We start from the raw sequence: 110642 nt of genomic DNA on the forward strand, positions 1-110642 counted from the left end.
GGTTGTTCTCGATGATGTAGATCACCGGCAGCTTCCACAGCGAGGCCATGTTGAAGCTTTCATAGACCTGGCCCTGGTTGGCTGCGCCATCGCCGAAATAGGTCAGCGAGACATTGTTGTTGTCGCGGTAGCGGTTGGCGAAGGCCAGCCCGGTGCCGAGCGAAACCTGCGCGCCGACAATGCCGTGGCCGCCGTAAAAATGCTTCTCCTTGGAGAACATGTGCATGGAGCCGCCCTTGCCCCTCGACAGGCCACCACGGCGTCCGGTCAGCTCTGCCATGACGCCGCGCGGGGACAGTTCCATCGCCAGCATGTGGCCATGGTCGCGATAGGCGGTGATCATCTGGTCGCCGTTGATCAGCGACATCTTCATGCCGGTGACGACCGCTTCCTGGCCGATATAGAGGTGGCAGAAGCCGCCGATAAAGCCCATGCCGTAGAGCTGGCCGGCCTTTTCCTCGAAGCGGCGGATAAGCAGCATGTGCCGGTAGGCGGCAAGCTCCTCGTCCTTGGTGAAGTCGGCCGGCTTGGGGGCGGAAAGCCCGGTTGATTTGGCGGATGTCGATTTAACGGATTTGGCAGGCGCTTTTTTGGCGGCGGTGGCCATGCATCACTCCCTGTTGGCGTCTCTTTGCGGACACTAAAGCAGACCATGTCTGCTCCGGGGAGGATCAGCTCCTCCCCACCGATTGGAAGGAAGCTAACATGCGAGACCGCGTTTCGCCATGCAGAAAAACGCATGGCTGGCATGCATCTAAATGCCTAGAATCATTGGAAATAAAAGCGATTAACAGAAATTAGGTTATTTCGAATTGGCCGGCAGCATGATGGTGATTTCATCGGGCTGGGACAGATTGAGCGCCCGGCGTGCCTGCTCGTCGAGCATATCCTTTTCAAGCGTGCCCTCATGCATCAGCTGGACGCGCCGCTCCAGATCGACCCGGCGCGCCTTGATGGCATCGTACTTGGCCTGCAATTCGATGGTCTGCGCTTCGAGCTGATATTTGGAATTGATGCCGAACTCGCCATGATAGGCATGGAAGCCGAAATAGGCCAGGAACGCCACGCAAAGCGACGGGATGATCAGCCGGCCGGTGTTTCTCTGCTTGTGCTGGCGTGTCCACATGGTCGCAATCCTCTGACCTGTCTATCTCGCCCGATTGTGCTTAATGGAGGGTTACGGACAGGTGCATTAGCCAGCGGCCGCAACGAAAAAGGGCGGGAAAATCCCGCCCTTCATCGTTTTCGCCAGTTCGGCAGAACTTAGGCTTTGACCACCGACTTGCCGGCGTAGCGCGCCTGCTTGCCGAGCTCTTCCTCGATGCGGATCAGCTGGTTGTACTTGGCCATGCGATCCGAGCGCGACAGCGAACCGGTCTTGATCTGCCCGCAATTGGTGGCGACGGCGAGGTCGGCGATGGTCGAATCCTCGGTTTCGCCCGAACGGTGCGACATGACGGCTGTGTAGCCTGCCTTGTGCGCGGTCTCGACAGCGTCGAGCGTTTCGGTGAGCGAGCCGATCTGGTTGACCTTGACCAGGATCGAATTGGCGACACCCATGCGGATGCCGTCGCGCAGCCGCGCCGTGTTGGTGACGAAGAGGTCGTCGCCAACCAGCTGCGTCTTGTTGCCGATCAAATCGGTCAGGTACTTCCAGCCCTCCCAGTCGTCCTCGGCCAGGCCGTCCTCGATCGAGATGATCGGATAGTCGGCGGCGAGCTTGGCCAGGTACTTGGCCTGCGCCTTCGGATCGCGGGTCTTCTTCTCGCCCTCATAGACGTAATTGCCGTCCTTGAAGAATTCGGTCGCCGCACAGTCGAGACCGAGCGCGATCTCTTCGCCCGGCTTGAAGCCGGCCTTCTCGATTGATTCCATGATGAAATCGAGCGCCACCGGCGCACTCTTCAGATTGGGCGCGAAGCCGCCTTCGTCCCCGACATTGGTGTTGTGGCCGGCATCCTTGAGCTTCTTGCGCAGCGTGTGGAAGATTTCCGAGCCCCAGCGCACCCCTTCGCGCAGCGTCGGCGCGCCGACCGGCAGGATCATGAATTCCTGGAAATCGATCGGATTGTCGGCATGCGCGCCGCCGTTGATGATGTTCATCATGGGCACCGGCAGCAAATGCGCCTTGGTGCCGCCGACATAGCGGTAGAGTGGCAGGCCGGCGGCTTCCGCTGCTGCCTTGGCGACCGCCAGCGAAACGCCGAGAATGGCGTTGGCGCCGAGCCGGCTCTTGTTGGGCGTGCCGTCGAGCTCGATCATGGTCTGGTCGATGTGGATCTGGTTCTCGGCTTCCATGCCGCCGATCGCCTCGAACAGCTCGCCATTGACGGCCTCGACCGCCTTGAGCACGCCCTTGCCGAGATAGCGGGCGCCACCGTCGCGCAGTTCGACGACCTCATGCGCGCCGGTCGACGCGCCCGACGGCACGGCGGCGCGGCCCATTGAGCCGTCTTCGAGAACGACGTCGACCTCGACGGTCGGATTTCCACGGCTGTCCAGGATTTCACGCCCGACAATGTCGATGATGGCGGTCATTGCGATGTCCCCGATTGATCGATTGAAAGCGTCGCGCCCCTCTTAGCCAAAGTGCCGCAAAAGGCAATCAGGAATGGCATGAAATAATGGTGACGATCGCCCCATGCGCTCAGGCCGTGGGGCATGGGCGACACCATCTGCACGCAAACAACCCCGACCTGACCTCATATGTCTAGGCCCATGGGGCGGATGCCCCTCCCCTTTTATCGCGGCAATGCCTTATCACGAAATACCAGGCGGCACGCAAACTCCAGCCGATGATTCAAAAGAGGCTACCGCCAACGTGACAAACTTCACAATGCAGAGAATTCGAAGATGTTAGGGTCACATCTACAACGCGAACTATTTGGCGACCACAGCGAAGTCAACAAACTTGAACTCTTTGGGGAGGTGGCAATGGCAGCGATTTCAGGTACTGGCTGGGAACTTCTTATTAGCCGCAAAGTCGAGCATATGAGGGGCACCAGACGCAGGACAGTTGGTACCTATAAAGTCTTCCACAACGGCACGGCAGCAACGGGTCTATCGGGGTTCGTGTGTGAATCTCGCGGCCCAGGCGACAATTCCAAAGAAGACAATGGCAGGCGCATCGAGCCCGGCACCTATCCGCTGGCGACACAGGCCGGAGGCAAATATGTGACGATCGGCTACACTGGCGCCAAGACGCCACCCAAACCTGGACTCGAACTGCTGAAGACCAACAAGCGCACCGAAATCCTGATCCATCCGGGCGTCAATTTCCTGTCCAGCGTCGGATGCATCAACCCGACGAAGAAGGTGAGCGGTCCGCTTTCCGACATGGATTTCACGGAGAGCCGGACACGCGTAATCGCCCTCATCGACGATCTGAAAACCTTTGCCGGCGGTGGCTTCCCGAAAAGCAACGGCAAGCGAATTCCCAATGCTTCGGTGGTCGTCGAAGGCGAACCGGTGCTGTCGACCGAGAGTGTCGAGAGCGTGCTCGAAGCCGTTGCGGGCGATCCGAACAAGGGTTTGCCGGCAGCGGTCTTCCAGAAATTCGCGCCGAGACCGGCAAGCGGTTCCAAGCGAACAATCTATGACGGTTACATCGGCGCCTTTACCTCCGACAAAGGCCTCAAGACACTTGGCGATCATGGCGTGTGCAAGAACTATGATCGGCTGATGCATTTCTTCGCTCAAGCGGCGATGGAAACCGGTGGCTTCACCCTCATTCGCGAATCCCTGACCTACACGACCGTGGCGGCAATCCGGAACGCATGGAGGTCGCGAGCCGCGGGCAAGACCGATCAGTGGATCGAGGACAACCTGCTGCGCAAGCCGCAAGCCCTGGGCGACTGGGCCTATGGCGGCCGCATGGGCAATGTGAAAGGAACGTTGGACGGCTTCAATTTCCGCGGCGGCGGCACGTTCCAGACCACCGGGCGCGACGCGTACACGGCCAAGGGCAAGCTCGCCAAGGTCGACCTCGCCAATCATCCTGAACTGATCGAGGATCCGCAGATTTCGCTGCTCGCAGCTTGCGCCGAATGGAAAGGGTCAGGCTGCAATGCCTTTGCCGATGCCGGCCTGATTAAAAAGATCTCGCGCGCGATCAACGTCGGCAACGCCAATTCCACCACGCCGGCCAATGGCGAAGCGGATCGGATCGCCTGGCATGAAAAGGTTTTCAAGGCGGTGAAGAATGCCGGACTCCTCAGCTGAGCATGCCTCGGATCACGTTCGACAACACCACGTCATCATAATTCAGAGATAACAATCTCTGTGTCGACTAGGATGGTGATGCGCGGGGCGAAACAGGAGGAGTTTCGCCACGTCCGAGTTGAGCGGTATCGTGAGTTTGTTCCTGATCGCGGCGGCGTTCCTGACGTCCTGCGATACGCGGCAGCCGCCAAGGGCGGCGACGCAGCTGTCCACGCTTTACGCAGCAGAATAGAAACTGTCGGGTTACACTGAAAAGGCCCCCGTTTCGGAATTCGGGGGCCTTTTCACGTCAGGCGTCAGCGCAGCTGATCAATGCCAATACGGCGTGACCTTGTAGTAATCATAGGAAGCGTCACGTGCGGCCTCGCCATCGGCGCCGGCCAGTTCATTGATCGAATAGGCCGGTGCTGCCTTCAGCTGCTCCTTCGAGAACGGCACGACATAGCCGCCCTTGTCCTCGTCATAGTCGAGGCTCGCCCACGGAATGGCGTGGTACTTCTCGCCAATGCCGAGAAAGCCACCGAACCCGATCACCGCGAACATGATGCCGTTCGACGTCTTGTCGAGCATGATGTCCTCGATGCTGCCGATGCTCGTGCCTTCGGTGTTGTAGACCGACGTGCCGATGACGCGCGAAGCGGCGATGGCTTCGGTGTGGCCTGTCTGGGTGGTCATGGCTGATGCTCCTCATGTCGTTGATCGATACTTTGACAATGAGGTGCGCGGGCGAAAGTTCCCGTTTTTCGAGCGGCGGGCGGTTACTCCGCGAGGATGAACGTCACCTTCATGTTGACGCGATAGGCCGCGATCCTGCCGTCCTCGACGACGATCTTCTGGTCCTGGATCCAGGCGCCTTCGACGTTCTTCAGGGTCTTTGAGGCGCGCTCAATCCCCTTCTCTATGGCGTCCTGAAAGCTCTTTTTCGACGACGACGTGATTTCGGTGACGCGGGCGACGGACATGGCTTCCTCCTGCCAAGACGCTCATTTGCAGGAGCGAGCCTACAGCCGGCTTATGCCTTCCACAAGCAGGGCAGCGCGCGCCATAGCCGAAACCATCAGCCTCGGTTCAGGTCAGCAGCATTCTTGGCGATGCGGTCGAATGCCATCAGTCTTTCGAGCAGCGCCGGCATGTCCTTCAGCGGCAGCATGTTGGGCCCGTCGGAGGAGGTCGAATTGTCGGGATCCTGGTGGGTCTCTATGAACACGCCGGCGACGCCGACGGCAACGGCAGCCCGCGCCAGCGTCTCGACAAAGCGGCGCTCACCACCGGAGGAACCGCCCTGCCCGCCCGGCTGCTGCACCGAATGGGTGGCGTCGAAAATCACCGGCGCGCCGATCTCGGCCATCACAGGCAAAGCCCGCATGTCCGACACCAGCGTGTTGTAGCCGAAAGACGCGCCGCGCTCGGTGGTCAGCACATTGAGGTTGCCCGAACCGGTGATCTTGGCCACCACGTTCTTCATGTCCCAGGGCGCCAGGAACTGCCCCTTCTTGACGTTGATCACCTTGCCGGTCTTGGCGGCGGCGACCAGCATGTCGGTCTGGCGCGACAGGAAGGCCGGAATCTGCAGCACATCGACATGGTGTGCGACGATCGCGCACTGCTCCTCGGTGTGGACATCGGTCAGAATGGGAAGTGAAAACGCCTTGCGCAACTCGTCGAAGACCGGAAGCGCCGCGTCCATGCCGGCGCCGCGCGTTGCCGACAGTGAGGTGCGGTTGGCCTTGTCGTAGCTGGTCTTGTAGACGAGGCCGATGCCGAGCTTGCCGGTCAGTTCCTTCAGCGCGCCGGCCATGTCGAAAGCGTGCTGGCGCGATTCGAACTGGCACGGGCCGGCGATCAACGCCAAGGGCCCGCTGTTGTCGAAGACGACGTTGCCGACGGTTACCGACGAATTCGGCGCCATCGAATTAGGCCCTTGCGGCTTGCTCATGGGGTCTCCCGGAAGATGAAAGCCGCGCCCTGTCCGGATGCCGGCTGCACGACGATTTCGTTGCCCGCTATATCGTGCCCGACGGCGTTGTCTGCAAGCAGCCTCGCGACAGCGCCGACACTGCGGGCCGAAAAGACGATCGCGGCGAAGCGAAGGTCCGTCGGCGCGCCAGCCGACATGCCGAAGCGCTCAGCGAAAGCCGCGGGCTTGAGAACGCTCAAACGCGCGTTCGCCAGGTCGAACGCCGTGCTGCTCCTCTGCCTCGAACCCGTCGCTGTCTCGATCAGGTGGCGCTTTTCGGATGGCACGCCGCTGACCGCAACGATTTCGGCAATGCCGGTCACGCCATTGGCATGAGCCTGCAGCGCCGTACGGTCGATTTGAGGGGCGTTGATCCGCTCGCAAGCGAACAGAAAGGCGTCCATCGTCTCGGCGCCGGCGGCGAAAGCCAGTTTGAACGAGGCCATGTCGCTCTTTCCGGCCGTGTCGGTGAAGGCGCGGGAAAAGCTCAGTACGTCTCCCGCCGACAGGCCGGCTTTGATAAAGCGCGCATGGTCCGCATCGGCATCGTCGGTGGCCAGCACCACGGCGGAAAAGCCCTCATCGCCCAGCCTGGCGCGATAGAGCCGGTCGCGCGCGACAAAGACATTGCCGCCGGCGATCGCACTCGCTGCCAGCTGTTCGTTCCCAACCGCCAGCGGTTCGAGATAGGTGCCGTCGGCAAGGAAGACGCAGCAATTTTCGGTGCCGAAGGGATGAATGCCGGTTGGCGCGACGATGAAGCCAAGCGATGTCAGCCGCGCCCGCGCCACGGCGAGGCTCGCCGTCGGCAGCACCAGATGGTCAAGCGGATGGGTCGTGCTGGTCATGCCGGCGCGGTGTGCATCATTCCCGAAATTGGTTCAAGGCCTCTTGCCGGCCCGATCAGGCCGTCGCCACGATATCGGCCGAATAGCGCAATTCGCGCAAGGGTTTGACCCGGCTGGTCGTCTCGGCATAGAGCGGGTGCGCCTTGTATGCGGCAAGCGCGGCATCATCCTCGAACTCGGCATAGACGACCACGTCGATCGCATCCGACAGCGGATCGACCTTGCTGTTGAGCGTCACCTCGAAGAGGCTTGAATGCGGGATCTTGCCCAGTGTGAGCAAGCCTGTGCGCACGGCCTCGACATCGTCCTTGCGCCGCGCGCTGAAGAAAACGATATGCCGGATCACGCCTGCCTCCACGTTCGATTTCCAGCATGTTTTGTGTGAGCGGGACCGTCGCGTCAACCGCCACGATGTCGCGCCCGGCAATGCCGGCAGGCGACTTTGCAGAGGCGCAAAAAGCTAGGCTTTGCCGGTGACGTAGCGCACGACGCGCGACATCTCCCTGACCGTCGTGTCGAGATAGCGGCCCTGATTGTAGAGGCCGTCCCAGATCAGGAAAAAGGCGATGGCGACGATGACGATGACATAACGCATGGCTGAAACTAACGTATGTGGCTGTTCCTAACCATAGCGATTTCGCCGGCGGTCGCTCGCCCTCACCGATTCTGGCCCCAGGCACGCCACCTGGGCCAGTGCCGGGCACGGCTTGCCTCTTGAAGTTCCGGTCGATGCGGTGGAAGATTGTGGCGAAAATTTAAGCAGGCTACGGCGTTCGCGCCTGGCGAATGAAAGTGGAGGATGTGGAGGCCGGCAGATCTTGCGCCGCCCCCGCGGAAGTCCAGGGGGGTGTGAGATGGCTGTCAGGGAATACAAAGGCATCGGCGACGCCATCAGGCTGGACGAACTCAATTTCGCCGAGATCGTCAAGGGCCTGCCGGCCAAGGCGCGCATGGTGCTGTCGGCGGCGATGAAATTGCCGCGCGGTTCGCTGAAGGTGAGGATGCCGGATGGCCGGGCGGTGCTTGTCGGCGGCAACGGACCCGGGCCGGATGCCGAGCTGGTGTTGAAGAACTGGCGCCTGCCCGGCCGTGCCTTTTCCGGCGGCACCATCGGCGTTGCCGAATCCTACATGGACGGCGACTGGGAAAGCCCTGATGTAACCAGCTTCCTCGAACTGTTCGTCGTCAACTCGGCCGTTGGGGAACGCATTGCCGGCGGCGCCAACTGGCTCATCAACACGGTCCAGCGCATCCGCCACTGGTTCAACGAAAACACCCGCACCGGCTCGAAGCGCAACATCTCGGCGCATTACGATCTCGGCAACGCCTTCTACAAGCAATGGCTCGATCCCAGCATGACCTATTCGTCGGCGCTCTATGCGACCGGCGCCAACGACCTGGAAAGCGCTCAGGCCGCCAAATACCGCGCGCTGGCCAAGGATACCGGCATCGGCAAGAAGGACCATGTGCTCGAGATCGGCTGCGGCTGGGGCGGTTTTGCCGAATTTGCCGCGCGCGAGATCGGCTGCCGCGTCACCGGCCTGACCATCAGCCGCGAACAGCACGATTTCGCCAAGGCGCGCATCCAGAAGGCGGGACTGTCTGACAAGGTCGACATCAAGCTGCAGGATTACCGAGACGAAACGGGCACTTACGACCGCATCGCCTCGATCGAGATGTTCGAGGCGGTCGGCGAAAAATATTGGCCGGTATTTTTCGGCAAGATGAAGGCGTGCTTGAGGCCCGGCGGCACCGCCGGCCTGCAGATCATCACCATCAACGAGGCCGCCTACGACACCTATCGGGCGAGGCCGGATTTCATCCAGCGCTATGTCTTCCCAGGCGGCATGCTGCCGACGCCGTCGATCCTGAAGACGCTGGGCAGCGACCATGGCCTTGCCCATCTGCGCGAGCGCGTCTTTCCGGACGACTATGCCCGCACGCTTGCCGAATGGCGCAACCGCTTCTGGGCGTCGTGGGAAAAGATCGTCCCGCTCGGCTTCGACGACCGCTTCAAGAAGCTTTGGGAATTTTATCTCCACTATTGCGAAGCCGGCTTTAGAGCCAGCTACATCGACGTGCGCCAAGTGGTCTACAAAGCCTGATCCGAAGCGTGATTGAGCGGGCGTATGCCCGCTCGTTTTCCCTGTTAGCTGCACGTTGCCTCAAAGCAGGATGCGATACTTCGCAAACCCGGATTCGCCCTCGCCGGCCGGCTCGATCTTGAGCGATTTCACTCCCGATATAAAATCCTTCGCTTTGGGGCCGGTCTCGAACACGACGCTGGTGCCGGGCAGCGGCGTGAACGACCAATTGTCGTCGGCCGAGGGATTGATCGTGCGTTCGCTGACGACGTAGCGCACGATCACGTCGCGGTTGGTGTCCGGCGCCTCGTAGATGATCTTCGAGGCATTGATGTCGGGGAAATTGCCGCCACCGCCGGCGCGGTAATTGTTGGTGGCGACGACGAATTTCGCTGCCGGATCAATAGGCTTGCCGTCGAAGCTGAGGCCGACGATGCGGTTCGAGCCGGCATTGGCGACGCCACCCTTGGCATCGTATTTCGGCAGCTGCGACAGGTCTATTCCGTAGCTGACGCCATCGATCACATCGAAATTGTAGGACGGGAATTCGGTGTCGATGAGCGCCTGGTCGGCCTTGCCCGGCTCGATCTTCCTGAAAATGCCGGCCGACATTTCCAGCCATTCCTTCACTTGCGCGCCGGTGATTTCGACGGCGCGCACCGTGTTCGGATAGAGATAGAGGTCGGCGACGTTCTTGATGGCGATGTCGCCCACCGGCACGTCGGTATAGTAGTCGGCGCCGTTGCGCCCGCCGGCCTTGAAGGGTGCTGCCGCCGACAGCAGCGGCACATCCTTCCACTGCGTGCTCTTCAATATGTCCTTGAGGTACCAGCTCTGCGCCTGGTTGACGATCTGCACCGACGGATCGTCGGCGACCAGCGCGAAATAGGAATAGAGCGGCGCCGAGGTCTTGCCGACCGGTCGGCGGACATAGGCAAGTGTCGCCTCATGGTCCGCCTTCAGCGCATCGACGACGCGCTGGTCGTCCGCCACCGTCGGCTTGTTTGCCTTGTCGACGCGCTGGTAGATCGGCCTTGCCTCCGATGTGGCCGAGGCTACGCGCCATTTCGATCCGTCCCGTTCCAGAAGCAGATCGATCAGTCCCATATGCGAGCCCCAGAAACCGCCCATCACGGCGGGCTTGCCCTGCAGCGTGCCTTTCTCGGTGTCGACGCCTTCGAGCGCCTGAAAATCCTTCTTGCCGGGGAAGACGAGATGCTGATGGCCGGTGAACACCGCATCGATGCCTTCGACGCCGGCGACGAAGAAGGAGGCGTTCTCCATGCCGTCGCCCTGCTTGATATCGATGCCGGAATGCGAGAGCGCGATGACGATGTCGGCGCCCTCCTCCTTGATCTGCGGCACCCATGCCCTGGCCGCCTCGACGATGTCGCGCGTCCTGACATTGCCTTCCAGGTTCTTCAGGTCCCAGACCATGATCTGCGGCGGCACAAAGCCGATGATGCCGATCTTGATCGGCTGCTCGGCGCCCGACCCGTCCTTGATCTTCTTGTCGAGGATGACATAGGGCTTGAGGTAGAGCTTGTCGTCGCGCGGTTTGGCGGCAAGCTCGGTGCCGCGGATCAGATTGGCGCAGACGAAGGGGAAATTGGCTCCGGCCAGCACCTTGTCGAGGAACGACAGGCCGTAATTGAACTCGTGATTGCCGAGCGTCGAGCATTCATAGCCCAGCAGGTTCATGCCCTTCATGATCGGATGCAGATCGCCTTCCTTGAGGCCCTTCTCATAGGCGATGTAATCGCCCATCGGATTGCCCTGCAAAAGATCGCCATTGTCGATCAGCATCGCATTGGTGGCTTCCTTGCGCACCGCCGCGATCAGTGAGGCCGTCCGTGACAGGCCCATCGTGTCGTTGGCTTTGTCGGCGTAGTAGTCGTAAGGCAGCACATTCACATGGATGTCGGTGGTCTCCATGATCCTCAGATGCGCCTGATTGGCCTGCGCGCGGGCGGAAAACGGATGGAGCATGATCAGCGCCCCGCTGGCGGCCGTACCGGCAAGAAAACTACGGCGGGAGACGGGGTAATTGAGATGCGGCATTGGTTTTCCTTCCCAGCGACGTGACAAGATCCCAGCCCCGGGCGGAAGCTTCGCGCCGAAAACCGGCCATGTCCATCGGGAAGTCAGTCGATCAGCAAAAGGTGACGGCTGGATGAATATCCTTGGCCGCGGTTGAGAACCTCAGCCCTTGTCATCGTCGCCCTGGGTGATCAGCCGCGCGCTGCGCTGGCCGGTGAAATAGATCCATAGCCAGCTAAGCGACACCGAGAGCCGGTTGCGGAAACCGATCAGGAAGTAGATATGCGCCACGCCCCACAGCCACCAGGCAAGCCATCCCGTGAGCTTGATCGAGCCGAAATCGATCGCGGCTGCCCACTTGCCGATCGTCGCCAGGTCGCCGGCATGTTTGTAGCGGAAAGGCCGCGGCGCGCCATCGCCGGCCAGCCGCGCCCTGATCGTCGCGGCGACATGCTTGCCCTCCTGCTTGGCCGAGGGCGCCACGCCGGGCACCGGTTTGCCGTCCGGCCGCAAGACATGCGCGGTGTCGCCGATGACGAAGATTTCAGGACTGTTCGGCACGGTCAGATCGGGCTCGACCATTACCCTGCCCGCCCGGTCCACCGGCGCGCCCAGCCACTCTCCCGCGGGTGAAGCCGCCACGCCGGCGGCCCACAGGATGGTTCGCGCCGGCAGATGCGTATCGCCAAAGACGACGCCTTCGGCATCGAGGCGCGTGACGGCGCGGCCAAGCTCGACCGTGACGCCCCGCCGCTCCAGCGCCTTGCGCGCATAGTCGGACAGCTTTGGCGCGAAATTGGCTAGGATCCTGTCTCCGGCCTCGACCAGCACCACACGCGCCTCACGCGTGTCGATGTTGCGGAATTCGCCGCGCAGCGTTTCATGCGCGAGTTCGACAATGGTGCCGGCAAGCTCCACGCCGGTCGGGCCGCCGCCGACGATGACCAGTGTCAGCAGTGCCTGGCGCTTGGCCGGATCGGTCTCGCGCTCGGCCTGCTCGAAGGCGAGCAGGATGCGCCGCCGAATGGTGGTTGCGTCTTCAAGCGTCTTCAGCCCGGGCGCGAAAGGCTCCCATTCGTCGTGGCCGAAATAAGCATGACGCGCGCCGGTGGCGAGCACCAGCGTGTCGTAGGGAACAGAACTGCCGTCCTCAAGCACCACGCGTTTGCCTGGACGGTCGACGCCGGTGACGTTGCCGAGCAGGGTCGTCACGTCCTCGCGCTTGCGCAGCAGATGACGGATCGGCCAGGCAACTTCCGAGGTCGCCAGCGAGGTGGTCGCCACCTGGTAGAGCAGCGGCTGGAAAAGGTGATGGTTGCGCTTGTCGATCATGGTGATGCGCACGGGTGCGCCGGCCAGCGCCCGCGTGAGTTCGAGACCGCCAAACCCTGCGCCGACGACAACGACATGATGGCTGGTTTCACTCATCGCATTCACCCCTATTTGTCTCCCTCTATCTAGCGATTTTTGTGCACCGCAACAATGTCGCGGCGAGCTAGATTGCCGCTTAAGGCTGCCCAGGACTCGTCGCCGGATGTCGCGAATGCCTATGTCGGCAAGCATGGACGGGTATAGCCTTGCAGGCTGGAACCACGGGAGTGAAGCATGGCCAACGACGACGACAAAGATGGCAAAGGGCGGGGGCAATATTCTTCGCCGCCTTGCTTCATGCACGAACTCGATCCGGAATTTCGCGCGCCATTGACCGACTGGACCGATGTGCGCCGTTGGCGCAAGGCCGAGCGCGAGCGTCTGATCGCGGCACGGTTGGCGGTTTCCGCCGATGCGCGGGTGGCGATGTCGCGGGCTATCGCCGAAGGGCTCGACGCGGCAATCGGCGACATTGCCGGCCGCATGGTCAGCCTCTATTGGCCGTTTCGCGGCGAGCCGGACCTGCGGCCGTGGATGGCGTCGATCAACGAACGCGGCGGCCGCACGGCGCTGCCCATCGTGATCGAGAAAGGCCAGCCGCTGATCTTCCGCGCTTATGTGCCCGGCGACCGGCTGGAAAAAGGCATCTGGAACATCCCGATCCCGGCCGAAGGCGAGCCGGTGCTGCCCGACATCGTCATCTCGCCGATCGTCGGCATCGACCCGCGAAACTACCGCCTGGGCTATGGCGGCGGCTTCTTCGACCGCACGCTGGCTGCCATGCCGTTCAAGCCATTGGTCATCGGCGTCGGCTACGAACTGCAGCGCATAGCCACCATCTACCCGCAGCCGCACGACATCCCGATGGACCGGCTGGTGACCGAGGCTGCTCAGGGCTAGGCCAGTTCCGGCTTCATGCCCATGGCGGTCCGGTCGACGATCTCGCGCAAGGCGAACGATGAGTTGATCTTGGTCACATGCGGCATCGCCGACAGCCACTCCTTGTGGATGCGCTCATAGTCGACCAGGTCCTTGGCGGCGATGCGCAGGATGTAGTCGTATTCGCCCGACATCAGGTGGCACGACAGCACATTCGGGCAGCGCTTGATCGCCGCCTCGAAATCCGACAGCGTCTTTTCGAACTGCCCCGACAGCGATATGTGCACGATCGCCGTCATCTGGTGGCCGAGCGCGGCATTCGAAAGCCGGGCATGATAGCCGCGGATGGTGCCGGATTTCTCCAGATTGTCGAGCCGGCGCGAACAGGCCGACTGCGACAGGCCGACCCTTTCAGCGAGCGCCGCATTGGGTATGCGGCCATCCTTCTGCAGTGCCTCGAGAATGGCGATATCGATCCTGTCGAGCGGCATTTACAGTGATTCCTGCGAAAATTATGCAATTTCGCGCAACGATTATCGAAACACGTCACCTCGCGCAAGCGCATTCGCAAACACCTGCGCAACGATTCGTGGTTCACTCGGTTGATACAGGGAACGAGCCCGAAGGGCCGGATCAGGAGAAGACTATGCGCGTCGGCTGCCCCAAGGAAATCAAGAACCACGAATACCGAGTCGGCCTGACGCCGGGCTCCGTCCGCGAATATGTCGCGCATGGCCATGAAGTGCTGGTCGAAAGCGGCGCCGGCGCCGGCATCGGCGCCGATGACAATGCCTACCGCGCCGCCGGCGCCACCATCGCCAGGACCGCCGCCGACGTGTTCGCCAAGTCCGACATGATCGTCAAGGTCAAGGAGCCGCAGCCCAACGAATGGGCGCAGCTGCGCGAGGGCCAGATCCTCTACACCTATCTGCACCTGGCCCCGGATCCGGAGCAGACCAAGGGCCTGCTCGCGTCCGGCGTCACCGCAATCGCCTATGAGACCGTAACCGACGACCGCGGCGGCCTGCCGCTCTTGGCGCCGATGTCGGAAGTTGCCGGCCGCCTGTCGATCCAGGCCGGCGCGACCGCGCTGCAGAAGGCCAATGGTGGCCGCGGCGTGCTGCTCGGCGGCGTGCCCGGCGTACTGCCCGGCAAGGTCACGGTGCTCGGCGGCGGCGTCGTCGGCCTGCATGCCGCCCGCATGGCGGTCGGCCTCGGCGCCGACGTCACCATCATCGACCGCTCGATCCCGCGCCTGCGCCAGCTGGACGACCTCTTTACCGGCCGCGTCCACACCCGCTACTCCACAGTCGAGGCGCTTGAGGAAGAATGCTTCTCGGCCGACATCGTCGTCGGCGCCGTGCTCATCCCGGGTGCTGCTGCACCCAAGCTGGTCACTCGCGAAATGCTGTCGGGCATGAAGAAGGGCTCGGTGCTGGTCGACGTCGCTATCGACCAGGGCGGCTGCTTCGAGACTTCGCACGCCACCACCCATGCCGAGCCGACCTATGAGGTCGACGGCGTGATCCATTACTGCGTCGCCAACATGCCGGGCGCCGTGCCGGTGACCTCGGCGCACGCGCTCAACAACGCGACGCTGCATTATGGCCTGCAGCTGGCCGACAAGGGCCTGAAAGCGCTGGTCGACGACCACCATTTGCGCAACGGCCTCAATGTCCACAGGGGCAAGATCACCAATCGCGCCGTCGCCGAAGCACTCGGCTATGAGCTGGTCGAACCGAAAGTGGTTCTGGCTGCCTGACAGACGCCTTAATCGACTCAAGCAGTTCTGCCTCCCTCACCCGCCGGTTGCGCCGGCGGGTTTTTTATTGGCCGCGTGCTCACAAATTGCGGGCTCTAAGGCAACATCACGGCGAAACGGCCCGGCTTGGCGGTGCTTTTGCCTGCCGATGTGGCATTTTTGTCATTCCAATATTGGCGAGCGTCCTGTTAGAACACGGACGGGTTTGTTCTTATGCTAAGGGGCTAAAATGTTCATCTCTGCTAAATCCGTTCTTCTCGGGGCCGTTTCGGCAATGGCTTTGATATCGGTAGCGCATGCCGCCGATGTTGTGCAGCCGGTGGAAGAACCTGCCGGTTTCAACTGGAGCGGCGCCTATGTCGGCATCGGCGGCGGCTTCGGCGCCACCGTGCATCGCATCAGCGTCGACCCGGTGATCGACTTCAACGGGATCGGCGGCAACGGCGTGTTTGGCGAAATCACCGCCGGCTACGACTATATGGTCTCCGAGCGCTTCCTGCTCGGTGGCTTCATCGACGCAAACATCGGGAATATCGGTCCGTCGATCAGCCTTCCGGGCGCTGATATCGACCTGACGAACGCTTATGGCTTCGACGTCGGCTTGCGCGCCGGCTATCTCTTGAACCCCGATACGCTCGGCTATGTGCTCGGCGGCTACACCTGGAACCATTTCAAGCTCGAGGGTTCGGGCTTTGCCGACGGTCTTGATTTCACGGAGAACCGTGGCGGCTATGTCGTCGGCGTTGGCATGGAAACCGTGCTGCGCGGCAACTGGACGATCAAGACCGAGTACCGCTACGCCAACTATGGCGACGACTCGGTGGCTGACCTCGGCATTATCGGCGGCCCGGGGACCTCTCTGGATGTCGAGCCATCCAGCCATACCTTCCACATCGCGGCCAACTACCGCTTCGGCGCCCAGAATGGCGGCGGTGCCTCGTTTGCTGCTCCGACCTACAACTGGACCGGCTTCTATGTCGGCGGCGCGCTTGGCGCCGGCACTGTAGTGCATGACCTGACGCTCGCCAGCGCCCTCGAATTGGATGGCATCGGCGGCGAAGGCGTGTTCGGCGAGGCGAGCATCGGTTACGACCATGATTTCGGCGGCTGGGTCGCCGGCGTTCTGGTCGACGCCCGCTATTCCGGCATACGCTCGAAGCTGGACATTCCGGGTGGGTCGATCAAGGGCGATACCGACTATGGCTTCGATGCCCTGGCCCGCATCGGCGCCAAGGTCAACGAATCGACGCTGGCCTATGTCCTCGGCGGTTACAGCTGGCAGCATTTCGACCTGCATGCCTCCTCGCCCGTTGGCGACATCGTCGACTGGGGCTCGAGCGGCTTCTCGGTCGGTGGCGGCCTGGAAACGGCCGTTTCCAGCAACATGACGCTTGGTCTCGAATACCGCTATTCGCAGTATGAGAAAGAGGATTTCGGGTCGGACGGCTTCCTCACCGACGAGCCTTCCTTCCAGACCGTTCGCGTCGGCGCGAAGTATAAATTCAACTAAACGCCGCACACACACACGGCAAAGGCCCGTCGGTCAATTCCGGCGGGCTTTTTCTTTGCGCAAAATTCCTGGCGCCGGCATTGAACAGGCTGGCGGACAACAAAAAAGCGGAGCCAAAGCCCCGCTTCCTTGGTCATCGAGATCCCCGCCGGTTCATCCGCGGTCGGCAATCCATCGACGCTGGTCTTTTAGCGCGAGAATGCGACGGGAGTACGACAAGTCCCAACCGGCATCGGCGTGAGTCGCCATGCCGGCGACGATCGCGGTGCTGTGTGAAGTGCTTCACATCCGCCATTCGAAAAGCATGCGCAGACAGAGCTGCCAACTTGACGGCTCGTGCCGTCACACGGTTCCAACTGCCCGCCAGACCACCGGCGGGCATCTTTTTGTCAGAAACGCTCGATGCGGCACTGATAACAATTGTTGCGCGCCGAGCGGACGTGGACATAGGCGATGTCAGCGCGCTCAAACAGCGTCTCTGCCCGCGCCGCAAGGCGGCCAGTCGGAATGACGCCGCCGCTGCCATAGACGATGCGGTCATCCGCACCATAGCCGCGCACGATATAGTCGCTGCTCTCAAGCATCTCTGGAAGCGCTTCCGTCTCGGCTGCGCGTTCGCATTCCTGCGCATGCAGGAAGATCGGTCCTGTCTCGGCGTAAGGCTGCAACGCCGGAAACGGCCGATAGGCCATGATCAGATAGCCATCGCCTTCGGCGACGTTTCTCAGGCAATGCCGGCACGGCACCCCGTCGCCATCTGAAACCTTCCGCTCCGGCGTTTGCCCGTAGGCGTCCGGCCCGCCGCGCTGCAGCGCTCTCACATCTTCTGTCGGCAAGGCTTTGAACTGGACGGTCATGGCTAAAATCTCCGGTGTGGTGGTTGACCGGAAATTATGCCCCCGCCGAGGTGCTTCCCACCCGATTCCTGTCAACTGTCAGCAGCCCGGCCAGTCTCAGGCCGGACTGCTTCGGCATTGGGCAGGTCCCGCGCCGGCTCAGCGGATGAAATCGTCGAAGCGGCGCAGCGTCACCCGGCGCCTGCGCCAGTTCTCGTCCTGGGTCCGCACGAGCAGGAATTCCTCGCCATGAACGGTCGGTTCGGCCTTCAGTCGGAGAAAGTCACGGCCGCATGACGCTGGCCGAACGCTCGGCGAACGACAGCGGATGCACGGTCTCCTTCTTTTGCGCCACCGGCGCAAAACCGAGCTTCTGGTAGAGCGGCAAGGCAGCCGGATGGTCGAGCGTGCAGGTCTGCACCGTTACCCGTTTCGGCCCATACGACCATGCTGCGGCAATCGCCGCACCGAGGAACCAACGGCCGATGCCTTGCCCGGTCGCATGTTCCATCATGCCGAAATAGGCGAGCTCGACTTCCTCTGGCAAATGCGGCTTGAGGTCGAAGAAACCGGCCGGCGCGCCGTCGAGATAAAGCACCCTGATGTCGCGGTCCTCGCGGTGGATCCCGGCGGCAAGCTCGTCATCGTCCAGCCTCAGCACATTGACCCAATGCCATTTGCGCCCGACCCGATCCATCAGATAGCGATAGAAATGCAGCGGAATGTCCTTGGTCCTGAGCAGCGCGATCTGCCTGTTGTAGGGCAAGGGCGGCGAATAGGCCGGCGGCACATGCATTTCCAGAAACGTGACCGTGACCTCGATGTCGTCCAGCGCGCCATTTTCCATCGCCATCATTCCTTGCCCGTCACCACGGGCGTGTCTGCCAGCCCGCCCCATTCCGTCCATGAGCCGTCGTAGAGCCGGTTGTCGGTGTGGCCGAGCGTCTCCAGCGCCAGAGTGACGACAGCCGCCGTGATGCCGGAACCGCAAGAGGTGACGACCGGTTTCGACAGATCGATACCGGCATCCTCAACGGCCTTGCGCAACTGGTCCTTCGACAACAGCGCGCCATCCTGTGACAGCGCCGAATAAGGCAAATTGTGCGCGCCGGGCATGTGGCCGGAGCGAACACCCGCGCGGGGCTCTGGCTCGGCGCCGGTGAAGCGGCCCGCGCCTCGGGCGTCCGCAATCTGGCTCTCGCCAGTCTCGACGATGCGGCGCATGTCGGCAAGGCTGGCGACGCGAGCGGCATCGAAATCGGCATGAAACACATTCGGCGCGATCTTGGTCGGCTCCGCCGTCACCGGCCGGCCCGCCGCCTTCCAGCGGTCGAAGCCGCCGTCGAGCACATAGACCTGGAACACGCCCATGACGCGGAACATCCACCAGGCGCGCGGCGCCGAGAAGAAACCCGGACCGTCATAGACGACAATGGTGTCGTCGGCCGAAATTCCCATGGCGCCTACATATTGCGCGAAATGCTGTGGCGAGGGCAGCGTGTGCGGCAGCTTGGCATCAGGATCGGAGGCCGCATCATGATCGAAGAATCGCGCACCCGGAATATGCGCAGCCTCATACTCGGCGCGCGCATCGCGCTTCTGCGCCGGCAGATACCAGGATGCATCGACGATCGTCAGGCCGGGCTCGCCAAGACGGCTCTGCAACCAGTCCGCATCGACGGTGAAAGGGCTGTCATCGGCCATTGTTCTTCTCCTGCTCCGCCTTGGCGAAGCATTGCTTCCTGTTGACCATGATCTTCCCCGAAAACCCGCTTCCACTTTTCGGGATCATGGTTCGTTCAAGCTACCGGCATTGGTCCGAAGCGAATGCGAAAACGCCGGTTTTCGCGGCCCTTCTTCTCGATCTTGCCGATATGGATTTCACCGACTTCGCCGGTGCTTTTGACATGGGTGCCGCCGCAGGGCTGGCTGTCGATCGAAGCGTTGTCGCCGATGCAGACCAGGCGGATCTTGCCGGTGCCGGCGGGCGGCCGGACAGTCTTGGATTTCACCAGGCCAGGATTGGCTGCCAGTTCCTCGTCGGTGATCAGCCTGACGAAGATCGGATGATCGGCCCGCACCAGCTCCATCAGCCCGGCGGTGACGTCTTCCCTGGTGAAGCCGGCATCGGGAGCGTCGAAGTCGACGCGGCTGTCATCTTCGGAAACCGCAGCACCGGTAATCGGAAACGGACAGACGACGGTGAGCAAATGGCAAGCTGCGTGCATGCGCATCAGGAGATGCCGCCGCTCCCAGTCGATGGCGAGTTTCACCCGCTCGCCCACCTCGGGTGCCGGCTGCTCCGGCGCCGGCACATGGATGATCTCGTCCTTGGTCTCGCCGGTGATGGTGGCGGCAATGGCGATGCGGCTGCCGTCCGCGCGCTCTAATGTGCCGGTATCGCCAGGCTGGCCGCCCGATGTGGCATAGAAGATGGTCCGGTCGAGAATGATGCCGCCGCGCTCGTTGATGGCGACAACGGTGGCGTCAGCCTCTCTGAGATAGGCGTCGTCGCGAAACAGCGCTTCTGTTCTGTGCGCCATCAGGCGACCTTCTCATACGGCACCGAAATTGTGCTGCGCTCATCCATCCAGCCCGGCACCGGCAGGTTCTTCTCACGCAGGAATTCCGGGTTGAACAGCTTCGACTGGTAGCGCGTGCCATAGTCGGCAAGGATGGTCACGATGGTGTGGCCGGGGCCAAGCTCGCGCGCCAGCCGGATCGCGCCGGCAATGTTGATGCCGGTCGAACCGCCGACGCACAGGCCTTCTTCCTGGATCAGGTCGAAGACGATCGGCAGCGCCTCTTCGTCCGGCACCTGGAACGAGAAGTCCGGCGTGAACCCATCGAGATTTGCCGTGATGCGCCCCTGCCCTATCCCTTCGGTGATCGAGCTGCCGTCGGACTTCAATTCGCCACTGGTGTAGAAGGAATAGAGCGCCGCACCCAGCGGATCGGCGAGCGCGATCTTGACGTTGCTGCTATTGGCCTTCAGCCCGAAGGCGACGCCGGCCAGCGTTCCGCCCGAACCCACCGCCGAGACGAAACCGTCGACCTTGCCGCCGGTCTGCATCCAGATTTCTTCCGCCGTGGTGCGGATATGGCCGTCGCGATTGGCAACGTTGTCGAACTGGTTGGCCCAGATCGCGCCGTTCGGCTCCGACCTCGCCATCTGCTCGGCCAACCGCCCCGACAGTTTCACGTAATTGTTGGGGTTCTTGTAAGGCACCGCCGGCACTTCGATCAGCTCGGCACCAAGCAGCTTGATCGTGTCCTTCTTTTCCTGGCTCTGGGTGTCGGGAATAACGATCACTGTGCGATAGCCCAGCGCCTTGGCAACCAGCGTCAGGCCAATGCCGGTATTGCCTGCCGTGCCTTCGACGATGACCCCGCCCGGCTTCAACAGCCCGCGCTGTTCGGCGTCGCGGATGATGAACAGGCCGGCGCGATCCTTGACCGACTGGCCGGGGTTCATGAACTCGGCCTTGCCCAGGATCTCGCAGCCGGTCTGCTCCGAGGCCTTGTTGAGGCGGATCAGGGGCGTGTTGCCGATCGCTTCGATCACAGAACGGGGCATCCGGGATTCCTTATGGAGCTGCGGCGAGACCCTAGAAACCCGAAGCTTGCGTTTCAAGGCAAGAATTCGCCTGGTCCAGTCGCATTTCGGGCACTGCAATCTCCCGCGGCCGGACAACGCGCGATGACGATCATTTCAACCAGTACGGAAAAGCGCTCTTTTCATTCGATTTTTTCACCGCTAGAGCACTAATGACAGATCGGCAGGGCGCAGAATGACACTTTACCGGGCCAACCCGAAGCACGGCGTCGCCTGGATAACCGGCGGCAGCAGCGGCATCGGCCGTGCGCTGGCAAAGGACCTCGCGGCAAAGGGCTTTGTCGTCGCGGTCACCGCACTCGACGGCGACCCACTCGACGCGCTCATCGTCGAGACGGCGCAGATGCCGGGACGTGTCGTCGCCTACCCTTGCGACGTCACCGATGAGCCGCGCATGGCAAGCACGGTGGCGGCGATTGAAAAGGAGCTCGGGCCGATCGTGCTCGCCGTCTTCAACGCCGGCAACTACATCGCCACGCCCGGCGAAGACCTCAGGGTCCGCGACTTTCGCCAGACCTTCGAGGTCAACTATTTCGGTATCATCAATGGCCTCGTCCCGCTCATGGAGCGCATGCGCATCCGTGCGCGCGGCCATATCGTGCTTGTCGGATCGGTTACCGCCTATTTCGGCTGGCCGACCACGGCGGCCTATGGCGGCTCGAAGGCGGCGATCAACATCCTGGCCGAGTCGCTGAAATACGATTTCGACAAGATGAATGTCCGGATCCAGGTGATGAATCCGGGCTTCATCGACACCCCGCTGACGGAAAAGAACATGCTGCCGATGCCGGGGCTGATGCCGGTCAACCGCGCCTCGCGCCGCCTGCTGCGCGGCATCGAGCATGGCGGCTTCGAGGTTACCTTCCCTCACCGGCTGAGCTGGGGGCTGAAGGTGCTGGCACTGCTGCCAAGGCCAGTCTGCCGGTGGTTCATCAGCACGGCGACTCGCTGGACAGGGCGGCCGCTGAATTTCGACCGCAAGCCGCCGAACGAATAGCTGTCCACAGCCCGGCTGTTGCCTGACTGCACCGGCCGCCATAGGCTTTAGAATTGTTGTGGTGTCTGAGATGGGGCGACGGATCGTGCTTGCGGTGCTGGGCGTCGTCATCATCCTTGTCCTGGCCCTCCTGCTTGGTCCGCGCGTTCCCGTCGACACAACAATCAGCTTCGACCCCAAGGTGATCGGCGACGATCCGCAAGCATATATCGCGCGTGAAGAGGCTGCCGTGCCCAACGTCCGCGACGCGCTCGAGAAAGAAATCATCTGGGCCGATCCGATGGTTCACGCCAGGACGCCATTGGCGATCGTCTATATCCATGGCTTTTCGGCATCGAAGGGCGAGGTTCGCCCGCTGGCCGACGAGGTCGCCGACCAACTCGACGCCAACCTTTTCTACACCCGCCTCACCGGTCATGGTCAGGACGGCGCTGCTATGGCGCAAGGCAGCGTCAATGCCTGGATCAACGACTATGAGGAGGCGCTCGCCATCGGCCGGGCCATCGGCGACAAGGTGATCGTCATCGGCACCTCGACCGGTGGATCGCTGGCGGCATGGGCGGCGACTGAGCCTGGCGCATCGGACGGCGTCGCTGCAATCGCATTCATCTCGCCGAATTTCGGCGTCAGGGCTGCAGGCGCCGAGCTGCTGACCATGCCCTGGGGCAGGCAGATCGCCGAGTTCGTCGGCGGCAAGGAGCGCAGCTTTCCGACCCGCAACGCGCTGCACGAGAAACTCTGGACGCACACATATCCAATGGCAGCCGTGCTACCGATGGCGGCGCTGACCAACCTTGCCTACGCAGCGCCTGTGGAGAAGGCAACCATACCGGCGCTGTTCATCTTCTCGGATTCCGACAAGGTGGTGCGCCAGGATCGCACCCGCGAAATCGCCGGCCGCTGGGGCGCACCGCATGAACTGGTGCCCGTCGACGACAATGGCGATCCCGACGACCACGTCATTGCCGGCGACGCGCTGTCGCCCTCGACCACGGCTTTCCTGGCGCAGCGGATCGTCGTGTGGGTGAAGGCAATTACCGGGCAGCCCTAAACGAAAAGGACGGCCGAAGCATTGCCCCGGCCGTCCTCATATTCAATCGTCAGCAATCAAGCCAGGCTCGACGAGCCTGACCGGTTCGTCTGATCAGGCAGCCCGCGCAGCGGGCCGCTTGCCGCCGAAGCGGCGCTTGTTGTTGCCCTTGAAGGCCTTGGCGCCTTCCGGCTTGCGCTCGCTTGCACCCGCAAAGGCCGGCTTGTCACCAAAACGCTTCTTGGCGAAGCCGTTGTTCTGGCCACCGGGCCGCCTGCCGTCGCGACGGCCATTGCGGTCGTTGCGATCATTGGCGGGCTCGAAGCGCTCGTTCTTTTCGGCCGGATTGCGCACCGGATCCGGGCTGCCGAGATGGTCGGCAACGATCGGCAGCTTGCTGCGGATGATGCGCTCGACCTGACGCAGCTTGCTGTTTTCGGAAGGATCGCAAAGCGTGATGGCGATGCCGTCCATGCCGTTACGGCCGGTACGTCCGATGCGGTGGACATAGCTTTCGGCCTCATCCGGCAGGTCGAAATTCACCACATGGCTGATGCCGGGAACGTCGATGCCGCGCGCCGCGATGTCGGTCGCGACGAGAATGCGCACCGAACCCTCGCGGAAATCGTTGAGCGCCTTCTGGCGGGCGTTCTGCGACTTGTTGCCGTGGATGACGGCGGCCTTGAAGCCGTCGCGCTCGAGGTCCTTGGTCACCCGGTCGGCGCCATGCTTGGTGCGCGAGAAGATGATGACGGACTTCATTGCCTCGTCGGCGAGCATCGTCGACAGCACCTGGCGCTTCTGCTTGGTGCGGGCAAAGACGACGCCCTGCACGATCTCGGCGGCCGCGGTGCTCTGCGGCGCGACTTCGACGCGGATCGGGTTCTTCAACAGGCCCTTCGCCAGCTCGGCGATTTCGTTGGGCATGGTGGCCGAGAACAGCACCGTCTGACGGTCGGGCGCGGTCGCCTTGGCGATCCGCTTGACGTCGTTGATGAAGCCCATGTCGAGCATGCGGTCACCCTCGTCCAGCACCAGCCATTTGGTGTCGGAGAGAATGAGGTCGCCCTCGCGCACCAGGTCGGTCAGGCGGCCGGGCGTGGCGATCAGGATGTCGACGCCGGGCGCAACCTTCTTCACCTGGCTGAAGCGCGAGACGCCGCCAAGCACGAGAGCGGTCGAGACATGCGCGCCCTTGGCGAGGATCTTGATGGTGTCCTCGATCTGGACGGCGAGTTCGCGCGTCGGCGCCAGGATCAGCGCACGAGTGGTCTTGGCTCGGCGCTTGGTGCCGAGCGCGATGATCTTCGACAGGATCGGCAGCGCGAAGGCAGCGGTCTTGCCCGAGCCGGTCTGGGCGATGCCGAAGATATCACGGCCTTCCATCTGCGGCGGGATCGCCTGCGTCTGGATCGGCTTCGGCTCGGTGAAGCCGGCGCCATGCGTCGCCTTGAGCAGCGCGCCGGTAATTCCAAGAGCTGCGAAACCGGTGAGTTCCGTAGTGTTGCCGGCCGAGATTGCGTTACCGGCTGAGGTGTTTTCGTTGGTCAAAATAGTCTTCTTTCACGCGGTCTTGGCCGCAAACATCGATGGCGGCAGGGCGCAACCTGCCGTCGAAAAATTTGATATGAAACGACAAGGCGGGCGGACGGTAACGTCCACTCGGCTGCGCTGTCGTGCCCGCAGGCGTCATGCCACGGGGCTCTTTCGCCACTTCGTGATGTATCGGAAAGAGAGGCCGATATACCGGAAAGAGGGAAAACAGACGCAACCAGTCTCATTTGTCGAGAAGGCCGGAATCTCCGGCCCAAGCGCCTATGGGCTGCATATGGCTGAGTTCGCTCCGGAATGCAAGGGGCCACATGTTGCAGCGCAATAATCGAGGCCGAAAGCGGCGCTTGCACACGCCTGCAGGCATCATTACCACAAATGCAGCTGCCATTTCTGGAGACCGAGCGATGAAGGACGTGCTGAAGGAACTCGAGCGCCGCCGCGAGATCGCCCGCATGGGTGGCGGCCAGGCCCGCATCGACGCCCAGCACAAGAAGGGCAAGCTGACGGCGCGCGAACGTATCGAGGTCTTTCTCGACGAAGGCTCGTTCGAGGAGTTCGACATGTATGTCGAGCATCGCTCGACCGACTTCGGCATGGAGAAAACCAAGATCGCCGGCGATGGTGTCGTCACCGGCTGGGGCACCGTCAATGGCCGTCCGGTCTATCTCTTCGCCAAGGACTTTACCGTCTTCGGCGGCTCGCTGTCGGAGGCGCACGCCGAAAAGGTCATCAAGGTGCAGGAGATGGCGCTGCGTAATCGCGCGCCGATCATCGGCCTCTACGACGCCGGCGGCGCCCGCATCCAGGAAGGCGTGGCGGCGCTTGGCGGCTATGCCGAGATCTTTCAGCGCAATGTGCTGGCCTCCGGCGTCATTCCGCAGATTTCCGTGATCATGGGCCCTTGCGCCGGCGGCGACGTCTATTCGCCGGCGATGACCGACTTCATCTTCATGGTCCGCGACACCTCTTACATGTTCGTCACCGGGCCGGATGTGGTGAAGACCGTCACCAACGAGACGGTGACCGCCGAGAGCCTTGGCGGCGCGTCCGTCCACACGACGAAATCCTCGATCGCCGATGGCGCCTACGACAATGACGTCGAGGCGCTGTTGCAGATGCGCCGGCTGGTAGACCTTTTGCCCGCGTCAAATACGTCGGAGCTTCCTGAGATCGAGTGCTACCAGTCGGTCACCGACCATGATCTGTCGCTCGACCGGCTGATCCCAGACAACGCCAACAAGCCTTACGACATCAAGGAGCTGATCCTCAAAGTTGCCGATGAAGGCGATTTCTTCGAGATCCAGCAGAACTTTGCCAAGAACATCGTCACCGGTTTCGGCCGTGTCGAAGGCCGCACCGTCGGCTTCGTCGCCAACCAGCCGATGGTGCTGGCCGGCGTGCTCGATTCCGACGCAAGCCGCAAGGCGGCGCGCTTCGTGCGCTTCTGCGACTGTTTTTCCATTCCCATCGTCACCTTCGTCGACGTCCCCGGCTTCCTGCCCGGCACCGCGCAGGAATATGGCGGCCTGATCAAGCATGGCGCGAAACTCCTGTTTGCCTACGCCGAGGCGACCGTGCCGAAAATCACCGTCATCGCCCGAAAAGCCTATGGCGGCGCCTATGACGTGATGGCCTCAAAACATCTGCGCGGCGATATGAACTATGCCTGGCCGACGGCGCAGATCGCGGTGATGGGGGCGAGAGGCGCGGTCGAGATCATCTACCGTAAGGATATCGGCGACGCCGAAAAGCTCGCAGCCCACACAAAGGCTTACGAAGACCGCTTCCTGTCGCCCTTCGTCGCCGCCGAACGCGGCTATGTCGACGAGGTGATCATGCCGCATTCGACCCGCCGCCGCATTGCCCGGGCACTGCGCATGCTGCGCAACAAGGACATGCAGAACCCTTGGAAGAAGCACGACAACATCCCGTTGTAACATCCAATGTCGCGACTGATCATCAGCGCCGGTCGGCGGTTTGGCAGGTTCACGGTCCTGTTTTTCGTTGTTCCCGCTCTCATCATCTTCTGCGTCTGGATGTCCCTGCTCGACAACCATCCAATCTGGTTTATCGCCAGCGGCTTCGTCGTCATGCCGATCGCCACCACGGCCTTGGCATTTCTGTTCGGCACATTGTTTGCGGGCTTCCGACGCAGCAAGATCAAAGGCGTCAGTGAAGCAGAAGCGCCCGGCCTGTGGGCGCTGTGGCGGAGCGTCGCCGGACCGCGCCGTGCTGCGCGCACGGTTGTCATACTAGAGGGCAACCTGAACGCCAGCGTGCGCGAAGAGCGCACGCTTCTCGGCCTTCTCGGCAATCGGCTGTTTCTAACCATTGGCATCCCTCTCCTCGCAGTGACCGATGAAAGAGCGCTTGCCGCGATCCTTGCCCATGAGGACGCGCATGTGCGCAACAAGGATACCAATGGCAGCCTCAATCTCGCTGAGTTCGAAAACGGTTTCGGATTTGTCTTCGAGTATGCCCCGCCCGGAACCACGATCACAGGCAGCCTGCTCCACGCCGCTATCGGCTGGCTGTCGCAATCGTTCGAGCGGGAAGAAATCCGGCTTTCGCGCGAAGCGGAGATCAAGGCAGATCGACACGCGGCATCCTCCGGCGACGCCGAGCACGCCGCACGCGCGCTGTTGCTTCTTGCCACGGCAGACGTGCATTTCACGGAGACGGTCTATGACCCTTTGCAGCATGAATTGCGAGGTGCTTTGCGTCCGCCGCGACCGCCGCTCGAGCGCATGCTGGAAGCTGCCGGCCAGCTGCGAGAACCCATTTGCCTCGATGTTTGCGCCCGCAAGGCGTGGGCAAGCCCGGATGACGCAAAGTCCACCCATCCATCATGGGCTCAACGGCTGGCGGCGCTTGGCTACACGGAGCCGCCCGACCTGGACCCGATCGCCGTGACCGCGCTCTCGACGCTGCTGAACTCGAGCGTAGCACAGCGCCACATTTCGGAATTCGACACCAAATGGACTGCGCGGATGGAAGACTATCTCCAGCGCTGAACTGGTGGTCGCCCAACTCGCAGGCTCACTCCTCTTCCGCCGCCCCGAACCCCGCATCCCTGGGGGCGCTGGTCGCGCTCGCCCAGGGCGTCGCGTGATTATCGATGCGCATCTGGAAGATGAAATAGGTCGGCGAGCAGTAGCCGATGCCTTTCACCTTGGCAGCACCCGGCGTGTCCGGCGGCAGCGACTGGCACATATAGTCCTCGCGGCAGAAATGATCAGCCGAGCAGGCTGGACGGTTGCCGCGGTTGACCGCGCCGCCGAGGCACTGGTCGAAATTGTTGGTGGCGACGCAGGTGTCGAATTTCTTGCCGCCGACCATGCCGCAAATTTCCGATGGCATCGGCTTGCCCGTCTTGAATGCGGCGAAGCTGCGGTCCTTGTCGTCGCAGGCGCGATAAGCGATGCCTGCCGGTACGCCGATTTTCGGTGGCCGGCAGGTGTAGGCGGTCCGCGAAAAGGTCGGCGCAAAAGCCGCGAACTGGCCGGTGATCTTGTAGCGGTCGTTGAACGGCTGAGACGGGTTGCTGGCGATCGACCCGGTCAGGCAGGGATGGCCCGAAAACATCTTTGGACTGTCCGTGGGCAACAGACATTGCGCCAACGCGGTATGCACGCCTGAAGCCGTCGCGAGCGGCGTGCAGACGGTGCCGCCACCGCATTGCCAGGTCGCGCCGAAGCGTTTGCATCATCCGGCATCAGGCACGGCATCGCCATCTCGGCCGGGGCGTAATCGACATCGCCGGCATCGGTCCATGTCGCCGGCGGCGCGAAGGACAGCGGCCGGTAGCGGTTCGGCTCCTTGCCTTCTTCCGTCGCGCGCAGCCAGGCCTCACGTCGCGGAATCTCGGCATGGAGATGCGGCGAGATGCCGACCTCGATCCGGTTGAGAGGCGACGTCGTTTTGTCGTCGAGGCCGATGAAGTGAAAGCCGGCCGTCGAGCCCGCCTGGTGGCAGCCCTGGCAGGCGCCATTGTCCAGCCGCTCGACCAGCGCCTCCGGTGTCCGCACCAGCTTTAGCGCCGCATAGTCCAAGCCGGCGAAATCCGCTGGCTGGAACAGCGGCGTGAACGGATGGTTGGCCCGTCTCGCGCTGCCGAAGGTCGACCACGAGATGATTTTCTTGGCCAGGAATTCGTCGGGGATTTCGTAGACGCCGAGATCGATGGCCGCGACATTGGCGCTGACGTAGTCGGCGAGCCCTTTCTTCAGTGCGGCATCATCCGAGAGCCGCGCAACGTCAGGCGTATTCTCCAGCGGCTTCTCGCTGATGGCAGCGCCATCGATGCCGAAGATCCGCATCAGATAGGCCGCCTGCCCGCCGAATTCGGTCTCCTGTCCCGAGGGAAAACGCACCACCTGCGCATTGAGTTCAAGCTGCTTGAACGTCAGTTCCTCCGGTGCCAGCGAACCGCCGGCCAGCCAGCCGGCATCGACGTTTTCGTCGATCTGCGGTGTCCAGCGCCCGGCAACGCCGACGCAGCCGCCATCGGCATCCGGCGCCACGCTGTAGACGGCGTTGAAATTGAATGGCAGCCGCGATGCCAAAACCTTGCCGTTCTTGCGGAAACTGTAGGCCAGGCGATAGATGAAGCGCACCTCGCCACAGCTCTTGTCGCCTTGCAGCGCGGTGAAGTCACGCCGGTCCAGCCGGTTGACGACGCCGACCAGGCGGAAGCGCGCGGCCTCGGTCTTCAGCCAGCGCATATCCATGATGCGGCCGACATTGCCGTCGGTCACCTCGTAGAGCGTGCGCCCGCCGGCCTTTATCTCGGCCCGCAGCGTGGCAATATCGGCCGCCACCATGTCGACAACAGCACGATAGGCCGGCACCTCACTGTAGAGCGTCTTCAGATCGTCCGCGCCGTCGACGGCGAAAATGCCGGCGAAGCCAAACCCCTTGGCATCGAGGGCGGCGAGCACCGCCGGATCGTCGACGATGGTCACCGGCTGCTCAGCGCGCACGCCATGCGAGGCGAACAGCGCGATGATGGCTGCAATGGCGAGCGCGAAACGCTTCATCCGATCGGCACCTTCTGCCGTGCCTCGACAAGTTCACGCAGCACCGGCACCAGCGCCAGCGGCAGATCCTCGGCGATCAGACCCGGTCCGAAGCGGCTGCCGGCCTCGGCATGGATCCAGACCGCTGCGCAGGCGGCCTCGAATGCCTGCATGCCCTGCGCCAGCAGCGCGGCGACAATGCCCGCCAGCACGTCGCCGGAACCGGCGGTGGCGAGCCATGGTGCACCATTGGCGTTGATCACCGCGCGGCCGTCCGGCGCCGCGATGACGGTGTCGGCGCCCTTGTAGACCATGATGGCGTTGGCTCGTTCAGCGGCTGCGCGCGCCTTGGCGAGTTTCGACTGCTTCTTGTCCTTCGCGATGTCGGGAAAAAGTCTGGCGAATTCGCCTTCATGCGGCGTCAGCACCAATACCGGCGCCCACGGGAGCAGCGCGGCGTCGAACAGGGCCTGAGGCTGATGCGCCAATGACGTGATGGCGTCAGCATCCAAGACAATGGCAGGGCGCTGAATTCCGAATGAACTCGTCGACGTGCGGTTTAGGTCAGCGACCGTCGCGATCAATTGCAACGCGAAATCCCCCACTTTGGGTTTCGGCCCGAGCCCTGGTCCGAACACAAGTACTTCGGGGTGCCTCGCCGACAAAAATTCCTGCACTTCCTCCATCGAACCGGCCTCGCGCAGCATGATCGATGTCAGATGCGCGGCGTTTACCTGCATGGCATTTTCAGGCGAGAGCACGGTCACCGCCCCTGCCCCGGCTCTGGCTGCAGCCATCGCCGACAGCCGCGCCGCACCTGTCGCGCTCGGCCCGCCGGAAAAGACGCTGACGTGGCCGCGCTTATACTTATGTGTATCGACCGCCGTTTTCGGAAAACTGTATAGCCAGAAATCAGGCGTGTTCTCGAACGTCTTGATCTTGAACTCATCGACGATCGCATCCGGAATGCCGATATCGGCGATGATGATCTCGCCGCAGAGGCTGCGCCCCGGCATCAGCAGATGGCCGGGCTTTTTCCGCACGAACGTCACCGTCACGTCGGCCTTGAAATAAGCGTTGCTCAAGCCGGTCTCGCCCGACACACCAGAAGGCAGATCGATTGACACCACAGGCACGCGCTCCGCCGCGGCCAATCCTGAGACGGCAGAGGCATGCAGGGATATCTTCTTCGACAATCCCGCACCATAGAGCGCGTCCACGACGACTTCACCCGGTTCCGGGTAGCAGTGTCCGATGTGCTCGACCGGCAGATTGCAGGCCTCGGAAGCTCGCGCCGCATCACTCCCGGGCTTCTGCTTGCCTTCGGCCCAGAGCGCCACATTCACACCAGCCTCGGCCAGCAACCGCGCTACAACATAGCCGTCGCCACCATTATTGCCGGGGCCGCACAGCACGTGCACGCGGCTTGCTGCGGGATAGCGTGCCAGGACCACAGCAGCGACCGCTTCGCCGGCGCGCTGCATCAGGCCATAGCCGTCGAGCGGACCGGCCGCGATCGCCAGCCGGTCGGCCTCGCCCATCTCGGCCGGCGACAGGACTTCATTGCTCATGGATTGCCGATCCGCATTTCGTTCAAGGCCGACCCCTTTGTCCCTATCGAGCATTGTCCAGTTTCGGATTCGAAGCAAACGGCCAGGTGCTGCGTTGGCGTGCGGCCAATCCTTTCGCAGACTGGTGCCACGGATCCGCGCGGGCCTGCAAAATGCGCAATCTGCCTAATTATCGTGCAGACGCCCGAAGCGGCAATGTGTAGGCTTCGGGCAGCTTTGCCGCAGCCGAAGCAGAGGATGACGCGAATGTGCATCCCGGCGCGGCGCGGCATTGGAATTGCGCGAAACCGCTTCGCGTGGGCTGAAATTGGCACAGTTCGTGCTTGATGGAGGCGCAAGCGGGGCGCACAACCCGTTTTTTTGGCAGTGGAGGCCACTTTTTACATGAAAAAGATCGAAGCGATCATCAAGCCGTTCAAGCTAGACGAAGTGAAGGAAGCGCTTCAGGAGGCCGGTCTGCAAGGCATCACCGTGACCGAGGCCAAGGGCTTTGGCCGCCAGAAAGGCCATACCGAACTCTATCGCGGCGCCGAATATGTCGTCGACTTCCTGCCCAAGGTGAAGATCGAAGTCGTGCTGGGCGACGACGCCGTTGAAGGCGCCATCGAAGCCATCCGCAAGGCGGCGCAGACCGGCCGCATCGGCGACGGCAAGATCTTCGTCTCCAACATCGAGGAGGTCGTTCGCATCCGTACCGGCGAAACGGGGATGGACGCCGTCTGAGCTTTCTGATTTCAGATTAACGTCTCCTCGAAACGTCATCACACAGGGAAGAAACGACATGACGACAGCCAAAGACATCATGAAGCAGATCAAGGACAACGACGTGAAATTCGTCGACCTGCGCTTCACCGATCCGAAGGGCAAGCTGCAGCACGTGACGATGGATGTCATCGAGGTCGAGGAAGACATGTTCGCCGACGGCGTCATGTTCGACGGCTCCTCGATCGCCGGCTGGAAGGCGATCAACGAGTCCGACATGGTGCTGATGCCCGATGCGGACACCGTCCACATGGATCCGTTCTTCGCCCAGTCGACCATGGTCATCCTGTGCGACATTCTCGATCCGGTCTCCGGCGAATCCTATAACCGCGATCCGCGCGGCACTGCAAAGAAGGCCGAGGCCTACATGAAGGCCGAAGGCATCGGCGACACCATCTATGTCGGCCCCGAAGCCGAGTTCTTCGTCTTCGACGACGTCAAGTACAAGGCCGATCCCTACAACACCGGCTTCAAGCTGGACTCGACCGAACTGCCGTCCAACGACGACACCGACTACGAGACCGGCAATCTCGGCCACCGCCCGCGCGTCAAGGGCGGCTACTTCCCTGTGCCGCCGATCGACAGCGCGCAGGACATGCGCTCCGAAATGCTGACCGTGCTCGCCGAAATGGGCGTGCGCGTCGAAAAGCACCATCACGAGGTTGCCGCTGCCCAGCACGAGCTCGGCATCAAGTTCGACACGCTGGTCCGCAACGCCGACAAGATGCTGATCTACAAATATGTCGTGCACCAGGTCGCCAACGCCTATGGCAAGACGGCCACCTTCATGCCGAAGCCGATCTTCGGCGACAACGGCTCGGGCATGCATGTCCACCAGTCGATCTGGAAGAACGGCAAGCCGACCTTCGCCGGCAATGAATATGCCGGCCTGTCGGAGTCGTGCCTGTTCTACATCGGCGGCATCATCAAGCACGCCAAGGCGATCAACGCCTTCACCAACCCGCTGACCAACTCCTACAAGCGCCTTGTACCTGGCTATGAAGCCCCGGTGCTGCTCGCCTACTCCGCGCGCAACCGTTCGGCCTCGTGCCGCATTCCGTTCGGCTCGTCCCCGAAAGCCAAGCGCGTCGAGGTCCGCTTCCCCGATCCAGGCGCGAACCCCTACCTCGCTTTCGCCGCCATGCTCATGGCCGGCCTCGACGGCATCAAGAACAAGATCCACCCGGGACAGCCGATGGACAAGGATCTCTACGACCTGCCGCCGAAGGAACTGAAGAAGATCCCGACCGTCTGCGGTTCGCTGCGCGAAGCGCTGCAAAGCTTGGACAAGGACCGCGGCTTCCTGAAAGCCGGCGGCGTCTTCGACGACGACCAGATCGACTCTTACATCGAGCTCAAGATGGCCGAAGTGATGCGCTTCGAAATGACCCCGCATCCGGTCGAATACGACATGTACTATTCGGTCTGAAGGATAAGCCTCAGCGACAAGGAAAAACCCCGGCGTCAGTTCAGACGCCGGGGTTTTTGTTTGACCAATAGCAGACCGTAGACGTGGTAGCAGCAGGCTACGGCGCAGGCTTACGAAGCCTGCGACGCTATAGATGCTTAGGCGGCCGCCGAAACCTGGGCGCTGGTCGAAACCTCCGCGATGGTCTTCAGGATCTGCGAAGCGATCTGGTAGGGGTCGCCCTGCGAGTTCGGGCGGCGGTCTTCCAGGTAGCCCTTGTAGTCATTGTTGACGAAGGAATGCGGCACGCGGATCGAGGCGCCGCGGTCGGCGATGCCGTAGCTGAAGCGGTTCCACGGCGCGGTCTCATGCTTGCCGGTCAGGCGCTTGTCATTGTCCGGGCCGTAGACGGCGATGTGGTCCATCAGGTTCTTGTCGAATTGAGCCATCAGCGCTTCGAAATAGGCCTTGCCGCCGACTTCGCGCATATAGGCGGTCGAGAAGTTGGCGTGCATGCCCGAGCCGTTCCAGTCGGTGTCGCCGAGCGGCTTGCAGTGATACTCGATGTCGATCTCGTATTTTTCGGTCAGGCGCTGCAAGAGATAGCGGGCCATCCACATCTGGTCGGCGGCCTTCTTGGAGCCCTTGCCGAAAATCTGGAATTCCCACTGGCCCTTGGCCACTTCGGCGTTGATGCCTTCATGGTTGATGCCTGCTGCGAGGCAGAGGTCGAGATGCTCCTCGACGATCTGGCGCGCGATCGGGCCGACATTCGAATAGCCGACGCCGGTGTAGTACGGGCCCTGCGGCGCCGGATAGCCGCTCTCGGGGAAGCCGAGCGGACGGCCGTCCTTGTAGAAGAAATACTCCTGCTCGAAGCCGAACCAGGCGCCCTCGTCGTCGAGGATGGTGGCGCGCTTGTTGGACACATGCGGCGTCACGCCATCGGGCATCATCACTTCGCACATCACCAGCACGCCATTGCTGCGGGCCGGGTCCGGGAATACGGCGACCGGCTTCAGCACGCAGTCGGAGCTGTGGCCTTCGGCCTGCTGCGTCGAAGAACCGTCGAAGCCCCACAACGGCAGCTGCTCGAGCGTCGGGAACTCGGCGAACTCCTTGATCTGGGTCTTGCCGCGAAGATTGGGGACCGGCGTGTAACCATCGAGCCAGATATACTCGAGCTTGTATTTCGTCATTCTAGAGCCTCTCGTTGCTTGATCACCGAACCTGGATGACATCGGCGCGCCGAGCCATCCAGCAGCCCAGCTGCCGGTCGATAAAATGCAAATCGTGTGCCACTTCAGTTGGTCAGGGTGCGGCAAAAATACCCTTTCATCCCGCCGGTGATGGCAAGCCGCCTAAGCAATGCGCCCGGATCAATCAAAGGCAGAATTTGCTTAATTAACAGGCAAATGCAGATCTTTCTTTAGGCATCTTGCCTAAAAGGATTGCAGGACCTACCTTGATGGAAAGATGAATCGAAGAGCCTCTCCAGAAGAAAGGAGACCGACCATGGAAATCACCTCAGCCCGTCCGTCGGCCAAAATCCTGATGTTCCCGGCGGCATCGCGTGTAACTGCCTCAAATTTAGGCGTAAAGGCCAAGTTTGCGGCAGAGCTTGCTTCGCTGCGCGATCACCCGCTTGCCCATGGCGAGGCCTGGTATCATGAGGCCGCCATTGCGGAGGCCGAACAGCCTCGCAAGAGCTAGGCGTCTTCCGCGCTGATAGATCGAACAGGCCCACAAATCAAAAACCCGGCGCGATCGCTCGCGCCGGGTTTTTTGTTTGATACAGAGCCGTCGGCTACTGCTTGGTATGCAGGTCGGTGCCGAGCGTATCCCTGACGAAGATCATGCCGATGATCAGCGTCACCGCCGCGATCACCACCGGATACCAAAGGCCGTAATAGATATCGCCCTTGTAGGCGCTGAACGCGAAAACGATCGCGGGCAGCAGGCCGCCGAACCAGCCATTGCCGATGTGATAGGGCAGCGACATGCCGCTGTAGCGGATGCGGGTCGGGAACATCTCGACCAGGATCGCGGCGATCGGCCCGTAGACCATGGTCACATAGAGGACCAGGATGAACAGGATGCCGATGACCTTGGCCCAGTTGACCTGTGCGGGGTCGGCAAACATCGCGAACGCGCCCGCTGCCGGAACGCTGTAGACGGTCACCTCGGTGGCGCCCGCGGCCTCATCCTTGGTCAGCACCTTGTCCTTGATCGCCTGTTCGGTCGGGACCGCGGTCTTTTCGCCGGCGCGGATGGCTGCCGCATCGAGCTTCAGTTCAGGATTGGCCGCAACAAAGGCGTCGAGCTTCTGGTCGGCAACCTTGGCGGCAGCGCGCTTCAACGGGTAACCGCCACCCTGAAGCGCGAGGTTGATACCCTTCTTGAAGGCAGCGTCGCTTGCAGCCTTCTTGTCGCCCGCGGCCTTGGCATCATAAGACGCCACGGTTTCGCTGCCGATCATGACACTCGCCGGGGTCCCCGCCGCCGCGGTAGAGACGATGTCGTAAGGCACCGAGTTCTTGGCAAGGAAGTCGGTCGCGATATCGCACGAACTGACCGGTACGCGCGTGCCGGTCGGGTTGAACTGGAAGTTGCAGTCTCCCGGAGCCGCCGTCACCGTGGCGCGCGTGTTCTGCTGTGCGGTGGCGAGCGCCGGATTGGCGGCCCAGGTCAACGCCTTGAACAGCGGGAAGGTGGTGACGACCGCCAGCGCAAGACCGGCCATGATGATCGGCTTGCGGCCGATCTTGTCGGACAGCCAGCCGAAGAAGACGAAGAAGCCCGTACCGAGTGCCAGCGCAATGGCAATCATGATGTTCACCGACTGCGCGTCGACCTTGAGCACATTGGCCAGGAAGAACAGTGCGTAGAACTGACCATTGTACCAGACCACGGCCTGACCGGCGGTGAGGCCGAACAGCGCCAGGATGGCGATCTTGGCGTTTTTCCATTGGCCGAAGGCTTCCGACAGCGGCGCCTTGGAACTCTTGCCCTCCTCCTTCATGCGCAGGAAGGTCGGCGATTCCGAAAGCGACAGCCGGATCCAGACCGAAATGCCGAGCAGGATAGCCGAGACCAGGAACGGAATGCGCCATCCCCAGGCGTTGAAGGCGTCCTTGCTTACCGAATTCTGCACCAGCAGGATGACAATCAGCGACAGGAAAAGGCCGAGCGTCGCCGTCGTCTGGATCCATGACGTGTAGAAGCCGCGACGGTCATCCGGCGCATGTTCCGCGACATAGGTCGCGGCGCCGCCGTACTCACCGCCAAGCGCCAGGCCCTGCAGCATGCGTAGCGCGATCAACAGGATCGGCGCCAGAATGCCCAGTGTCTCTGAACCCGGAAGCAGGCCGACAAGGAAAGTCGACAGACCCATGATCATGATGGTGACAAGGAATGTGTATTTGCGGCCGACGAGATCGCCGATGCGGCCGAACACCAGCGCGCCGAACGGGCGCACGATGAAGCCGGCGGCGAAGACCAGCAGCGTGAAGATGTAGCGGGTGCTTTCGGGAAACGAGTTGAAGAAGGTCAAGCCGATCGCGCCGGCCAACGCTCCGTAGAGATAGAAATCATACCATTCGAAAACCGCGCCCAGCGAGGAGGCGAAGATGACCTTCTTCTCCTCTCGTGTCATGCCGCGGCTGGCTCCGCCGGCGGTCGATGCCAATGCCATTGAACTGTCCTCCCGTGAATCGTCTGCCTTCGACGCTGGGCGTCATCGTCGGCGTTCCCTCCGAACGCGACTCGAACCAGCCATCAGCGTAAAAAATGACAGAAAGCGACCGCCGGAGGCAGACAGACCTTGGATTTATGACTTTGGTATTAGGTGCAGTGCGGCAAAGGCCGAGGATCAGGTCTTCAGCGCATCGAGCAGGCCGACGGCCGCCATCATGTCGCGTTTGCGGGCCGAGCGGCGTGCGACAGCCTCGGCATCCTGGCCCCAATGCTCGATCTGCCAGTCCTCGTCGACATGGCCGGCGGCCCAAGCCGCATCGCCATCGAGCGCACCGTAATCGACCGCCAGCGCCAGCAGCGCCGACCCGGTCAGCGAAGTCATGACATGGATTGCGGCCAGCCGCAGCGGCTCGGCACGCTGGGCAAGATGAGCGCCGAGCACTGCGATGCTCTCGCGCGGCTGTTCGACATGGATGATGCCCTCGGCGAGGTTGAACCGAGCCCCTAATGTCACCCTCGCCCAGTCGATCACCGGATCCCAATGCTGGTTCTGCCGCTCGACCAGCCCCTGCGGCGCGTCGGCGCGGTAGCAGGTCAGATCGGACGAGGCAAAGCGCAAGACGTCCTCCAGCACCGCCTGCGGGTCGCTGGCGACGCCGTCGATGGCGGTGTTGACCAGACGCAACACCGGCATCGTGACCGGGTCGATGGTCTCGCCCTGTGCAGCGAACTCATTGGCGACCAGGGCGGCGGCCTTCTCGGTCGGCAGCGCCAGCAGCGCCTTGCCCGGCGTGCGCACCGGCTTGCCGTCGAGATGGACGGCAAAACCGTCTTCCACAGCTGCGACCGACACGTCCTTGTAGAAGCGCTTCGGCAGGTGCGTCTTCATCTGGATCTGCGCGCGGCGCACCGGATCCGGATCGGACAGATGCTTTCCCGCTTCGAGGTCGTTGAGGATGTCACGCATGGTCGAACTTTCTATCCAGGTACCTGCTTGCGCGCCGGCCGGTTGACGATGATCAGGCCGACAGCGATCAGCCCAAGCGCCACAAAGATCCTGGTCGTCGGCGCCTCGCCCAGAATGATAGCGCCGCAGAGGACGCCGAACACCGGCGACAGGAAGGCGAAGCTCGACAGGCCCGATGCCGGATAGCGCCTGAGCAGCCAGAACCACAGCACATAGGTGAAGGCAACTATATAGAACGACTGGAACAGCAGCGCCAATGTCGGCAAGGCACTGACCGCGCGGATCGGCGGGCCGGCGAAAGGCAGAACCAGGACACCGACAATGGCCGCACCGGCCAGCTGATAAAGCAGCAATTTCTCGGCACTGGTCTCGACCAGTTTCGAACGCTTGATGACGACACTGGTCGCCGCCCACAGGATACCGGAGCCGAGGCTGAGCAGATCGCCCATCAAGGTCACGTCGGTGCCGCCGGCAATCCCGTCGGAAAACACCGCCACCAGGCCGCAGAAGGCGAGAACGAGCCCGCCAAGCTTGCGCGCGTTGATACGCTCACCGAGCAGGAAATGGCCGCCGATCAGGACCCAGAACGGCATGGTGTTGACCAGCAGCGTGTTGCGGGCAACGGTCGTGTATTCCAGCCCGATATAGAGGCACAGGAACTCGACGCCGAACAGCACGCCGACGATGAAGCCGGCGACAAGCGACCCGTCGGCCTTAAACAGCTTGATGCCGCGCAGCCAGCACCAGCCGAGCACACAGAGCCCGCCGATGATCGAACGTGCGATCGAGACGAAAACCGGATCGAAGCCGGCATAGGAGATCTTGGCGGCGACGTAGTTCAGCCCCCAGGAAAAGGTCAGCCCGACCATGATGGAAGCAGCCGCCAGATCGACCACATCGCGGCGATCCAATACCGAGGCAACGGCCAATGTCAGTCCTCCGCGCTGGCGTCGTCGAAGCCGATCAGGTTCCAGCTCTGACGCATATGCGGCGGCATCGGCGCGGTGACGTCGATGACGCCCTTGTCCGGGTGCGGAATGACGATGCGGCGCGCATGCAGATGCAGGCGGTTTTGAATGCCGCCCGGAAAGTCCCAGTTGGTGTCGGCCTCGAAATATTTGGGGTCGCCAAGGATCGGGCAGCCGATATAGGCGGCATGAACGCGCAGCTGGTGGGTGCGGCCGGTGTACGGCTCCATTTCCAGCCAGGTCATCGTCTGAGCCGCCTGCTCGATGATGCGGTAGTAGGACACGGCGTGGTCGGCGCCCTTTTCGCCATGGGCTGCCACGCGCACGCGGTCGCCGTCCTCGGTCGGTTCCTTGATCAGCCAGGTCGAGATCTTGTCCTCGCGCTTGGGCGGGACACCCTTGACCAGCGCCCAATAGGTCTTCTTGGTCTCACGCGCCCGGAATGACTCGGAAAGCTTCATCGCCGCAAGCCTGGTGCGGGCAACCACCAGCACGCCCGACGTGTCGCGGTCGAGCCGGTGCACCAGGCGCGGCTTCTCGCCCTTCTGGCTGCGCCAGGCCTCCAGCATGTCGTCGACATTGCGGGTGACGCCCGAGCCGCCTTGCACCGCCAGGCCCGCCGGCTTGTTGAAGACGAAGACTTTTGGATCTTCGTGGATCAGCATCTTGGCCAGCACATCGGCGTCGCCCTGGTTGCGGATCGAGTAACCCGTAAGCGCACTCTCGCCCTTCTTGTCGACCTCGAGCGGCGGCACACGCACCACCTGGCCGGGCTCGACACGGCTGTCGGCCTTGACCCGGCTGCCATCGACGCGGATCTGGCCCGAGCGCAGCAACTTCTGCAGATGGCCAAAGCCGAGGCCGGGGAAATGGGTCTTGAACCAGCGATCGAGCCGCATGCCCGCCTCGCCGGCCTCCACCGTGATCTGTTCTACGCCTGCCATGATTTTCGCTTTATCCGTTTCTAACGCGTGACCCCGAAATCTACTCCGGCTTTCGGAAAGGATCATGCGCAAGATCAAAGTTTCTGCAGCGCGTCCAGAGGATGCGGCGTGCTCCAGGTCGGGGCAATAACACTATGAAACGGTTCTTGCGAGCCAAAGTCCCAGAAACAGGGCGATAATGGCGCCAACGACGCTGGCCAGCGCATATCCCAACGCCGGCAGCGTCGCTCCGCGCTCCCATAGGGTCGCGAAATCGAGCGAAAAGGCGGAGAAGGTGGTGAAGCCGCCAAGGATGCCGGTGGCGACGAACAGCCGGAGCTCATTGGAACCGCCGCGCCGCATCAGCGCGGCGATGAACAGCCCCATGGCAAAGGAGCCGACGATGTTGATCGCCATCGTCCCCCAGGGGTAGTTGGGACCGACGAGGCGCAAGGCGCCGATGTTGGTCAGGTGGCGGATGCCGGCGCCGATGCCGCCGCCGACCACAACAAGAAGCAGATTGAACATGCCCGTTTACTGCCCGGCCAAGGCAGTGCGGTCAATCCCTTCAGACCAACGCCTCAGGTCGTCTCGACCTTCTTTGCCTTGCTCGAGCCGATCATCTTCCAGTTCTTGTAGAACATGGAATTGATGCGCTCGACGGTTACCGAAACGATGGCCAGAAGTCCGGCGATGAAGCCGGGGAACGGCGACGGGCGGATGATGTCCATGAACACGCAGTAGCGGCGTCCGTCATACTCGTTGACCGAGCGGTGCAGCAGCGTGTCGTCGAAAATATAGAGCGGGTTGTCGTGCCAGTAATTCCTCGCGCCGTTGCATTCGACGAAAACCTCTGCCTTCACCGGCAAGAGATTGTAGAGGATGCGCAGGCTGAGCCGCAGCGGTCCGAAATGCCAGGAAGTCGATTCCTTGCCTCTGAAGACAGATACGGCAATGGTCTTGATGTATTTGAAATCCTTGTTGAACTCCGCGACATTGTCGATCCGGTGCTTGCCGTACCACTGATAGACATACATGCCGCGACGACCGGTGCCGAAATTGGCGTCGATATCGGCGATGATCTCGTCCTTGCGCGCCTTGAAGACGTCAAGAACCTCGTTGACCTCGCGCTGATAATCGGCAGGAAACTGCTCCAGCTTCCACACACCCGGGTTGCGGTAGCAAACGAGGTCCACCAGCAGATTGAAGGGCGACAGCAGCCAGGTGAAGATGCCATTGCCGAGGAAATAGCCGCGCAACAGCGACAGATCCTTGCTGGCGTTGCGCAGCACATCGATCAGGCCGCAGACGATCCAGATCGTGGTCAGGATCGGAATGAAATAAAAGCCGAGCGCGAGCAGCGGGACAGCAATCACAGCCTGGCGAAGCGTTTTGCGAAGGGATTTTGTCATTTCTGTTCGCGCCGCGCGCTGTCCCCGTTCCGAATTATCGCCCGTCCTGGCAGCCTCCCGGCCGAGTCATGCGACGTGATAGGGCTTTTTGTCATGCGGTACAATCACACTGCTGTGACTGGCGGGGGCAGAATTTCAGTTCATCGCGGGCAGGCCGAGTTCGTCCCGTTTGTCCCGCGCGCCTATTTTTCCCGCTCGCTGCGCAGCTTTGCCCAATAGTCCAGCCGTTTCTTGATATCGCGCTCGAAGCCGCGTTCGGGCGGATCATAAAAGGTCTGCCGGCCCATCTTTTCGGGGAAATAGTCCTGGCCGGAAAAAGCATCGGGCTGGTCGTGATCGTAGCGGTAGCCGGCGCCGTAATCCTCCTCTTTCATCAGCTTGGTCGGCGCGTTGAGGATGTGCTTGGGCGGCAGCAGCGAACCGAACTCCTTCGCCGCCCGCGTGGCTGCCTTGAAGGCGGTATAGACGGCGTTGGATTTGGGCGCGGTGGCGAGATAGACGGTGGCCTCGGCGAAGGCCAGTTCGCCTTCGGGCGAGCCGAGGTAGTCGTATGCGTCCTTGGCGGCGTTGGCGATAACCAGCGCCTGCGGGTCGGCCAGCCCGATATCCTCCATCGCCATGCGCACCAGCCGGCGGCCGAGATAGAGCGGATCCTCGCCGGCGTCGAACATGCGGGCAAGATAATAAAGCGCCGCGTCCGGGTCGGACCCACGCACCGATTTGTGCAGCGCCGAGATCAGATTGTAGTGGCCGTCCTGGCCCTTGTCGTAAATCGGCGCGCGGCGCTGGACGATGCGCTGCAGCCCTTCGGGATCAAAAACCTCGCCGGGTTTGGCGGCGTGCCAGACTTCCTCGGCCAGCGTCAGCGAGGCCCGGCCGTCACCATCGCTCATGCGGATGAGCATCGCCCGCGCCTCTTCGTCGAGCGGCAGCGCCCTGCCCTCCGTCTCCTCCGCCCGCGTCATCAGTTTGGCGATGCTGTCCTCGCCCAGCGAGTGAAACACCAGCACCCGCGCTCGCGACAGAAGCGCGGCGTTCAGCTCGAAGGACGGATTTTCGGTCGTGGCGCCGACCAGCACCACCGTGCCGTCCTCCATGACCGGGAGAAACGAATCCTGCTGGGCGCGGTTGAAGCGATGGATCTCGTCGACGAACAACAGCGTCTGGCGGCCATTGGTGCGGCGCAGCTTCGCTGCCTCGAACACTTTCTTCAGGTCGGCGACGCCGGAAAACACCGCCGATATCTGCTCGAAAGCAAGGCTTGTCTCACCGGCCAGCAGTCGCGCCACGGTTGTTTTGCCGGTACCGGGCGGTCCCCAGAAAATCATCGAGCCGAGCGAACCGGAATTGAGGAGCCGCGTCAACGCTCCGTCCGGCCCGGTCAGATGCTCCTGCCCGACGACCTCGCCGAGGTTTTTCGGACGCAGCCGGTCGGCAAGCGGCCGGCCGGGGGGCGCTCTTTCCGGTTCATCGACGCTGAACAGATCGGCCATCTAGGTCTTCTGGTTGGAGCACGATCCTCAGAAATGGGAAGATCGCCTCAGTAACGCAACACCTGGCGCAGTATCTGCCCACCGCGCTCGACGGTAAAGCGCCACCAGCGTGTATCCTGCTGGGCAAGCTGCGCCAGTACGGCTGCCGTATCGACGGTCGTGCCGTTCACCTCGCGCACGATGTCGCCTGGCTGGAAGCCGAAATCGGCGGCCGGCGAATCACGGTTGATGTCGACCACGGTGACGCCCTTGAGGTCGGTGCGCAGGCCGAGGCGCTGGGCGAGCCTGGGCGACAGTTCCGCGACCTTGGCGCCGGAAAACGGGCTGCGGCCATGCAGCGTCACTTCCGAAGCCTTGGCTCCTTCCGGCGCGCGCTCCAGTGCGATCTCCATCGTCGCCTGCTGGCCCTTGCTCAGGATGGCGAAGGTCGCCTTGGTGCCGATCGACAGGGTCGCCATGCGGTAATCCAGCGCCTCGATGCCTTCGACCGTCGTGCCATTGAGCTGCAGCACGACATCGCCGGGCTTCAGCCCTGCCTTGGCCGCCGGTCCGGCTTCCTCAACCGACGACACCAGCGCGCCGGTCGGCTTCTCCATGCCAAGCGATTCGGCGATCTGCGGTGTGACCGCTTCGAACTCGGCGCCTATAAAAGGCCGCTCGAAGAAATCGAGCCCGGCCTTGGCCGCGTCGGCGAAGGCGCGCACCATGTTGGCCGGGATGGCAAAGCCGATGCCGATCGAGCCGCCGCTGCGGCTGTAGATGGCGGTGTTGATGCCGACCAGCTGGCCGCCCATGTTGATCAGCGCGCCGCCGGAATTGCCGGGATTGATGGCGGCGTCGGTCTGGATGAAGTAGCCCGAATCCGAAACGCCGATATGGCTGCGGGCAAGCGCCGACACGATGCCGCTGGTGGTGGTCTGGCCGACGCCGAACGGATTGCCGATGGCCAGCACCAGGTCGCCGACCTCGAGCGCGTCGGAATCGCCGATGGCGATCACCGGAAAGGGCTTGTCGGAGTTGATCTTGAGCACGGCGAGGTCAAGCGTCTCGTCCTTGAGCATGACCTTCGAGGTGAATTCGCGCCCGTCGGCGGTCGCGACCTTGACCTCGTCGGCATCCTTGATCACGTGGAAATTGGTGACGACGACGCCGCTTGGATCGACCAGCACGCCCGAGCCGAGCGAGGATTGCGCGCGCGGCTGCGCGCGGCCGAAGAATTCCTCGAAGAAAGGATCGCCGTCGAAGGGCGACGTGACCTTGGCCGTCTGCGAAGCATAGACATTGACCACCGCCGGCGCCGTCTGCTTGACCAGGGGCGCAAACGACAGCTGTACCTCTTCGCGGCCGAACGGCACGCGCTTGTCGGGACCGGAGGTGCCGTTCTCGCCTTCGACGCCATGCAGGAGGTCGGTCAGCACATCGGAGAGCCCCGGATCGGCTGGCTTGGCGGCGTCCTCGGCCAGAGCCTGCCTGACTGTCGGCGCGGCTGCGAACGCCATCATGGCGAAGAGCAGAACAAGAGACAGTCGGTTGGCGCGCATTCGCGAATCCTCCAAGGCAAGTTCGGGGGCATTGTCCCGACGATTGTGCAAAATGAAAGGCTAAGCCGCTGAAATCCGATTATTTTGGGCATCAAAGCAGCTATAGGTCGACTTGAAACTGAAAACCTTCGTCGGCCCTCATGAAAAAACAACTCCTGTCATTCCGTGACTTTTTGAAGACCGGCACTTTTGGGCCTGTTTTCCCTTCTCTGAAAATGATCGACATCGCCAGTATGCTAGGTACGCCTGACGGCTGGATCACGGAACATGCAGAGACGATTCCGGTCTATTGGACTTTCGGAAAGCTCGAAATTTCCTTTGATGAAGAAGCACCTCATTGGATGAACTGGTTTCAGATCGAAGAAGCGGGCTATCTCGAAGGTGATTTTGAGGTTCTCACCGATCGCCTTGTGCTCTCATTGGATGGGTTCAGTGGAGAGACGACACCTTCGGAATTCTTGACTGCCGGCCTTTGGGCTCCAGAAGAGGCAGCGGTGTTCTACGCCGCCTTGAGCGACGAAATATTGCTGAACATCTGCGCGGGTCCCGTTCAGATTCATTTCCGAGTCGATACAGACTTCATCGAAGATGGGGACGCCCAAAAATACCTGACCAATTCCAACGTGTCGCGAGTGGTCAGCGATATAGATTCCCGCGCCACCCTCGACAGTATCTATTCCTATCCCCAACCGGCGTTCGAAGAGATCCCCGGCGCCTTCAATTGGAATCTGCTTAGCGGTCGCGACTACCTGATGCTTACTCGCTAAACGTAAGACACGCTAAACGTAGGACGCCGGTAACAAAAAGGGGCCCGAAGGCCCCTTGAAGTCATTCCTGAAAAACCGAGCCTTATGCGGCAGTGGCTTCCTCGTTGGCGCCTTCGGCTTCGAGGCGGGCGCGGTCGCCGGCGCCCTTGGCGTCGGTGTCGCGGTCGACGAACTCGATGACCGCCATGGCGGCATTGTCGCCGTGGCGGAAGCCCGCCTTCATGATGCGCAGATAGCCGCCGTTGCGGTCGGCGTAGCGCGGCGCAATCGTGTCGAACAAACGCTTGACGACGCCTTCATTGCCGATCTGGGCAATGACCTGGCGGCGCGCATGCAAGTCGCCGCGCTTGCCGAGCGTCACCAGCTTCTCGACGATCGGACGCAAATCCTTCGCCTTCGGCAGGGTGGTGACGATCTGCTCATGCTCGAGCAGCGACACGGCGAGGTTGGCGAACATCGACTTGCGATGGCTAATGCTTCGGGCGAAGCGGCGGCCTTTAAAACCGTGGCGCATGGCTCTTTTCCTTCAGTTGCTCAAGAGGCCACGGCCTCTGATGGTTTTCCGCATGACCGTCGGATCGAGCGGCCCACGCCGCCGATCCTTGGACTTCATGCTCAATATTGGTCTTCGTAACGCTTGGCGAGGTCTTCGATGTTTTCCGGCGGCCAGTCCGGCACTTCCATGCCGAGGTGCAGGCCCATCGCCGCGAGCACTTCTTTGATCTCGTTCAGCGACTTGCGGCCGAAGTTCGGGGTGCGCAGCATCTCGGCTTCGGTCTTCTGGATGAGATCGCCGATGTAGACGATGTTGTCGTTCTTCAGGCAGTTGGCCGAACGCACCGAAAGCTCGAGCTCGTCCACCTTCTTGAGCAGCGCCGGGTTGAAGGCGAGCTCGGTGACGGCCTCGGTGGCGACTTCCTTCTGCGGCTCGTCGAAATTGACGAACAGGCCAAGCTGGTCCTGCAGGATGCGGGCAGCGAATGCCACCGCGTCCTCGCCCGAGATCGAACCGTCGGTCTCGATGGTCATGGTCAGCTTGTCATAGTCGAGAACCTGGCCCTCGCGGGTGTTCTCGACCTTGTAGGAGACCTTCTTGACCGGCGAATACAGGCTGTCGACCGGGATCAGGCCGATCGGCGCGTCTTCGGCGCGGTTGCGGTCTGCCGGCACGTAACCCTTGCCGGTGTCGACTGTGAATTCCATACGGATTTCAGCGCCCTCGTCCAGCGTGCAGATGACGTGGTCGGGGTTGAGGATCTCGACGTCGCCAACCGTCTGGATGTCGCCAGCCAGAACCGCACCCGGGCCCTGCTTGCGAACGACCATGCGCTTGGGACCATCGCCTTCCATGCGGATGGCGATTTCCTTGATGTTGAGGACGATGTCGGTCACGTCCTCACGCACGCCGGCAATCGACGAGAATTCATGCAGAACGCCGTCGATCTGCACGGCGGTGACAGCCGCACCGCGCAGCGAAGACAAAAGCACGCGGCGCAGCGCGTTGCCGAGCGTCAGGCCGAAGCCACGCTCGAGCGGCTCGGCGACCAGCGTGGTCAGCGTCTTCTTCTTCGACGAGAACTCGATCTTGTTCGGCTTGATCAGTTCCTGCCAATTTTTCTGGATCATGATGCTTTCCTTCCGTTGACCCGCCACCATCCAATCGTGGCGGGCGACCTGGAGTGCCGTGGAGGAGCGCCTTGAGGCGCTCACGCGGCGTTCGGTAATGTCTTAGACGCGGCGCTTCTTACGCGGGCGGCAGCCATTGTGCGGGATCGGCGTCACATCACGGATCGAAGTGATGGTGAAGCCGGCCGCCTGCAGGGCGCGAAGCGCCGATTCACGACCGGAGCCGGGTCCGCAGACCTCGACTTCGAGCATGCGCATGCCGTGTTCCTGGGCCTTCTTGGCGACGTCTTCGGCAGCCATCTGGGCGGCGAACGGGGTCGACTTGCGCGAACCCTTGAAGCCCTGGGCACCGGCCGACGACCAGGCAATGGAATTGCCCTGCGCGTCGGTGATGGTGATCATCGTGTTGTTGAAGGTCGAATTGACGTGGGCAACGCCCGACGAGATGTTCTTGCGTTCACGACGGCGAACACGAGCGGCTTCCTTGGCCATGATAGTCCTTTCAGTTGATCTCTACACCGCCGTAATGCCAGCGGCTCCACCTTTGAAAGCGAGTAGTGAGCAGGGACTAGCGAATAGGGACCCCTACTCGCTAATGGCTACTCGCTATCGCTCACTTACTTCTTCTTGCCGGCGATCGACTTGGCCGGGCCCTTGCGGGTGCGTGCATTGGTGTGCGTGCGCTGGCCGCGAACCGGCAGCGAACGGCGGTGACGCAGGCCGCGGTAGCAGCCGAGGTCCATGAGACGCTTGATGTTCATCGACACTTCGCGGCGCAGGTCGCCTTCGACCTGGTAGTCGCGGTCGATGGTCTCGCGGATCTGCAGCACTTCCGCGTCGGTCAGTTGGTTGACGCGGCGCTCGGCCGGGATGCCGACCTTGTCGACGATCTCCTGGGCGAACTTCTTGCCAATGCCGTGAATGTACTGAAGCGCAATGACGACGCGCTTGTTGGTCGGAATGTTGACGCCGGCTATACGAGCCATATTCTTCTCTTCTCCATGTGGGACCGGCCGGCCTTCAAAATAAGGCACGCGCGGCGCTGTTCAAATTACCCCGCGTCCGGTGGAGGCCGGCCCTTGCGGGAGTTCCCTAGTTTCAATGCGGCTGCCTTGCCCTTGCGGACAAGCAAGCCTCATGCCTGATAGGAAGACGGGCCGCCATAACCCAGCGAACCGTTCCAGTCAAGCGCAATCTTTACTTTACCGTACCGGTCTCCCGCGTCACCGCCGCGAGCAGCGCTTCAATCTCCGCCGTCACGGTGTCGACAGGAGCCATGCCGTCGACACTCCTAAGCGAGCGTTTGGCGTAATAATAGCCGATCAGCGGCGCCGTCTTCTTGTAATATTCCCGCAGGCGCTCTTCGAACACCACCGGATTGTCGTCCTTGCGCACCGGCTGTCCGGCGGCCTTGGCGTCGTCGGCGCGCTTGACGATGCGGCCGACCAACGCTTTGTCGTCGACGACGAACTCGATCACGGCATCGAGGCCAATGCCGCGCTCGGCGAGCATCGATTCAACCGCATCAGCCTGCACCAGCGTGCGCGGATATCCGTCGAGGATGAAACCGCTGGTGCAATCGGGTTGGTCGATGCGCTCGGCCACGATCGCGTTGACAATGGCGTCGGAAACCAGCTCGCCGGCATCCATCACCGCCTTGGCGCGCTTGCCGACTTCAGTGCCGGCCTGTACGGCGGCCCGCAGCATGTCGCCCGTCGACAGCTGCGGTATGCCGTATTTTTCTACCAGTCTTTGTGCTTGCGTCCCCTTGCCCGCTCCTGGCGGCCCAAGCAATATCAATCTCATCTGGCCTTCTTCCCCCCGCGCAGCTTCGACTTCTTGATCAGGCCCTCATACTGGTGCGCGATCAGGTGACCCTGGATCTGCGCCACCGTATCGAGGGTTACACTGACCACGATCAGAAGCGATGTGCCACCGAGGTAGAATGGTACGCCAGTTGCCGAAATCAGGAACTCGGGCAGCAGGCACACCAGCACCAGATAGATGGCGCCGACGACGGTGATGCGCGTCAGGACATAGTCGATGTAATCGGCGGTGCGCTCACCCGGACGGTAGCCCGGAATGAAGCCGGAATGCTTCTTGAGCTGGTCGGCGGTGTCCTTCGGATTGAACACGATGGCCGTGTAGAAGAAGGCGAAGAACACGATCATTGCCGCATAGAACAGCATGTAGAGCGGCTGGCCGTGGCCGAGCGAAGCGAGCACGGTGCTTGCCCAGGCCGGCAGGTTTGTCGTCTGCGAGAAGCCAGCGACCGTTGCCGGCAGCAAAAGCAGCGACGACGCGAAGATCGGCGGAATGACGCCCGACGTGTTGAGCTTCAGCGGCAGATGCGAGGTATCGCCCTGGAACATGCGGTTGCCGACCTGGCGCTTCGGATACTGGATCAGCAGGCGGCGCTGCGCGCGCTCGAAGAACACGATCAGCGCGATGACGATTATGGCCAGCACGATGATCGCGAGTATCAGCCCGGTCGATAGAGCGCCGGTGCGGCCGAGCTCCAGCGTGCCGGAGATGGCGCGCGGCAGGCCGGCGACGATGCCGGAGAAGATGATCAGCGAAATGCCGTTGCCGATGCCGCGGGCGGTGATCTGCTCGCCCAGCCACATCAGGAACATGGTGCCGCCAACCAGCGTGACGACGGTCGAGATGCGGAAGAACATGCCGGGATCGTTGACGATGCCGTTGCCGCCTTCCAGGCCCACCGAAATGCCGTAGGCCTGCACCAGCGCCAGGAGTACCGTGCCGTAGCGCGTGTACTGGTTGATGACCTTGCGGCCCTGCTCGCCTTCCTTTTTCAGCGCCTCCAGCGACGGAATGACCGAGGTCATCAGCTGCATGATGATGGAGGCTGAGATGTAAGGCATGATGCCGAGCGCGAAGATCGCCATGCGCTGCACGGCGCCGCCGGCGAACATGTTGAACATGCCGAGCACGCCCTTGGCCTGCGAAGAGAAGGCCTGCGCGAATGCATCCGGATTGATGCCGGGCAGCGGGATATAGGTGCCGAGGCGATAGACGAGCAGCGCGCCGACGGTGAACCAGATTCGCTTCTTCAGGTCCTCCGCCTTGGCGAAAGCCGCAAAATTCAGATTCGAGGCTAGTTGTTCAGCAGCCGAAGCCATGCCTGATTCTCCGCTAGAGCATGATGCCGAAAAGTGTGAAGCGGTTTTCGGACAACGTCATGCGCTACTTCTTTGATTTGTATGTCACGCTCGATGCCCGCAGCTCAGGCGGCGCGTGGCACCGAAGCTCACGAGATAAGCTCCGGGCTCTAAACATGCAAGCGGCCGCGTTGACGCGGCCGCCTAATTGATCGGATCAAAGCGCAATCGTGAACAAAAACGGATACCGTTCCTGCCGGCCGCACTTCAAATTGCCGTTACTCCGCTGCCGCTTCCGGCAGCTTGACCGAACCGCCGGCCTTTTCGATCTTCTCGATCGCGGCCTTGGAGGCGCCGGCGACGTCGAAGACAAGCTTTGCCTTGAGCTCGCCGTCCGAGAGGATGCGCACGCCGTCCTTGACGCGGCGAATAACGCCGGCGGCAACGAGTGCCTCGGCCGTCACGGTCGCCTTGGCGTCAAGCTTCTTGGCATCGAGCGCGGTCTGGATACGAGCCAGCGAAACGACGACAAAGCTCTTGGCGAAGATGTTATTGAAGCCACGCTTCGGCAGGCGCCGATAGAGCGGCATCTGGCCGCCCTCGAAGCCGTTGATGGCAACGCCGGAGCGCGCCTTCTGGCCCTTGACGCCGCGACCGCCGGTCTTGCCCGAGCCGGAGCCGATGCCACGGCCGAGACGCTTCTTGGAGTGCGTCGCGCCGTCCTTGTCACGCAGATCGTTGAGTTTCATCTGGGTTCTCCTGCGCTTTTGCTCAGCCCTCGTCCACGACGCGGACGAGATGCTGGACGGCAGCGATCATGCCGCGCACCGAGGGAGTGTCCTCCAGCGTGCGCTGCTTGTGCATCTTGTTGAGGCCGAGGCCGACCAGCGTTGCGCGCTGTTCCTTCGGGCGGCGGATCGGCGAACCGATCTGCTCAACGGTGATGGTCTTGGTTGCTTTCTTGGCCATGGTCAAAATCCCTGGTCAGATCGACTATTCTTCAGCCGCAACGGCGGTGCCGCGGCGGGCCTGAAGGGTCGAATATTTGATGCCGCGCGCAGCAGCCACATCCTTGGGATGCATCTGGCTCTTCAGCGCGTCGAACGTGGCGCGAACCATGTTGTAGGGGTTCGACGAACCCATCGACTTGGCGACCACGTCATGCATGCCGAGCGTCTCGAAGACAGCGCGCATCGGGCCGCCGGCGATGATGCCGGTACCCTGCTTGGCAGCGCGCAGCAGCACGCGTCCGGCACCCCAGCGTCCTTCGACGTCGTGGTGCAGCGTGCGGCCCGAGCGCAGCGGCACGAAAATCATGTCGCGCTTGGCCGACTCGGTTGCCTTGCGGATCGCTTCCGGCACTTCGCGCGCCTTGCCGTGACCGAAGCCGACGCGGCCCTTCTGGTCGCCGACGACGACGAGTGCTGCAAAACCGAAGCGACGGCCGCCCTTGACGACCTTGGCGACACGGTTGATGTGGACGAGCTTGTCCACCATGCCGTCATCGCGTTCTTCACGATCGCGGCCGCGGCCGCCATCCCTACGTTCCTGTGCCATATCCTGTTCCTTGTTTTTTTCCGGAAGCACGGTTGCTGATAAGATCCGGTGCGCCTCTTTGGGTCACCGGGGGCGAATTATTTTTCCTTGCATGATCTTGTCCGAAAAGTCTGCAACTTTTTGCTGCGCTGACCTTCGGTTCGGGATCAGGCAATTAGAAGCTCAGACCGCCTTCACGGGCAGCCTCGGCCAGCGCCTTGACGCGGCCGTGATAGATATAGGCGCCGCGGTCGAAGACGACTTCCTTGACGCCGGCCTTCGAAGCACGCTCGGCGATCAGCTTGCCAACAGCGGCTGCTGCCTCGGTGTCGGCGCCGGTCTTGAGCGAACCCTTGAGGTCCTTCTCAAGTGTCGATGCAGCCGCGATGGTATGGCCCTTGGCGTCGTCGATGACCTGCACGTAGATGTTCTTCGACGTGCGGTGAACCGAGAGACGCGGGCGCTCGCCGGCGACCTTCTTGATCTGACGGCGAACGCGCTGCGCGCGGCGCTGGATGGATTCCTTGGTAGCCATGATAGTCTTCCTTGCCTTCAAAAAACGGGGGGCCGCCATGTGCGGTAGGCGAAAGCGCCTCCCGCGACCGCTCCCCGCGGCGTTGCAGTTCTTTGGCTTGGCCTTTTCCGAAAAGTCTGCAACTTTTCGGGGCCAGGCCTACTACTTCTTCTTGCCTTCCTTGCGGACGATCTTCTCGCCGGCATAGCGGACACCCTTGCCCTTGTAGGGCTCGGGACCGCGATACTCGCGAATCTCGGCGGCAACCTGGCCGACCTGCTGCTTGTCGATGCCGGTCACGGTGATTTCCGTCGGCTTCGGCACAGTGATCGTGATGCCAGCCGGCGTCTGGTAGACGACATCATGGCTGAAGCCAAGTGCCAGCTGCAGGTTCTTGCCCTGGAGTGCCGCGCGATAGCCGACGCCGGTGATCTCGAGCTTCTTCTCGAAACCGTCCTTGACGCCCTGCAGGATGTTGACGATCTGCGTGCGCGACATGCCCCACTTGGAGCGGGCGGTCTTGGTCTGGTCGCGCGGCTGGACAGCGATTTCGCTGCCTTCCATCTTGACCAGCACTTCGTCGTTCACCACGAACTTCAGCTCGCCCTTGGGGCCCTTCGCCGTCACGGTCTGGCCGTTGACGGTCGCGGTCACGCCCTGCGGCAGCGAAACGGGTTTCTTTCCAATACGAGACATTTGGTTGTCCTCGTCACTTCTCTTGTTTCAGGTCTGCCGAATTAGAAAATCTGGCAGAGGATTTCGCCGCCGACATTCTGTTCGCGTGCTTCGTGATCGGCCATCACGCCCTTCGGCGTCGAAAGGATGGCGATGCCGAGGCCGTTGGCGACGTGCGGGATCGACTTGGCCGAAACGTAAACGCGGCGGCCAGGCTTCGAGACGCGGGCGATTTCGCGCACGACCGGAGCACCGTCGAAATACTTCAGCTCGATTTCGATTTCGGACTTGCCGTTGTCGAAGTCGGTCTGGCTGTAGTCGCGGATATAGCCTTCAGCCTTCAGCACGTCGAGGACGCGGGTACGCAGGCGCGACGCCGGCGTCGAAACGCTCGACTTCTTACGGCCATACGCGTTGCGGATGCGGGTCAGCATATCGCCGAGAGGATCGCTCAATGACATGTTATGTCCTCCTTACCAGCTCGACTTGACCAGGCCCGGGATCTGGCCGTTATTGCCGAGATCACGAAGCGCGATGCGCGATACTTTGAGCTTGCGATAATAGGCGCGCGGACGGCCGGTAACTTCGCAGCGGTTGCGGATGCGGATCTTGGCCGAGTTGCGCGGCAGGGCAGCAAGCTTCAGCTGAGCGCGGAAACGCTCTTCCATCGGCTTGGACTGGTCCATGATGATCGCCTTGAGCGCTGCGCGCTTGGGACCGTACTGGTCGGCAAGCTTGCGGCGCCTGTTGTTCTTCTCGACTGAGCTGGTCTTTGCCATTTCAGATTTTTCCTTTTCTCGCTGCCGTTACTGGCGGAAGGGGAAGTTGAAGGCCTTGAGCAATGCCCTGGCTTCGTCGTCCGTCTTCGCAGTCGTACAAACGATGACGTCCATGCCCCAGATCTGATCAACCTTGTCGTAGTTGATCTCCGGGAACACGATGTGTTCCTTGATGCCCATGGCGTAGTTGCCACGGCCATCGAAGCTCTTCGGATTCAGTCCGCGAAAGTCGCGGACGCGCGGCAGTGCGATGTTCACGAGACGGTCGAGGAACTCGTACATGCGTTCCTTGCGCAGCGTGACCTTGGCGCCGATCGGCATCTTCTCGCGGACCTTGAAGCCGGCGATCGAATTACGGGCGCGGGTGACGACGGCCTTCTGGCCGGCGATCATCGCCAGGTCTTCGGCCGCGATCGAAGGCTTCTTCGAATCCGCGGTCGCTTCGCCGACGCCCATGTTCAGCACGATCTTGTCGATGCGCGGAACCTGCATCTCGTTCTCGTAGCCGAACTGCTCCTGCAGCGCCTTGCGGATGGTCTCGTTGTAGACCTGCTTGAGGCGCGGCGTGTTCTGGGCCTTGGACTGTTTGCTTTCAGCCTTGGGCTTCGTGGTTTGAGCCTTAGCCATTGATGACTTCTCCCGAGCGCTTGGCGACGCGCACCTTCTTGCCGTCCTTCTGGAAGATGAAGCCGACGCGGGTCGGCCTGCCATCCTTGGGGTCGGCGAGCGCGATGTTCGACAGCTGGATCGGCGCTTCCTTGGTGATGATCCCGCCCTCTTGGGACTGGGACTGCTTCTGGTGACGACGGATCATGTTGACGCCGCGCACCAGCGCGGTGTCTTCCTTCGGCTGAACCGAGAGGACTTCGCCCGAACGGCCCTTGTCCTTGCCGGCCAGCACGACGACCTTGTCGCCTTTTCTAATCTTTTGCATTGGTCCGGCTCCTTACAGCACTTCAGGCGCGAGCGAGATGATCTTCATGTGGTTCTTGGCGCGGAGTTCGCGCGGAACCGGTCCGAAGATACGCGTGCCGATCGGCTCTTTCTTGTTGTCGACGAGAACGGCCGCGTTCTTGTCGAAACGGATCACGCTGCCGTCCGGGCGGCGGATGTCCTTGGCCGTGCGAACCACGACCGCCTTCATCACATCGCCCTTCTTAACGCGGCCGCGCGGAATGGCTTCCTTGATCGACACCACGATGATGTCGCCTACGGAAGCGTATTTCCGCTTCGAGCCGCCCAGCACCTTGATGCACATGACACGACGGGCGCCGGAATTATCCGCGACGTCGAGGTTTGTTTGCATCTGAATCATGACTGGCCGCCTTCTTCTCTTCTAACGGGACGGGCTCAAAGCCCCTCCCCGGTCTGTCCAAAATTCGGTTTGTTACGCCTGGTCCGAAGACACGACGATCCAGCGCTTGTCCTTGGAAATCGGCTTCGATTCCTGGATGAACACCTGATCGCCGACCTTGTGGGCGTTGTTCTCGTCGTGCGCCTTGTACTTCTTGGTCATGCGCACGGTCTTCTTCATCACGGGATGCGTGAAGCGCCGTTCGACCTTGACGACTACCGTCTTCTCGTTCTTGTCGCTGACGACAGTGCCCTGCAGAATGCGCTTTGGCATGATTTTCGTCCTTAAGCCTTCTTGGCCGCGGACTTTTCCGCAGCGATGGTCTTGATACGCGCAATGTCCTTGCGAACCTGCCGCACGCGCGCGGTCTTCTCGAGCTGGCCGGTGGCCTTCTGGAAGCGCAGGTTGAACTGCTCCTTCTTCAGGCTGGCCAGATCGTCGGTCAGCTGGTCCTGGGTCTTCGTCCGGATGTCTTCGGCTTTCATGATCAGCCCGTCCTTATTCTGCGATGCGCTGTACGAAGCGCGTCCTGACCGAGAGCTTGGCCGCGCCGAGACGCAGCGCCTCACGGGCGGTTTCTTCGTTGACGCCGTCGATCTCGAACATGATGCGGCCCGGCTTGACGCGCGCCGCCCAGTAATCGACAGCGCCCTTGCCCTTGCCCATGCGCACTTCGGTCGGCTTCGACGTCACCGGCACATCAGGGAAAATACGGATCCACACGCGGCCGGCACGCTTCATCTCACGAGTGATCGCGCGGCGGGCCGCCTCGATCTCACGCGCGGTGACGCGGTTCGGCTCAAGCGCCTTCAGCCCGAAACCACCAAAATCCAGGTTGGTGCCGCCCTTTGCGGTACCATGGATACGGCCCTTGAACTGCTTGCGGAACTTTGTGCGCTTTGGCTGCAGCATCGTTCTAACTCCAAATTCCTAAATAATCAGGCGTTTTCGCGACGACGACCGCGTTCGCGATCGCCACCACCGCCATGCGCAGCATCACCCTCGGTCGCGCGACGCTCCGAAGCCATCGGATCGTGCTCGAGGATTTCGCCCTTGAACACCCAGACCTTGACGCCGCAGATGCCGTAAGCCGTATGCGCTTCGGCCGTGCCGTAGTCGACATCGGCGCGCAGCGTATGCAGCGGCACGCGGCCTTCTCGGTACCATTCCATGCGCGCAATCTCGGCGCCGCCGAGACGGCCGGCGCAGTTGATGCGGATGCCTTCGGCGCCCAGGCGCATCGCCGACTGAACGGCGCGCTTCATGGCGCGGCGGAACGCGATACGACGCTCGAGCTGCTGGGCGATCGACTGGGCGACCAGGGTCGCGTCGATTTCCGGCTTGCGCACTTCAACGATGTTCAAGTGCGTCTCGGACTTCGTCATCTCCATCAGCTTCTTGCGAAGCTTTTCGATGTCGGCGCCCTTCTTGCCGATGATCAGGCCCGGGCGCGCCGCATGGATGGTGACGCGGCACTTCTTGTGCGGGCGCTCGATCACGACCTTCGAAATCGCAGCCTGCTTCAGTTCCTTTTCAAGATATTTGCGGATCTTGATGTCCTCATGCAGCAGTTTGCCGTACTCGCCGGTGTTCGCGAACCAGCGCGAATCCCAGGTGCGGTTGATGCCGAGGCGCAGACCGATCGGATTGACTTTCTGGCCCATTATGCGGCCTCCCCTTTTTCTTCGACTTCACGAACGACGATCGTGAGGTGCGAGAACGGCTTTTCGATACGGCTGGCGCGACCGCGGCCACGAGCATGGAACCGCTTCATGACGATCGACTTGCCGACATAGGCTTCCGCCACGATCAGTGCATCGACGTCGAGGTCGTGGTTGTTTTCCGCGTTGGCGATCGCCGATTCCAGCGTCTTCTTGACCGTGCCGGAAATCCGCTTGGCCGAGAATTCGAGATCGGAAAGCGCTGTCGCGACCTTCTTGCCGCGGATCAGCGCGGCAACCAGGTTCAGCTTCTGCGGGCTGATACGGATCGTGCGCAGAACGGCGCGCGCTTCGTTGTCAGCAAGCCTGCGCGGAGCTTTGGCCTTGCCCATGATTATTTCCTCTTCGCCTTCTTATCCGCGCCGTGACCGTAATAGGTCCGGGTCGGAGCGAATTCACCGAACTTGTGACCGACCATGTCCTCGTTCACCGAGACGGGAACATGCTTCTGGCCGTTGTAGACACCGAAGGTGAAGCCGACGAACTGCGGCAGGATGGTGGAGCGACGGCTCCACATCTTGATCACCTCATTGCGACCACCTTCACGAACCTTGTCCACCTTCTTGAGAAGGTAGCCGTCGATGAAGGGGCCTTTCCAAATAGAACGAGTCACTTGGCGTTACCTCTTCTTAGCTCTTGCGCTGATGGCGCGAGCGCAGGATGAACTTGTCGGTCGCCTTGTTGGACCGCGTCTTCTTGCCCTTGGTCGGCTTTCCCCACGGGCTGACCGGATGACGGCCACCGGAGGTGCGGCCTTCACCACCGCCATGCGGATGGTCGACCGGGTTCATGGTCACGCCGCGATTGTGCGGGCGCTTGCCGCGCCAGACCGTGCGGCCGGCCTTGCCGTCGTTGATGTTTCCGTGGTCGGGGTTCGACACGGCGCCGACGGTGGCCATGCAGGAGCCGTGAACGACACGCTGCTCGCCCGAGTTGAGGCGCAGGATCGCCATGCCCTGATCGCGACCGACCAGCTGGCCGTAGCCACCTGCCGAGCGAGCAACCTGGGCGCCCTTGCCCGGCTTCAGCTCGATGTTATGGACGATCGTGCCGACCGGCATCGAGGCCAGCGGCATCGCATTGCCCGGCTTCACGTCGACCGATTCACCGGCCACGATCTTGTCGCCGGCGGCAAGGCGCTGCGGAGCGATGATGTAGGACAGCTCGCCATCGTCATACTTGATCAGCGCGATGAAGGCGGTGCGGTTCGGATCGTATTCAATGCGCTCGACCGTGCCGACGACGTCGAACTTGCGGCGCTTGAAGTCGATGATGCGGTACGAACGCTTGTGACCGCCGCCGATGAAGCGGGCCGTGATGCGGCCGTGATTGTTGCGGCCGCCCGACTTCGTCAGGCCTTCGGTCAGGCCCTTGACGGGCTTGCCCTTGTAGAGGCCCGAGCGGTCGACGATGACCAGCTGGCGGGTGCTCGGCGTTACCGGGTTGAATTTTTTAAGTGCCATTGTCCTGTCCTCGCGGCCTAGCTCAGAGACCCGTCGCGACGTCGATCGACTGGCCGTCGGCCAGCGTCACGATCGCCTTCTTGACGTCGCTCTGGCGGCCGATCGTGCCGCGGAAGCGCTTGATCTTGCCCTTGCGGACAAGCGTGTTCACGGCCGTAACCTTGACGCCAAACAGCGCTTCGACAGCGGCCTTGATTTCCGGCTTCGACGCCTTCTTGGCGACGTTGAAAACAACCTGGTTGTTCTCGGAAGCCATGGTCGACTTTTCGGTGATCGCCGGCGAGACGATCACGTCGTAATGACGGAGGTCGGTCATTTAAAGCGCTCCTCGAGAGCCTCGACGGCGGCCTTCGAAAGGACCAGCGTGCCGCGGCGCAGAATGTCGTAAACGTTGATGCCCTGGATGGGCAGCACGTCGATGTTCGGGATGTTGGTCGCCGCCAGCTTGAAGTTCTGGTCAAGCTCGGCACCGCCGATCACCAAGGCGTTGGTCAGGCCCAGCGTCGCGAAATTCGCGATCAGCGCCTTCGTCTTGGCCTCGGTCAGCTTCAACTCGTCGATGATGATGATCGACGCGCTCTTGGCCTTGGCCGAGAGAGCATGCCGCAAACCCAGAGCGCGCACCTTCTTCGGCAGATCGTGCTCGTGGCTGCGAACGACCGGGCCGTGGGCCTTGCCGCCGCCGCGGAACTGCGGAGCGCGTGCCGAATGGTGACGGGCGCGGCCCGTACCCTTCTGCTTGTACATCTTGGCGCCGGTGCGCGCGATTTCGGCGCGGCCCTTGGCCTTGTGCGTGCCCTGCTGGCGCTTGGCCAGCTGCCAGCGCACGACGCGCTGCAGGATGTCCTCGCGCGGATCAAGGCCGAAAATCTCCTCGGAGAGTTTCACCTTGCCGGCGTCCTTGCCGCCGAGCGTTGTGATCTTGAGATCCATTATTCTGCTCCCTCTGCGGCCGGAGCCTCGTTCGTGGCAGCGCTCGCTGCAGCAACCGGGCGGATCGCGGCAGGCTTCGGCGCATTGGCCGGCAGTGCCACCTTGGCCGCATCGCGGACCAGGATCCAGGCGCCCTTCGATCCGGGAACCGCACCGCGGATCAGGATCAGGCCGCGATCGGCGTCGGTCGAAACGATCTCGACATTCTGTGTGGTGACGCGGGTGTCGCCCATGTGGCCAGCCATATGCTTGCCCTTGAACACTTTGCCCGGATCCTGACGCTGGCCGGTCGAACCGTGCGTACGGTGCGAAACCGAGTTACCGTGCGTCGCGCGGCCACCACCCATGTGGTGGCGCTTGATGACGCCCTGGAAACCCTTGCCGATCGTCGTGCCCGTCACATCGACCTTCTGGCCGGCGACGAAGTGCTCGACGGTGATCTCGGCGCCGACATCGATCATGTTGTCGGCGGAGACGCGGAACTCGGCGACCTTCGCCTTCGGCTCGACGGAAGCGGTCGCGAAATGGCCGCGCATCGCCTTCGACGTGTTCTTTACCTTGGCAAGGCCAACGCCGAGCTGGACGGCCGTATAGCCGTTCTTCTCCTGCGTGCGCTGAGCCACGACCTGGCAGTTCTCCATCTGGAGAACGGTGACGGGAACATGTTCCCCGGCATCATTATAGATGCGGGTCATTCCCACCTTCTTTGCAATCACACCTGAACGCATCGGTTCAATTCCTTTAGAGTTCCGGGCCAGGGGCACCGCCCCTTACCGCGCTCTCATTCCCTTAGAGCTTGATCTCGACGTCGACACCGGCGGCCAGATCGAGCTTCATCAAAGCATCGACCGTCTGCGGGGTCGGATCGACGATGTCGAGCAGACGCTTGTGCGTGCGCATCTCGAACTGCTCGCGGCTCTTCTTGTCGACGTGAGGCGACCGGTTGACCGTGAACTTTTCGATCCGCGTCGGCAGCGGAATGGGGCCGCGGACGTTTGCTCCGGTGCGCTTGGCCGTCGACACGATTTCTTTCGTCGAGGCGTCGAGCACGCGGTGATCAAACGCCTTCAGGCGGATGCGGATATTCTGTCCGTTCATGCGTCACTTCCTTGTTCTGGCGCGGCGCGGGCAAATCCTGCGCCCGCGACAGATCGGTTTAAGTCCAAATTACTCTTTGATGGTGACGACGATGCCGGCACCGACGGTGCGGCCGCCTTCACGGATGGCGAAGCGCAGCTTCTCTTCCATGGCGATCGGCACGATCAGCTCGACATCGACCGTGATGTTGTCGCCGGGCATAACCATTTCCGTGCCTTCCGGCAGCGACACGATGCCGGTCACGTCGGTCGTGCGGAAGTAGAACTGCGGACGGTAGTTGGTGAAGAACGGCGTGTGACGGCCACCTTCGTCCTTGGTCAGGATGTAGGCTTCGGCCACGAACTTCTTGTGCGGCTTCACCGTACCGGGTTTAGCCAGAACCTGGCCGCGCTCGACACCTTCACGATCAACGCCGCGCAGCAGCGCGCCGATGTTGTCGCCGGCCTGGCCCTGATCGAGCAGCTTGCGGAACATCTCGACGCCCGTGCAGGTCGTCTTGGTCGTCGGACGGATGCCGATGATTTCCAGTTCCTCGCCGACCTTGACGATGCCGCGCTCGACGCGGCCGGTCACGACCGTGCCACGGCCCGAGATCGAGAACACGTCTTCAATCGGCATCAGGAACGGCTTGTCCAGCGGACGAACCGGCGTCGGGATGTAGGCATCGACCGCAGCCATCAACTCGCGGATCGCGTCTTCGCCGATGGTCTTGTTGGAATCTTCCAGAGCAGCCAGAGCCGAACCCTTGACGATCGGAATGTCGTCGCCGGGGAACTCGTTCTTCGACAGAAGCTCGCGAACCTCGAGCTCGACCAGTTCGAGCAGCTCGGCGTCGTCGACCTGGTCGACCTTGTTCAGGAACACCACGATCGACGGCACGCCGACCTGACGGGCAAGCAGGATGTGCTCGCGGGTCTGCGGCATCGGGCCGTCGGCGGCCGACACGACCAGGATCGCGCCGTCCATCTGCGCGGCGCCGGTGATCATGTTCTTCACATAGTCGGCGTGGCCGGGGCAGTCGACATGGGCGTAGTGGCGCGCAGCCGTCTCGTATTCGACGTGCGCCGTCGAAATCGTGATGCCGCGGGCCTTCTCTTCGGGCGCCGCATCGATCTGGTCGTAGCGCTTGTACTCGCCAAAATACTTCGTGATCGCCGCCGTCAGCGACGTCTTGCCATGATCGACGTGGCCAATCGTGCCAATGTTCACATGAGGCTTGTTACGCTCGAATTTACCTTTTGCCATGTGATGTCTCCAATCTGCTCGCCCGTACGGGCCTTGAATTAAGTTACCGATGCAACCCGTTCAGGTTACGCGTATTTCTTCTGGACTTCCTGGGCGACCGCGGTCGGCACAGGCTCATAGTGATCGAACTGCATCGTGTAGGCCGCGCGGCCCTGGCTCATCGAGCGCAGGTTGTCGACGTACTTGAACATGTTGGCCAGCGGCACCATCGCGTTGATGACGACAGCCACGCCACGCGCTTCCTGGCCCTGGATCTGGCCGCGACGGCCGTTCAGGTCGCCGATGACGCTGCCTACATAGTCTTCCGGCGTCACGACTTCGACCTTCATGATCGGCTCGAGCAGCTGCACGCCAAGCTTGGGTGCGGCTTCACGGAAGCAGGCGCGGCCGGCGATTTCGAAGGCCAGAACGCTGGAGTCCACATCGTGGTAAGCGCCGTCGATAAGCGTCGCCTTGACGCCGATCATCGGGAAGCCCGCGAACGGACCCGACGACATGACGCTGTTGATGCCCTTTTCGACACCCGGGATGTATTCCTTGGGAACCGCACCGCCGACAATCTTGGTCTCGAACTCGAACTCCGAGCTTTCCGGGTTCGGTTCGAACACGATCTTGACGCGGGCGAACTGACCGGTACCGCCGGTCTGCTTCTTGTGGGTGTAGTCCTGCTCGTGCCTGCGGGTGATCGTCTCGCGGTAAGCCACCTGCGGCGCGCCGACATTGGCCTCGACCTTGAACTCGCGGCGCATGCGGTCGACGATGATGTCGAGGTGAAGCTCGCCCATGCCCGAAATGATGGTCTGGCCGCTTTCCTCGTCGGTCTTGACGCGGAAGGACGGATCCTCGGCGGCCAGGCGGTGAAGGGCCAGGCCCATCTTTTCCTGGTCGTTCTTGGTCTTCGGCTCGATGGCGATCTGGATGACCGGATCGGGGAATTCCATGCGCTCGAGGATGACCGGGTGCAGCGGATCGCTGAGCGTGTCGCCGGTGGTCGTGTCCTTGAGGCCAGCCAGAGCGACGATGTCGCCGGCAAAGGCTTCTTCGACGTCGGCGCGCGAATTCGCATGCATCTGCAGCATGCGGCCGATGCGCTCTTTCTTGCCCTTGACGGTGTTATCGACCGAGATGCCCTTGGTCAGCTTGCCCGAATAGATGCGGGCAAAGGTCAGCGAACCGACGAACGGGTCGTTCATGATCTTGAAGGCCAGCATCGACAGCGGCTCGTTGTCGTCGGCATGACGCTCGATCTCGGCGTCGGTCTTGGCGTCGACGCCCTTGATGGCGGGAACATCGGCCGGCGACGGCAGATATTCGACGACGGCGTCGAGCAGCGGCTGCACGCCCTTGTTCTTGAAGGCCGAGCCACAGAACATCGGGTAGAACTTGACCGCGATGGTGCCCTTGCGGATCAGGGCGCGGATCTCGTCATTCGACGGCATCTTGCCTTCGAGGTAATTCTCGAGGGCCGTCTCGTCCATTTCGACGGCGGCTTCGATCATCTTCTCGCGGTATTCTTCGGCCCGGGCCTGAAGGTCGGCCGGGATCTCGACGACGTCCCAGGCAGCGCCCAGCGTCTCGTCGCGCCAGACCAGCGCGTTCATCTCGACGAGATCGACGACACCCTTGAACTCGGTCTCAGCGCCGATCGGCAGTTGCATGACGACGGCATGCGCACCAAGACGCGAGCCGATCATCTCGACCGAGCGGTAGAAGTCGGCGCCGATCTTGTCCATCTTGTTGCAGAAGATCATCCGCGGAACTTTATACTTGTCGGCCTGGCGCCAGACGGTTTCCGTCTGCGGCTCGACACCGGCATTGGCATCGAGCAGCGCAATGGCGCCGTCGAGCACGCGCAGCGAACGCTCGACCTCGATGGTGAAGTCGACGTGCCCGGGAGTGTCGATGATGTTGAAGCGGTACATCTTGCCGCTGCGACCCTTCCAGAAGGTCGTGGTGGCGGCGGACGTGATGGTGATGCCGCGCTCCTGCTCCTGCTCCATCCAATCCATGGTGGCAGCGCCGTCGTGGACTTCGCCGATCTTGTGCGACTTGCCCGTGTAATAGAGGACGCGCTCGGTGGTCGTCGTCTTGCCGGCGTCAATATGCGCCATGATACCGAAATTGCGGTAGTCTTCGATTTTGTATTCGCGGGCCATCGTGGATGCCTTCTCAGTCTCGTTCGCGCTTTACCAGCGGTAGTGCGCGAAAGCGCGGTTGGCTTCTGCCATCTTGTGGGTGTCTTCACGCTTCTTCACGGCGGTGCCGCGGTTGTTGGCCGCGTCCATCAACTCGCCGGAGAGGCGGTCGACCATGGTGGTCTCGTTGCGGTTGCGCGCAGCTGCAATCAGCCAGCGGATCGCCAGGGCCTGGCGGCGCTCGGGGCGCACATCGACCGGAACCTGGTAGGTAGCGCCGCCGACGCGGCGCGACCGGACTTCCACATGCGGCGCGACATTGTCGAGCGCCTGATGGAAGACGGTGACCGGCTCCTGCTTGGTCTTCGACTGAACCTGGTCGAGCGCACCGTAGACGATGGTCTCGGCAACCGACTTCTTGCCGTCATACATGACGGCGTTCATGAACTTGGTGACGATCAGATCGCCGAACTTCGGGTCCGGATTGATCTCACGCTTTTCTGCACTGTGACGACGCGACATGGCTTTTGTCTCTCAATCTCGTAGCCCGACGCATTCAAGCAGCGCCAGGGCCGGAAAATCTTACTTCGGACGCCCCTTACTTCGGACGCTTGGCGCCGTACTTCGAACGGCGCTGCTTGCGGTTCTTCACGCCCTGCGTGTCGAGCACGCCGCGGATGATGTGGTAGCGCACGCCCGGAAGATCCTTGACGCGGCCGCCGCGGATCATGACCACGGAGTGTTCCTGAAGGTTGTGGCCTTCGCCGGGGATGTAGCCGATCACTTCAAAGCCGTTGGTCAGGCGGATCTTGGCCACCTTGCGCAGTGCCGAGTTCGGCTTCTTCGGCGTCGTTGTATAGACGCGCGTGCAGACGCCCCGCTTCTGCGGGTTCTGCTGCATGGCCGGGACCTTGTTGCGCTTCACCGGCGCAATGCGCGGCTTGCGGATCAGCTGGTTGACGGTAGGCATTAAACCCTCTTGTCTCTCAATTCCGTGTCTCGCCCGGTCAGGGCCGCTCAAAGCGCCAATTCCATACGCAAATTCGGGCCATAAACCGCGCCTCGCGGTCCTGCCCGAACAAAATGCAGAGGAAGCGGGAACCGCTTCATGCGCGCCGGAAATGTCTTTTCGCTCGTAAAACGAACCCTGTTTGAGGCAAACTCCAAAGCGTGTCGCTTCGGAAGGGAGAGCCTCACATCGGTTCTGACTGGGCGGCTTCTACTCGCAAGACCGTGAACCGTCAACCCCGGCACGCCAAATATTGCGCGCTGACGACGGCTTGGCAGCCATGCGAAAAACGCATGTAATTTTCTTTCTTCGTTTTGCAAGGCAGAGGAAGAAAGTGACCGGGGCAGACAAGAAAGTGACCGGCTTTTGGCTGTCATGCGCGGGTTCTTCATGGCAAAAGGCGCCATGGACAGCCCAAAACCCCTCGCCCGCCCCCGTCTCAAGAGGAATCAGCCCGTGAACGACAATGAGGAACGCCCGGTCACCATCGTCACCGGCCGGGTCTGGAAAAAGAAGGGCGGCAAGCCGGAAGGCGTCCATGTGATGCTGGTTGCGCCCGACGACGATTCGGCCGTGCGCCGGGTGCTCGAATCGCTTGCGGCCGAAGGCTATGCCGAAGTCGAGCTCGACCAGATCGGCGATATGGACGGCGAACCCGACGAGGAGCCGCATCTGTCAGCCTTTCAGGGTGCCCTCGAAGGTGAGGTGTCGATCGTCACGTTTGACGTGCCGCTCTGAGCGTCACAGGCTGCTTGCGCCTGTACCGCGCCGGCTTGCCCGGCACCGGTTCTCTGCTAAGAACCAAGCGACTTAACAAGCCAAATTCGAATCCGCGGAGTTCCCATGCCCTCGAACAATGGTCCCATCAAGCTCGGCATCGTCGGCGTCGGCAAGATCGTGCGCGACCAGCATCTGCCGGCAGTGGCCAAGGATGCGGACTACCGCCTCATCGCCGCCGCCAGCCGGCACGGCAAGGTGGACGGCATCCCGAATTTTCCGACCATCGAGGCGATGCTCGACGCGGTGCCGGAACTCGAGGCCGTGTCGCTGTGCATGCCGCCGCAGTTCCGCTACGACGCGGCACGCACCGCGCTGATGGCGAAGAAGCATGTTTTCCTGGAGAAGCCGCCGGGCGCCACGGTCAGTGAGGTCGAGGACCTGAAGCAGCTGGCGGCAGCCAATGGCGTTTCATTGTTCGCCAGCTGGCATTCGCGCTACGCGCCGGCAGTGGAGGCCGCGCGCGCCTTCCTAGCGGCGGCCAAGGTCAACTCGGCTGCTATCGTCTGGAAGGAAGATGTCCGCCGCTGGCATCCGAACCAGGATTGGATCTGGGCGCCGGGCGGTTTCGGCGTCTTCGATCCCGGCATAAACGCACTGTCGATCGCAACCCACATCCTGCCGGCGATGTTCATCACCTCGGCCGTCCTCGACTTCCCGGAAAACCGCGCCTCGCCTGTGGCGGCCCACGTGACCTTCCGTACCTCGGATGGGTTGCCGGTGACCATGGAGCTCGACTGGCTGCAGACGGGACCACAGAGCTGGGACATCCTGGCCGACACGGACAAGGGCAAGATGGTGCTGTCCGGCGGCGGCACCAAGCTCGCCATCGACGGCAAGGTGGTTCACGACGAGCCGGAGGCCGAATATCCCCAGCTTTACCGGCGCTTCGCTGAAATCGTACGCGCCGGCGTCTCCGATGTCGATTTGGCACCCCTGCAGCACGTGGCCGACGCCTTCATGCTCGGCAAGCGCAATGTGGTGGGAGCGTTCTTCGATTGAACGATGAGTTCTGCCGGACCGCAGTCCGGACACTCACCATGCAGCCTTACTCGACGATCGCAATCGCAAACCCGTCATAGCCTTTGGCGCCGACGGTCTGGATGGCGGTGCCGTCCAGGCGCTTGTCGCCGCCGATGAAGGAAAACGCACCGCGTGCGCCTTCGACATAGGCATCACGGCCATCGTCGTTGAGCACGGTGCCGTCGCGGATGACGTTGTCGCAGATGATGACCGTCCCCGGCCGCGACAGGCGCATGGCCCATGACAGATAATTCGGGTTGTTCGGCTTGTCGGCGTCGATGAAGATCAGATCGAACGGACCGGCATTTTCGGCAGCCAGCGTCTCAAGCGACTGAAGCGCGGGGCCGATCCTGAGCTCGACCTTGTCCGACACCCCTCCCCGCTCGAGATTCGAGTGCGCGACTTTTGCATGATGCGGCTCGAGTTCGAGCGTCACGATCTTGCCGCCGACGGGCAATCCCCTTGCCATCCAGATGGTCGAGTAGCCGCCAAGCGTGCCGATCTCCAGCACCTTCCTGGCGCCGCTGATGCGGACCAGCAGCGACAGCAGCTTGCCCTGCGCCGGCGATACGTCGATGGCCGGCAGGCCCTGGTCGCGGTTGGCCGCAAGCACCGCGTCAAGGACGGGATCCACCTCGAAGAGAGAGGAAACGATGTAGTCGTCGACGTCAGTCCAAACCTTCTTGCTCATGTTTTCCTCGATTCGATTAGGGGTCAAAACGCGAAAAGGGGCCACTGGGGCCCCCTTCCTTCTTCTCGTCCTGCCGCGCTTACTGCGCGGCGTTGACCATGTCGGTCAGCATCGGCTCGGCGACCTCGACACCGGAGGCCTTGCGGCGCTCGTCGATGATCAGTTCGTCGCGCGAGGTGGCGATGCGCCGGATCTGGCTCATCGTGCCGCCGGTACCGGCCGGGATCAGCCGGCCGACGATGACGTTTTCCTTCAGGCCCTGCAGCATGTCGGTCTTGCCGGCAACCGCAGCTTCGGTCAGCACCCTGGTCGTCTCCTGGAAGGAGGCGGCCGAGATGAAGGACGGCGTCTGCAGCGAGGCCTTGGTGATGCCCAGCAGCACCGGCTGGCCTTCGGCCGGCTTCTTGCCGTCCTCGACCAGGCGCTCGTTGACCTCTTCCAGTTCGATCACGTCGACGTGGTCGCCCGGAATGTAGGTCGAGTCGCCCTGCACCGTGATCTCGACCTTCTGCAGCATCTGGCGAACGATCACCTCGATGTGCTTGTCATTGATCGACACGCCCTGCAGACGGTAGACTTCCTGGATTTCGTTCACGAGGTAGGAAGCAAGTGCTTCCACGCCCTTGATCGCCAGGATGTCGTGCGGCGCCGGATTGCCGTCGAGGATGTAGTCGCCCTTCTCGATGACGTCGCCGTCCTGGAGATGGAACGGCTTGCCCTTCGGGATCAGGTATTCGACCGGCTCAAGCGTCGAGTCATGCGGCTCGATGATGATGCGGCGCTTGTTCTTGTAGTCGCGGCCGAAGCGGATCGTGCCATCGATCTCGGCGATGATGGCGTGATCCTTCGGACGACGTGCCTCGAACAGTTCGGCAACACGCGGCAGACCGCCGGTGATGTCCTTGGTCTTGGCGCTTTCCATTGGGATACGCGCCAAAACGTCGCCGGGACGAACCTGCGAACCCGGCTCGACCGAAAGAATGGCCTCTACCGAGAGCAGGAAGCGGGCGTCGCCGCCCTTCGACAGCTTGCCGACCTTGCCCTTGGGGTCAAGGATGGCGATCGCCGGCTTGAGGTCGTTGCCGCGTGGCGTCGAGCGCCAGTCGATGACCTCGCGCTTGGTGATGCCGGTCGATTCGTCGGCCGTTTCCTGAACGGAAATGCCGTCGACCAGATCCTCGTACGACACCTTGCCCTCGATTTCGGTAAGGACAGGGCGGGTATAGGGATCCCATTCGGCGATACGCTGGCCCCGCTTCACCTTGTCGCCATCGTCCACGAAGATGCGCGAACCATAGGTAAGGCGATGCGAGGCACGCTCCTTGCCGGCTTCGTCGAGGATCAGCACCGCCATGTTGCGGCCCATGACCATCTGCTGGCCGTCCGAGTTGCGCACCACGTTGCGGTTGCGGATCTCGACCTTGCCCTCATACGAGGCTTCAAGGAACGAGCTGTCCACCACCTGCGCCGTACCGCCCATGTGGAAGGTACGCATGGTGAGCTGGGTGCCCGGCTCGCCGATCGACTGCGCCGCGATGACGCCGACGGCTTCGCCCTGGTTGACCGGAGTGCCGCGGGCAAGATCGCGTCCGTAGCAGACCGCGCACACGCCAATCCTGACCTCGCAGGTCAGTGCCGAGCGAATGCGGACCGACTGCACGCCGGCCTTTTCGATCTTTTCCACGTCACGCTCGTCCATCAGGGTTCCGGCCTTGACAAGAACCTCACCCGAAACCGGGTGCGTGATGTCGTCGAGCGAGGTGCGGCCCAGCACGCGCTGGCCGACCGAAGCGACGACCTGACCGGCATCGACGATCGGCTGCATGGTGAGGCCCTTGTCGGTGCCGCAATCCACGGAGTTGACGATGCAGTCCTGCGCCACGTCGACCAGACGACGGGTGAGGTAACCCGAGTTCGCCGTCTTCAAGGCGGTGTCGGCCAGACCCTTGCGGGCGCCGTGGGTCGAGTTGAAGTACTCGAGCACGGTCAGGCCTTCCTTGAAGTTCGAGATGATCGGCGTCTCGATGATTTCACCCGAGGGCTTTGCCATCAGGCCGCGCATGCCGGCGAGCTGACGCATCTGGGTGGGCGAACCACGCGCACCCGAATGCGACATCATGTAGATCGAGTTCATCGGCTTTTGACGGCCACTGTCCTCGAACTCGACGGCCTTGATGCGGGCCATCATCTCGTCGGCGACCTTTTCCGAGCACTTCGCCCAGGCGTCGACGACCTTGTTGTACTTCTCGCCCTGCGTGATCAGGCCGTCATTGTACTGCTGCTCGTATTCCTTGGCCAAAGCCTCGGTGTCGGAAACCAGCTTGATCTTGGCGTCCGGGATCAGCATGTCGTCCTTGCCGAACGAAATGCCGGCGCGGCAGGCGTGGCTGAAGCCGAGGGCCATGATGCGGTCGCAGAAAATGACCGTCTCCTTCTGACCGCAGTGGCGGTAGACGGTGTCGATCATCTTGGAGATGTTCTTCTTGGTCATCTCCTGGTTGGCCGTCTCGTAAGGCACATTGACGTTCTTCGGCAGCAGCTCGCCGATGATCATGCGGCCAGGCGTGGTGTCGTAGATTTTCGACACGACCTTGCCTTCGGCGTCGACCGTGCGGAAACGACCCTTGATCTTGGAGTGCAGCGTCACCGCCTTGGTCTCGAGCGCGTGCTGGAGTTCGCCCATGTCGGCAAACACCATGCCTTCGCCCGGCTCGTTCTGATTGACGATCGAGAGATAGTAGAGACCCAGGACCATGTCCTGCGAAGGCACGATGATCGGCGCGCCGGAAGCCGGGTGCAGGATGTTGTTGGTCGACATCATCAGCACGCGGGCTTCAAGCTGCGCTTCCAACGAGAGCGGCACGTGAACGGCCATCTGGTCGCCGTCGAAGTCGGCGTTGAAGGCCGTGCAGACCAGCGGATGCAGCTGGATCGCCTTGCCTTCGATCAGGATCGGCTCGAACGCCTGGATGCCGAGGCGGTGCAGCGTCGGTGCACGGTTCAAGAGCACCGGATGCTCGCGGATGACCTCGTCGAGGATATCCCAGACTTCCGGACGCTCCTTCTCGACCAGCTTCTTGGCCTGCTTGACGGTCGAGGAGAACCCCTTGGCGTCGAGGCGGGCGTAGATGAACGGCTTGAACAGTTCGAGCGCCATCTTCTTCGGCAGGCCGCACTGGTGCAGCTTGAGCTCCGGACCGGTGACGATGACCGAACGGCCCGAATAGTCGACGCGCTTGCCGAGCAGGTTCTGGCGGAACCGGCCCTGCTTGCCCTTCAACATGTCGGACAGCGACTTCAGCGGACGCTTGTTGGCGCCGGTGATGACGCGGCCGCGACGGCCGTTGTCGAACAGCGCATCGACGGCTTCCTGCAGCATGCGCTTTTCATTGCGCACGATGATGCCGGGCGCGCGCAGCTCGATCAGCCGCTTCAGGCGGTTGTTGCGGTTGATGACGCGGCGATAGAGATCGTTCAGGTCGGACGTCGCGAAACGGCCGCCATCCAGAGGAACCAGCGGGCGCAGGTCCGGCGGGATCACCGGAACCACCTTCATGATCATCCATTCCGGACGGTTGCCGGACTCCATGAAGTTCTCGACGACCTTGAGCCGCTTCAGATACTTCTTCTGCTTCAGCTCGGACGTGGTCGAAGCCAGTTCCGAACGCAGGTCGCCGGCGATCTTCTCCAGGTCCATGCCGGCCAGAAGGTCATGAATGGCCTCGGCGCCGATCATGGCGGTGAACGAATCCTCGCCATACTCGTCGACGGCGATCATGTACTCTTCCTCGCTGAGCAGCTGGTGCTCCTTCAGCGCGGTGAGGCCAGGCTCGGTGACGATGTAGTTCTCGAAGTAGAGGACGCGCTCGATGTCCTTCAGCGTCATGTCGAGCAGTGTGCCGATGCGCGACGGCAGCGACTTCAGGAACCAGATGTGAGCGACAGGTGCCGCCAGCTCGATGTGGCCCATGCGTTCGCGGCGAACGCGCGACAGCGTGACTTCGACGCCGCACTTTTCGCAGATGACGCCCTTGTACTTCATGCGCTTGTACTTGCCGCACAGGCATTCATAGTCCTTGATCGGGCCAAAAATGCGCGCGCAGAACAGACCGTCACGCTCCGGCTTGAAGGTGCGGTAGTTGATGGTCTCCGGCTTCTTGATCTCGCCGAACGACCAGGACAGAATCTTCTCAGGGCTGGCGAGCGATATCCGGATGGAATCGAACACCTGCGCCGGCGCCTGCGGATTGAAGAGATTCATGACCTCTTGGTTCATGCCGTTCTCCTTTTCGGGGTCCTCGAAAACCCCTTGCATCTAACGCGGGCCAAATGCCCGCTGAGTGGTCGGCCCACTGGCCGTAGAATTTGTTGCATCCGGTCGCGGCGTTCCGCGACCGGATGTCTTGCTTACTCGGCCGCGCCCCTATTCGGCAGCATCTGGCAGCCGGACAGGGTTGTCGTCGAGCTTGGTATTCTCCAGCTCGACATTGAGGCCGAGAGACCGCATTTCCTTGACGAGCACGTTGAAGCTCTCGGGAATGCCGGCCTCGAACGTGTCGTCGCCGCGCACGATCGCCTCGTAGACCTTGGTGCGGCCGGCGACATCGTCCGACTTCACCGTCAGCATTTCCTGCAGCGTGTAGGCGGCGCCATAGGCTTCCAGCGCCCAGACCTCCATTTCGCCGAAGCGCTGGCCACCGAACTGCGCCTTGCCGCCCAGCGGCTGCTGGGTAACGAGCGAGTAGGGACCGATCGAACGCGCGTGGATCTTGTCGTCCACCAAGTGGTGAAGCTTGAGCATATAGATATAGCCCATCGTCACCTTGCGATCGAACGGCTCGCCGGTGCGTCCGTCATAGAGCTGCGACTGACCGCTGGTGTGCAGGCCCGCCTGCTCCAGCATGATGTTGATGTCGACTTCATGCGCGCCGTCGAACACCGGTGTCGCGATGGAGACGCCGCGGCGCATCTGCTCGCTGAGGCGAACGATGCTCTCGTCGTCATATTCGCGGACCGGCTCGTTGCGGTCGTTGGCCGGGATGAAGCTCTCGAGCGTCTTGCGCAACGGCTTGATGTCTCCAGCCGTCTTGTAGGCGTCGATAAGCTCGCCGATCTTCTTGCCCATGCCCGCGCATGCCCAGCCCAGATGCGTTTCCAGGATCTGGCCGACATTCATGCGGCTCGGCACACCCAGCGGGTTGAGCACGATATCGGCATGCGTGCCGTCCTCGAGGAAAGGCATGTCCTCGACCGGAACGATCCGCGAGACGACACCCTTGTTGCCGTGACGTCCCGCCATCTTGTCGCCCGGCTGCATCTTGCGCTTCACGGCCACGAAGACCTTGACCATCTTCATGACGCCCGGAGGCATTTCGTCGCCGCGCTGGACCTTCTCGACCTTGTCCATGAAGCGCTGCTCGAGCGCCTTCTTGGAATCGTCGTACTGGCCACGCAGGGCTTCCAGTTCGCTCTGGAGCTTTTCGTTCTCCACTGCAAACTGCCACCACTGCGAACGCGGATACTCGTCCAGCGTGTCCTTCGACAGCTTCGAGCCCTTCTTGAAGCCCTTCGGCCCGGCAATCGCTTCCTTGCCGACGAGAACGTCGGAAAGGCGCGAATAGACGTTGCGGTCGAGGATCGCCTGCTCGTCGTCGCGGTCCTTGGCGAGGCGTTCGATCTCCTCGCGTTCGATCGCCATGGCGCGCTCGTCCTTCTCGACGCCGTGGCGGTTGAACACGCGCACTTCGACGACTGTGCCGAAGGTGCCCGGAGGCATGCGCATCGAGGTGTCGCGAACGTCGGACGCCTTTTCACCGAAGATGGCGCGCAGGAGCTTTTCTTCCGGCGTCATCGGGCTTTCGCCCTTCGGCGTGATCTTGCCGACCAGGATGTCGCCCGGCTGCACTTCCGCGCCGATATAGACGATGCCGGCTTCGTCGAGGTTCTTCAGCGCTTCTTCCGAAACGTTCGGAATGTCGCGTGTGATTTCCTCCGGTCCAAGCTTGGTGTCGCGGGCCATGACCTCGAATTCCTCGATGTGGATCGAGGTGAAGACGTCGTCGGCCACGATGCGCTCGGAGAGCAGGATCGAGTCCTCGTAGTTGTAGCCGTTCCACGGCATGAACGCGACCAGCACGTTGCGGCCGAGCGCCAGATCGCCGAGCTCGGTCGACGGACCGTCGGCGATGATGTCGCCCTTGTTGACGCGGTCGCCCATGCGCACCAGCGGACGCTGGTTGATGCAGGTGTTCTGGTTCGAACGCTGGAACTTCATCAGCCGGTAGATGTCGACGCCCGACTTGCCGGGATCGAGATCTTCCGTGGCGCGGATGACGATACGCGTCGCGTCCACCTGGTCGACGATGCCGCCGCGGCGGGCGCCGATGGCGGCGCCCGAGTCACGGGCAACGATCGGCTCCATGCCGGTGCCTACGAACGGCGCTTCGGCGCGCACCAGCGGCACGGCCTGACGCTGCATGTTGGAGCCCATCAGCGCGCGGTTGGCGTCGTCGTTCTCGAGGAACGGGATCAGCGCCGCGGCCACGGACACCATCTGCTTGGGCGACACGTCCATCAGATCGACGTTTTCGCGCGGCGCCATCATCACTTCGCCGGCGCTGCGGCAAATGACGAATTCGTCGACGAAACCACCATTCTTGTCGAGCTCGGCATTGGCCTGCGCGACGTGGTGCTTGGACTCTTCCATAGCGGAGAGATAGACGACCTCATTGGTCAGCTTGCCGTTGACGATCTTGCGGTACGGGCTTTCGATGAAGCCGTACTTGTTGACGCGCGCGAAGGTCGCCAGCGAGTTGATCAGACCGATGTTCGGGCCTTCCGGCGTCTCGATCGGGCAGATGCGGCCGTAATGCGTCGGGTGCACGTCCCGCACTTCGAAGCCGGCGCGCTCGCGGGTCAGACCGCCCGGTCCAAGTGCCGACAGGCGGCGCTTGTGGGTGATCTCCGACAGCGGGTTGGTCTGATCCATGAACTGCGACAGCTGCGAGGAACCGAAGAACTCGCGTACGGCGGCAGCCGCCGGCTTGGCGTTGATCAGGTCCTGCGGCATCACCGTGTCGATCTCGATCGAGGACATACGTTCCTTGATCGCGCGCTCCATGCGCAGCAGGCCGACGCGGTATTGGTTCTCCATCAGCTCGCCGACAGAACGCACGCGGCGGTTGCCGAGATTGTCGATGTCGTCGATCTCGCCCTTGCCGTCGCGCAGCTCGACCAGCGTCTTGACCACGGCCAGGATGTCGTCCTTGCGCAGCACGCGCACGGTATCCTCAGCCTTGAGCTCGAGGCGCATGTTCATCTTGACGCGGCCGACGGCCGACAGGTCGTAGCGCTCCGAGTCGAAGAACAGCGAGTTGAACATGGCTTCGGCGGTTTCAAGCGTCGGCGGCTCGCCCGGGCGCATGACACGGTAGATGTCGAACAGTGCGTCCTGGCGGCTCTCGTTCTTGTCGACGTTGAGCGTATTGCGGATGTAGGCGCCGACATTGACGTGGTCGATGTCGAGAACCTTGATCTCGCTTTCGCCCGTGCCGAGCAGCACCTTCAGCGTCTTTTCGTCGATCTCGTCGCCGGCTTCGAGGAAAATCTCGCCGGTGCCGTAGTTGACGATGTCCTCGGCCAGGTAATTGCCGAGCAGATCCTCGTCGGTCGCCTTGATCGCCTTCAGACCCTTTTCGCCAAGCGCCCTTGCCTGGCGGGCGGTGATCTTCTTGCCGGCCTCGACGACAACTTCGCCTGTGTCGGCATCGACGAGGTCGCCAACGGCCTTGAGGCCGCGGAAACGCTCGACGTTGAACGGGATGCGCCAGTGGTCGCCGGCGCGCTTGTAGGTGATCTTGTTGTAGAAGGTCGACAGGATCTCTTCGCCGTCCATGCCGAGCGCCATCAAGAGCGACGTCACCGGAATCTTGCGGCGGCGGTCGATGCGGGCATGCACGACGTCCTTGGAATCGAACTCGATGTCGAGCCACGAACCGCGATAGGGAATGACGCGCGCCGCAAACAAAAGCTTGCCCGAGGAGTGCGACTTGCCCTTGTCATGGTCGAAGAAGACGCCCGGCGAACGGTGCATCTGCGAGACGATGACGCGCTCCGTGCCATTGACGATGAAGGTGCCGTTGAGCGTCATGAGCGGCATGTCGCCCATATAGACGTCCTGCTCCTTGATGTCCTTGATCGACTTTGCGCCGGTATCCTCGTCGATATCGAACACGATGAGGCGCAGCGTCACCTTGAGTGGCGCGGCATAGGTCAGGTCGCGCTGACGGCATTCGTCAACGTCGAATTTCGGTCCTTCGAACTCATACTTCACGAACTCCAGCATCGAGGAGCCGGAGAAATCGGAGATCGGGAAAACCGACTTGAAAACGGCCTGCAGTCCCTCGTCCGGACGCCCACCCTTGGGCTCCGCCACCATCAGGAACTGGTCATAGGATGCTTTTTGAACCTCGATCAGGTTCGGCATCTCCGCAACTTCCGGAATCTTTCCGAAGAACTTGCGTACGCGTCTGCGGCCATTGAAAGTCTGGGTCTGGGCCATCGTCGCTCCTTAGCTATAAACTCGGGGCGAGCCTCGCCGCGGCTCACCTTGCATGCGCGGCCACCTCGGCGGCGGCCCCTGATCTGTTTCCCGCCGCCTGGCGGCGACGGCTAAAACGGGTGAAAACCCGTTTCCTGAAGGCCGGTTTCGGCCCTCAGGAAAGAGGTTCTCGTACATCTCGCGCTACGCATCCTCCCCTCTGATGAAGGGAGTGGCGGGCGGCGCGAGGCCGCCCGCCGCTTTTACGCTTACTTCAGGTCGACCTTGGCGCCGGCTGCTTCCAGCTGGGCCTTGAACTTCTCAGCGTCAGCCTTGGAAACGGCTTCCTTGACCGGCTTCGGAGCTGCTTCGACCAGATCCTTGGCTTCCTTGAGGCCCAGGCCGGTGATGGCGCGGACTTCCTTGATGACGTTGATCTTCTGAGCGCCTGCCTCGGTGAGGACGACGTCGAATTCCGTCTTTTCCTCAGCCGGAGCAGCAGCAGCGGCAGCGCCGCCGGCAGCGGCAACCGCCACCGGAGCAGCAGCCGAAACGCCCCACTTTTCTTCCAGAAGCTTCGACAACTCGGCCGCCTCGAGGACGGTCAGCTTCGAAAGGTCGTCTACGATCTTTGCCAGATCAGCCATTGTTGTATTCCTTCATCAGGTTCGAACGTGTGTTTGTGATAGCGAGGAACGGCCTCATGCCGCCTCGTCCTTCCGGGCGTAAGCGCCGATGACGCGCGCGACCGAAGCCGCTGGCGCATTGACGATCTGGGCGATCCGGGTTGCCGGCGTGGCGATCATGCCAACCAGCCTGGCGCGCAGCTCATCGAGCGACGGAAGTGTGGCGAGTGCCTTCACACCGTCGGCGTTGAGCGAGGTGGTGCCCATTGCGCCGCCGAGAATGACCAACTTGTCATTTCCCTTGGCGAAATCGGACGCGACCTTCGGCGCCGCAATCGGATCCTCCGAATAAGCGATCAGCGTCTGTCCCTTGAACAGGTCGATGATCGATGCGGAGTCCGTGCCCTGAAGAGCGATTTTGGCGAGACGGTTCTTCGCGACTTTGACGGTGCCACCGGCAGCGCGCATTTTCGACCGAAGGTCGTTCATTTGCGCGACGGTGATACCGGCGTAGTGGGCCACGACGACTGAACCAGCGCCTGCAAAAGCACCATTCAGGCCCGTGACGAGTTCGCGTTTTTCCGCTCTGTCCACTGCCTATCTCCAGTTGACCCCTGCCCCGCTAGTGGGACAGGCGTCGGGTTGCCTTTTTGCCGGCCGGGCCATCCATTACAGATCTCCCGAACGACGCTCGAGGATCCTGCCCCCTTTCGCCACATCGACGGCAAGCCGGAGATGCGCAGACAAAAGGCAAACACGGTTCGAACCTTTCATTGGAGCTTGTCGCTCCGTTGTCCGGTTTTCACCCGTCTCATGCAGGCCCAATTCAATTAAGGCTTCTGGGCCGCCTGCAATCTCGGACAGGATGTCCGGAAGCCTCTCGACTTCCGGTACCGGGCCGCCGACAAGTCGGAGGCCCGGAATTCACTTGCGGATCAGCGCCTTGGCAGCCGATCCAGATGTTCGTATCAAGACGCTGCGAGCGTCGAGACGTCGAGCTTGAGGCCCGGGCCCATCGTCGAGGTGACCGACACCTTCTTGACGTAGTTGCCCTTGGCGCCAGCCGGCTTTGCCTTGGTCACGGCATCGGCGAAGGCGCGGACGTTTTCTTCCAGCGCCTTGACGTCGAACGAGACCTTGCCGACGCCGGCATGAACGATGCCGGCCTTCTCGACGCGGAACTCGACAGCGCCGCCCTTCGATGCCTTGACGGCGGCGGCGACGTCGGTGGTGACGGTGCCGACCTTCGGGTTCGGCATCATGCCGCGCGGGCCCAGCACCTTGCCCAGACGGCCGACCAGCGGCATCATGTCCGGCGTGGCGATGCAGCGATCGAAGTCGATCGTGCCCTTCTGGACGATGTCGACCAGATCCTCGGCACCGACGATGTCGGCGCCGGCGGCGCGAGCCTCATCGGCCTTGCCGCCACGTGCGAACACGGCGACGCGGACCGAGCGGCCGGTGCCGTTCGGCAGGTTGACCACGCCGCGGACCATCTGGTCGGCATGGCGCGGGTCGACGCCGAGGTTCATCGCCACTTCGATGGTCTCGTCGAACTTCACCGTCGAACGGTCCTTGAGCAGCTTCAGCGCCTCACCAAGGGCATAGGCCTTGTTGGGGTCGATGCCGTCACGGGACTTCGATACACGCTTTGCAATCTTTGCCATGATCTCAGCCCACCACTTCCAGACCCATCGAGCGGGCGGAGCCCTCGACCATGCGCATGGCCGCCTCGACGTCGTTTGCGTTCAGATCCTTCATCTTCTGTTCGGCGATGGCGCGCACCTTGTCGCGGCCGATCGTGCCGGCCTTGATCTTGCCCGGCTCTTTCGAACCTGACGTCAAGTTCGCCGCCTTTTTCAGGAAGTAGCTCACCGGCGGCGTCTTCATGACGAAGGTGAAGGACTTGTCCTGGTAATAGGTGATGACGACCGGGATCGGCGATCCCTTTTCCATTTCCTGGGTCTGCGCGTTGAACGCCTTGCAGAATTCCATGATGTTGATGCCGCGCTGGCCAAGTGCCGGGCCGATCGGCGGAGACGGCGTAGCCGATCCCGCTTTGACCTGGAGCTTGAGCTGGCCTGCAATTTTCTTAGCCATCTCTTTCCTGCCTTTATCTCATGCCGGCCCCAGTATCGGGAACACCGGCGGTTGCAGTCTGGTGGTGCGGTCCGCGCGGCCGGCTAAAGCCGCATTCGCCTCCCACCCGTTCATGGCCGCGCGCTTTCCGCGCCGCCTCCCCTTGCCGGCGAACCGGCGCAGGGTTTTCGGATCAGCCCTTTTCGACCTGTCCGAATTCCAGATCGACCGGCACGGCGCGCCCGAAGATCGAAACTTCCACCTTGAGCCGCGCCCGCTCCTCGTCCACTTCCTGGACGAAACCGTTGAACGAGGCGAACGGACCATCCGAAACGCGGATCGCCTCGCCGATCTCGAAAGTGACCGAGGGCTTCGGCCGCTCGACGCCTTCCTGAACCTGGTTCAGGATGCGCTGCGCCTCGGCTTCGGTGATCGGCACCGGCTTGGAGTCACCGAGGAAGCCGGTGACCTTCGGCGTGTTCTTGACCAGCGAGAACACCGCATCGGTCAGATTGGCCTTGAGCAGCACATAGCCCGGAAAGAACTTGCGCTCGGCATCGACCTTGCGGCCGCGGCGGATTTCGACGACCTTCTCGGTCGGCACCACGATCTGCTCGATATCGGCGGACAGGCCCTTCTGCTTGGCCTTGTTCTCAATGTCCTCGGCGACCTTCTTTTCGAAGTTCGAATAGGCGTGGACGATGTACCAGCGCGCGGTCATTTCAAGACTTCTCCGTAATCGCCGGACTTAATGGCCGAGGCTCAGTAACCGCTCGATCGCGTAGCCCATGGCCACGTCGGCGGTGAAGAAAAAGATCATCGCGATGACCGCGAATACGAGCACCATCACCGTCGAGATCATCGTCTCCCGGCGCGACGGCCAAGTCACCTTGGCGGTCTCCGCGCGGACCTGCTGGAGAAAGACGAAAGGATTTGTGGTTTTCGAAGCCATATGCCGCTCTGTCTTCAAGACCCGTTGGCCGGGTCTCCTGGATGATCCCGCTGGCCGGGACGTGCCGCCTGGGTTCAAGTCGGCGCCGAATCAGCGCCATTTCGCCCATGCAAATCGGACGCGTAAAGCCGGCTTCCCAGCTCCACGCGTCGCGTGTCTGTTGTGTCTACATAAAACCGATTCTTGATCCACGCAAGTGGCAAGTGTCCGCTTTATGACCAAACGCCGCCTCGGAACCATCCAGTCGTCCCGTCCCGGCTATCGAGGCCTTATGCCTCAGTTCGCCCAATATGGCAAGCCACCTGCCCTTTTTCAATGCCGGACCCCAATTCCAGGAGGTGGATCCGGAAATCAGGCACGCGATTACAAGTTCGAGGAAATGGCGTTGCGGACGAACCTGCGACCTGCTGTTTTGGAAACCAAATGAAGCGCACGCAAGATTGGAATCCAGCTGCCCATGCCGAGGCAGCTGGATCAACCCAGGGTTAGTTAGGCACAGGCGAGTTCGACCCCGGCCACTGCGCCGATTCCGCATGGTGGGCGTGGGCGCGGCGCGATCACTGCCGGGCACGGGGGCGGGTCGTCGTCATCGTCGGGGCGGAAAGAACGGCCACGACGCCGCCAAGCTTTGAGACCGCTGCGGCGCGAGGAGGGTCGCCAAGGCAGCACCCGGCCTGAAGTCTCTTTCCCCAGCGTGGGTTTCTCATCCAGAGCCTTCAACGCCCTCAGAATCTGGTCGACAGGGATTACCGTGCCGTTGTCCAGGCGGCGCAAGGCAGGCTGGTTTTCCACCGCGCAGGCATCGGACGCCCACGAGGAAAGCAGTGCCCGCTTTTCTCCACGGCTGAGGCGTGGATGGTTGATGACGTCGTCTGGATTGTCGAGCAGGCACAAAGAAGTTTCAATTTTGCCCGAGCGTGCCGCAGAAAGTGTCGGTGTCTCGTAGAAGTTGTCCATCTCCATTCTCCGCAATCTGGGCCTCCCGGCCGAAGCCGGGAGGCGGACCGCAGGGATAACTGAATCGATACGATCAGGCCGCATTGCGGGTGCGTTCCGTATCCTGGGCGATCTGCTTGCCGCCCACCTGGGCGTCGCCGGCCCCGATGCTGATGCGGCGCGGCTTCAGCTCTTCGGGAATCTCACGGACGATGTCGATGGTCAGGAGACCGTTCTCAAGGTTTGCTGCCTTGATCTTCATGTGGTCGGCAAGTTTAAACGTCTGCCTGAAAGTGCGGTAGGCGATGCCCTGGTGCAGCAGCTGGCGTCCGCTCTGGTCATCAGCCTTCTGGCCTACCACGACCAGTTCGGGTCCATGCTGGGTCAGCTCAACCTCATCCTGGCTGAAGCCTGCGATGGCCATCGAGATACGGTGATCGTTCTCGTCGACCTTCTCGATGTTATAGGGCGGCCAGTCCGGACGCGTGCCGCTGTCGAGCATGTCGAAAAGCCGGTCGAAACCGACGGTGGTCCGATAGAGGGTATCAAAGGTTCTCATAGCCACATCCTCCTTGAAGCAACATGGGTACAAGGGCGCCGCCCCAGCGGCGGCGCCTTTTGCCAAGCCAATCGGCCTCGGGGGGAAACGAATTAGGAAGGGCTGAAAACCGGTTCAAGAGCCCTATTCAAAAAAATTCCAGTAGCCAGGCCAGCATCCCGCTTCCAATAATTCGCAGCCGCTGAAAAGCAGCTGGCGGCAGCAAAATAGGCCTATTCTGAATTGTGAACGCAAATGGCAATTGGCTCGCCAATGGCAGTTGAATCAAGGAAATCGGTTCGTGGAAATACGCCGACTTCGGCATTGCGCATCAGCGCTCTCGCTCTGCGCATGCCTTCGGAACGTCGCTCGTCGAGTACGCGGCTTCAGCCCAACCAAACGGGGAGCCAAAACAAGGCGTTTCTAAAATGCCGGATTCCAACGAGGAAAATGGCACGGGCAGCAGGGCTCGAACCTACGACCTGCGGTTTTGGAGACCGCCGCTCTACCAACTGAGCTATGCCCGTACGCGCGTTTCAGCGCAGGCGCTTCCTAAAAGCTTCCGGGCGCGCTGTAAAGAGTTGTCTGACGCGCTTTCAGATCCTTTGCCAAAATCCGAATAGGTGATGACCAGCCTGTCCCTGCCTATCTCGATTTTTCGCCTGCCTGAAGCCGCATGCCGGCGCTCAGCCCCCGGCCGGCGGCTTGTACGGCCCGCCCGGCACGCCCCAGCCCCAGGCCGGCATCGGTTCGGTCTGCGGGTCGCAGGTCTCGCCGAGGGTGGAATTCATCTTGGCAAGCCGTGACCCCCATTCGACATAGCCCATGAAGGCGGAACGGAATTCGGGATCGTCCGGCAGCCCGACCGCATCGGCGGCATCGGCAAGCAGGCTGATCCAGCGGCGGCGCTGTTCTTCCGTCAGATGCTTGCCCAAGTGATGCATGACCATCTCGCGATGGCCGCCATGCTGTTCGCTGTAGGTCTTGGGTCCGCCAAAAACCTCGCCGATGAAGGCCGCGACATGCGCGGGATGATCCGGCGACATGTGTTTGAACACTGGGCCGACCACCGGGTCGCGCGACACCTTGTCGTAAAAGGTTTCCGTCAGCCGGTTGAGGGCTTCGATGCCGCCGGCCCATTCGTAGAGTGTCGGGATATCCTGGCTCATTCTCGATCCTCCCCCGGGCGACGCCTGCCACGACTTTAGCGGAGAAATCGGGCATGGCTCAACCTGCCTCGATGGCCAGTTTCTGCGATGCCTACAGTTTGGCGGGCGACTCGGCCTTGGCTGTCGGCGGAAGCAAACAGTTGTCGGGCTTGGGTGAGGTTTTGCAAATAGCGGGGCCAGTTAGCGCCTCCACCGACTCCGGCCCGGTTGTCAGCCCGACTTTGAGCATCATGTCGGGCTCGAGCTGACGCTCGACCGAGCCTATCGCGGCGAACAGAGCTGGGTCCATCTCCATCTCCTCCAGGTAGGCTTTAACCAACTGCGTCTGTCCCCTCGAGGACATGCTGAGCCTCGCCTTGGGATCGACCAGCCTTTTGGCGCCGGCGGCAAGCATGAGCGCGCAGGCCGAATCGCACTCCACTCCAAAATCGCTAATCAGCCCGACATAGGCACCGTTATCGGCCAAGCAGCCTGCCTCGGGCGGGTCGCAGCCGACGATAGTGGTGCGAGCGACGGCGACGTCGAGCTTCCGTTCATGGATAAGCCTTCCCGCGGCCAGAGCGCTGAACAGGCTTCCCCCCTGTGAGCTGATCACCACCGGCAGCCGCCGGTTGCCAAGGGTGTCGAGCAACTGGCGCAACTTTTGCGGGGTCTGAGGCGTCATCGCGCCTTCCGCCGAGATCCATTCCGGGCAATCGGGATTGCAGAGCGAGTCTCTGCCGCGAACGACAACGAAGCGCATATCTGGCGTCGAATTCCCTGGCGCTGCCTGCAACGGCTTGGGAGCTGGAGCCTTGGCCGCCTGAGAAAGTGGGGGGCCGGTCTTTGCCTTGATCGCAGCCACCACGGCCGGCTTGGCCACGGGCGTTTGTCCGCCGGCTGGCTTGTTTCCCGGTATTTCCCGGCAGTTCGGAGCCGGCGGGTCGAACATGCACAGACTTGCTCTGGTAAACAGGTCCAGAGTGTCCGTGCTGGTGGCCAGTTTCATCGTCAGCATATCGTGGAGGCTGATCTGCCTGATGTCGCTGGCCGGCGTCCCCTTCATCAAGTCCAGCACGCCCTGCCCGATACCCATCTCTCGGAGATAGGCCGAGATCTTTCTCGCGTACCCCTTACTCATCTCATAGGTCTTGTAGCTTTCACCGGGAGTGACGGTTTGCGTGGTGACCCGATATTTTTTGCCCCGTTTGACGCGATAGGTGGTCCGGTAGTGCGTTGTGGAGGGGAACCAGGTGGTGGTGATCTGATGAACACCCAGATAGTTCCAGCCGCCGGCGACGCGCCGGACGCCTCCGGCAAACATTAGCGGACAGGCGGAATTGCAGCTGGCACCGTCAGACGCTCTGCCGAAAAAAGCCGTGCCCTTGCCGTAGTCGGCGCCACAACCCTCTGTCCCGGGCCAACAATCGGGAAACTCGGTCTTGCCGATGGCGATATCGAGCTTGTTTTTGCGGATTATCCGGCCAAGCTGGAGCGCGGCTTCGACATTGCCACCGAAGGAATTGACGATGATGGGCAGTTTGCGGCTGCCAAGCTTCTTCAAGGTACGCTTGAGCAAGGCTGGCGTGCCGGCTGCGATGTCGCCTTCGGCGGAGATCCACTCCGGACAATTGGGCTCGCAGCCAGGCGCGTTGCTGCGCGCGATGATAAACTGCATCTCCGAGCGATCGTCGGTCCATATCGTCGGATCGGTCGGATAGAGCACTCCCTGCAGAGGGGGTACTGTCTGCCATGTCCCGGGGGAGGCATCCTCGGCCTTCGCGGCGAAGGCAGCCATCGCCATCGCGGCCACCGTCGCCAGCCGGACCAGCCCGCGCCGCCACCTTGCAGTAGTGTCTGAACGTTGTCCCCAAACCACGCCCGGCAAACCCCTCAATGCAATCCATAATAGTTGCGGCGACGGTGCTTGCAATAGCTTTGAAACAACCGTGCAATACTTGTACCGCGCAACGCCGGAAACAAAAAGGCAGCCCCAAAGACCGCCCTTTCCTGGTCCATCCGGCTGATACCAGTTCGACTATTTCTCGATGGTGACGACGATGCCGGCAGCGACGGTGCGGGGCCCTTCACGGAACGCGAAGCAAGGCGTCTCTTTCATGCGATAGGCACGATCAGCCATTGGACGACGGCACGACGCGGCAATTCTCAGGTTTCGGCGCCGATCTGCAGATGCTGGAACCCGTCAACGTATCCACAGATTGACGCCCGGTCGTCAGCCCGAGGTCCAGCATCATGTCCGGATCGAGCTGACGCTCAGCCGACCTGCCTGCAAGCACCGAGAACAGACGGGGGTTGATCGCCATCTCGTCCAGATAGGCCCTCACCAACTGCTTTTGCCCCATGAGATAGAGGCTGAGCCGCGCCTGGGAACCGACAAGCCGCCTGGCGCCACCGGCCAGCATGAGCGCGCAGGCCGAATCGCAGTCGCCGTCGCCATCGACGCTCAGCCCGGCATAGGCGCCGTCCTTGGCCAGGCAATTCCACTCTGCCGGGTCGCAGCCGACGAAATCGGTGCGGGCAACGGCAACGTCGAGCTTCTTTTCATGGATGATCCGGCCCGCCGCCAGGGCGCCGGAGAGGTCGCCGCCTCGCGAGCTGATCACCACCGGCAGCCGCCGGTTGCCAAGCGTGGCGAGCAATTGGCTGAGTTTCTGCGGCGTCTGGGGCGTAATCGCGCCTTGCGCTGCAATCCATTCCGGGCAGTCGGGATTGCAGAGCGGGTTGCTGCCGCGAACCAGGACAAAGCGCATGCCGTCATCGTGCGGCGCGCTCTCCGGCTTCACCGGCAGCGGCGCAGCCTTTGCCACGTCCGGCAGGCCGCCGGCTGGCTTGTTCGCCGGTATTTCCCGGCAATTCGGAGCCGGAAGGTTCAGCCTGCACAGGATTGCGCTGGTCAGCAAATCTGCAGCGTCGTCGCTGGTGACCAGCTTCATTGTCAGCATGTCGCTGAGGTCGATCTGCTGGATGTCGCTGGCCGGCGTGCTCTTCATCGTCTCGATGATGCTGAGGTCGACACCCATCTCCTTGAAATAGGCGGACAGCTTGCGCTCCACCCCCTTGCTCATCTCGTAGGTCTTGTAGCTGCCGGTGTTCTTGCGGCTGACGACCTTCTTGCTGATGACCCGCTTCCTGCCTTTCACGATCCGGTAGCGGACCTGATATTGCACGTTCATCTGCACGATCGTGGTCGTGATCTGGTGAACGCCGAGATAGGCCAGCGGCCCGACCAGGCGCCTGGCGCCGCCGGCCAGCATCATCGGGCAAGCGGACGCGCAATAGCTGCCGAGCACATAGGGGCTGCCGATATAGTGCGCGCCTCTGGCGTCGTTCTCCTTGCAGTTTTTCATCCCCGGCTCGCAGCCGACGAACCAGGTCCTGCCGACCGCGATGTCGAGCTTGTTCTTGCGTATCATCCGGCCCATGGCGATGGCCGCATCGACATCGCCGCCGGGAGAGTTGATGACGATCGGCAATTTGCGGCCGCCGAGCGTTTTCAGGGCAGCCTTGAGCAGCGCCGGCGACTTGGCCGATATCGCACCCTCGGCCGATATCCATTCCGGACAGGTCGGCTCACAGCCCGCCGCGTCGCTGCGCACGACGAGGAACCGCATCGGCGGATCCGGATTCGGCTCTGAATTTTTTGTCTCGGCCGCGAAGGCGGCGCTGCCCATGGCAAACATCGACGCCAGGCAGATCAGCCCCAGTGCCCACCATGACCGACTATGCAAACGGTGCTGTGGAACCATCCGACCAAGCCCTCAATGCAATCTATACTGTAGAGGCTCACAGACTTGCAACAGAGATTGGGACCCCAAAACAGGCACATCTGGCCAACGAAAAAGGGCGGCCCGAGGGCCGCCCCTATCCGTTTCGATCGGGCGATGCCGGGCTCGATTACTCTTTGATGGTGACGACGATGCCGGCACCGACGGTGCGGCCGCCTTCACGGATGGCGAAGCGCAGCTTCTCTTCCATGGCGATCGGCACGATCAGCTCGACATCGACCGTGATGTTGTCGCCGGGCATAACCATTTCCGTGCCTTCCGGCAGCGACACGATGCCGGTCACGTCGGTCGTGCGGAAGTAGAACTGCGGACGGTAGTTGGTGAAGAACGGCGTGTGACGGCCACCTTCGTCCTTGGTCAGGATGTAGGCTTCGGCCACGAACTTCTTGTGCGGCTTCACCGTACCGGGCTTGGCCAGAACCTGGCCGCGCTCGACACCTTCACGATCAACGCCGCGCAGCAGCGCGCCGATGTTGTCGCCGGCCTGGCCCTGATCGAGCAGCTTGCGGAACATCTCGACGCCCGTGCAGGTCGTCTTGGTCGTCGGACGGATGCCGATGATTTCCAGTTCCTCGCCGACCTTGACGATGCCGCGCTCGACGCGGCCGGTCACGACCGTGCCACGGCCCGAGATCGAGAACACGTCTTCGATCGGCATGAGGAACGGCTTGTCCAGCGGACGAACCGGCGTCGGGATGTAAGCATCGACCGCAGCCATCAGCTCGCGGATCGCGTCTTCGCCGATGGTCTTGTTGGAATCTTCCAGAGCAGCCAGCGCCGAACCCTTGACGATCGGAATGTCGTCGCCGGGGAACTCGTTCTTCGACAGAAGCTCGCGAACCTCGAGCTCGACCAGTTCGAGCAGCTCGGCATCGTCGACCTGGTCGACCTTGTTCAGGAACACCACGATCGACGGCACGCCGACCTGACGGGCAAGCAGGATGTGCTCGCGGGTCTGCGGCATCGGGCCGTCGGCGGCCGACACCACCAGGATCGCGCCGTCCATCTGCGCAGCACCCGTGATCATGTTCTTCACATAGTCGGCGTGGCCGGGGCAGTCGACATGGGCGTAGTGGCGCGCAGCCGTCTCGTATTCGACGTGCGCCGTCGAAATCGTGATGCCGCGGGCCTTCTCTTCGGGCGCCGCATCGATCTGGTCGTAGCGCTTGTACTCGCCAAAATACTTCGTGATCGCCGCCGTCAGCGACGTCTTGCCATGATCGACGTGGCCAATCGTGCCAATGTTCACATGAGGCTTGTTACGCTCGAATTTACCTTTTGCCATAGTCTCTTTCCTTGGACGGCCTTGACCTTCAGTTCAGTCGAATGCGGGGCGATTAGCGACTACGGCCGAAAAACACAAGTGCCTTGTGGCCGGGTGCGCTGTCCACTCGGTGCGAACCGATGATCCGATTGCGGGATGTGGCGCTGATATAGGAACGCGCGAGCGGAAATGAAATGGGGGCTGCGGGCTCCAGCACCTGTTTGCTATTCCCGCCCATGTCCTGTCCCGCCCATGTCCTGGCCTTTGCCTGCCGGATGTGCAGCCGGCGCCTGGCCCATTGCCGCTACGGCGGCGGTCTGATTTGGTTGCCCCATGCAATTCATACCGACCTCCATACGCGGCCCGCTGTTCATGATCGTTTCGACGGGGTCGTACCTCGTCAACGACACGATGATGAAACTCGCGACCGCGGGCTTGCCGTCCTATGAAGTGCTGTTCCTGCGCGGGGTCGCGGCCACGCTATGGGGCATGCCGCTGCTGTTCCTGCTGGGCTATGGCAGGCAGATTCCATTGATCTTCGACAAACGCGTGCTGCGCCGCAACCTGCTCGAGCTGGCGGCCATCCTTTGCTACGTCGTGGCGCTGGCCAACATGCAGATCGCCGATTCGACCGCGCTCGGGCAGATCACCCCACTTTTGATGCTGGTCGGCTCCTCCATCCTGTTTCGCGAACGGATCGGCGGCGTGCGCATGGCGCTGATCGGGCTCGGCTTCATCGGTGCGCTTATGGTGGCCCAGCCGACCATGCAGGGCATCTCGGTCTATGCGTTGCTGGCGCTCGGCAACGCGGCATTGGCGGCGGCGCGCGATCTTGCCGGCAGGCGGGTCGCGGCCGAGGTGCCGGGCATGATCGTCGCCATTTCCGCCGTCGTGGTGGTGCTCATCGGCGCGGGCGCCGCGCATCTCGTTTCCGAGCGCTGGGTGATGCCGGAAGCCCGGCACCTGCTGCTCATGGCCGGCGCCGGATTCTTCCTGATCTTCGGCCATTTCTTCATCTTCATGGCCTATCGCGTCGGTCCGACCGGCGTGGTGGCGCCGTTCTACTACTGCTTTACCGTCTGGGCGGTCATCTCAGGCGTGCTGGTATTCGGGCAGTTCCCGAATGCCCTGGCGGTCTGCGGCATCCTGCTGGTGGTCGCGAGCGGGCTGACCATCGTCTCGCTTGATGAACGCAAACGCAGGCTGACCGTCGTCGCCTGACCTTCAAGTCAACGCGTCGAAGCAGGTTTGGCCGTCCTGCGGTCAGCCGGTCGGCAGACTGGCGCCTAAAGCGTTCGCTTGCCGGAGAACTGGTGATAGGCCCACAGCACGACCACCGCGCCGATGATGGCGACGATCAGGCTCCAGATGTTGAGGCCGGTCACACCCGTGGCGCCAAAGGCGCTGAAGATCAGCCCTCCGACGATGGCGCCGACAATGCCGAGCACGATATCCATGATCAGGCCCTGGCCGGTCTTGTTGACGATCTTGCTGCCGATAAAGCCGGCGATGACGCCGAGGATGATCCAGCTGATAATGCCCATTTTTCCTCTCCATTCCACGCCCGCCGATCATGGTCACATGATTGTCAAAAGCTCAAGCCAACTTGAATTTCCGCTCGCATGCTCCATTGTAGCCGGCGGGACGGGCTTGGTCGTTATGGAGGATTGACCTATGGGACTTTTTGACAACGCCGTACCCGGCGGCAACATCACCAAACCGCTGATGATCGCGCTCGGCGCGCTGCTGGTGGGAAAGATGCTGAGCGGCAGAAGCGCCGAACAGACGAGTGCCGGAGAGACGGGCGAGCCCGCCCCACCTCAAACGCCAGCCCCCACCGGCACCACCGCCTCCGGCGATGGCGGCCTGCTTGGCGGACTGGGCGGACTGCTCGACAAGCTCAAGACTGCCGGCCAAGGCAATGTCGCTGACTCCTGGGTCGGCACCGGACAGAACCAGCCGATCAACGCCAATGATCTCGGCAAGGCGATCGGCCCGCAGGTTATTCGAGAGATCGCGCAAAGGACCGGACTGGACGAGCAGGAGTTGCTCAAGCAATTGTCCACAGCCCTGCCCGGCATTGTCGACAGACTGACGCCGAACGGACAGGTGCCGCAGCAGCATCAGGTCGCGTCCGCCTTCAACAGCTAGACTTCTGCGCCTGCATCACGCGCAAACACGCCCGGCACCGCCTTGCGGCTGTCGGGCGTTGCTGCGACCAGCGCCGCGAACCGCCTGGCAGTCGACGCATCGACCGGCGTGTAGACGGAAACCGAGAAATCACTGTCGCGGCCGCCCGGCTGCAGCGTGGCGAAATCGAACGACATCGCGCCGGCGACAGGGTGCCGGATGGATTTCCGCCAGATCGGTGGCTCGGCGATGTCGCGGCTGTTCCAGCACGTGGCGAACGCTTCGCTTGCCGCTTCCAGTGACGAAACCAGCGCAGCCAGCACCGGATCGCGAGTCATGGCGACAGTGGCAAGCCGGAACTGCGCCGCCGCCGAGCGCGAAACCTCCGGCCAGTCGACAAAGCGCTGCCGCCATTCCAGGTCGAGAAACAGCCGGGCGAGCAGGCTGCCGGACCACTCATCATCCGTCTCGAAATCCCCAAGCAGCACCGCCGCCGGATGGTTACAGGCGACGACCTGCCAGTAGCGATTGACGACATATGCCGGGTGCGGCGCCAGCCCGTCGAGCAGGCTGAGCAACGGCGCGCTGGGCAGGCCTTGCGCGCCGAGCCGGTTTCGCCAATCGAGATCGGGCCGCGCCAATTGGAAAAGATAGGCCTGCTCCGACCGGCTCAGTCTCAGCACCCGCGCCAGCGAGCGAAGCACCTGCGGCGACGCGTTCACCTCCCGTCCCTGCTCGAGCCAGGTGTACCAGGTGGTGCTGATCCCCGCCTCGGCGGCGACCTCTTCGCGCCTGAGGCCCGGCGCCCGGCGGCGGCCATTGGCGCCATCGATCCGCGGCAAGCGGTCCCGCCGCTCGCGCAGGAAGCGGGCAAGCTCATCGTGCCGTGGGCCGTCGTATGGCATGCAGTCACCTCCGATACCAGTATAAGCTATAGTCTTGTACTACTTTAAAGGAAAGCTAGGTTGCGGGCGATCGAACATCAGCCCACGGGACTTCGACAATGAATGCGCTCAATGAAATCCGTCAGATCGACTACACCGTCATCTTCGCCCGCGACATGGCCGCCATGCGGCACTTCTACGGGGATGTGATGGAATTTGATCTGCAGCGCGAACTCGGCGACAGGTGGATCGAATATCGGGTCGGCCCGAACACGCTGGCCTTGACCAGCCTCGGCATGATGTTCAACGACACGCCGCAGCAGCGGGATGCGCTGTCGCTTCAGCTGGCATTCCGGGTGGCGCCGGAGATGGTCGCTGCTTGCGCCGAGGCGCTTCAGGCCAAGGGCGTGCAGCCGGTCCTGCCGCTCACCGACCAGGAATGGGGCCACAGGACAGTGTTCTTCCGCGATCCGGACGGCAACGTTGTCGAGATATTCGCTGAGATCTGATGCGGAGTGGGGAGTTTGGAGCGGGTAGCGGGAATCGAACCCGCATATTCAGCTTGGAAGGCTGCTGCTCTACCACTGAGCTATACCCGCATCGTCCTCAAGGTTCGCGGGCTGGCAGTGGTGGAGAGGGTTGGATTCGAACCAACGTAAGCTAAGCTAACGGATTTACAGTCCGTCCCCTTTAACCACTCGGGCACCTCTCCAGCCTGCCGTCGAAGCCTTGCAACGAGGCATTCTCGCCGATCAGGTCGAAACCGGGGTTTTGTCCGAAATCAGCGAAGCGCCTTATGGCGGCAAGGCCAGTGGGTGTCAACCGCACCCCAAGGCAAAATGCGCTGATTTTGACAGCTCACCCGGCAAGCCGGCTTTCTGCCTGTATCCATGGCCCGGCGACGCGGCTATAGAAGCCGGCCATGAGCAATGACAACACGCCCAAGACCGCCAAAGACACCCACTACGCCAAGCTGCGCCGCGCCCATCGCGACGAGAAGGCCGGCGGCGCGCCTGCCTTCCGGCCGCGCCAGCCGGTGCCGCCGGGCGAGAACGCCGCCGACGGGCTGGTGCGGCTTTATGGCCTGCACACGGTGCGCGCGGCGCTCGACAATCCGCGGCGGAAGATCCGTAACATGCTGGTGACGCGCAATGCCGCCGAGCGGCTGGCGATCGCCGACCTCGCCGCTTTGCCGTTCAAGGCCGAACTCGTCGAGCCCAAGGAGATCGACAAGATCACCGGTTCGGATGCCGTGCATCAGGGCGTGCTGATCGAAGCCGAACCGTTGAAGCCGAAACGCCTCGACACGCTCGGCGACACGAAACTGGTGCTGGTACTCGACCAGGTCACCGACCCGCACAATGTCGGCGCCATATTGCGCTCGGCGGTCGCCTTCGGCGCCGGCGCACTGATCACCACGGCCCGCCACAGCCCGCAGGAATCCGGCGTGCTGGCCAAATCCGCCTCCGGCGCACTGGAGCATATCGACCAGATCGAGGTGAAGAACCTGGCCGACGCGCTGGGACAGCTGCACGATGCCGGCTTCCAGACCATCGGCCTCGATTCGGACGGGCCGGCCGAACTCGAAACGGGTTTTTCAGGCGAGAAGATCGCGCTGGTGCTTGGCGCCGAAGGCAAGGGCCTGCGCCAGAAGACGCGCGAGACGGTGACCACGCTCGCCCGCCTCGACATGCCCGGCGCCATCCGCTCGCTCAACGTGTCGAATGCGGCGGCGGTGAGCCTTTATGCGGCACGGAAATTCCTTGGAGGGTGAATGGTGAAATAGTGAATGGAAAAGCGTTCTTACCGCAACTATTCACCATTCACTATTCACCCACTTCATGCCCCGCCATCCGCTCCAGCGCACGAACCAGCGCTGAGTGATCCTCTTTTGCCCCGCCATTCGCCGAGCATGAGTTGAACAGCTGCTGCGTCGTCGACGTATTGGGCAGCGAGACACCGAGTGCCTTGGCGCCTTCCAGCGCCAGATTGAGATCCTTCTGGTGCAGTTCGATGCGGAAGCCCGGCGCGAAGGCGCGCTTTATCATGCGCTCGCCATGCACTTCGAGGATGCGCGATGCCGCCAGCCCGCCCATCAGCGCCTGCCGGACCTTGGCGGGGTCGGCGCCGGCTTTTGAGGCAAAGACCAGCGCCTCGGCGATCGCCTCGATGGTCAGGGCCACGACGATCTGGTTGGCAACCTTGGTGGTCTGGCCGACGCCGTTCGGGCCGACAAGCGTGATGTTCTTGCCCATCTTTTCGAACACGGGCTTGGCGCGCTCGAACGCCTTGTCCTCGCCGCCGACCATGATGGTCAGCGACGCCGCCTTTGCGCCGACCTCGCCGCCCGACACCGGCGCGTCAAGATAGTCGCAGCCGAGATCGTTGATTTTCTTGGCGAAAACCTTGGTCTCGATCGGCGAGATCGAGCTCATGTCGATGACCAGCTTGCCCTTGCTCAGGCCGGAAGCGACACCGTTCTCGCCGAACAGCACCTCGGCTACCTGCGGGGTGTCGGGAACCATGGTGATGATGATATCCGCGGCCTTCGCCACTGCCGCGTGGCCGGTGATGCTTCTCAAGCCCTTGGCGACGAGATCGGCCGGCGGCTTCGAGCGGTGGTCGCTGGCAATGACGGCGTAGCCGGCATCCAGGAGATGCCCCGCCATCGGCGCGCCCATAATGCCAAGGCCGATGAAGCCGATGGTTTCCATTGTTTTCTCCTTTGTTGAGGCTGAGTTCCTTCGCGCCCCCTCTGGCCTGCCGGCCATCTCCCCCACGAGGGGGGAGATTGGCAGTTTCGGCGCCTCGCTCACCCTGCAATGTTGGGGAGCGAAAGCCGGGATGACGTCCGATCTCCCCCCTCGTGGGGGAGATGTCCGGCAGGACAGAGGGGGCGCGAAGGAACGCGAGTTCGACTGCGCCTAAGCCGCGGCACTCCCCTGCCCGTTAAGCTCCCGAAACCACCCCAGCCCAGCCTCCGTCCCCGCCTTCGGTTTGTATTCCGCTCCAACCCAGCCGGCATAACCGATCCTGTCGATATGCTCGTAGAGGAAGGGATAATTGATCTCGCCCGTCGCCGGCTCGTGACGGCCGGGATTGTCCGCAAGCTGGATATGCGCGATGCGGCCGAGGTTGGCCTCGATGGTACGGGCGAGATCCCCCTCCATGATCTGCATGTGATAGATGTCGTATTGCAGGAACAGGTTCTTCGAACCGACGCGCTCGATCAGCGCCAGCGCCTGCTCCGAATAGTTCAGGAAAAAACCCGGTATGTCGCGCGTGTTGATCGGCTCGATCAAAAGCCGGATGCCGGCCTGCTCCAGTTTCTCGGCTGCAAACGCGAGGTTCTCGGCTAAAGTATTTTCCAGCACCGAACGATCCACGCCCTGCGGCGCGATGCCGGCGAGGCAATTGACCTGCTCGCAGCCGAGCGCATGGGCATAGCTGATCGCCTTGGCGATGCCTTGCCGGAATTCCGGCGCGCGGTCGGGCAAAACCGCGATGCCGCGCTCGCCCTTGCCCCAGTCGCCGGCCGGGAGGTTGAACAGCACCTGTGTCAGGCCGTTCTTCTTCAGCCGGGCCGCGACCACGTCAGGCGTATGATCATAGGGGCCGATATATTCGACGCCCTTGAAGCCGGCGCGGGCTGCGGCATCGAAGCGATCGAGGAACTCATGCTCGCCAAAGAGCATCGACAGATTGGCTGAAAAACGCGGCATTCTTTTTCTCCTTCTTCTGCTTGGCCCTAGGCGTGTTGAGATTCAGGTCAGGCAGAGTCGAAAACGGTGACTTTCGAGAACCGGAGCGGAACGTACTTTCTGTACGTGAGCACCGGAAGCGCAGGAAGGCGCCGTTTGCAGGCCTGTCTCACCTGAATATCGGCGCGCCTAATCGAGCAACACAATCGCCGTCGGCGCATCCTCCTGGCTTTCGGCAAGGTCCTCGAATTCGGTGATCTTGTCGATTTCCGTGCCCATGGAAATGTTGGTGACGCGCTCGAGGATGAATTCGAGCACCACCGGCACCTGGTATTCCTTCATCAGCCGCTGCGCTTCCTTGAACGCGCCGGCGAACTCTTCCGGTTTGCGCACCCGGACCGCCTTGCAGCCCATTGCTTCTGCGACCGCGACATGGTCGACGCCGTAGCCGGCCTCCGGATCGTTGGCGCGGTTGACGTTCTCGAAGGCCAGGCTCACCTCGAAATCCATCGCAAAACCGCGCTGCGCCTGGCGGATCAGGCCGAGATAGGCATTGTTCACGACGACATGGATATACGGCAGTTTGTGCTGTGCGCCGGCCGCCAGTTCCTCGATCATGAACTGGAAGTCGTAGTCGCCCGACAGCGCCACGATGGTGCGATCCGGATCGGCGGCGCGCACGCCAAGCGCTGCCGGCAGCGTCCAGCCGAGCGGGCCGGCCTGGCCGCAATTGATCCAGTTGCGCGGCTTGTAGACATGCAGGAACTGCGCCCCGGCGATCTGCGAGAGGCCGATCGTGGTGACGTAGGTGGTGTCACGGCCGAACGCCTTGTTCATCTCCTCATAGACGCGCTGCGGCTTCAGCGGCACCTGCTCGAAATGCGTCTTGCGCTTCATCGTCTTCTTGCGGGTCTGGCATTCCTTCGCCCAGCCCGACCAGTCGCGCAGCTTTCCTGCCGTCTTCCATTCGGTGGCGACGTCGAGCAGCATCTTCAGTGCCGCACCGGCGTCCGAGACGACGCCGAGATCCGGCGCGAACACCCGGCCGATCTGGGTCGGTTCGATGTCGACATGGATGAATTTCTTGCCCTTGGTGTAGACATCGACCGAACCGGTGTGGCGGTTGGCCCAGCGATTGCCGATGCCAAAGACGAAATCGGCTTCCAGCATGGTCGCATTGCCGTAGCGGTGCGAGGTCTGCAGCCCGCACATGCCGGCCATCAGCCGGTGATCGTCGGGGATCGTGCCCCAGCCCATCAATGTCGGTATGACCGGCACGCCCGTTATCTCGGCGAATTCGATCAACAGATCCGACGCATCGGCGTTGATGATGCCGCCGCCGGCGACGATCAGCGGCTTTTCCGCGGCATTGAGCATCGCCAAGGCCCTTTCGGCCTGGGCGCGCGACATTGCCGGCTTGAACGGGACAAGCGGCACGTAGGCATCGATATCGAATTCGATCTCGGCCAGTTGCACATCGACCGGCAGGTCGATCAGCACCGGACCAGGCCGCGACGAGCGCATCAGGTGAAACGCCTTCTGCAGCGCCATCGGCACGAGATAGGGCTCCATGACCGTGACCGCCCATTTGGCGACGGGTACGGCTATGGCGGCGATATCGACCGCCTGGAAATCCTCCTTGTTGAGCCGTGCCCGCGGCGCCTGACCGGTGATGCACAGGATCGGGATGGAGTCCGCCGCCGCCGAATAAAGCCCGGTGATCATGTCGGTACCGGCGGGGCCGGATGTGCCGATGCAAAGCCCGATATTGCCCGCCTTGGCCCTCGTATAACCTTCGGCCATGTGCGAGGCCGCCTCGACATGCCGCGCCAGGATGTGGCGGATCGAGCCCCTCGCCTTCAGCGCCGAATAGAACGGATTGATCGCCGCGCCCGGCACGCCGAAGCCGCAGGAAATGCCTTCCTTTTCGAGAACGAGAACCGCTGCATCGACAGCGCGCATCCTGGCCATGTCCAGCCTCCTCAAGATTGTTGGTTGGTTGACAATGCCAGTGTCGTTTTCATTTTTCAATTTTTTCAGAATAATTTTTCATTTCGAGAAAACCCCTTCTATACACTGATTCCACTGGCTTTTTCGTTTTCCATGAATCCGGCCATCAAAATCGATGAAAAAGTTTTTCATTGCGATTTCGGCGAAACCGGCGACAATGCCGCCATGGAAACCAGCGAAAAACGCCAGCGCGGCCGGCCGCGCGCTTTCAACGGTCCGTCCGAGGCCGGTTCTGTACAGTCGCTGGACCGGGCCTTGCGCATCCTGGCCATCGTCGCTGAAGGCAGTGGCCTGTCGCTGAGCGAGATTTCGGCGCGTAGCGAGCTCGCGGCGTCCACCGCCTACCGCATGCTGACGACGCTGCAGAACCACGGCATGGTCGAGTTCGATACATCGGACCAGCTGTGGTCGATCGGCGTCGAGACCTACCGCATGGGTGCCGCCTTCCTGCGCCGCCGCAAGCTTGTCGACAGGGCCCGCGTGGTCATGCAGGAATTGATGGAGAAGACCGGTGAAACCGCCAATCTCGGCGTCGCCGAGGACGATTGCGTCGTTTTCGTCAGCCAGGTCGAGACCCATCAGGCGATCCGCGCCTTCTTCCGCCCGGGCACGCGCAGCTCCTTCCATGCCTCGGGCATCGGCAAGGCGGTGCTGGCGCAGCTCGAGCCGGAACGCGTCGCCGCCATCCTGCGCAAGTCGGGCCTGCAGCGCTTCACCGACAAGACGCTGTCCGACATTTCGGCGCTGGCCCATGACCTGGCTGTCATCAAGCACCGCGGCTGGTCGGTCGACGACGAGGAGCGGCATCCCGGCATGCGCTGCGTGGCCGCCGCCATTTTCAACGAGTTCGGCGAGCCGATCGGCGGTGTCTCGGTCTCCGGACCGACGGTGCGGGTGACGATGGAGCGGCTGGACGAGATCGGGCCGCTGGTGCGCGACGCCGCCGCTGAGGTGACGAGGATGATCGGCGGGTTCCGATTATAATGCGGAGAACGCTTCAGCTTTTGCTCGCCGCTTCACTGTGCGGATGCGTGGCGACGGCGCCCGAGCCCGCCCCTGTCTCCCAGCAAGTCAGCGAGATTCCGATCTCGCTCGCTTTGGAGGAGACAATCACGATCGGCATTAGCCAGCATTTGCAGGATCCTGTATCCGCCAAATTCGGGACGATGCGTGCCGGCGAGCGAACGCTCGACGGCCGCCGCGAAATCCTGGTCTGCGGCCATGTCGCTGCAAAGACGTCGTCCGGTGGTCATACAACAGGCCAACCGTTCGCCGCCAAGATCTATCCGGATGAAGGAAGCAGCTTCGAACTCATCGCCATGGGCGATCAATCGCAGAATGCGAGTGTTGCCCGCATCTGCCGTGCAGCGGGATTGCCGATCTCCGAACCGTAGCCCGCACCGCGGCGCGCTCAAATCAGGAAGGAGGGGCTGCGTACAGCCCCTCCTTTCCGTGTGGGGGTGCCTCCTCTTAAAGGCGGCAATAGTGGCGGTAGCCGTCATAGCCGACATAGGTGTCGGAGTACGGATCGTAACTGGCGTAGCGGTTGGCGCAGCGGCGGACGTGCCAGGAGCCACCCTCGTCGTCGACATAGACGGTGCGGGGCTGCTGGTTGAGCAGGCTGCCGAGCACGAACCCGCCGACGCCGGCGGCGATGCCGATGCCGATTTCGCGGTTGTGGTGATGGCTGTGGGCGGCCGACGGCTGGACGGTGCCGACCAGCGAGGTGGCGGCGACGGTGCTGGCGATGAGGGCAGAAGCGATTTTGCGCGTGAACATGACGATCTCCTTGTTTCGTTGCGAGAGGCGATCCATCCGCCTCTTGATCATCTGTCGTTTCGGCGCGGAAAAAGGTTCGAAAGAATTTGGGTTTTTCTTGAAGGCCGGAAATCAGCCGATGGAAACCAAGATCTGATCGATCGAGCGCTCAACGCAAAAAAGGGCGGCCGAAGCCGCCCTTCCGCGAGGCAGGTCGTCTCGCTCAAAGGAAGATGATCACCTTGCCGTGGTGATGATGATGCTTGTGGTGATGGTGCTTGTGTTGATGGTTCCACCACCACCAGGGCTTGTCGTGGTGCTTGTGATGATGGTGGTGATGATGGCTGTGAGCGGAGGACGACTGCACGGTACCGGCGAGCGCGCCGGTGGCGACGAAGATGGCGACCAGGCCCGAAGTAAGACTGCGCTTCAACATGATGATCTCCTTGATCGAGGCGACCATTCGCCTCTGGAGATCAGTCGCGGTGACGTGGTGAAAGGTTCGAGGTTTTGAGCGAGTAGTGAGTAGTCAATGGTCCGAAAGGCGTTCGCCCATTCACCATTCACCATTCATCCCCATCCCAGTCACATGCCGCAGCCAAAACGCCATCGCGATAAAACCGACGATGGCGGCGATGCCGGTCCAGTCGACATTGGCGCTCTTCACGTCCCTGATGAGCTTTACCGCAAGCAGCCAGGCAATGACGACAAGCGGCAGGATGATGACAAGTCTGATCATGCGACACCCCGTTCGATGCGTTTGCACCTGAGAGATATGTAGGGATCGCATTGGCGGTTTTCAGCATGGCGGCCCGCCCACCTCGGCGGGGTCCATTAGCGATCGAAAACGGAGTTTTGTCTTTACTGGCGCACGAAATATGCTAACCGGAGCGCCGTGCCCTTGTAGCTCAGCTGGTAGAGCAGCGGTTTTGTAAACCGAAGGTCGGCGGTTCGATTCCGTCCGGGGGCACCACCCTTCGCTCTTCGAGCTTCGGGTGGCAGGCCACTCGAAGCTCGTTAGTCGAAGGAGGACTGCCGACGGTTCTATTCGGCGGAGCTGGCAGCACGACATCAGGCCAACTCGCAGCCGTCGGACCTTCTAGGAAAATGTGGCAGCCTGTATGGCTGCCGTATCGCCGAACGTGTTCCTCACCCTAACCGACCTGTAGACGTAGGCGGCCCAGATCCCTGTGACTATGAAGGATGCCAAAGGTGTAACCAGAGCTCCTCCGGCAAGCAAACGGTTTACCGGGACACCCAGAACAGTCGATATCCAAACTGTGTCCAGTACGAATAAGAGAGGGATCGCGAACCACAGACATATGAACAGCTGCGGAAAGCGGTGGCTTCGCCGCAGCATCGAAACAAGCACGACCAGCTGAAGCACCAGAAATGCCAGATTGAGGGCTGCCTCGCCATAGATGGCCAAGGCCCCGTTGGGCACTGTAACAAGCTGTTGGTAGGTTTTGACCAGACTGGCCATATCGACAAGTGTGCGCAACGGCGAAAGGGACAGGCTGATCGCCAGCAGGATCAGCCAGCCGCCGAACCCCACGAGGTCATCTGGGCTCTGTGACGATTTGCGCGACGACCGGACGGCGAAGAAAACCGGCACGCCAATCAGCAACAGAAGTATCGCCCAATGCCACATTTACCCACCCTCGAATACATCCCTGGGTTGTTTAGCTCGCACCTCTGGATTGTGCAAGCGTTTTTACAGAGATCAAGGCATCGTAGAGATTTTCGGGTTTAGGTTTGCAGAGGACGCTTTCGTCGCTCGCAATGGCCGCATCTCACCCCAAGTCAAAATGCCGCGGAAAGGCCTGGTGCAGCAGGAGCAGCATGGTCTTGCGCAGCACGTCGGTGTCGCGGCTGGACGGGTTGAGATGGTCCCAATACCAGGCGCCATGCACCAGATAGTTCAGGCTCTCCGACAGCGTGTCTATGTCGACGCCGGTGTAACCGCCGCTGCGTGAAATCTCGATCAGCAGCTCGCGCGCTTCGGCCGTGTAGGCGAGATCGCTCGGCAGGCCGATTTCATTGTAGATCTGCATGCTCTTGCGGTCGCTGGAAAACACGACGAAGACCGAGACCCATTTCGGATGCTGCCGGGCAAAGCGCTGCGCGCAATCGACCGCGCCCAACACCCGCTCGACCGGCGACAGGCCGGGCGCCCGCACCAGCGTCAGCCACAGCGCGTCATATTGGTCGCTGAGATATTGCAGGACGGCCCGGAACAGGTTCTCCTTGCTGCGAAAATGAAAGACCACCAGTGCGTTGGACGAGCCGACATGCTCGGCAATGCGCTGCATGGTGACGCTGGCCAGCCCCTCCTCCGCGATGAGCTCGATGGTGGCGTCGATGATGCGCTGGACGCTCGCTTCGCCGCGCTCGCGCCGGCGGTCCTTGGGCGCGGCGTCGTTCGCCGCACCCTTGGCCGCCTTGCTTTTTCCCGCATCCGGAGTGGCTATGCGTTGCGCCATTGTCGTCAGGCCTTTCCCCGGCGGCCGAAACATCCCGCCGCTGCCTTGGCATGCCGGCGCCCTGCGGACTCACAGCGCCGGGCGTGTCCCGGCATTCGTGTACCACTGACCACGAGCCGTCTCATAGGCCATACCCGCCCGGAACACGTCAGCGTCGCTATAGGTGCGGCCGACAATCTGGATGCCTGTCGGCACGCCGTTGGCGGCGCGGCCCGACGGGATCGACAGAACCGGGCAGCGGCTCAGCATGTTGAACGGCGTCGTCATCACCCAGCCCAGCGACGGGTTCACCTCTCGTCCATTGATCTCGACCTTGCCTTTGGTCTGATCGAATTCCGCCGGCACTGCGGGAAGCGCATTGGTCGGGCAGATCAGCACGTCGTATTTTTCCAGCAAAGGCCCCAGCGTCAGGTACATCCTGGCCGCCACATCGAGCGTCGCGACAAAATCCGTCGCCTTCGACTTCTGCCCGTCCTGCGCGAACTGCCTGGCATAGCTGGTCATGTCCTTGCCGTTCTTGGCGAGCAGCGGCGACAGCGAGGCGCCGAAGAGATGTTCGAGATAGGCCATGCCGGCCTTGAGCACCTCGTCGCCCCAGCCGAGGTCCACCTCCTCGACGGTGGCGCCGAGCGAGCGGAACACATCGCAGGCAGCGAGCGTGTTCTTGCGCACGTCCGCATCCACCTCGAAGGACCCGAGATCCATGGAGAATGCGATCTTCCAACCCTTGATCGGCTTGTAGTCGAGCGGCAGGCGCAGTTTCGGGCGCAGCGTGGCGATGTCGAGCGGGCTCGGCCCGGCCATGACGTTCTGCAGCAGGATCGCATCCCCGACGTTTCGGGCCAAGGGCCCGGTGTGGCAGAAAAAATCGAGATTGAACGGCGGCTCATCGGGATTGCGGCCGTAAGGCGGCTTGAAGCCGACCAGGCCGCAGGCCGAGGCAGGGATGCGGATTGAGCCCGCTATGTCCGAGCCGGTTGCGATCGACGACGTGCCGGAGGCCAGCGTTGCCGCCGAACCGCCCGACGAACCGCCCGGCGTGAAATCCGGGTTCCAGGGGTTGCGCGTGACGCCCCAGCGCTTCGACCAGGTATAACCGGCGCAGCTGAATTCGGGCGTCGCGGTGCGGGCGTGGACGATGCCGCCGGCCTTCATGACACGCTCGTTCATGGTCGAGGTATGGCCGCCAATGGCGTCCCCGGACAGCAGCGAGCCATGCGAGGTCGGCTTGCCCTTGATGTAGCTCTCATCCTTGATGCCGATCGGCAGGCCCTCGAGCGCGCCGGTCCTGGCGCCTCTGGCGTATTTCGCCTCGGCTTTTCTGGCGAGATCCATCGCCTCGTCGAAATGCGTGAAGGTGAGGCAGTTGATCGTCGCCTTGGTTGCCTCGGCGCGGCGGATGGTGGCCTGCATCAGTTCCAGAGGCGACAGTTTCTTCGCCTTGAACAGCCGCAACGCCTCGCTGGCCGGCATGTAGCAAAGGTCGAGATCGGACATAAAAAATCTCCCGCGGCGGCTTTACGGCATCTGGCATTGGGGATGGCCGAGCCGCGATGCGCGGCCCGATGTTGGTCAGCTTCGGCCGGCGGCGCTGCTATTTCTGCAGATCGGTCCAGATCCTGGTGTAGAGCGCCTGGACGTCGGCGGGACAGGCCGACATGAATTGGCCCTTGTCGGCAAATTCGGCCGGAACATCCACTTCGGGCGCGCCCTTCATATCGGCCGGCAGGAAGGGCTCGGAGCCCTTGATGCCATTGGCGTAGTGCGCGAAGGCCGAGATCATCGCTGCATTCCTGGGGTCCATGATGAAATTCTGGAAGAGCTTGGCGTTCTCGACGTTCTTGGCATCCTTGAGCACCGCGACATTGTCCATCCAGATTGGAAAGCCCTCCTTGGGATAGCCGTAGACGATCTTGTCGTTCTCCAGCCGCTCGCGCAGCGATATGCCGTTCCAGTTGACGCCGGCGGCAATGTCGCCCCTGCCGAGACCGTCGACGGCCGCATAGTCGAGCGACAGCCATTTCGCTTTCGCCTCGATGAGCTTGTCATGCACCTTTTTCAAAAGCACCTTGTCGTCGGTGCAGTACTTACCGCCCTCATAGGCAATGGCGAGGAACATGATGTCTCCCATTTCGGGCACGACATTGATCTTGCCCACGAGTTCCGGCGGCGGATCGAGGAAAATCGCCGAGGTGTTCGGATCGCCCGCATAGACCGATTTGTTGACCGAGATGCCGGTCGTGCCCCATTGCCACGGCACCGAATATTTGCGGCCGGGGTCGAACGGCACGTCGACCCATCTCGGATCGACGTTTCTAAAGTTCTCCATCGTGTTGGGATCGGTTTCCAAGAGCAGGCCTTCGCTGATCCAGATCGGCATCACGCTGGCCGATGGAACGACGATGTCATAGCCGGAAGCGCCCTGGCGGACCTTGGCCAGAGCCGTATCGTTGGAGTCGTAGTCGGTGACGGTAACCTTGACCTTGTAGGTTTCCTCGAACTTCTTGATCAGGTCCGGGCTGGTGTAGTTGCCCCAATTGTAGATTTGGAGTTCGCCCTCGGCGCGGGCAATGCCGGTCATCGCCAGCAGCGACAGGCCGAGCGCCGTGGCGGTCGATTTCAACTGCATGCTTGTGTCTCCCATTGTTGGGACCGGCGGGATTGCGCCTCGAGTCCCTAAGTTCCCTTCGTCCTGGTGATCATTCACCGGCGAATGCCGGCTGACCAACTCGGTATCTCGGGCAACGGTATTAATTACTAAACATACAGTCAATATCTTTTAGCGACACAACTGCATCATCGGCACCGGCAGTGCGCCGGCGAAGCCGACATGATATGGTCAAGGTTGGGCCATTGATGAATTGGGGCAAGCCGTGGCGTGAGCGCCGCAGCCTGCAGGGCTTGGATCACGGTCATGCGCCTTTTTCTGGCGGTCGTGCTGCTGATGACCATGGCGCTCTTCTCCGCTGCGCGCGGCGAAGAGCGGATAGCGCTGGTTGTCGCCAATCCGGCCTCTGAGGGCTCACCGGCAATCGCCAACGCCGACCTCAGTGCCGAACTCGTTGCAGCGACACTACGATCGCTTGGCTTCACCGTCCGGCAGGTGTCGGATGGCGACCGCGCCGATGTCGCGCGCGCCATGCATGATTTCGCCCAATCCCTGGCCAAACCGGACTCCGTCGGCATCTTCTACTATGTCGGCCACACCGCGCAGGCCAACGGCAGGAACTATTTACTGACGCGCGGCACCCGGATCGATTCAAAGGAAACGGTCGACCAGACGGCATTGCCCCTCGATCTGTTCATGCAGGCGCTCGAGGCAACCCCGACATTGAAGGTGGTTCTGCTCGACAATCCCGGCGATGGCCACAACCCTACTTCCGGCGTGATGCAGGGTCTGGCGGCGGTCGATCCCCTCACCCACGCCATCGTCGCTCTGTCGGCCAAACCCGGAACCGTTGCACTGGGCGAAGCCCGCCCCGTCACCGTATTTGCCGATGCGCTCACCGCTGCGCTGGTCAAGCGCGGCGCGGACATAGCCATCATCCTCGCCTCGGTCAGGCAAACCACTATCGACAAAACGTCAGGCGCCCAGTGGCCATGGATGGCATATGGCCGCTCGGCAGACGCTGCCTTTGTGCTGACGCCGGACCAGGTGGCCGGCGCGGCACCGGCGCTGCCGCTTGTGCCGGAACCGGCACCGCCGGCGATGGCGAGCGGCGGCTACATCTCCGGGAGTGGCGGTTGGGAGCCTGATGGCAGCGACTACGCCGATGGCAGCGGTCAGGAGCCCTACCCCATGGACGTTGCACCGGGCTCCGGCAGTCCCGATGCCGCGATGGGCGACAGCGCCAAGGAGGCGGCGCTCTACGAGGAATACAAACGCCAGGAACAGCAGCGCCAATTGCAGGAAGAGCAGGCTCGGCAACGATACGAAGAGGAAAAGCAACGTCTTGAAGACGCAGCTGTGGCCGCTGCCCAGAACAATCTCGGCGGGACCTATCCGCAGGATGGCGGAGCCACCGGCGCCGAACCGCCCCCCGATAAGGCAGGGATCCCCCCTGAGGACGGCATGACATCGGCCCCGCCACCCGCGACCGGCGCCGAAAGTCCGCCGGAGGCGCAGGCGCCACCGAAACCAGCGCCGCCGCCCATCGACCAGGCGCAAAGCCCTCCTTCCGGCGGCGCCCTTCCACAACCCGAGACGGGCGCTGTCGAGGTGGTGCGCCATCCAACCATCGATGCGCCGGATGAGATTGTCGCCGGCGAGACGGTGACCGTTTCGATCGCCCTTACCGAAGAGCAATTCACGCCCGAAGTGAAGGTGAAGGCAGCGCCGGGCTCGTCGGTGACGGAAGATGGCGCCCTGGCCATGGCGATGCCGGCGGGAACCGAGCAATGGCCGATCGATATCGATCTGTTCGCCTCCGGCTTCGATCTCGCTGACGGCGGCAAATGGAGCCGACGGACGACGCTCTACCGCCAGGGCGACAGCGACTTCGTCCGCTTCGACGTCAAGGCGCGGCCGATCGCCAAGGACAGCAAGCCGGCCCAGTTCATCGCGCGCATCTACAGCGCCGGGAGGTTCCTGGGATCGGCATCGCGGTCGGTTATCATTCGCCGCACCGCGCCTGTCGAGGCAGCCGCTCTGAGCGCCACAGCCGAACGCTCCGCAGCACCTGCCATGCTGATGCTGGCCGCAGCGGCGCCGCAGCCGGCGGTAACTGGCAATGTGACGCTCGGCGGCGCAGCCGGCGATGACGTCCCCGATCTCGACGTGACCATCCTCTATGACGATCCGAGCGGGCTGGGTTCGGGGCAGATCATCATCCATTCGCCGCATCTGGCCGGTCCGGTGACCGATACGTTCTCGACGCCACCTGAGATGGCGGCATGGCTGGACTCCGAATACCGCCGCCTGCTGCAGCTCGGATTGAGCCTGCGCGGCGCCGTTTCGCTGCAGCAGCCTGCCGCAAGCAGCGATACGGGGGCGCAAAAGCGCTTTGTCACGCTCGCCGCCGAAGGTTTTGGCGATGCGCTCTACCGCGACTATGTGCCGAAACCGTTCAAGGACGTGTTCTGGTCGCTGCGCGGCAAAGGCGAACTCCATTCGATCCAGATCACCTCGAACAGCCCGACGCTGCCCTGGGAATTGATCCGCCCGCGCAGCGCCGACGGCGCCGTCGCCGACGGTTTTCTCGGCATGGGCTACCGGCTGGCGCGCTGGGCTCCGCGCAGCAGTGCCTCACAGGTCGACAACCCGCTCGACCGCATGACCTTCACCGGCGTCGCGGCCGTCGCGCCCTCCTATCTCGACAAGCGCTCGCTGCGCTTTCAGCAGGACGAGATCGCGGCGCTGAGCAAGCTTTACGGCTACCGCCGCTTCGATGGCGATTTCACCTCTTTCGAGAAACTGGTCGGTGAAGTCTCGACCGGTTTCATTCATTTCTCCGGTCATGGCGAGGTCAACCAGCCGAGCAGTGGCCGGCCGGTCTTTGCCATCGATCTCGTCGACCAGTCGCTCGACCCCGATACATGGGCCGCGCTGGTCGCGGCCGCGCATGGCAAGGGCAATCCGTTCTACTTTTTCAACGCCTGCGACACCGGCCGTTCGCAGATGCTCGGCGGTTTCGTGCAGGGCTGGGGTCCGGCGGTGCTGGCGGGCGGCGCTTCCGGCTTCATCGGCGGCATGTGGCCACTGACCGACCGCGCGGCAGCGGCCTTCTCGACCGATTTCTATGGCGGCATCAGCACGCGGATCAAGGACGGGCCGGTCTATCTGGCCGAGATCCTGCAGGATGTCCGCAGAGAATCCTACCGGACCGGCGATCCGACCTATCTCGCCTACACATTCTACGGCAACGCCAATCTGAGGATTGTCGGGCAGTAGGCGACGGATCGTCGTTGGCGGATTGGCTTCGCCTACAATGCGTTTTGCGGGCATGGCACGCCGGCGCCGCCGCAGCGTGAGGCCATCGGCCTGGAGCTCATGTCTTCGGACTGCCGCACAAGCTCCGCAAAGAGAAGGGCGAAACTTCCCATCACAAGGAAGACGATAATCAGGCGTGTCACCGGCAATAGACAGGTCTCGACTGGCTAGCCCCCCAGCCACCCATCCTCTGTCGGCTAACATGATCGATCAGGCTTTACGAGTGCTTAAGCTCGCACTTAACCATCACATTCGCCGTTCCGGCGACATGAAGCGCGAGCCGCCGATTTCGTTTCGCCGCGGCCGCAACTGGCCCGGACGATGCCTCCCTTTGCAGATGCGCTTGCCCATGCTACCCCACGCAACCGCCGCCGACCGCCATCGGCCGACCGCCATCGGAATGTCATGAGCAAAGCCAATCTCGCCTTCGTCTCCTCCGACACTGCCGATGCCAAGGCGGCGATGGAGAGCCTGTCGGCCCGCTATGGCCAGGCATCCTTCGACGACGCCCAGGTGGTGGTGGCACTGGGTGGCGACGGCTTCCTGCTGCAGACCTTGCGCGACACGATGAGCACGGGAAAGAAGGTCTACGGCATGAACCGTGGCACCATCGGCTTCCTGATGAACGAGTACCGCGTCGGGGGCCTCACCGAGCGCATCGCGGCCGCCGTCGCCGAAACGATCCGCCCGCTGGAAATGCTGGCGTTGACGCATGAGGGCGAGACGGTTTCGGCACTCGCCATCAACGAGGTGGCGCTGTGGCGTCAGTCCTACCAGACGGCAAAGATCCGCATCACCGTCGACGAGCAGGTCCGCATCGAGGAACTGAACTGCGACGGCGTGATGATCGCGACGCCGGCCGGCTCCACCGCGTACAATCTTTCGGCGCACGGGCCGATCCTGCCGCTGGATGCGCCGTTGCTCGCGCTGACCCCGGTCAGCCCGTTCCGGCCGCGCCGTTGGCGGGGTGCCTTGTTGTCAAACAAGGCGACCGTACGCTTCGATATTCTGGAGTCGGAAAAGCGCCCGGTGAACACCGCCGCCGACCACACCGAGGTCAAGGCGGTGGCTTCCGTAACGGTCCGCGAATCGCCGACTGCGACGGCAACGCTGCTGTTTGATCCCAACCATTCGTGGAACGAACGCATTCTCGCCGAGCAGTTCCGCTATTGAGCCGGCGCAAAGAGTGACTACCTAATTAAGCATCGCGATTAAGCTTACGTTTTCACAATCGTGCCAATCCCGCCCGTTTCTGTTGACAAATCGCGGGCTTGCGCCTAATCGCAATACCAATCTTGCAGGCACGCTGTGCTTGCCGCGACGGATGCCGTTGCGCTTCCCCGAACCAGCCAAAGACAGCAACTCTTGTCCTCAGACACCACGACCGCTCTAGAAGCGTTGACCTTTTCAGACCTCGGCCTGTCGCCCAAGGTCCTTTCCGCAGTCACCGATGCGGGCTACACCGTGCCGACGCCGATCCAGGCTGGCGCCATCCCGCATGCCTTGCTCGGCAAGGATATTCTGGGCATAGCACAGACCGGCACCGGCAAGACGGCTTCCTTCGTGCTGCCGATGCTGACCCGCCTCGAAAAAGGCAGGGCCCGTGCCCGCATGCCGCGCACGCTGATCCTCGAGCCGACGCGCGAGCTCGCCGCGCAGGTCGAAGAGAATTTCATCAGATACGGCAAGAACCACAAGCTCAACATCGCGCTGCTGATCGGCGGCGTCTCCTTCGACGAGCAGGACAAGAAGCTGGAGCGCGGCGCCGACGTGCTGATCGCCACGCCCGGCCGTCTGCTCGATCACCGCGAGCGCGGCAAGCTGTTGCTCAACGGCGTCGAGATCCTCGTCATCGACGAGGCCGACCGCATGCTGGACATGGGCTTCATCCCCGACATCGAGCGCATCTGCGAGATGATCCCGTTCACCAGGCAGACGCTGTTCTTCTCAGCGACCATGCCGCCGGAGATCACCAAGCTCACCGAGAAGTTCCTGCATGCGCCGGTGCGCGTCGAGGTTTCCAAGGCGGCATCCGCTGCCACCAACATCATCCAGCGCCTGGTCAAGTCCGGCTCCAAGCCGTGGGACAAGCGCGAGACGCTTCGCAATCTGATAAAGGCCGAAGACGCCGAGCTGAAGAACGCTATCATTTTCTGCAACCGCAAGGTCGAGGTCGCGGAGCTGTTCCGCTCGCTGCTGAAGTATGATTTCGACGCCGGCGCCCTGCATGGCGACATGGACCAGCGCGCCCGCATGCAGATGCTGGCCAATTTCCGCGATGGCAAATTGCGCTATCTCGTGGCGTCCGACGTCGCCGCGCGCGGCCTCGACATTCCCGACGTCAGCCACGTCTTCAACTACGACGTGCCGATCCACGCCGAAGACTATGTCCACCGCATCGGCCGCACCGGCCGCGCCGGACGCTCGGGCAAATCCTTCACCATCGCCACCAAGTCCGACACCAAATACATCGACGCCATCGAGCGGCTGATCGGCAACAAGATCGAGTGGCATGACGGCGACCTGTCGACCGTGGTCGCCAGCGAAGGCGGCGAGGACGAAGCGCCCCGCCGTGGCCGTGGCGCTCCGCGCCGCGCCGGCCGCAAGGACGAGGACCGCAAGGCCCATGATCGCAAGGAGGGTGGCGAGCGCAAGCCGCGCGAACGCCATGCCAAGCGCAGCGACGACGCGCCAGCGGCAGATGCCGCGCGCGAGGAACAGCCGGTGGTAGCCGAGGCCGCGGTCGCCGACATCGGCGAACGGCATCAGCGCAAGGAAGCGATCCGCTCCGAAAACAGCGACCGCAAGGTCTCCGATCGCAACAACGAGAACCGCGCCCCGGAACGCGGCGACACAAGGCCGCAGCGCGCCAGCAACAGCCGCCCTGCCCGCGGCAACAACCGCGGTGAAGACAATGACGGCACCGTCGGCTTCGGCGACGACATGCCGGCCTTCATGAAGATCGTCGCCAAGGTCTGATTCCATGAGCCGCGGCGTCCCGAGGACGCGCGGCTTTCCTGGACGCGATTGGGATGCGAGATCTGGAGCCCGCTCAGGATCAATCAGCGCCATGCGCGGTAATCGCAAGACAGGCTCGATCTGCCCGATCTCTTCCGGCCTGGAGCGCTTCAAATACCCGTCGATGCTACAGGCTTTTGAGTTCCAGGCGGGATGCCAATAAATCCAGAAATGCCCGAACCTTGGCCGAAGATGACCGGCCTTCCTGCCACAAGGCATGGATCGGCACCGGTGCCGGCTCGAATTCCGTCAAAACCAGTTCGACGAGACCGTCGTCGACCAAATGTCTTATCTGCCACAGAGGCGAGAAGCCCAAACCCAGTCCGTGGATTGCGGCGGCATAGACCGAGGTCATCAGATTGGAGCGAAAAGCGCCTGCGACCTTCACGGTCCGGGGTTTCCCGTCGATCTGAAACGTCCATTCACCTGGACGCTCGTTAGCGGTTCTGATGATGCAACTGTGCTCACTCAGCTGGAAGGGATGGGCCGGCCGGTCGCACCGCGCGAAATAGGAAGGCGCGCCGAACACAACGCGCCGCAACGCTCCCAGGCGTTTGGCTTTCAAGTTGGAATCCGGCAAATCGCCGATGCGTATTGCCAGGTCGAGACCTTCGGCGCCAAGATCGGCAAATCCATCGGAAAGTTGAAGATCGACCTCGACCCGGGGAAATGTCCGCATGTATTCCGCGATGACAGGCATCAGGACGTTCGGGCCAAACAGAACCGGCGCCCCGATGCGCAGGACGCCTGCCGGCTCCGATCGTTGATTGATCGCCTGAAGTCTTGCGTCGTTTATTTCGTCGACCGCGGGTTTGATCCGGTTGAAAAAGGCTGCTCCGACTTCACTTGGTGTCGAGCGACGCGTTGTCCTGTGGATCAGCTCGACGCCGACTGATTGCTCCAGTGCCGCCAGGGACCGGCTGACCGACTGCAGCGAGCGGTTCAGCCGATGTGCGGCAGTCGTCAGACTTCCATGCTCGACGATCGCGATGAAAGCCTCGAAATCGTCCATTCGGCTCATGCATTCTCCCGACATTCGACATAATATATCGCAAAAACGGGTAATTGTAACGACAATTGCGACGTCGTACCTCTCTGCAAGTTGTCCCGCGAGGACAGGCTTGATGGAAGGAAATCGTCATGCAAGTAGCCAATCCAACTGTTCTGGTTGTTGGTGCCACAGGCCGAGTTGCGGGACTTGTCGTGCCTGAACTTGTCCGCCGCAATGCCAATGTTCGAGCGCTCGTTCGCGACCCTGCGAATGCCGAAAAGGCCCGGAAGGTGGGGGCATCCGAGGTTGCGACAGGAGATTTGCGAAATCGTCAGAGCCTCGAAAGGGCGGTCGCGGGCGTCGACGGCGTCTTTCACATTGGGCCGGCTTTTGCTCCCGATGAAGCAGCCATGGGCGTTGCCATGGTTGAGGCCGCCACGCGAGCAGGAGTTCGAAAGTTCGTCTTCTCGTCGGTGATCCAGCCTACCAATACGCGACTGAAGAACCATGCCAGCAAGGTGCCTGTCGAGGCTGCTCTCTACTCGACGACGATGGAATATACGATTCTGCACCCTGCCAATTTCATGCAGAACCTCGCAGCGGCCTGGCCGTCCGTCGTTGAACATGGTGTTTTCTCGGAACCGTTTCCAAAGACGGCGAAGCTGGCCCGCGTCGACTACCGCGATGTCGCTGAGGTGGCGGCGATCGCCCTAACCGAAGCGCGATTGTCCTACGCGACCCTCGATCTGTGCGCTGACGGCATGCACAGCCGGGAAGACATCGTTGCGATGATGAGTGAGGAACTTGGCAGACCCATCTCTTCTGGTGAGCCGACATTTGGCGAGTGGGCGGCCGAGGCACGCCTTCCCTACAATGACCGCCAAATGCAGGTGCTGGCCAAAATATACGCCCACTATG

General features: G+C 62.2%; 114 protein-coding genes, 4 tRNA genes and 1 pseudogene (2 of these 119 only partly in view). 26 read left to right on the plus strand and 93 right to left on the minus strand.

All coding sequences use genetic code 11. The features are described 5' to 3' along the window. The 3 genes from pdhA to eno form a co-directional block, all read right to left on the minus strand. Positions 1-607, minus strand: the 5' portion of a protein-coding gene (pdhA, locus tag NKL06_RS27100; protein ID WP_023682559.1) for a pyruvate dehydrogenase (acetyl-transferring) E1 component subunit alpha. It extends 440 nt beyond the left edge of the window; 607 of the gene's 1047 nt are visible here — the first part of the coding sequence; it begins with the start codon at positions 605-607; its stop codon lies off the left edge, out of view. Between the two features lie 195 nt (positions 608-802). Then, positions 803-1126 (minus strand): FtsB family cell division protein, encoded by a 324-nt coding sequence (locus NKL06_RS27105; protein WP_023688447.1) that lies wholly within the window; start codon positions 1124-1126, stop codon positions 803-805. A gap of 137 nt (positions 1127-1263) precedes the next feature. After that, entirely contained in the window at positions 1264-2538 is a 1275-nt protein-coding gene (gene eno, locus NKL06_RS27110; RefSeq protein WP_023691276.1) for a phosphopyruvate hydratase, read from the minus strand. Between the two features lie 534 nt (positions 2539-3072). On the opposite strand from eno, the gene NKL06_RS27115 reads away from it, so the two are divergent. Beyond that, on the plus strand, positions 3073-4221 hold the full coding sequence (locus NKL06_RS27115) for a glycoside hydrolase family 19 protein (protein ID WP_023691275.1): 1149 nt from the start codon (positions 3073-3075) through the stop codon (positions 4219-4221). Between the two features lie 309 nt (positions 4222-4530). Here NKL06_RS27115 and NKL06_RS27120 read toward each other — a convergent pair whose 3' ends face one another. From NKL06_RS27120 to NKL06_RS27145, 6 genes are all read right to left on the minus strand, one after another. Then, complete coding sequence (locus NKL06_RS27120; protein WP_023668909.1) at positions 4531-4896, minus strand: PRC-barrel domain-containing protein; 366 nt, start codon at positions 4894-4896, stop codon at positions 4531-4533. Positions 4897-4979: 83 nt separating this feature from the next. Continuing rightward, positions 4980-5183, minus strand: a complete 204-nt coding sequence (locus NKL06_RS27125; RefSeq protein ID WP_023668908.1) for a dodecin family protein — start codon at positions 5181-5183, stop codon at positions 4980-4982. 95 nt (positions 5184-5278) lie between these two features. Beyond that, the gene (gene kdsA, locus NKL06_RS27130; RefSeq protein ID WP_031201698.1) at positions 5279-6157 is read right to left on the minus strand and encodes a 3-deoxy-8-phosphooctulonate synthase; all 879 of its coding nucleotides are present in this window, start codon (positions 6155-6157) and stop codon (positions 5279-5281) included. Next, positions 6154-7026: a VOC family protein gene (locus NKL06_RS27135; protein WP_023691274.1), complete on the minus strand. Its 873-nt coding sequence runs from the start codon at positions 7024-7026 to the stop codon at positions 6154-6156. The genes kdsA and NKL06_RS27135 overlap by 4 nt, the downstream gene beginning before the upstream one ends. A gap of 55 nt (positions 7027-7081) precedes the next feature. Then, positions 7082-7372 (minus strand): Dabb family protein, encoded by a 291-nt coding sequence (locus NKL06_RS27140; protein ID WP_023691273.1) that lies wholly within the window; start codon positions 7370-7372, stop codon positions 7082-7084. A gap of 114 nt (positions 7373-7486) precedes the next feature. Further along, positions 7487-7621, minus strand: coding sequence for a hypothetical protein (locus NKL06_RS27145; protein ID WP_023688440.1), 135 nt, complete (start codon positions 7619-7621; stop codon positions 7487-7489). Between the two features lie 259 nt (positions 7622-7880). Between NKL06_RS27145 and NKL06_RS27150 the strand changes: the two genes are divergently transcribed. Continuing rightward, on the plus strand, positions 7881-9131 hold the full coding sequence (locus tag NKL06_RS27150) for an SAM-dependent methyltransferase (protein WP_023668904.1): 1251 nt from the start codon (positions 7881-7883) through the stop codon (positions 9129-9131). 60 nt (positions 9132-9191) lie between these two features. Here NKL06_RS27150 and NKL06_RS27155 read toward each other — a convergent pair whose 3' ends face one another. Both NKL06_RS27155 and NKL06_RS27160 read right to left on the minus strand, forming a co-directional pair. Beyond that, complete coding sequence (locus NKL06_RS27155; RefSeq protein ID WP_023691272.1) at positions 9192-11171, minus strand: bifunctional 2',3'-cyclic-nucleotide 2'-phosphodiesterase/3'-nucleotidase; 1980 nt, start codon at positions 11169-11171, stop codon at positions 9192-9194. Positions 11172-11312: 141 nt separating this feature from the next. Further along, on the minus strand, positions 11313-12578 hold the full coding sequence (locus NKL06_RS27160; protein ID WP_023691271.1) for an NAD(P)/FAD-dependent oxidoreductase: 1266 nt from the start codon (positions 12576-12578) through the stop codon (positions 11313-11315). A gap of 177 nt (positions 12579-12755) precedes the next feature. Between NKL06_RS27160 and NKL06_RS27165 the strand changes: the two genes are divergently transcribed. Continuing rightward, positions 12756-13421, plus strand: a complete 666-nt coding sequence (locus NKL06_RS27165; protein WP_023691270.1) for a 5-formyltetrahydrofolate cyclo-ligase — start codon at positions 12756-12758, stop codon at positions 13419-13421. Here the strand turns inward: NKL06_RS27165 and NKL06_RS27170 are convergent. Next, positions 13418-13891: an Lrp/AsnC family transcriptional regulator gene (locus NKL06_RS27170; RefSeq protein ID WP_023668897.1), complete on the minus strand. Its 474-nt coding sequence runs from the start codon at positions 13889-13891 to the stop codon at positions 13418-13420. The two genes, NKL06_RS27165 and NKL06_RS27170, sit on opposite strands and share 4 nt — an antisense overlap. Before the next feature lie 155 nt (positions 13892-14046). Between NKL06_RS27170 and ald the strand changes: the two genes are divergently transcribed. Together ald and NKL06_RS27180 are read left to right on the plus strand one after the other, a co-directional pair. Further along, positions 14047-15162, plus strand: a complete 1116-nt coding sequence (gene ald / locus NKL06_RS27175) for an alanine dehydrogenase (protein WP_023821347.1) — start codon at positions 14047-14049, stop codon at positions 15160-15162. A 274-nt stretch (positions 15163-15436) separates the two neighbouring features. Further along, positions 15437-16672 carry an outer membrane protein gene (locus tag NKL06_RS27180; RefSeq protein ID WP_081725379.1) on the plus strand — a complete coding sequence of 412 codons (1236 nt, stop codon included), beginning with the start codon at positions 15437-15439 and terminating at the stop codon, positions 16670-16672. A gap of 389 nt (positions 16673-17061) precedes the next feature. Here the strand turns inward: NKL06_RS27180 and NKL06_RS27185 are convergent, their stop codons facing one another. The 6 genes and pseudogenes from NKL06_RS27185 to NKL06_RS27210 all read right to left on the minus strand — a co-directional run bounded on the left by NKL06_RS27185 (position 17062) and on the right by NKL06_RS27210 (position 21085). Beyond that, positions 17062-17529, minus strand: coding sequence for a DUF1203 domain-containing protein (locus NKL06_RS27185; RefSeq protein ID WP_023691268.1), 468 nt, complete (start codon positions 17527-17529; stop codon positions 17062-17064). Positions 17530-17667: 138 nt separating this feature from the next. After that, a pseudogene (locus tag NKL06_RS27190) lies at positions 17668-17772 on the minus strand (OmpA family protein); the annotation flags it as partial. Between the two features lie 19 nt (positions 17773-17791). Beyond that, positions 17792-18355 carry a GNAT family N-acetyltransferase gene (locus tag NKL06_RS27195; RefSeq protein ID WP_023682574.1) on the minus strand — a complete coding sequence of 188 codons (564 nt, stop codon included), beginning with the start codon at positions 18353-18355 and terminating at the stop codon, positions 17792-17794. Between the two features lie 5 nt (positions 18356-18360). Next, on the minus strand, positions 18361-19212 hold the full coding sequence (sseA, locus tag NKL06_RS27200) for a 3-mercaptopyruvate sulfurtransferase (RefSeq protein WP_023691267.1): 852 nt from the start codon (positions 19210-19212) through the stop codon (positions 18361-18363). 95 nt (positions 19213-19307) lie between these two features. Next, positions 19308-20051, minus strand: coding sequence for an alanyl-tRNA editing protein (locus tag NKL06_RS27205; protein WP_023691265.1), 744 nt, complete (start codon positions 20049-20051; stop codon positions 19308-19310). Next, complete coding sequence (locus tag NKL06_RS27210) at positions 20051-21085, minus strand: cysteine synthase A (RefSeq protein WP_023691264.1); 1035 nt, start codon at positions 21083-21085, stop codon at positions 20051-20053. The genes NKL06_RS27205 and NKL06_RS27210 overlap by 1 nt, the downstream gene beginning before the upstream one ends. Positions 21086-21299: 214 nt before the next feature. Between NKL06_RS27210 and NKL06_RS27215 the strand changes: the two genes are divergently transcribed. Together NKL06_RS27215 and NKL06_RS27220 are read left to right on the plus strand one after the other, a co-directional pair. After that, positions 21300-22121 carry an SDR family oxidoreductase gene (locus tag NKL06_RS27215; protein WP_023691263.1) on the plus strand — a complete coding sequence of 274 codons (822 nt, stop codon included), beginning with the start codon at positions 21300-21302 and terminating at the stop codon, positions 22119-22121. A gap of 70 nt (positions 22122-22191) precedes the next feature. Beyond that, positions 22192-23172 (plus strand): alpha/beta hydrolase, encoded by a 981-nt coding sequence (locus tag NKL06_RS27220; protein ID WP_023691262.1) that lies wholly within the window; start codon positions 22192-22194, stop codon positions 23170-23172. 93 nt (positions 23173-23265) lie between these two features. Here the strand turns inward: NKL06_RS27220 and NKL06_RS27225 are convergent, their stop codons facing one another. Continuing rightward, on the minus strand, positions 23266-24702 hold the full coding sequence (locus NKL06_RS27225; RefSeq protein WP_023698795.1) for a DEAD/DEAH box helicase: 1437 nt from the start codon (positions 24700-24702) through the stop codon (positions 23266-23268). 407 nt (positions 24703-25109) lie between these two features. Here NKL06_RS27225 and NKL06_RS27230 point away from each other — a divergent pair, with 407 nt between their 5' ends. Both NKL06_RS27230 and NKL06_RS27235 read left to right on the plus strand, forming a co-directional pair. Continuing rightward, positions 25110-26642 carry an acyl-CoA carboxylase subunit beta gene (locus NKL06_RS27230; RefSeq protein ID WP_023691261.1) on the plus strand — a complete coding sequence of 511 codons (1533 nt, stop codon included), beginning with the start codon at positions 25110-25112 and terminating at the stop codon, positions 26640-26642. Positions 26643-26795: 153 nt separating this feature from the next. After that, a complete protein-coding gene (locus tag NKL06_RS27235; protein ID WP_196814072.1) occupies positions 26796-27719 on the plus strand; it encodes a M48 family metallopeptidase in 924 nt (307 codons plus the stop codon). A 25-nt stretch (positions 27720-27744) separates the two neighbouring features. On the opposite strand, the gene NKL06_RS27240 is transcribed toward NKL06_RS27235, so the two are convergent. The 3 genes from NKL06_RS27240 to NKL06_RS27250 are packed head-to-tail and all read right to left on the minus strand — an operon-like array spanning position 27745 to position 31294. Beyond that, entirely contained in the window at positions 27745-28290 is a 546-nt protein-coding gene (locus tag NKL06_RS27240; protein WP_352581312.1) for a hypothetical protein, read from the minus strand. Then, positions 28266-29744 carry a hypothetical protein gene (locus NKL06_RS27245; RefSeq protein ID WP_352581314.1) on the minus strand — a complete coding sequence of 493 codons (1479 nt, stop codon included), beginning with the start codon at positions 29742-29744 and terminating at the stop codon, positions 28266-28268. The genes NKL06_RS27240 and NKL06_RS27245 overlap by 25 nt, the downstream gene beginning before the upstream one ends. After that, positions 29741-31294 (minus strand): bifunctional ADP-dependent NAD(P)H-hydrate dehydratase/NAD(P)H-hydrate epimerase, encoded by a 1554-nt coding sequence (locus NKL06_RS27250; protein ID WP_023691258.1) that lies wholly within the window; start codon positions 31292-31294, stop codon positions 29741-29743. Before NKL06_RS27250 ends, NKL06_RS27245 begins: the two co-directional genes overlap by 4 nt. Positions 31295-31678: 384 nt before the next feature. On the opposite strand from NKL06_RS27250, the gene NKL06_RS27255 reads away from it, so the two are divergent. After that, positions 31679-32017, plus strand: a complete 339-nt coding sequence (locus tag NKL06_RS27255; RefSeq protein ID WP_006205430.1) for a P-II family nitrogen regulator — start codon at positions 31679-31681, stop codon at positions 32015-32017. A gap of 58 nt (positions 32018-32075) precedes the next feature. Then, positions 32076-33485 (plus strand): type I glutamate--ammonia ligase, encoded by a 1410-nt coding sequence (glnA, locus tag NKL06_RS27260; RefSeq protein WP_023672775.1) that lies wholly within the window; start codon positions 32076-32078, stop codon positions 33483-33485. Positions 33486-33622: 137 nt separating this feature from the next. On the opposite strand, the gene NKL06_RS27265 is transcribed toward glnA, so the two are convergent. Then, complete coding sequence (locus tag NKL06_RS27265) at positions 33623-34663, minus strand: glutamine synthetase beta-grasp domain-containing protein (protein WP_023691256.1); 1041 nt, start codon at positions 34661-34663, stop codon at positions 33623-33625. A 316-nt stretch (positions 34664-34979) separates the two neighbouring features. Here NKL06_RS27265 and NKL06_RS27270 point away from each other — a divergent pair, with 316 nt between their 5' ends. Continuing rightward, the gene (locus NKL06_RS27270) at positions 34980-35177 is read left to right on the plus strand and encodes a DUF2735 domain-containing protein (RefSeq protein WP_023691255.1); all 198 of its coding nucleotides are present in this window, start codon (positions 34980-34982) and stop codon (positions 35175-35177) included. 94 nt (positions 35178-35271) lie between these two features. Here the strand turns inward: NKL06_RS27270 and NKL06_RS27275 are convergent, their stop codons facing one another. The 8 genes from NKL06_RS27275 to NKL06_RS27310 form a co-directional block, all read right to left on the minus strand. Further along, on the minus strand, positions 35272-37158 hold the full coding sequence (locus NKL06_RS27275; RefSeq protein WP_023682590.1) for an MFS transporter: 1887 nt from the start codon (positions 37156-37158) through the stop codon (positions 35272-35274). Positions 37159-37335: 177 nt separating this feature from the next. Beyond that, positions 37336-38127, minus strand: a complete 792-nt coding sequence (locus tag NKL06_RS27280; RefSeq protein WP_023691254.1) for an ATP12 family chaperone protein — start codon at positions 38125-38127, stop codon at positions 37336-37338. An 11-nt stretch (positions 38128-38138) separates the two neighbouring features. Continuing rightward, positions 38139-38996 (minus strand): DMT family transporter, encoded by an 858-nt coding sequence (locus tag NKL06_RS27285; RefSeq protein WP_081725424.1) that lies wholly within the window; start codon positions 38994-38996, stop codon positions 38139-38141. Positions 38997-39058: 62 nt separating this feature from the next. Next, on the minus strand, positions 39059-40039 hold the full coding sequence (locus NKL06_RS27290; protein WP_023691252.1) for an RluA family pseudouridine synthase: 981 nt from the start codon (positions 40037-40039) through the stop codon (positions 39059-39061). 132 nt (positions 40040-40171) lie between these two features. Then, entirely contained in the window at positions 40172-40546 is a 375-nt protein-coding gene (gene crcB / locus NKL06_RS27295; protein WP_023688419.1) for a fluoride efflux transporter CrcB, read from the minus strand. A gap of 53 nt (positions 40547-40599) precedes the next feature. After that, on the minus strand, positions 40600-41430 hold the full coding sequence (locus tag NKL06_RS27300; RefSeq protein WP_023682594.1) for an aspartyl/asparaginyl beta-hydroxylase domain-containing protein: 831 nt from the start codon (positions 41428-41430) through the stop codon (positions 40600-40602). 182 nt (positions 41431-41612) lie between these two features. Beyond that, positions 41613-42923: a replication-associated recombination protein A gene (locus NKL06_RS27305; protein WP_023691251.1), complete on the minus strand. Its 1311-nt coding sequence runs from the start codon at positions 42921-42923 to the stop codon at positions 41613-41615. Between the two features lie 47 nt (positions 42924-42970). Beyond that, positions 42971-44464, minus strand: coding sequence for a DegQ family serine endoprotease (locus tag NKL06_RS27310; RefSeq protein WP_023691250.1), 1494 nt, complete (start codon positions 44462-44464; stop codon positions 42971-42973). 140 nt (positions 44465-44604) lie between these two features. Between NKL06_RS27310 and NKL06_RS27315 the strand changes: the two genes are divergently transcribed. Beyond that, positions 44605-45231, plus strand: a complete 627-nt coding sequence (locus tag NKL06_RS27315) for a hypothetical protein (protein ID WP_023807398.1) — start codon at positions 44605-44607, stop codon at positions 45229-45231. Positions 45232-45313: 82 nt separating this feature from the next. Here NKL06_RS27315 and rplQ read toward each other — a convergent pair whose 3' ends face one another. The 31 genes from rplQ to rpsL all read right to left on the minus strand — a co-directional run bounded on the left by rplQ (position 45314) and on the right by rpsL (position 64402). Beyond that, positions 45314-45745: a 50S ribosomal protein L17 gene (gene rplQ, locus NKL06_RS27320; RefSeq protein ID WP_023691248.1), complete on the minus strand. Its 432-nt coding sequence runs from the start codon at positions 45743-45745 to the stop codon at positions 45314-45316. 101 nt (positions 45746-45846) lie between these two features. Continuing rightward, a complete protein-coding gene (locus tag NKL06_RS27325) occupies positions 45847-46857 on the minus strand; it encodes a DNA-directed RNA polymerase subunit alpha (RefSeq protein WP_023682599.1) in 1011 nt (336 codons plus the stop codon). Positions 46858-46959: 102 nt separating this feature from the next. Then, positions 46960-47349, minus strand: coding sequence for a 30S ribosomal protein S11 (gene rpsK, locus NKL06_RS27330; protein WP_006205444.1), 390 nt, complete (start codon positions 47347-47349; stop codon positions 46960-46962). A gap of 125 nt (positions 47350-47474) precedes the next feature. Then, positions 47475-47843, minus strand: coding sequence for a 30S ribosomal protein S13 (gene rpsM / locus NKL06_RS27335; protein ID WP_006205445.1), 369 nt, complete (start codon positions 47841-47843; stop codon positions 47475-47477). 211 nt (positions 47844-48054) lie between these two features. Further along, positions 48055-48663 (minus strand): adenylate kinase, encoded by a 609-nt coding sequence (locus tag NKL06_RS27340; RefSeq protein WP_023691247.1) that lies wholly within the window; start codon positions 48661-48663, stop codon positions 48055-48057. Next, positions 48660-50000 (minus strand): preprotein translocase subunit SecY, encoded by a 1341-nt coding sequence (secY, locus tag NKL06_RS27345; RefSeq protein ID WP_023672761.1) that lies wholly within the window; start codon positions 49998-50000, stop codon positions 48660-48662. The genes NKL06_RS27340 and secY overlap by 4 nt, the downstream gene beginning before the upstream one ends. A gap of 257 nt (positions 50001-50257) precedes the next feature. After that, positions 50258-50728 (minus strand): 50S ribosomal protein L15, encoded by a 471-nt coding sequence (rplO, locus tag NKL06_RS27350; protein WP_023682601.1) that lies wholly within the window; start codon positions 50726-50728, stop codon positions 50258-50260. Positions 50729-50750: 22 nt separating this feature from the next. Continuing rightward, on the minus strand, positions 50751-50948 hold the full coding sequence (rpmD, locus tag NKL06_RS27355) for a 50S ribosomal protein L30 (protein WP_006205449.1): 198 nt from the start codon (positions 50946-50948) through the stop codon (positions 50751-50753). Between the two features lie 24 nt (positions 50949-50972). After that, complete coding sequence (gene rpsE / locus NKL06_RS27360; protein ID WP_006333394.1) at positions 50973-51536, minus strand: 30S ribosomal protein S5; 564 nt, start codon at positions 51534-51536, stop codon at positions 50973-50975. A gap of 154 nt (positions 51537-51690) precedes the next feature. Further along, positions 51691-52050 (minus strand): 50S ribosomal protein L18, encoded by a 360-nt coding sequence (rplR, locus tag NKL06_RS27365; RefSeq protein ID WP_023682602.1) that lies wholly within the window; start codon positions 52048-52050, stop codon positions 51691-51693. A gap of 141 nt (positions 52051-52191) precedes the next feature. Continuing rightward, positions 52192-52725 carry a 50S ribosomal protein L6 gene (gene rplF, locus NKL06_RS27370; protein ID WP_023691246.1) on the minus strand — a complete coding sequence of 178 codons (534 nt, stop codon included), beginning with the start codon at positions 52723-52725 and terminating at the stop codon, positions 52192-52194. A gap of 41 nt (positions 52726-52766) precedes the next feature. Continuing rightward, entirely contained in the window at positions 52767-53165 is a 399-nt protein-coding gene (gene rpsH, locus NKL06_RS27375) for a 30S ribosomal protein S8 (RefSeq protein ID WP_006205453.1), read from the minus strand. A 12-nt stretch (positions 53166-53177) separates the two neighbouring features. Beyond that, positions 53178-53483 (minus strand): 30S ribosomal protein S14, encoded by a 306-nt coding sequence (gene rpsN, locus NKL06_RS27380; protein WP_010909282.1) that lies wholly within the window; start codon positions 53481-53483, stop codon positions 53178-53180. A gap of 27 nt (positions 53484-53510) precedes the next feature. Continuing rightward, positions 53511-54110 carry a 50S ribosomal protein L5 gene (gene rplE, locus NKL06_RS27385; protein ID WP_023672755.1) on the minus strand — a complete coding sequence of 200 codons (600 nt, stop codon included), beginning with the start codon at positions 54108-54110 and terminating at the stop codon, positions 53511-53513. Continuing rightward, on the minus strand, positions 54103-54417 hold the full coding sequence (rplX, locus tag NKL06_RS27390) for a 50S ribosomal protein L24 (protein WP_023691245.1): 315 nt from the start codon (positions 54415-54417) through the stop codon (positions 54103-54105). Before rplX ends, rplE begins: the two co-directional genes overlap by 8 nt. Before the next feature lie 12 nt (positions 54418-54429). Beyond that, positions 54430-54798, minus strand: coding sequence for a 50S ribosomal protein L14 (gene rplN, locus NKL06_RS27395; protein WP_006205457.1), 369 nt, complete (start codon positions 54796-54798; stop codon positions 54430-54432). 72 nt (positions 54799-54870) lie between these two features. After that, the gene (gene rpsQ / locus NKL06_RS27400; RefSeq protein ID WP_010909280.1) at positions 54871-55110 is read right to left on the minus strand and encodes a 30S ribosomal protein S17; all 240 of its coding nucleotides are present in this window, start codon (positions 55108-55110) and stop codon (positions 54871-54873) included. Positions 55111-55121: 11 nt separating this feature from the next. Next, positions 55122-55322, minus strand: a complete 201-nt coding sequence (gene rpmC / locus NKL06_RS27405) for a 50S ribosomal protein L29 (protein WP_006205459.1) — start codon at positions 55320-55322, stop codon at positions 55122-55124. A 13-nt stretch (positions 55323-55335) separates the two neighbouring features. Continuing rightward, positions 55336-55749 carry a 50S ribosomal protein L16 gene (rplP, locus tag NKL06_RS27410; RefSeq protein ID WP_006205460.1) on the minus strand — a complete coding sequence of 138 codons (414 nt, stop codon included), beginning with the start codon at positions 55747-55749 and terminating at the stop codon, positions 55336-55338. 26 nt (positions 55750-55775) lie between these two features. Beyond that, the gene (rpsC, locus tag NKL06_RS27415) at positions 55776-56501 is read right to left on the minus strand and encodes a 30S ribosomal protein S3 (protein ID WP_023672753.1); all 726 of its coding nucleotides are present in this window, start codon (positions 56499-56501) and stop codon (positions 55776-55778) included. After that, positions 56501-56890 (minus strand): 50S ribosomal protein L22, encoded by a 390-nt coding sequence (gene rplV, locus NKL06_RS27420; RefSeq protein ID WP_006205462.1) that lies wholly within the window; start codon positions 56888-56890, stop codon positions 56501-56503. The genes rpsC and rplV overlap by 1 nt, the downstream gene beginning before the upstream one ends. 2 nt (positions 56891-56892) lie before the next feature. Further along, a complete protein-coding gene (rpsS, locus tag NKL06_RS27425; RefSeq protein WP_006205463.1) occupies positions 56893-57171 on the minus strand; it encodes a 30S ribosomal protein S19 in 279 nt (92 codons plus the stop codon). A 16-nt stretch (positions 57172-57187) separates the two neighbouring features. Then, positions 57188-58021 (minus strand): 50S ribosomal protein L2, encoded by an 834-nt coding sequence (rplB, locus tag NKL06_RS27430; protein WP_023706515.1) that lies wholly within the window; start codon positions 58019-58021, stop codon positions 57188-57190. Between the two features lie 22 nt (positions 58022-58043). Beyond that, positions 58044-58337: a 50S ribosomal protein L23 gene (locus NKL06_RS27435; protein WP_023672751.1), complete on the minus strand. Its 294-nt coding sequence runs from the start codon at positions 58335-58337 to the stop codon at positions 58044-58046. Beyond that, complete coding sequence (gene rplD, locus NKL06_RS27440) at positions 58334-58954, minus strand: 50S ribosomal protein L4 (protein ID WP_023672750.1); 621 nt, start codon at positions 58952-58954, stop codon at positions 58334-58336. Before rplD ends, NKL06_RS27435 begins: the two co-directional genes overlap by 4 nt. Beyond that, positions 58954-59682, minus strand: coding sequence for a 50S ribosomal protein L3 (gene rplC, locus NKL06_RS27445; protein WP_023691244.1), 729 nt, complete (start codon positions 59680-59682; stop codon positions 58954-58956). The genes rplD and rplC overlap by 1 nt, the downstream gene beginning before the upstream one ends. A 61-nt stretch (positions 59683-59743) precedes the next feature. After that, entirely contained in the window at positions 59744-60052 is a 309-nt protein-coding gene (rpsJ, locus tag NKL06_RS27450) for a 30S ribosomal protein S10 (RefSeq protein WP_010909272.1), read from the minus strand. Positions 60053-60121: 69 nt separating this feature from the next. Beyond that, a complete protein-coding gene (gene tuf / locus NKL06_RS27455; protein WP_023723394.1) occupies positions 60122-61297 on the minus strand; it encodes an elongation factor Tu in 1176 nt (391 codons plus the stop codon). A gap of 65 nt (positions 61298-61362) precedes the next feature. Beyond that, on the minus strand, positions 61363-63453 hold the full coding sequence (gene fusA, locus NKL06_RS27460; RefSeq protein WP_023667430.1) for an elongation factor G: 2091 nt from the start codon (positions 63451-63453) through the stop codon (positions 61363-61365). Positions 63454-63483: 30 nt separating this feature from the next. Further along, entirely contained in the window at positions 63484-63954 is a 471-nt protein-coding gene (gene rpsG, locus NKL06_RS27465; RefSeq protein ID WP_008875664.1) for a 30S ribosomal protein S7, read from the minus strand. Between the two features lie 76 nt (positions 63955-64030). Next, positions 64031-64402 (minus strand): 30S ribosomal protein S12, encoded by a 372-nt coding sequence (rpsL, locus tag NKL06_RS27470; RefSeq protein ID WP_006333356.1) that lies wholly within the window; start codon positions 64400-64402, stop codon positions 64031-64033. 495 nt (positions 64403-64897) lie between these two features. Between rpsL and NKL06_RS27475 the strand changes: the two genes are divergently transcribed. After that, the gene (locus tag NKL06_RS27475; RefSeq protein WP_023694876.1) at positions 64898-65179 is read left to right on the plus strand and encodes a hypothetical protein; all 282 of its coding nucleotides are present in this window, start codon (positions 64898-64900) and stop codon (positions 65177-65179) included. Between the two features lie 105 nt (positions 65180-65284). After that, positions 65285-66220, plus strand: coding sequence for a Gfo/Idh/MocA family protein (locus NKL06_RS27480; protein ID WP_023694877.1), 936 nt, complete (start codon positions 65285-65287; stop codon positions 66218-66220). Between the two features lie 46 nt (positions 66221-66266). Here the strand turns inward: NKL06_RS27480 and NKL06_RS27485 are convergent, their stop codons facing one another. The 16 genes from NKL06_RS27485 to tuf (NKL06_RS27560) form a co-directional block, all read right to left on the minus strand. Then, positions 66267-66932 (minus strand): O-methyltransferase, encoded by a 666-nt coding sequence (locus NKL06_RS27485; protein ID WP_023694878.1) that lies wholly within the window; start codon positions 66930-66932, stop codon positions 66267-66269. A 79-nt stretch (positions 66933-67011) separates the two neighbouring features. Next, positions 67012-71208: a DNA-directed RNA polymerase subunit beta' gene (rpoC, locus tag NKL06_RS27490; protein ID WP_023667434.1), complete on the minus strand. Its 4197-nt coding sequence runs from the start codon at positions 71206-71208 to the stop codon at positions 67012-67014. 147 nt (positions 71209-71355) lie between these two features. Beyond that, entirely contained in the window at positions 71356-75492 is a 4137-nt protein-coding gene (gene rpoB / locus NKL06_RS27495; RefSeq protein ID WP_023686024.1) for a DNA-directed RNA polymerase subunit beta, read from the minus strand. Between the two features lie 248 nt (positions 75493-75740). Continuing rightward, a complete protein-coding gene (gene rplL / locus NKL06_RS27500; RefSeq protein ID WP_023667436.1) occupies positions 75741-76118 on the minus strand; it encodes a 50S ribosomal protein L7/L12 in 378 nt (125 codons plus the stop codon). A gap of 54 nt (positions 76119-76172) precedes the next feature. Further along, complete coding sequence (rplJ, locus tag NKL06_RS27505; RefSeq protein ID WP_023667437.1) at positions 76173-76691, minus strand: 50S ribosomal protein L10; 519 nt, start codon at positions 76689-76691, stop codon at positions 76173-76175. A gap of 374 nt (positions 76692-77065) precedes the next feature. Further along, complete coding sequence (gene rplA, locus NKL06_RS27510) at positions 77066-77764, minus strand: 50S ribosomal protein L1 (protein WP_023667438.1); 699 nt, start codon at positions 77762-77764, stop codon at positions 77066-77068. Positions 77765-77768: 4 nt separating this feature from the next. Continuing rightward, positions 77769-78197, minus strand: a complete 429-nt coding sequence (rplK, locus tag NKL06_RS27515) for a 50S ribosomal protein L11 (RefSeq protein WP_006333334.1) — start codon at positions 78195-78197, stop codon at positions 77769-77771. 172 nt (positions 78198-78369) lie between these two features. Further along, on the minus strand, positions 78370-78897 hold the full coding sequence (gene nusG, locus NKL06_RS27520) for a transcription termination/antitermination protein NusG (RefSeq protein WP_006333333.1): 528 nt from the start codon (positions 78895-78897) through the stop codon (positions 78370-78372). 27 nt (positions 78898-78924) lie between these two features. Continuing rightward, on the minus strand, positions 78925-79128 hold the full coding sequence (gene secE, locus NKL06_RS27525; protein ID WP_023667439.1) for a preprotein translocase subunit SecE: 204 nt from the start codon (positions 79126-79128) through the stop codon (positions 78925-78927). A 489-nt stretch (positions 79129-79617) separates the two neighbouring features. After that, on the minus strand, positions 79618-80085 hold the full coding sequence (locus NKL06_RS27530) for a hypothetical protein (protein ID WP_023807396.1): 468 nt from the start codon (positions 80083-80085) through the stop codon (positions 79618-79620). A 73-nt stretch (positions 80086-80158) separates the two neighbouring features. Beyond that, entirely contained in the window at positions 80159-80623 is a 465-nt protein-coding gene (locus tag NKL06_RS27535; protein WP_023694879.1) for an Hsp20 family protein, read from the minus strand. Positions 80624-81053: 430 nt separating this feature from the next. Continuing rightward, a tRNA-Trp gene (locus NKL06_RS27540) sits at positions 81054-81129 on the minus strand. 159 nt (positions 81130-81288) lie between these two features. After that, positions 81289-81771 (minus strand): group II truncated hemoglobin, encoded by a 483-nt coding sequence (locus NKL06_RS27545; protein ID WP_023694880.1) that lies wholly within the window; start codon positions 81769-81771, stop codon positions 81289-81291. Positions 81772-81862: 91 nt separating this feature from the next. Further along, complete coding sequence (locus NKL06_RS27550) at positions 81863-83554, minus strand: hypothetical protein (RefSeq protein ID WP_373420174.1); 1692 nt, start codon at positions 83552-83554, stop codon at positions 81863-81865. 328 nt (positions 83555-83882) lie between these two features. Then, complete coding sequence (locus NKL06_RS27555) at positions 83883-85517, minus strand: COG3904 family protein (protein WP_023694883.1); 1635 nt, start codon at positions 85515-85517, stop codon at positions 83883-83885. Positions 85518-85665: 148 nt separating this feature from the next. After that, positions 85666-86841, minus strand: a complete 1176-nt coding sequence (tuf, locus tag NKL06_RS27560) for an elongation factor Tu (protein WP_023723394.1) — start codon at positions 86839-86841, stop codon at positions 85666-85668. A 312-nt stretch (positions 86842-87153) separates the two neighbouring features. On the opposite strand from tuf (NKL06_RS27560), the gene NKL06_RS27565 reads away from it, so the two are divergent. Beyond that, positions 87154-88041 (plus strand): DMT family transporter, encoded by an 888-nt coding sequence (locus tag NKL06_RS27565; RefSeq protein ID WP_023691243.1) that lies wholly within the window; start codon positions 87154-87156, stop codon positions 88039-88041. A gap of 65 nt (positions 88042-88106) precedes the next feature. Here NKL06_RS27565 and NKL06_RS27570 read toward each other — a convergent pair whose 3' ends face one another. Then, positions 88107-88364, minus strand: coding sequence for a GlsB/YeaQ/YmgE family stress response membrane protein (locus tag NKL06_RS27570; RefSeq protein WP_023688411.1), 258 nt, complete (start codon positions 88362-88364; stop codon positions 88107-88109). A gap of 130 nt (positions 88365-88494) precedes the next feature. Between NKL06_RS27570 and NKL06_RS27575 the strand changes: the two genes are divergently transcribed. Next, positions 88495-88971: a YidB family protein gene (locus NKL06_RS27575; protein WP_023691242.1), complete on the plus strand. Its 477-nt coding sequence runs from the start codon at positions 88495-88497 to the stop codon at positions 88969-88971. Here the strand turns inward: NKL06_RS27575 and NKL06_RS27580 are convergent. After that, on the minus strand, positions 88968-89855 hold the full coding sequence (locus NKL06_RS27580; RefSeq protein WP_023691241.1) for a helix-turn-helix transcriptional regulator: 888 nt from the start codon (positions 89853-89855) through the stop codon (positions 88968-88970). The two genes, NKL06_RS27575 and NKL06_RS27580, sit on opposite strands and share 4 nt — an antisense overlap. Positions 89856-89953: 98 nt before the next feature. Between NKL06_RS27580 and NKL06_RS27585 the strand changes: the two genes are divergently transcribed. Then, positions 89954-90343, plus strand: a complete 390-nt coding sequence (locus tag NKL06_RS27585; protein WP_023688409.1) for a VOC family protein — start codon at positions 89954-89956, stop codon at positions 90341-90343. Between the two features lie 16 nt (positions 90344-90359). Here the strand turns inward: NKL06_RS27585 and NKL06_RS27590 are convergent. Both NKL06_RS27590 and NKL06_RS27595 read right to left on the minus strand, forming a co-directional pair. Next, positions 90360-90433 (minus strand) — tRNA-Gly (locus NKL06_RS27590). Positions 90434-90461: 28 nt separating this feature from the next. After that, positions 90462-90546, minus strand: a tRNA-Tyr gene (locus tag NKL06_RS27595). A gap of 210 nt (positions 90547-90756) precedes the next feature. Here NKL06_RS27595 and NKL06_RS27600 point away from each other — a divergent pair. After that, positions 90757-91608 carry a TrmH family RNA methyltransferase gene (locus tag NKL06_RS27600; RefSeq protein ID WP_023691240.1) on the plus strand — a complete coding sequence of 284 codons (852 nt, stop codon included), beginning with the start codon at positions 90757-90759 and terminating at the stop codon, positions 91606-91608. Between the two features lie 52 nt (positions 91609-91660). On the opposite strand, the gene NKL06_RS27605 is transcribed toward NKL06_RS27600, so the two are convergent. From NKL06_RS27605 to gcl, 3 genes are all read right to left on the minus strand, one after another. After that, positions 91661-92548: a 2-hydroxy-3-oxopropionate reductase gene (locus NKL06_RS27605; protein WP_023691239.1), complete on the minus strand. Its 888-nt coding sequence runs from the start codon at positions 92546-92548 to the stop codon at positions 91661-91663. A 210-nt stretch (positions 92549-92758) separates the two neighbouring features. Further along, positions 92759-93556 (minus strand): 2-oxo-tetronate isomerase, encoded by a 798-nt coding sequence (gene otnI / locus NKL06_RS27610; RefSeq protein ID WP_023691238.1) that lies wholly within the window; start codon positions 93554-93556, stop codon positions 92759-92761. A gap of 168 nt (positions 93557-93724) precedes the next feature. Next, complete coding sequence (gcl, locus tag NKL06_RS27615) at positions 93725-95506, minus strand: glyoxylate carboligase (RefSeq protein ID WP_352581328.1); 1782 nt, start codon at positions 95504-95506, stop codon at positions 93725-93727. Between the two features lie 204 nt (positions 95507-95710). Here gcl and bhcR point away from each other — a divergent pair, with 204 nt between their 5' ends. Both bhcR and NKL06_RS27625 read left to right on the plus strand, forming a co-directional pair. After that, positions 95711-96529, plus strand: a complete 819-nt coding sequence (bhcR, locus tag NKL06_RS27620; RefSeq protein ID WP_023681470.1) for an HTH-type transcriptional regulator BhcR — start codon at positions 95711-95713, stop codon at positions 96527-96529. A 20-nt stretch (positions 96530-96549) separates the two neighbouring features. Continuing rightward, positions 96550-96939 (plus strand): hypothetical protein, encoded by a 390-nt coding sequence (locus NKL06_RS27625; protein ID WP_352581330.1) that lies wholly within the window; start codon positions 96550-96552, stop codon positions 96937-96939. Positions 96940-97015: 76 nt separating this feature from the next. Here NKL06_RS27625 and NKL06_RS27630 read toward each other — a convergent pair whose 3' ends face one another. The 3 genes from NKL06_RS27630 to NKL06_RS27640 form a co-directional block, all read right to left on the minus strand. Then, entirely contained in the window at positions 97016-97324 is a 309-nt protein-coding gene (locus NKL06_RS27630; protein WP_023667455.1) for a BA14K family protein, read from the minus strand. A 202-nt stretch (positions 97325-97526) separates the two neighbouring features. Further along, positions 97527-97739, minus strand: a complete 213-nt coding sequence (locus NKL06_RS27635) for a hypothetical protein (protein ID WP_023667457.1) — start codon at positions 97737-97739, stop codon at positions 97527-97529. A gap of 120 nt (positions 97740-97859) precedes the next feature. Beyond that, positions 97860-98042 carry a hypothetical protein gene (locus NKL06_RS27640; protein ID WP_023667458.1) on the minus strand — a complete coding sequence of 61 codons (183 nt, stop codon included), beginning with the start codon at positions 98040-98042 and terminating at the stop codon, positions 97860-97862. A gap of 158 nt (positions 98043-98200) precedes the next feature. Between NKL06_RS27640 and NKL06_RS27645 the strand changes: the two genes are divergently transcribed. After that, positions 98201-98276 (plus strand) — tRNA-Thr (locus NKL06_RS27645). A 126-nt stretch (positions 98277-98402) separates the two neighbouring features. Here NKL06_RS27645 and NKL06_RS27650 read toward each other — a convergent pair. The 4 genes from NKL06_RS27650 to NKL06_RS27665 all read right to left on the minus strand — a co-directional run bounded on the left by NKL06_RS27650 (position 98403) and on the right by NKL06_RS27665 (position 102415). After that, the gene (locus NKL06_RS27650) at positions 98403-98930 is read right to left on the minus strand and encodes a DUF2569 family protein (protein WP_245260196.1); all 528 of its coding nucleotides are present in this window, start codon (positions 98928-98930) and stop codon (positions 98403-98405) included. A gap of 166 nt (positions 98931-99096) precedes the next feature. Beyond that, a complete protein-coding gene (locus tag NKL06_RS27655; RefSeq protein WP_023688400.1) occupies positions 99097-99786 on the minus strand; it encodes a TetR/AcrR family transcriptional regulator in 690 nt (229 codons plus the stop codon). Between the two features lie 69 nt (positions 99787-99855). Next, positions 99856-101283, minus strand: a complete 1428-nt coding sequence (locus tag NKL06_RS27660; protein WP_023688399.1) for an amidase — start codon at positions 101281-101283, stop codon at positions 99856-99858. Positions 101284-101380: 97 nt separating this feature from the next. Beyond that, positions 101381-102415, minus strand: coding sequence for an extracellular solute-binding protein (locus NKL06_RS27665; protein WP_023688398.1), 1035 nt, complete (start codon positions 102413-102415; stop codon positions 101381-101383). 285 nt (positions 102416-102700) lie between these two features. Here NKL06_RS27665 and NKL06_RS27670 point away from each other — a divergent pair, with 285 nt between their 5' ends. The 3 genes from NKL06_RS27670 to NKL06_RS27680 all read left to right on the plus strand — a co-directional run bounded on the left by NKL06_RS27670 (position 102701) and on the right by NKL06_RS27680 (position 108694). Next, on the plus strand, positions 102701-105676 hold the full coding sequence (locus NKL06_RS27670; protein ID WP_031210308.1) for a caspase family protein: 2976 nt from the start codon (positions 102701-102703) through the stop codon (positions 105674-105676). Positions 105677-106120: 444 nt separating this feature from the next. Then, on the plus strand, positions 106121-106888 hold the full coding sequence (locus tag NKL06_RS27675) for an NAD kinase (protein WP_023681482.1): 768 nt from the start codon (positions 106121-106123) through the stop codon (positions 106886-106888). A gap of 192 nt (positions 106889-107080) precedes the next feature. Further along, positions 107081-108694, plus strand: coding sequence for a DEAD/DEAH box helicase (locus NKL06_RS27680; RefSeq protein WP_031196539.1), 1614 nt, complete (start codon positions 107081-107083; stop codon positions 108692-108694). 166 nt (positions 108695-108860) lie between these two features. On the opposite strand, the gene NKL06_RS27685 is transcribed toward NKL06_RS27680, so the two are convergent. After that, a complete protein-coding gene (locus NKL06_RS27685) occupies positions 108861-109754 on the minus strand; it encodes a LysR family transcriptional regulator (protein ID WP_023691233.1) in 894 nt (297 codons plus the stop codon). 119 nt (positions 109755-109873) lie between these two features. Between NKL06_RS27685 and NKL06_RS27690 the strand changes: the two genes are divergently transcribed. Beyond that, on the plus strand, positions 109874-110642 hold the 5' portion of the coding sequence (locus NKL06_RS27690) for an NmrA/HSCARG family protein (RefSeq protein WP_023691232.1). It continues 116 nt past the right edge of the window; only the first 769 of its 885 coding nucleotides appear in the window; the start codon lies at positions 109874-109876; its stop codon lies beyond the right edge, outside the window.

Source organism: Mesorhizobium sp. C268A (assembly GCF_040324475.1).
Classification (GTDB): domain Bacteria; phylum Pseudomonadota; class Alphaproteobacteria; order Rhizobiales; family Rhizobiaceae; genus Mesorhizobium.

What these genes read in the sequence shown, in the direction of transcription:
- NKL06_RS27105 (WP_023688447.1), bottom strand. Translation starts at nt 1,126, where the DNA reads ATGTGGACACGCCAGCACAAGCAGAGAAACACCGGCCGGCTGATCATC.
- eno (WP_023691276.1), bottom strand. Translation starts at nt 2,538, where the DNA reads ATGACCGCCATCATCGACATTGTCGGGCGTGAAATCCTGGACAGCCGT.
- NKL06_RS27120 (WP_023668909.1), bottom strand. Translation starts at nt 4,896, where the DNA reads ATGACCACCCAGACAGGCCACACCGAAGCCATCGCCGCTTCGCGCGTC.
- NKL06_RS27125 (WP_023668908.1), bottom strand. Translation starts at nt 5,183, where the DNA reads ATGTCCGTCGCCCGCGTCACCGAAATCACGTCGTCGTCGAAAAAGAGC.
- kdsA (WP_031201698.1), bottom strand. Translation starts at nt 6,157, where the DNA reads ATGAGCAAGCCGCAAGGGCCTAATTCGATGGCGCCGAATTCGTCGGTA.
- NKL06_RS27135 (WP_023691274.1), bottom strand. Translation starts at nt 7,026, where the DNA reads ATGACCAGCACGACCCATCCGCTTGACCATCTGGTGCTGCCGACGGCG.
- NKL06_RS27145 (WP_023688440.1), bottom strand. Translation starts at nt 7,621, where the DNA reads ATGCGTTATGTCATCGTCATCGTCGCCATCGCCTTTTTCCTGATCTGG.
- NKL06_RS27150 (WP_023668904.1), top strand. Translation starts at nt 7,881, where the DNA reads ATGGCTGTCAGGGAATACAAAGGCATCGGCGACGCCATCAGGCTGGAC.
- NKL06_RS27155 (WP_023691272.1), bottom strand. Translation starts at nt 11,171, where the DNA reads ATGCCGCATCTCAATTACCCCGTCTCCCGCCGTAGTTTTCTTGCCGGT.
- NKL06_RS27160 (WP_023691271.1), bottom strand. Translation starts at nt 12,578, where the DNA reads ATGAGTGAAACCAGCCATCATGTCGTTGTCGTCGGCGCAGGGTTTGGC.
- NKL06_RS27165 (WP_023691270.1), top strand. Translation starts at nt 12,756, where the DNA reads ATGGCCAACGACGACGACAAAGATGGCAAAGGGCGGGGGCAATATTCT.
- NKL06_RS27170 (WP_023668897.1), bottom strand. Translation starts at nt 13,891, where the DNA reads ATGCCGCTCGACAGGATCGATATCGCCATTCTCGAGGCACTGCAGAAG.
- ald (WP_023821347.1), top strand. Translation starts at nt 14,047, where the DNA reads ATGCGCGTCGGCTGCCCCAAGGAAATCAAGAACCACGAATACCGAGTC.
- NKL06_RS27180 (WP_081725379.1), top strand. Translation starts at nt 15,437, where the DNA reads ATGGCTTTGATATCGGTAGCGCATGCCGCCGATGTTGTGCAGCCGGTG.
- NKL06_RS27185 (WP_023691268.1), bottom strand. Translation starts at nt 17,529, where the DNA reads ATGACCGTCCAGTTCAAAGCCTTGCCGACAGAAGATGTGAGAGCGCTG.
- NKL06_RS27195 (WP_023682574.1), bottom strand. Translation starts at nt 18,355, where the DNA reads ATGGAAAATGGCGCGCTGGACGACATCGAGGTCACGGTCACGTTTCTG.
- sseA (WP_023691267.1), bottom strand. Translation starts at nt 19,212, where the DNA reads ATGGCCGATGACAGCCCTTTCACCGTCGATGCGGACTGGTTGCAGAGC.
- NKL06_RS27205 (WP_023691265.1), bottom strand. Translation starts at nt 20,051, where the DNA reads ATGGCGCACAGAACAGAAGCGCTGTTTCGCGACGACGCCTATCTCAGA.
- NKL06_RS27210 (WP_023691264.1), bottom strand. Translation starts at nt 21,085, where the DNA reads ATGCCCCGTTCTGTGATCGAAGCGATCGGCAACACGCCCCTGATCCGC.
- NKL06_RS27215 (WP_023691263.1), top strand. Translation starts at nt 21,300, where the DNA reads ATGACACTTTACCGGGCCAACCCGAAGCACGGCGTCGCCTGGATAACC.
- NKL06_RS27220 (WP_023691262.1), top strand. Translation starts at nt 22,192, where the DNA reads ATGGGGCGACGGATCGTGCTTGCGGTGCTGGGCGTCGTCATCATCCTT.
- NKL06_RS27230 (WP_023691261.1), top strand. Translation starts at nt 25,110, where the DNA reads ATGAAGGACGTGCTGAAGGAACTCGAGCGCCGCCGCGAGATCGCCCGC.
- NKL06_RS27235 (WP_196814072.1), top strand. Translation starts at nt 26,796, where the DNA reads ATGCCGATCGCCACCACGGCCTTGGCATTTCTGTTCGGCACATTGTTT.
- NKL06_RS27240 (WP_352581312.1), bottom strand. Translation starts at nt 28,290, where the DNA reads ATGTTTTCGGGCCATCCCTGCCTGACCGGGTCGATCGCCAGCAACCCG.
- NKL06_RS27245 (WP_352581314.1), bottom strand. Translation starts at nt 29,744, where the DNA reads ATGAAGCGTTTCGCGCTCGCCATTGCAGCCATCATCGCGCTGTTCGCC.
- NKL06_RS27250 (WP_023691258.1), bottom strand. Translation starts at nt 31,294, where the DNA reads ATGAGCAATGAAGTCCTGTCGCCGGCCGAGATGGGCGAGGCCGACCGG.
- NKL06_RS27255 (WP_006205430.1), top strand. Translation starts at nt 31,679, where the DNA reads ATGAAAAAGATCGAAGCGATCATCAAGCCGTTCAAGCTAGACGAAGTG.
- glnA (WP_023672775.1), top strand. Translation starts at nt 32,076, where the DNA reads ATGACGACAGCCAAAGACATCATGAAGCAGATCAAGGACAACGACGTG.
- NKL06_RS27265 (WP_023691256.1), bottom strand. Translation starts at nt 34,663, where the DNA reads ATGACGAAATACAAGCTCGAGTATATCTGGCTCGATGGTTACACGCCG.
- NKL06_RS27270 (WP_023691255.1), top strand. Translation starts at nt 34,980, where the DNA reads ATGGAAATCACCTCAGCCCGTCCGTCGGCCAAAATCCTGATGTTCCCG.
- NKL06_RS27275 (WP_023682590.1), bottom strand. Translation starts at nt 37,158, where the DNA reads ATGGCATTGGCATCGACCGCCGGCGGAGCCAGCCGCGGCATGACACGA.
- NKL06_RS27280 (WP_023691254.1), bottom strand. Translation starts at nt 38,127, where the DNA reads ATGCGTGACATCCTCAACGACCTCGAAGCGGGAAAGCATCTGTCCGAT.
- NKL06_RS27285 (WP_081725424.1), bottom strand. Translation starts at nt 38,996, where the DNA reads ATGGTCGGGCTGACCTTTTCCTGGGGGCTGAACTACGTCGCCGCCAAG.
- NKL06_RS27290 (WP_023691252.1), bottom strand. Translation starts at nt 40,039, where the DNA reads ATGGCAGGCGTAGAACAGATCACGGTGGAGGCCGGCGAGGCGGGCATG.
- crcB (WP_023688419.1), bottom strand. Translation starts at nt 40,546, where the DNA reads ATGTTCAATCTGCTTCTTGTTGTGGTCGGCGGCGGCATCGGCGCCGGC.
- NKL06_RS27300 (WP_023682594.1), bottom strand. Translation starts at nt 41,430, where the DNA reads ATGACAAAATCCCTTCGCAAAACGCTTCGCCAGGCTGTGATTGCTGTC.
- NKL06_RS27305 (WP_023691251.1), bottom strand. Translation starts at nt 42,923, where the DNA reads ATGGCCGATCTGTTCAGCGTCGATGAACCGGAAAGAGCGCCCCCCGGC.
- NKL06_RS27310 (WP_023691250.1), bottom strand. Translation starts at nt 44,464, where the DNA reads ATGCGCGCCAACCGACTGTCTCTTGTTCTGCTCTTCGCCATGATGGCG.
- NKL06_RS27315 (WP_023807398.1), top strand. Translation starts at nt 44,605, where the DNA reads ATGAAAAAACAACTCCTGTCATTCCGTGACTTTTTGAAGACCGGCACT.
- rplQ (WP_023691248.1), bottom strand. Translation starts at nt 45,745, where the DNA reads ATGCGCCACGGTTTTAAAGGCCGCCGCTTCGCCCGAAGCATTAGCCAT.
- NKL06_RS27325 (WP_023682599.1), bottom strand. Translation starts at nt 46,857, where the DNA reads ATGATCCAGAAAAATTGGCAGGAACTGATCAAGCCGAACAAGATCGAG.
- rpsK (WP_006205444.1), bottom strand. Translation starts at nt 47,349, where the DNA reads ATGGCCAAGGAAGCCGCTCGTGTTCGCCGTCGTGAACGCAAGAACATC.
- rpsM (WP_006205445.1), bottom strand. Translation starts at nt 47,843, where the DNA reads ATGGCTCGTATAGCCGGCGTCAACATTCCGACCAACAAGCGCGTCGTC.
- NKL06_RS27340 (WP_023691247.1), bottom strand. Translation starts at nt 48,663, where the DNA reads ATGAGATTGATATTGCTTGGGCCGCCAGGAGCGGGCAAGGGGACGCAA.
- secY (WP_023672761.1), bottom strand. Translation starts at nt 50,000, where the DNA reads ATGGCTTCGGCTGCTGAACAACTAGCCTCGAATCTGAATTTTGCGGCT.
- rplO (WP_023682601.1), bottom strand. Translation starts at nt 50,728, where the DNA reads ATGAAACTCAACGATCTGCGTGACAAGGACGGCGCGACGCACTCCAAG.
- rpmD (WP_006205449.1), bottom strand. Translation starts at nt 50,948, where the DNA reads ATGGCCAAGAAAGCAACCAAGACCATCACCGTTGAGCAGATCGGTTCG.
- rpsE (WP_006333394.1), bottom strand. Translation starts at nt 51,536, where the DNA reads ATGGCACAGGAACGTAGGGATGGCGGCCGCGGCCGCGATCGTGAAGAA.
- rplR (WP_023682602.1), bottom strand. Translation starts at nt 52,050, where the DNA reads ATGGCTACCAAGGAATCCATCCAGCGCCGCGCGCAGCGCGTTCGCCGT.
- rplF (WP_023691246.1), bottom strand. Translation starts at nt 52,725, where the DNA reads ATGTCTCGTATTGGAAAGAAACCCGTTTCGCTGCCGCAGGGCGTGACC.
- rpsH (WP_006205453.1), bottom strand. Translation starts at nt 53,165, where the DNA reads ATGTCATTGAGCGATCCTCTCGGCGATATGCTGACCCGCATCCGCAAC.
- rpsN (WP_010909282.1), bottom strand. Translation starts at nt 53,483, where the DNA reads ATGGCAAAGACCAGCTCAGTCGAGAAGAACAACAGGCGCCGCAAGCTT.
- rplE (WP_023672755.1), bottom strand. Translation starts at nt 54,110, where the DNA reads ATGGCTAAGGCTCAAACCACGAAGCCCAAGGCTGAAAGCAAACAGTCC.
- rplX (WP_023691245.1), bottom strand. Translation starts at nt 54,417, where the DNA reads ATGCAAAAGATTAGAAAAGGCGACAAGGTCGTCGTGCTGGCCGGCAAG.
- rplN (WP_006205457.1), bottom strand. Translation starts at nt 54,798, where the DNA reads ATGATTCAGATGCAAACAAACCTCGACGTCGCGGATAATTCCGGCGCC.
- rpsQ (WP_010909280.1), bottom strand. Translation starts at nt 55,110, where the DNA reads ATGCCAAAGCGCATTCTGCAGGGCACTGTCGTCAGCGACAAGAACGAG.
- rpmC (WP_006205459.1), bottom strand. Translation starts at nt 55,322, where the DNA reads ATGAAAGCCGAAGACATCCGGACGAAGACCCAGGACCAGCTGACCGAC.
- rplP (WP_006205460.1), bottom strand. Translation starts at nt 55,749, where the DNA reads ATGCTGCAGCCAAAGCGCACAAAGTTCCGCAAGCAGTTCAAGGGCCGT.
- rpsC (WP_023672753.1), bottom strand. Translation starts at nt 56,501, where the DNA reads ATGGGCCAGAAAGTCAATCCGATCGGTCTGCGCCTCGGCATCAACCGC.
- rplV (WP_006205462.1), bottom strand. Translation starts at nt 56,890, where the DNA reads ATGGGCAAGGCCAAAGCTCCGCGCAGGCTTGCTGACAACGAAGCGCGC.
- rplB (WP_023706515.1), bottom strand. Translation starts at nt 58,021, where the DNA reads ATGGCACTTAAAAAATTCAACCCGGTAACGCCGAGCACCCGCCAGCTG.
- NKL06_RS27435 (WP_023672751.1), bottom strand. Translation starts at nt 58,337, where the DNA reads ATGACCGACCTCCGTCATTACGACGTGATCGTCTCGCCGGCGATCACC.
- rplD (WP_023672750.1), bottom strand. Translation starts at nt 58,954, where the DNA reads ATGGATCTCAAGATCACAACGCTCGGCGGCAAGGACGCCGGCAAGGTG.
- rplC (WP_023691244.1), bottom strand. Translation starts at nt 59,682, where the DNA reads ATGCGTTCAGGTGTGATTGCAAAGAAGGTGGGAATGACCCGCATCTAT.
- rpsJ (WP_010909272.1), bottom strand. Translation starts at nt 60,052, where the DNA reads ATGAACGGACAGAATATCCGCATCCGCCTGAAGGCGTTTGATCACCGC.
- tuf (WP_023723394.1), bottom strand. Translation starts at nt 61,297, where the DNA reads ATGGCAAAAGGTAAATTCGAGCGTAACAAGCCTCATGTGAACATTGGC.
- fusA (WP_023667430.1), bottom strand. Translation starts at nt 63,453, where the DNA reads ATGGCCCGCGAATACAAAATCGAAGACTACCGCAATTTCGGTATCATG.
- rpsG (WP_008875664.1), bottom strand. Translation starts at nt 63,954, where the DNA reads ATGTCGCGTCGTCACAGTGCAGAAAAGCGTGAGATCAATCCGGACCCG.
- rpsL (WP_006333356.1), bottom strand. Translation starts at nt 64,402, where the DNA reads ATGCCTACCGTCAACCAGCTGATCCGCAAGCCGCGCATTGCGCCGGTG.
- NKL06_RS27480 (WP_023694877.1), top strand. Translation starts at nt 65,285, where the DNA reads ATGCCCTCGAACAATGGTCCCATCAAGCTCGGCATCGTCGGCGTCGGC.
- NKL06_RS27485 (WP_023694878.1), bottom strand. Translation starts at nt 66,932, where the DNA reads ATGAGCAAGAAGGTTTGGACTGACGTCGACGACTACATCGTTTCCTCT.
- rpoC (WP_023667434.1), bottom strand. Translation starts at nt 71,208, where the DNA reads ATGAACCAAGAGGTCATGAATCTCTTCAATCCGCAGGCGCCGGCGCAG.
- rpoB (WP_023686024.1), bottom strand. Translation starts at nt 75,492, where the DNA reads ATGGCCCAGACCCAGACTTTCAATGGCCGCAGACGCGTACGCAAGTTC.
- rplL (WP_023667436.1), bottom strand. Translation starts at nt 76,118, where the DNA reads ATGGCTGATCTGGCAAAGATCGTAGACGACCTTTCGAAGCTGACCGTC.
- rplA (WP_023667438.1), bottom strand. Translation starts at nt 77,764, where the DNA reads ATGGCAAAGATTGCAAAGCGTGTATCGAAGTCCCGTGACGGCATCGAC.
- rplK (WP_006333334.1), bottom strand. Translation starts at nt 78,197, where the DNA reads ATGGCTAAGAAAATTGCAGGCCAGCTCAAGCTCCAGGTCAAAGCGGGA.
- nusG (WP_006333333.1), bottom strand. Translation starts at nt 78,897, where the DNA reads ATGACCGCGCGCTGGTACATCGTCCACGCCTATTCGAACTTCGAAAAG.
- secE (WP_023667439.1), bottom strand. Translation starts at nt 79,128, where the DNA reads ATGGCTTCGAAAACCACAAATCCTTTCGTCTTTCTCCAGCAGGTCCGC.
- NKL06_RS27530 (WP_023807396.1), bottom strand. Translation starts at nt 80,085, where the DNA reads ATGGACAACTTCTACGAGACACCGACACTTTCTGCGGCACGCTCGGGC.
- NKL06_RS27535 (WP_023694879.1), bottom strand. Translation starts at nt 80,623, where the DNA reads ATGAGAACCTTTGATACCCTCTATCGGACCACCGTCGGTTTCGACCGG.
- NKL06_RS27545 (WP_023694880.1), bottom strand. Translation starts at nt 81,771, where the DNA reads ATGAGCCAGGATATCCCGACACTCTACGAATGGGCCGGCGGCATCGAA.
- NKL06_RS27550 (WP_373420174.1), bottom strand. Translation starts at nt 83,554, where the DNA reads ATGGCGATGGCTGCCTTCGCCGCGAAGGCCGAGGATGCCTCCCCCGGG.
- NKL06_RS27555 (WP_023694883.1), bottom strand. Translation starts at nt 85,517, where the DNA reads ATGGTTCCACAGCACCGTTTGCATAGTCGGTCATGGTGGGCACTGGGG.
- tuf (WP_023723394.1), bottom strand. Translation starts at nt 86,841, where the DNA reads ATGGCAAAAGGTAAATTCGAGCGTAACAAGCCTCATGTGAACATTGGC.
- NKL06_RS27565 (WP_023691243.1), top strand. Translation starts at nt 87,154, where the DNA reads ATGCAATTCATACCGACCTCCATACGCGGCCCGCTGTTCATGATCGTT.
- NKL06_RS27570 (WP_023688411.1), bottom strand. Translation starts at nt 88,364, where the DNA reads ATGGGCATTATCAGCTGGATCATCCTCGGCGTCATCGCCGGCTTTATC.
- NKL06_RS27575 (WP_023691242.1), top strand. Translation starts at nt 88,495, where the DNA reads ATGGGACTTTTTGACAACGCCGTACCCGGCGGCAACATCACCAAACCG.
- NKL06_RS27580 (WP_023691241.1), bottom strand. Translation starts at nt 89,855, where the DNA reads ATGCCATACGACGGCCCACGGCACGATGAGCTTGCCCGCTTCCTGCGC.
- NKL06_RS27585 (WP_023688409.1), top strand. Translation starts at nt 89,954, where the DNA reads ATGAATGCGCTCAATGAAATCCGTCAGATCGACTACACCGTCATCTTC.
- NKL06_RS27600 (WP_023691240.1), top strand. Translation starts at nt 90,757, where the DNA reads ATGAGCAATGACAACACGCCCAAGACCGCCAAAGACACCCACTACGCC.
- NKL06_RS27605 (WP_023691239.1), bottom strand. Translation starts at nt 92,548, where the DNA reads ATGGAAACCATCGGCTTCATCGGCCTTGGCATTATGGGCGCGCCGATG.
- otnI (WP_023691238.1), bottom strand. Translation starts at nt 93,556, where the DNA reads ATGCCGCGTTTTTCAGCCAATCTGTCGATGCTCTTTGGCGAGCATGAG.
- gcl (WP_352581328.1), bottom strand. Translation starts at nt 95,506, where the DNA reads ATGGCCAGGATGCGCGCTGTCGATGCAGCGGTTCTCGTTCTCGAAAAG.
- bhcR (WP_023681470.1), top strand. Translation starts at nt 95,711, where the DNA reads ATGGAAACCAGCGAAAAACGCCAGCGCGGCCGGCCGCGCGCTTTCAAC.
- NKL06_RS27630 (WP_023667455.1), bottom strand. Translation starts at nt 97,324, where the DNA reads ATGTTCACGCGCAAAATCGCTTCTGCCCTCATCGCCAGCACCGTCGCC.
- NKL06_RS27635 (WP_023667457.1), bottom strand. Translation starts at nt 97,739, where the DNA reads ATGTTGAAGCGCAGTCTTACTTCGGGCCTGGTCGCCATCTTCGTCGCC.
- NKL06_RS27640 (WP_023667458.1), bottom strand. Translation starts at nt 98,042, where the DNA reads ATGATCAGACTTGTCATCATCCTGCCGCTTGTCGTCATTGCCTGGCTG.
- NKL06_RS27655 (WP_023688400.1), bottom strand. Translation starts at nt 99,786, where the DNA reads ATGGCGCAACGCATAGCCACTCCGGATGCGGGAAAAAGCAAGGCGGCC.
- NKL06_RS27660 (WP_023688399.1), bottom strand. Translation starts at nt 101,283, where the DNA reads ATGTCCGATCTCGACCTTTGCTACATGCCGGCCAGCGAGGCGTTGCGG.
- NKL06_RS27665 (WP_023688398.1), bottom strand. Translation starts at nt 102,415, where the DNA reads ATGCAGTTGAAATCGACCGCCACGGCGCTCGGCCTGTCGCTGCTGGCG.
- NKL06_RS27670 (WP_031210308.1), top strand. Translation starts at nt 102,701, where the DNA reads ATGCGCCTTTTTCTGGCGGTCGTGCTGCTGATGACCATGGCGCTCTTC.
- NKL06_RS27675 (WP_023681482.1), top strand. Translation starts at nt 106,121, where the DNA reads ATGAGCAAAGCCAATCTCGCCTTCGTCTCCTCCGACACTGCCGATGCC.
- NKL06_RS27685 (WP_023691233.1), bottom strand. Translation starts at nt 109,754, where the DNA reads ATGAGCCGAATGGACGATTTCGAGGCTTTCATCGCGATCGTCGAGCAT.